Below are 115,343 nucleotides of genomic sequence, written 5' to 3'. Positions count from 1 at the left end.
ACATCCGCGCGGCGGCGCAGTACGACGACCGCGACGGCACCCCCGAGACCCCCGAGGACCGCACCGCCGCCGTACAGGAGCGGGCCGAAGAGACCGACGGCCCCGGACATACCCCGGCCGCCGAGCCGGCCGACGACCCTCCGGAGACGGTACGGACCCTGCTGGACACGGCTGCCACCTGCCGGCCCGTCGAGGAGGTCACCGCCATGGTCGGCCTCTTGAAGGAGACGGGTCTGCTGTCCCGCTCCGGACAGGAGGCGTTGCGCGCGGCCGCCGTGTCGCGTTCCGTCGACGACGTCCGGCACATGGTCACCCTGCTCGGCGAGCCCCCGGACGGGGACGTCGAGGCCGGCATCACGCTGCGTGCGGCCGCCCTCGGCCGGCCCATCGAGGACGTGGCGCTCCTGGCCAGGACCCTCGGTGGCGGCCCCGACCAGCCGGCGGAGCCCGCCGGCTCCCCGCACGAACCAGCCGCCCAAGCACCCCCCGCCGCCCCCGTCCGGAACGGCGAGAACGGCGAGAACGGCGAGAACGGCGGTGACGCGGGCGGCCCCGGCGCGGACACCCCCGAGGGCCCGGGTCCGGCACCCCGCACCGAGCCGGTCCCGCAGCCGCCCCCCGGCCGGGCGCCCGCCCGGCCCCGGCGCGGCGTCCTGCACCACGTACTGCGCTGGCCCGCGGCCGCCGCACTGCTGGTGTGCGGGGTCATGCACCTGCCCGGGAACCCGGCCGCCCTCCCGGCAGTTCACCCCGTGGGTCACCTCCCCACGGCCGTCTCCGTGCTCTGTCTGGGGCTCGGCGTACTGCTGGCGGTGCGCGACACCCCGGCGGTGTGGCGGGCGGCGGCCGTCGCCGCGCTCGGGGTCGTCGCCCTGCACCTGGCGGGCGGGATCGCGGTGTTCGACCCGTTGGCGGGCGCCCTGGGCGGTCCGCACGCCTGGGCGGGCGTCGCCACCGTGCTGTGCGCCGGCGCGGGTTCCGTGCTCGCCGGGCTGGCCCTGATGTACGGCCCCCGGCCGGCTCCCGTGGCTCCCGTGGCTCCCGTGGCTCCCGTGGCCCCGATGCCCCTGGTGGCCCCCGTGGCCGAGGAAGGCGAGGGCGCTTGATCCCTCGACCCCCTTGACGGTCCCACCGCAGGGCCCGGGCCGCATCGGACGCCGCCCGGGCCCCGCGGGCCGTCAGGCGAGCAGGTTCACCGCCCGGGTGAACACGCCCGGCAGCCGGGCGGCCAGCGGCACGATCCGCCCCGCCAGCCAGGGCTGCCCGCGTGCCCACAACAGGGCCCCGGTCAAGACCCGGTAGCTCCGCGACACCTCCCGCCAGGCCCGCTCGTACTCCTGCGGCCGCCCCGCGCGTACACACCGCACGAGTTCCCCCGCGGCCGCCAGTGCCAGCGTGAGGCCCTCCCCGGTCAGCGCGTCGACGTACCCCGCCGCGTCCCCGACGAACAGCACCCGCCCCGCCACCCTGGCACGGGAGCGCTGGCGCAGCGGCCCCGCCCCGCGCACCGCGTCACCCGGGCCGGGCGCAGGCAGCCGGGCCGACAGCAGCGGGAACCGGGCCAGTTGTACGTCGAAGGGGGCTTGCTCGCAGGTCAGCACCGCCACCCCGATCCGGTCGGGCCCCAGCGGAGTGACGTACGCCTCGCTCCGCGGGGCCCAGTGCACCTCCACCAGCCCGCTCCACGGCGCCACCGCGTAATGGCGGCGCAGGCCGTAGCGGGCCGGCCGCCCCGGCGCGGGCGCCGCCGACAGGCCCAGGGCGCGCCGCACCGGCGAGTGGAGGCCGTCAGCCGCCACCAGGTACCGGGCGGTCAGGCCCGCCGCCCCGACCCGGTGTTCGTCCTGACGGACCTCCTCCACTCGCCGCGCGACCATCCGTACGCCCAGTTCCGCCGCCCGGGCCGCGAGCGCCGCCTGGAGGTCCGTACGCCGTACACCACACCCCGGTCCGTCCCGGAACAGCCCCTGCGCGCTCAGCCCGCTCAGCCCGTCGACGTAGCGGATGCCGTGGAAGGCGCGGCCCGTCACCGCAACGCCCAGGCCCGCCAGCCGGTGCACGGCGCCCGGCATCAGCCCCTCCCCGCAGGCCTTGTCGATCGGGGTCGGGCGCGGCTCGGCCACCACCACCTCCAGCCCGGCCAGGGCGCCCTGGATGGCGGTGGCCAGTCCCGCCGGTCCGCCGCCCGCCACCAGCAGGTCGATCACGGCGCGGCGCCCACGAGGCTGCCGCCGGTGCGGGCGTACGTCAGCGCGGAATCCTCGCAGCGGATCCGCACCCGCAGTAGCAGTGCGTTCAGCACGCAGAAACCGGCCGCCGTCACCCAGGCGCAGTGGACCAGCGGCAGCGCGAGCCCTTCCGCCACCACCGCCAGGTAGTTGGGGTGGCGCAGCAGCCGGTAGGGGCCGGCCGCAACCGGCGTCAGGCCGGGCAGGACCAGCACCCGGGTGTTCCAGTACGGGCCGAGGGTGGCGACGCACCACCAGCGCAGTCCCTGCGCGGCCACGGCCACCGAGAGCGCGGACCAGCCGAGCAGGGGCAGGAACGGGCGGTCCGCGGCCCAGGGTTCGACGGCGCATCCGGCCAGCAGCGCCGTGTGCAGGGCGACCATGGCCGGGTAGTGGCCGCGGCCGTACTCCCGGGCGCCGCGCGCCAGGCTCCGGACGGCGTTGCGGCGGGCCACGGCGAGCTCGGCGAGGCGCTCGCCTGCCACGAGGGCGAGCACCAGCAGGTACAGGGTCATCGGCATGAGGGCCTCACCAGCGCAGGAGGACGAGTTCGGAGGCGAAGCCCGGACCGAAGCCGATCATCAGCCCGGCCGAGCCCGGCGGCGGCGGGCCGGCGCTCTGGACGTTGCCGAGGATGTGCAGCACGGAGGCCGAGGAGAGGTTCCCCGCGGTCGCCAGCGAGCTCCGGCTCGCCGCGAGGGCCGAGTCCGGGAGCCCCAGGGCCTCCCCGAGGACGTCGAGGATCTTCGGACCGCCGGGATGGCAGATCCAGGCGGCCACGTCGGCGGGCTTGAGGTCGTGCCCCGCGAGGAAGTCCTCCACCTCCCCGGCGACGTGCAGCCGCACCAGTGTGGGCAGTTCACGGCCCATCACCATGCGGAAACCCCAATGGCCGATGTCCCAGCCGAGCAGGGCCTCGGTCCCCGGGTAGAGGCGGCTGCGCGCGTCCACCACCGTGGGTCCGGCGCCGCGGTCGTACAGGGGATGGCCGGCGCCCACCGCCAGCAGTGCCCCCGCCCCGTCCCCGAACAGCGCCCCGGCCACCAGGTTCGCCGTCGAGGTGTCGGTGGGCTGGAGGGTGAGGGAGCACAGCTCCGTGGACAGCAGCAGGGCGGCGTGCCCCGGCCGGCCCGTGAGGTGGTCGTGCAGGTGGCCGAGGCCGGCGGCGCCCGCCGCGCAGCCCAGCCCGAACAGCGGCAGGCGCCGTACGTCGGGCCGTAGACCGGTGCGGGCGGCGAGCCGTGCCTCCAGGGAGGGCGTGGCGAGCCCGGTCACCGTCGTCGACATGACCAGGTCCACGTCGCGGGCCGGGAGTGCGCCCTCGGCGAGGGCGAGTTCGATGGCGCGGGCGCCGAGGTCGAGCGCGGCCTCGACGAACCGGGCGTTGGTGGTCCCGAAGTCGTTGCCGGGGCCGTACCGCTCCAGTGGGAGCGCCAGACGGCGGCTCTCGACCCCCACCGAGGCGTGCATCCGGCGCAGCATGCCGGTGTCGGAGCCCGGCGGCAGGCAGCGGGCGAGCGCTTCCGTGATCTGCGACTGCCGGTACGCGTGGGGCGGGAACACGCTGCTCACTGCCAGGACACGTGTCATCGCCCCAACATAGGGAAGACGGTGTCGCTTTCCACCGAACCGGACGAACCGGGCGTGCCGCCGCCCGCCGGTCCCGGGCGGCGGCACGCGCGGCCCTTAGCGTGGGGCGGTGACCGTCACCCGCGCCACCGCACCGCCCCCGGAGACCGCCGCGCGCCCCGGCCGCGGGACGGTGGTCGCCCTGCTGGCCGCCTGTCACCCGTTGCCGGCGGCCGCCGTCACCCTCTTCACGGCCGTGCTGGCCGTGGCCGTCGGACGGGGTGCCGCCGGCTGCGCGGTCTCGGCCGGAGCCGTCGCGCTCGGCCAGCTCTCGGTGGGCTGGTGCAACGACCGAGCCGACCTGCGGCGCGACCGGATCACGGGCCGACCGGACAAGCCGCTCGCGGCGGGCACCGTGGCGCCCGCGACCGTGAGCGTCGCCGCGATCGCGGCGCTCGCGCTCTGCGTGCCGCTCTCGCTCGCCTCGGGGTGGCTCGCAGGCACCGTGCACCTCTGCGCGGTCGCGGCCGCCTGGGCGTACAACCTGTGGCTCAAGAGCACCCCCGCGTCCTGGCTCCCGTACGCGCTGGCCTTCGGCCTGCTGCCCGCCTTCGTCACGCTCGGCCTGCCGGGACGGCCGTGGCCGCCGCTCTGGCTCGGCGTGGCGGCCGCACTGCTCGGTGCGGGCGCCCACTTCGCCAACGTGCTGCCCGACATCGCGGGCGACCTGGCCACGGGCGTGACGGGGCTCCCGCAGCGGCTCGGCGTCCGCCGCTCGGCCGCGCTGGCCGCCCTCCTCGTACTCGGCTCGGCCGCCGCGCTGGTCGTCGGTCCGGCCGGACCGACGACCGCTTCCGGGTGGGGGCTGCTCGCCCTGACGGCGACTGTGCTCCTCGCCACCGGTCGGGGCCGCGGCCGCGTCCCGTTCCTCGGCACGCTCGCGGTCGCGGCCGCCGACGTCACCCTCCTCCTGGCCCGCGGCGCGGGCACGGCGTAGCCCGGCTCAGCCCCGTTCAGCCCGGCTCAGCCCCGTTCAGCCCGGCTCAGCCCCGTTCAGCCCCGCTCAGCCCCGAGCGTGCAGCGCCGCCGTGTGCTCCCGGACCTGCTCCGGCGTCAGGTAGGCGTCGGTGTGCTCGAACTCCCGCAGCGTGGCGGGCCGCTGGTCGAGGAAGCCGGTACGGACGAAGTCGTCCCCGGCGACGGCGTTGAGCAGCCAGTTCGTCAGTACCCGGGTCTTGGCGACATTGGTCCGCAGCGCCGACCAGTGGTAGCCGCGCGCCACCGCCTGCGCCGGCAGGCCGCGCAGTTCGATGCCGAGCGGCTTGGAGACGGCGTCCTTCCCGCCGAGGTCCACCACCAGACCGAGGTCCTTGTGCACGTACGGGCGCGGCGTCTGGCCCCGCAGCGTCGCGATGACGCTCTCGGCGACGGCACGTCCCTGCCGCATGGCGTGCTGCGCGGTCGGCGGGCACAAAGCGTCGCCGCCCGTTGCCAGGTCCGGTACGGCCGCCGCGTCCCCGAGGGCGAACACCCCGTCGACGCCCGGCACCGTCAGGTCGGGGCGCACCACCAGGCGGCCCTTGCGGGTCTCCGTGTCCAGGGTGCCCACCAGCGGGCTCGCGGCCACACCCGCCGTCCAGATAAGGGTCCGGCTCGGCAGCACCCGCCCGTCGGTGAGCGTCACCTTCTCGGCGTCGACCTCGCCCACGGACACGCCGAGCGAGACCTCGATGCCGCGACTCTGCAGGATGTCCAGGGCGGCCTTGCCCAGCTTGTCGCCGAGTTCAGGCATCAGCTTCGGCGCCAGGTCCACCAGGTGCCACTTGATCCGGTCCGGGTCCAGCCGGGGGTAACGGGACGCCGCGTGGCGGGTCAGGCGCTGGAGGCAGGCGGCCGTCTCGGTACCGGCGTAACCGCCGCCGACCACCACGAACTGCAGCCGCGCCGTGCGCTCCGCCTCGTCCTGACTGGCGTCGGCGAGGTCGAGCTGGGCGATCACGTGGTCGCGCAGGTACGCGGCCTCGGCGAGGGTCTTCATCCCGCGGGCGTGCTCTTCCAGCCCGGGGATGTCGAACGAACGGGTGACGCTGCCGGGGGCGAGGACCAGCAGGTCGTAGGACTGGTCCACGGTCTCGCCGGTGATCTTGCGGATCACGCAGACCTTGGCCTTGGGGTCCACGCCGATCGCCCCGCCCGGGATGATCCGCGTCCGGTGCTTGCTGCTGCGGCGCAACGAGACGGCGACCGACTGCGGGGTCAGCACCCCTGACGCCACCTGGGGCAACAGCGGCAGGTAGAGCTGGTATGAGAACGGCGTGACCAGTGAGATCTCGGCCTCGGCGGGGGACAGCCGGCGCTCCAGGCGCCGTACGCACTCCACCCCGGCGAAGCCGGCGCCCACTACGAGAATCCTCGATCGAGACACGGTGCAGGTCCCTTCGCAAAAGGTCGGTTGCTGTGTCCGGTACGTCTGCCCCGTGCTCGCGGCCCATGAACCCCCGACGCCCGTTTCACGCCTGTAACGGCCCTAAGAGACGGCTTCGGACCGCCGTACGGGCGGCCGGCGGGTGCGGGTCCAGGCGAGCAGCTCCGGCGCCGGCCAGGTGTTGACCACCCGGTCCGCCGTCACCCCGCACTCCACGGCCCGCTCACAGCCCAGCAGCTGCCAGTCAAGTTGTCCGGGGGCGTGCGCGTCCGTGTCGACGGCGAACAGGGCCCCGGCCTCCACGGCCGTCCGCAACAGCCGCCGCGGCGGATCCAGCCGCTCCGGCCTGCTGTTGATCTCCACGGCCGTACCGGACTCCGCGCACGCCGCGAACACGGCCGCCGCGTCGAACTCCGATTCCGGACGGGTCCTCCCCGTCAGCAGGCGCCCGGTGCAGTGCCCCAGGACGTCCATCAGCGGGTTGCGCACCGCCGCGAGCATCCGCCGGGTCATGGCCGGCGCGTCCATGCGCAGCTTGGAGTGGACCGAACCCACCACCACGTCGAGCCGGTCCAGCAGCTCGGGCTCCTGGTCGAGCGACCCGTCGGCCAGGATGTCGCACTCGATGCCGGTGAGGAGCCGGAACGGCGCCCAGCCCGCGTTCAGCTCCGCCACCACGTCCAGCTGTTCGAGCAACCGCTCGGGCGAGAGCCCCCGGGCGACCTTCAAGCTCGGCGAGTGGTCCGTCAGCACCGCCCACTCGTGCCCCAGCTCGATGGCGGTACGCCCCATGGCCTCGATGGGGCTGCCGCCGTCGGACCACTCGGAGTGCAGATGGCAGTCCCCGCGCAGCGCCGCCCGCAGGGCCCGGGCGGCCTCGGTGGCGGGCGGCCCCTCGGGGTGCGCCGCGACCTCGTCCTCCAGCTTTTGCAGGTACCCCGGGATCTGCCCGGCCAGCGCCTCCCGCACCACCTGGGCGGTCTTGGGCCCCAGCCCTTTGACGGCCTCCAGCGAACCGGTCCGCGCCCGCTGGGCCACCTCGTCCGCGCCGAGCCGTTCGACGACGCCCGCCGCCGTGCGGAAGGCCTGCACCCGGTACGTGGGGGCCTGCCCGCGCTCCAGCAGGAAGGCGATGCGGTTCAGCGCCGCCACCGGGTCCATCGCGCACCTCCTGTGCCCAGTGTGGCAAGGGACGACGGACCGGGCACATCGGAGATCAGAGCGACAGCGGCGTCGTCAGGGAGGTGGTGAGGGTGAACAGGGCACCGTCCGGGTCGCGCAGCGCCACCCACCGCTCCCGGGCGTTGGAGGTGATGTCCGAGACGGTGCGGCCGCCCATCGAGACGGCCGCCTCGATGGCCGGTTCCAGGCGCGGCACCCGGAAGTGGACGTGCCAGCGGGGCCGGCTGTGGGGGCTGTAGGAGGCCGCCTCCACGGGACCGCTGTTCAGCCGGGCCACGGGCTCCCCGTTCTGCCGCAGCACGACCTGGTCCTCCTCGTAGGAGACCTCGCAGCAGCCCGGACGGCCGGTGGCCCACTCCAGCACTTCCCCGTAGAACAGGGCCGCGTCGAACGCGTTGCGGGTCCGCAGCTCCAGCCAGGCCGGGGCGGGGCCGCGGCCCACCCGCCAGTCGGAGGCGACCGGCCCCTCCCAGATGCCGAACACCGCGCCGTCCACATCGGCCGCCAGCGCGCCGCGGCCGCCGATGGGGAAGGAGACCGGTCCGACGGCGACCGTGCCGCTGCGCTCCCTGATCCGGCCCACCGCCACGTCCGCGTCGTCCACGGCGAAGTACGGGGTCCAGGCGACGGGCACCTCCAGGTCTCCGGCGAGGGCGCCGATGCCCGCCACCGGGGCGCCGTCGACCCGGGCGACGGAGAAGCCCTCGCCGAGGCGCGTCCGCCGGAAGCTCCAGCCCACCACGGCGGCGTAGAAACGTTGGGAGGCCTCCAGGTCGCGGGCCATCAGGCTCACCCAGCAGGGTGCTCCGAACACGTCCTTCGTCGAAATCTGCACCGCTTGTTCCGCCCTTCACCGCCACCGTGACCGCGCCGTCCGGTCACAAGAAGTAGCGCCCGAGCACCCTCGCAGGCGCGGAGGCGCGCCACTGCGGAGTCACCACCAATAAGCAGGGTACTTCGGGGCCTTCCGGCGGATGCGGGAGCCGGCGTAGCCGGTGAGGACGAGCAGGACCGTCGCCCCGAACAGCAGCGGCACGAACCTGGCGGGCGCCGGTGTCTGGAGCACGACGATGACGGAGGTGGCGCAGGCAGCCGAGTGCGGGGTCCGCGCGAGGATGAGCAGGGCCAAGGTGATGCCCGCGGCGACGGCGGCTGCCCAGGCGGTGCTGCCGGCCAGGGCGAGGACCCCGTAGCCGACGGCCGCACCCAGCAGGTGTCCGAGCACCACACCGCGCGGCTGCGCCAGCGGCAGCGCGGGCGCGCTGTGCACGAGGGCGGCGCTGGCCGCCAGCGGCGGTATCAGCACCGGCTCGTGGATCATCGCGCCGATCGCCACGAGGGCCAGGAGTACGGTGGTGACGGCGCTGACGCTGTGGAAGGCAGCGGCGGGGGTCGGCCGCGCCGGGGCCAGGCCGGCCGGGACCCGGGGCCGGCGGGACCGCTCGGGGGTGACGGGCCCGGCCGGGGCGAAGCCGTCGGTGGTGGGCGGGGGCGGATACAGGGCGGTGTCGGAACTCATGTGCGGCAGGCGTTTTTCCGGTGCGGGCGGTCGGGCCGGGGTAACGGCGCGAGGGCAGGGGAGCGGTGGCCTGATCTTATCGGTCAGACGTACGACACTGGTGGCCGGGGGTGGGCAATGCCCCCGTCAGCCACGAATGACCGGAACCGATCGTGTATGACTGCGGTGGTCACCGGGCACTCACGCTGAGGGACCGGGGACTCCCGTTGAGGGACCAGGAAGGACGAACATGACCACGCGCTCGCACCTCGGCGGTGCCCTCACCGACCTGGACGCGGTCATCGCGGAGGCCCCCGCCGGTGCCACCGGCGCGCTCTGGCGGCTGACCGAGGCGGGGCGCGTACTGGACGCGAACCTCATCCGGCTGCCGCCCGGCGCAACCATCGCCGAACACCGCGAACCGGTGCTCGACGTGCTGCTGGTCGTGGTCGAGGGCAGCGGCCGGCTCGACACCGACGACGGTCCCCACGGCCTGCGGCCGCACACCGCCGCCCTGCTGTCCAGGAACACCCGGCGCTCCCTCACCGCCGGCCCCGAGGGCATCGCGTACCTCACGGTCCACCCCCGCCGCCCCGGCCTCGGCATCGGTACGCCCCCCGCCGCCGAAGGCGGGGAGACGGCCTGCCTGCTGCACCGCGTGTGCGCGGAGTGTGGCCGGCTCGCCTCCGAACGGGACGCCCGTTACTGCTCGCGCTGCGGCTCCGGCCTCCCCGACTGAACCGACTCCGGGGCGGCCCGGCCTCCGGCCACCGACCGGAACGGCCTTAAGGTCCACGTCATGGCCCCCTTCACCGCCGACGACCTCACCCGCACCGTCACGGACGCAGTCGCCGCCCTGCGCGAGGTCGCGGACCGCGACTGGTCCCGGCCGGCGGCGGGGCTGCAGTGGAGCTGCGCGGAGACCGCCGTCCACCTCATTGCAGACCTGACTGCCTTCGCCGCGCAGCCGGCCGGCCGCGTGCCCGACTCCTGGCTGCCCATGAGGGCCGGCGCCGCCCCCGGCACCACGCCCGGCGACCTGACGGACCTCATCGCGGCGACCGGACGCCTCCTGGCGGCCGCCGTCCTCGCGGCCCGGGCGGAGGACCGCGCCTGGCATCCCGCCGGCGCGGCCGGCGCCGACGGGTTCGCCGCCATGGGCGCCACCGAGGTGCTGCTGCACACCCACGACATCCTGCACGGCCTCGGCGCCACCGGCTGGACCGGCTCCGGGCACACCAGCGCCCTGATCCTCGACCGGCTCTTCCCGCACGCCCCGCGCGCCGCCCCGGCTGACGCGTGGGGCTCGCTCCTGGGTGCCACCGGCCGGGCCGACCTGCCCGGCCTGCCCCGCCGACGGCACTGGCGCTGGTACGCCAACCCTGTCCGGGGGGAGGGCGTCGTTCTGTGCGAGATCAGCCCCTCGGCCGCCGCCGACCTGCACACCGGCGGCCCCGGCGGCTTCGTGTGGGCCGAAGACGGGCCGCCCGAGGGGACCAGGATCGCCGCCGGGATGCTGGGCCTGGCGCGCGAGGTCGGCGAGTACCACCCGGGCTGGGGCCCGTACGCCATCGTCCGCGACACCGACCGCAGGGCGATCGGCGGCATCGGCTTCCACGGCGCGCCCGACCCCGAAGGGCACGCGGAGGTCGGCTACGACCTCCTGCCTTCGGCCCGGGGCCACGGACACGCGACCGAAGCCCTGCGCGCCCTGGCCGGATGGGCCTTCGAGCAGCCCGGGCTGACCGCGCTGCGGGCCGTCGTCGATGTCGGCAACGCGCCCTCGCACGCCGTGGTCCGGCGGGCCGGGTTCGAGCGGGACGGCTCGGTGGACGGCGCGGTCCGCTACCTGCTGCGCCCCCGCTGAAAGCCCGCACGGGGGCCCGATTAACCCTGGTGGGGCCGCGTTCGGCAGGATGAGGGCATGACCGAGATCCGTACCCCCCGCCTCCTGCTCCGCCGCTGGACCGACGACGACCTCGTCCCGCTGTCGGAGATCAACGCCGACCCCGAGGTGATGCGCTGGATCGGTGACGGATCCACGCTCGACCTGGAGGAGACCGCCGACGCCATCGAGCGCTGGGAGGACGAGTGGGACGAGGAGGGTTTCGGCCTGTTCGCCGTCGAGCTGCTGGCTTCGGGGGAGCTGATCGGCGCCGTCGGCCTGTCCGTGCCGGAGTGGCTGCCCGAGGTCATGCCCGCCGTCGAGATCACCTGGCGTCTCGGCCGGCCGTTCTGGGGCCAGGGATACGCCTCGGAAGCCGCCCAGGCCACCTTGGAGTTCGCCCTCCAGGACCGGGGACTGGACCGGGTCATCGCGGTCAACCGGGCCGGCAACGAGGAGTCCGAGAACGTCATCCGCAAGCTGGGCATGGAGTCGGAGCGGCGGGTCGAGGCGCCGGAGTCGGGCGCCCTGCTCGACGTCCACTTCATCGACCTGACCGAGTACGAGGCCTGAGTACCCAGTACGGGGGCTTGAATACCGCGTACGAGGCCGGCCGTGGTCCCGGCGTCCCCAAAGCGGCCCTTTGGGATGTCATAAGAGCTGTTTATGAGGTCATAAGCAGGGGCCGGGTGCCCGGTTAGGGTGGCCTTAGCTTAGGGTTCACTTTGATCAGCCAGTTTGTCGGTGGAAGGGAACCCACACATGCCTCGCCCTCTGCGGGTAGCGATAGTCGGCGCCGGCCCCGCCGGCATCTACGCGGCCGACGCGCTGCTCAAGTCCGAGGCGGCCGCCGAACCAGGCGTCTCCATCGACCTCTTCGAACGGATGCCGGCCCCCTTCGGCCTGATCCGGTACGGCGTCGCCCCCGACCACCCGCGCATCAAGGGCATCATCACCGCCCTGCACCAGGTGCTCGACAAGCCGCAGGTCCGCCTCTTCGGCAACGTCGACTACCCGAACGACATCTCCCTCGACGAGCTGCGCGCGTTCTACGACGCGGTGATCTTCTCCACGGGCGCCACCGCCGACCGCGAGCTGCGGATCCCCGGTGTCGACCTGGAGGGCTCGTACGGCGCCGCCGACTTCGTCTCCTGGTACGACGGCCACCCGGACGTCCCGCGCACCTGGCCGCTGGAGGCCGAGAAGGTCGCCGTCCTCGGCGTCGGCAACGTCGCGCTCGACGTCGCACGCATCCTCGCGAAGACGGCGGACGAGCTGCTGACGACCGAGATCCCGCCGAACGTGCACGAGGGCCTCAAGGCCAACAAGGCGCTCGAAGTGCACGTCTTCGGCCGTCGCGGACCGGCGCAGGCGAAGTTCAGTCCGATGGAGCTGCGCGAACTGGACCACTCGCCGAACATCGAGGTCATCGTCGACCCCCAGGACATCGACTACGACGAGGGCTCGATCGCCGCCCGCCGCGCCAACAAGCAGGCCGACATGGTCGCCAAGACCCTGGAGAACTGGGCGATCCGCGACACCGGCGACCGCCCGCACAAGCTGTTCCTGCACTTCTTCGAATCGCCCGTCGAGGTGCTCGGCGAGGACGGCAAGGTCGTTGGCCTGCGCACCGAGCGGACCGAACTCGACGGCACGGGCAACGTCAAGGGCACGGGCCGGTTCACGGACTGGGACGTCCAGTCGGTGTACCGGGCCGTGGGCTACCTCTCCGACGAACTGCCCAAGCTCCCCTGGGACGTCGAGTCCGGCACGGTCCCCGACGAGGGCGGCCGGGTGATCGAGGCCGGTGCGCACCTGCCCTCGACGTACGTCACCGGCTGGATCCGGCGCGGTCCCATCGGCCTGATCGGCCACACCAAGGGCGACGCGAACGAGACGGTGGCGAGCCTGCTCGCCGACCACGCCGCAGGGCGGCTGCTCACCCCGGCCTCGCCGGCTCCGGAAGCCGTCGAGGCGTTCCTGGCGGAGCGCCGGGTCCGGTTCACCACCTGGGAGGGCTGGTACAAGCTGGACGCCGCGGAGAAGGCGCTGGGTGAACCGCAGGGCCGCGAGCGCGTGAAGCTGGTCGAGCGCGAGGACATGCTCGAAGCGAGCGGGGCTTAGGCCCTGTCCGGGCCTGAGCGCCGGGGATGACATGGAGGGGGCCCGCCGGTGGCGGGCCCCCTCTTGCGTCGGACGCTTCGGCTGCGTCGGCGCGCGGATCAGTCCTTGATCGAGGTGATCTTGCGCGTCTTGAGGTCGGCCTGGACGTGGATCTCCGTGGTGTCGCCGCCGCCCCAGGTCAGGGTGACCGTGGCGTTCGTCTTGCCCGTCCCGCTGCCGGTCGAGGCGACCTTCCACTGGAGGGGCACGTTCTGGGCGCGCAGTACGCCGTTCGCGTGGTTCGCCTCCTCCCACTGCCTGAGCTCCTGCTGGAGGGGCTTGGAGAGGTAGAAGGCGCGCAGCTGGTCGGCGGTCTTGCCGTCCCCGTCGTACACCGCGTCGATGTAGGAGCCGTAGAAGTCGGCGATACGGGTGAACGCGCCCTCGGGGCTGCCGGATACGGAGGGCAGCGCCGTCGCCGTCCGGGCGGTGCCCGGGGCGGGCGCGGAGGCGGACGCGTCGGTGACGAAGGTCAGGGAGAGCGCGGCCGCGGCGGCGGTCGCAGCGGCGGCGAGGGCAATGGCCGCGCGCTTGGCCGGAAGCTTGGACATATTTTCGTACCTTTCCCCGTGGTGCGAAACCTGCCGGTACGGTCCCCGGCACTGCCCCGAAAGACCCCTCTCGGGCCACTCCGGTTCTCGGGCTGCGGAAAATGGCTGAAAATCCACCCGGCTGCGCCGAAGGATCCGGAATGCCGTGGGGGCCCGTGGAGTTCGGACAGAGGCGATACCCGAAACCGCGCACTGCACTGGAGAGCTCATGAAGATCGGCATCATCGGCGCCGGCAACATCGGCGGCAACCTCACCCGCCGGCTCACCGCCCTCGGACACGAGGTTTCCGTGGCGAACTCCCGCGGACCCGAAACCCTCACGGCGCTGGCCGAGGAGACCGGCGCCACGCCCGTCACGGTCGCCCAGGCGGCCCGCGGCGCGGAGGTCGTCGTGGTCACCGTCCCCCTCAAGAACGTGCCCGACCTGCCCGCCGGGCTCTTCGACGGCGCGGCGGAGGGCTTCGCGGTCATCGACACCTGCAACTACTACCCCCGCGAGCGCGACGGCCGCATCCCCGGCATCGAGGACGACGGCCTGACCGAGAGCCGCTGGACCGAACGCCACCTGGGCCACCCGGTGATCAAGGCCTTCAACGGCACCTACGCCGTCGACATCCTGGAACGGCCCCGGCCGGCCGGGGCCCCCGACCGGATGGCGCTGCCGGTCGCCGGCGACGACGAGGCGGCGAAGAAGACCGTACGGGCGCTCATCGACGAGCTCGGCTTCGACACCGTCGACGCGGGTGGCATCGACGACTCCTGGCGTCAGCAGCCCGACACTCCGGTGTACGGCCTGCGCGCGGGCGTCGAAGCCGTCACCAAGGCGCTCGCGGAGGCCTCTCCGGAGCGGCCGGAGGCCTTCCGCGGCTGACGAATATCTGTTGCCACCGGTACAGAAATTCATCGAATGCCGGTGAAGATTCACGGTGTTGGGAATGAAGAAGCAGAAACCTTCCGTGCCGGACGGCCTGCGCTGTGCTACGGTCAGCGCAGTTGCAGTTGTGGTTCCCAAAACTTTATTCCGATGTTTTTTCGGACGGGGCAATCATTACTTCAACACCGGTTCCCGCACAGTGTGGGTCCGGGTACAGCCCCGAAGGAGAAACTCATATGGCATCTGGCACCGTGAAGTGGTTCAACGCGGAAAAGGGCTTCGGCTTCATCGAGCAGGACGGTGGCGGCGCTGACGTGTTCGCCCACTACTCGAACATCGCCACCCAGGGCTTCCGTGAGCTTCAGGAAGGCCAGAAGGTGAACTTCGACGTCACGCAGGGCCAGAAGGGCCCCCAGGCCGAGAACATCGTTCCCGCCTGACGCAACCTTGGCGTGTGACCAACGTAGAGGCCCGCACCGTGAGGTGCGGGCCTCTACGCGTTGCCGGGCTGCCCCCCTGCCCGGCGATGCGTTCCGCCCGCGCGGACGTTCCGCCGCGGCGGGCGCAGGGGCAGACTGTGCGCCGTGACGATATTGAGCAAGGGCGCCAACCTGCCCGTGGGGTCAGCCTCCGTCAGAGCCGTGCTCGGCTGGTCGGCCGGGCCGGGCGTACCGGACGTGGACGCCTCGGCACTCCTGCTGACCGACAGCGGTCGCGTGCGTTCCGACGGGGACTTCGTCTTCTACAACCAGCCGCGGCACGCCTCGGGCGCCGTACGCCACCTCGGCAAGCAGCCCGGCGCGGACACGCTCGACGTCGATCTGGCCACCCTGGAGCCCGAGATCCGACGGGTCGTCCTGTGCGCCTCCGCCGAGGGCGGCAGCTTCGGCCGGGTGCCCGGGCTGCACCTCAGGCTCCTGGACGCGGCCTCCGGGACCGAGCTCGCCCGCTTCGACATGACCGCCGACACCGAGACCGCGTACGTCAGCGGCGAGCTCTACCGGCGCGCGGGTGCCTGGAAGTTCCGGGCGGTCGGGCAGGGGTACGCGAGCGGCCTGGCCGGACTGGCGACCGACTTCGGCATCACGGTGGACGACCGGCTGCCGGCGCCGGCGCCCCCGCGGGCTCCCGTGGCCGCGCCCGCGGCCGCCGTCCGCATGGTCAAGGGCGAGGAACGGCTGCCCACCGAAATGCGCGAGCGCCTCTCCCTGCGCAAGCAACAGGTCGCCGTCAGCCTGACCAAGAGCGGCGCCGCCGGAGTCAGCGCCCGGGTCGTCCTCGTACTCGACGCGTCCGGCTCCATGTCCACCCTGTACGCACGCGGCACGGTGGCCGGTGTGGTGGAACGGATGGCCGCCGTCGCGGCGCAGCTCGACGACGACGGCGAGATGCAGGCCTGGACCTTCGCCACCCACCCCGCGAGGCTGCCCGACCTCACGGTCGCCGAACTGCCCGACTGGCTGCGCCTGCACGTCCGGGTCGGCCAGATGAGCCTCTTCGGCCGGAACAAGCCGGCCAAGGGACTGCTCCCCGGCCAGATCGACATGCGTGCGGTCGGCTTCCAGAACGAAGAACAGCGGGTCATCGCCGAGGTGCGTGCCTACGTGCGCGACCACCCGGTGCCCGCCCCGACCCTCGTCCTGTTCTTCTCCGACGGCGGCGTCTACCGCAACGACGAGATCGAGCGGGAGCTGCGCGCGGCCGTCGAGGAGCCCGTGTTCTGGCAGTTCGTCGGCCTCGGCCGGGCCGGGTTCGGAGTGCTGGAACGCTTCGACACCATGCCCGGCCGCCGTGTCGACAACGTCGGCTTCTTCGCCGTGGACGACATCGACCGGATCTCCGACCCCGAACTGTACGACCGCCTCCTGTCGGAGTTCCCCTCCTGGATCCGTGCCGCCCGCGAGGCGGGCATCCTGCACTGACCGTGCCACGCGCCTCCGACGGACCGTGCGCCTCGTGGTGCCGGCACCCCGGCCGCAGCGATTCGGATTGGTCTGGACCCTTGACCTCCTCCTGGTCCAGACCAATCATGAGGCGTCCGCCCGTTCGCTCGCGCCCCACCGGGAGCTTCGATGAGACGACGTCCACGCCCCGTCCACTCCTTACTCGCCGCCTTCGCCACCCTCGCCGCGTCGGCCGGCCTGGTCCTCGCAGCGGGCACCGGCGCCGCGCATGCCGCGACGCCGCTGCCCGCCCACGTGTTCGCCCCGTACTTCGAGGCGTACTCCTCCGACAGCCCCGCCGACCTCGCCCAGAAGTCCGGCGCCAAGTACCTGACCATGGCCTTCGTCCAGACCGAGGCCAAGGGCTCCTGCACCCCCTACTGGAACGGCAGTACCGCCCAGCCCGTCTCCGCCTCCGTCTTCGGCGCCGACTTCGCCACCATCCGCTCGCGCGGCGGGGACGTCATCCCCTCGTTCGGCGGCTACGCGGCCGACAACGGCGGAACGGAGATCGCCGACAGCTGCACCAACGTGGACTCCATCGCCGCCGCGTACGAGAAGGTCATCACCACCTACGACATCACCCGCCTGGACATGGACATCGAGGACAACTCGCTGACCGACAAGGCGGGCATCGACCGCCGCAACCAGGCGATCAAGAAGGTGCAGGACCGGGCCGTGGCGGCCGGCCGGCCCCTCCAGGTCTCCTACACCCTTCCCACCACCACGGGCGGCCTCGCGAGCAGCGGACTGGCAGTGCTCAAGAGCGCCAAGACGGCGGGCGCGCAGGTGGACGTCGTCAACCTCATGACCTTCGACTACTACGACGGCGCCACGCACCACATGGCCGATGACACCCGCACCGCCGCCGAAGGCCTCTACAACCAGCTCGCCGCCCTCTACCCGGCCAAGACCCCCGCCCAGCTCTGGGGGATGATCGGCGTCACCGAGATGCCCGGCATCGACGACTACGGTCCCGCCGAGACCTTCACCACCGCCGACGCGAAGGCCGTCTACGACTGGGCCACCGCCAAGGGCATCAACACCCTCTCCTTCTGGGCCCTCCAGCGCGACAACGGCGGTTGCCCCGGGACCGGCGGCTCCGACACCTGTTCGGGCATCGCCCAGGACCCGTGGTACTTCACCCACACGTTCGCGCCCTTCACGGGCGGCGGCGGGCCCGTCGCGGACGACTTCTCCGTCTCGGTCACCCCGAGGTCGGCCTCCGTCGCCCCCGGCGGCACGGCCACCGCGACGGTCGGCACGGCCGTCGTCTCCGGCGCCGCGCAGCCCCTCACCCTGACCGTCACCGGCGCCCCCGCCGCAGTGACGGCCACCCTCAGCCCCGCCACCGTCACGGCGGGCGGCTCCGCCCGGCTCACGATCGCCGTCGGCGCCACGGCCGCGCCGGGCAGTTACCCGCTCACCATCACCGCCGGCGGGGGCCGGGTCACCCACTCCGCCGGCTTCACCCTGACCGTCCCCGGACCGGGCGGAGACAGCGGGGCACTGGTCAACGGGGGCCTGGAGAGCGGCTCGCTCGCCCCGTGGACCTGCGAGAGCGGGGGCGCCGTCGTCACCGCTCCCGCGCACGGGGGCACGTACGCCCTCAATGGCTCGCCGACCTCCGCGCAGACCGGTGAGTGCGCACAGACCCTCACCCTCGCGCCCAACACCGCCTACACCCTGAGCGGCTGGGTACAGGGCGGCTACGCCTACCTCGGCGTGCGCGGCGGCGCAGGCGGCAGTACGTGGACCAGCTCGGCGGGCTGGACCAAGCTGACCGTGCCGTTCACCACCGGCGCCTCCGGCACGGTCACGGTCTACCTGCACGGCTGGTACGGCCAGGGCGCGGTCTACGCGGACGACCTCGCGGTGAGCCCGCAAAACGGCTAGCGGCTAGTCTCGGCCGGGCCCGGGGGCGCACCCCGGGCCCGGAAGGGCGGCGACATGACGAACGGCACCAGCAGCGGCACGGACGGCGGGGTGCGTGTCCTGCGCGCGGCCGGGCGGCAGGCTGCGCCCTGGAAGAACGGCGGGGGAGTCACCCGGGAGGTAGCCGTCCGGCCCGAAGGCGCCGGCATGGAGGACTTCCTCTGGCGGGCCAGCCTCGCCGACGTCACCGCCGACGGGCCGTTCTCCGCGTTTCCCGGAGTGGACCGCACGCTCACCCTCGCCGAAGGCGCGGGCATGGACCTGACGATCGGCGGCGTACACCGCCTCGTGGACGAACGTTTCGCCCCACAGCGCTTCCCCGGCGACCAGCCGACCCGGTGCCGGCTCCTCGGGGGTCCCGTCGTGAACTTCAACGTGATGTACCGCAGGGACGCCGTCGAAGCCGAAGTGGCCGTAGTGCGCGGAGACTTGACGCTCGCCGTGTCGCCCGGCGCGACAGTGCTGGTCGTGGTACTGGACGCGCGGGCGGTACTCGGAGACTCTCTCCGGCTCGGCCCCTACGACGCCGCCCTGGTCACCGCTCCGGGCAACCGCACGCTCCGCTGCGCCGGTCGGGCGGCCGTGGTCCGGCTGACACCGCGCCCCCGGTGACCGCATGCCGGAACGGGCCGGATTCCCCGGGGGCGGTGCCGGCCGGTTCCTGCTCTACGCTGACCCGCATGGTGAAGCAACAGCGTGGCCAGGCCACTGTCGACCTGGTCCTGAACTCCGCGCTGCGGGTGTACGCCGAAGCGGGACAGCAGGGTTTCACCGTCAACGCCGTCACCAAGGCCAGCGGCGTGAGCCTCGGCAGCCTCTACCACCACTTCGGCAGCTTCGACGGCCTCGCGGCCGCCCTCTACACCCGCTGCATGGGCGAGCTGTTCGAGCAGATGATCGCCGCCCTGCTCCGCACCCGGACGGCGCGCACCGGAGTCCGGGCGCTGGTCCGGTCGTACCTGCGCTTCACCGAAGAGCAGCGGGACGCCGCGCTCTTCCTGCACGCGTCGGCCTACTCCGGCTACCTCGCCGTCCATGCCGAGGAGATCTCCGCCGCGAAGTCCGTCATGCTCCAGCCGGTGGCGCAGTGGTTCGGCGCCCGCGTGGCGAAGGGCGAAATCGCCGCGATGCCCGGTCCGGTGATCGAGGTCCTGGTCATGGGGCCGGTCGCGGAGGCCGCCCGGCGCTGGCTGTCGAGCACGTACGAGATCGACCTGGCCGAGGCCGCCAAGCTGCTGCCCGACAGCATCTGGCGCTCGCTGCGTCCGCAGTGAGGTGACGCGCGCCGCGGGGCTCGGGGGCCCGCGGCGCGCATCGTGTCAGTAGCGGAACCGCACGGTTCAGTGGAACAGCATGGAGGCGTCCCCTGCGGCCGTGGTGACCGAGCCCGGACACAGGAAACTGCCCGAGACCTTGGTCGCGGTGAAGGCCTGGTTCACGTACCTGCGTGTGGAACCGTCACGGTTCCACACGATGTTGGTCGCCTTGAACCGGCAGGAGACGAAGCTCATCTTGCCGTTGATGTCGATGGCGTCCGTCCTCGCGACACCGCTCGCGTCGTCGAAGGTGAACGCCGGGTTGTTGTTGAGGGAGGCGGTGATGCCGCCCCCGCAGGCCAGATTGCCGCCGGGGGCGTTGATGCCGGTCCGGTCGACGGTCAGGGCGCCCGGCGGGACGGCGCTGGTGCGCGCGTTCGTCCAGCTGCACGTGTTGCCCGAGACGACGATGACGCCGTCCACCTTCTGGTCGGCGGTGGGCCCGAGGGCCACAGCCGTCGTGGATCCGCCGAGGACCACCGCGGCGACCAGCGCGGTGACGCCCGGCCAGGTCGGGAACTTCCTCATGTCGCTCCTCCTTGCCACGTACGTGTGGGGGTGTACGGGCGGGGCCCGGGGGGCCGCGCCGCAGTGCGCCCGGCCGTCGCGGGCGGGGGTTCCCGCGGGCCGGCCGGGGGGAGAGAGCCTTCGTGTCCGGACCGGAGACCGCCCGGGGGACCGGTGCGGTCGAATCGCGCACACGTTCACGCACACGTTCACGCACAGGTCACGCACTCCGTCACGTGCACGTTCACGGAAGGTCGCACAGGGGTCTTGAAATGTCAGGCCCATGCCAAAGATTTGGCCGGATGGCGCCTCTTGGCGCGAGTTCGCCGCCGAGTCGTACGGGGCTTGTCCGGCACACGAGTGAGTCCCGACCGGCCACTCGCACACTTGCCCCATCCGCTACCACCTACATGCCGACCCGCCGGCGCGTCAGTCGCCGGGGCAGCACCCTCGGGGGAACAGTGATCAGTCGTAGGACCGTCGTCCGGGCAGGCGTGGCCGCCACCAGCGTCATCGGTACGGGCGGCATGCTGCTGCCGGTCGTGAACGCCGCCGCGAACGAGCCCCGCGCCGCCGGAGCCGAGCTCGACCCGGCCGGCATAGCGAAGTTCACGCAGCGGATGCCGCTGGCGCCGGTGCTCCAGCCGTACCTCACCACGAGCACCACCAGCTACTACCGGATGACCTTGAAGGAAGCCTCCAAGGAGGTCGTGCCGGGACTGACCACCAAGCTGCGCACCTTCAACGGCTCCTTCCCCGGCCCCGTCATCAAGGCCGAATCGGGCCGCCGGGTCGTGGTCAAGCAGACCAACGCGCTGGACGTGCCCACCTCGATCCACCTCCACGGCGCCCACGTCCCGCAGGACAGCGACGGTTCCCCGATGGACCTCATCGCGGCCAAGGGCGGCAGCAAGACGTACACGTACCCCAACACCCAGCCGCACGCGAACCTCTGGTTCCACGACCACGCCCACCACATGGAGTCGGAGAACGTCTTCCGCGGCATGACGGGCACCTACATCCTCACCGACGACACCGAACGCCGGCTGGGCCTGCCCTCCGGCAGCTACGACATCCCCGTCTCGCTGCGCGACGCCCGCTTCACCGACACCGGTGAACTGGTCTACGAGATGGGCGACTTCCGCCACCGCAACGTCATCCTCGCCAACGGCAAGGCGTGGCCCTACTTCGAGGTCGCGGCACGCAAGTACCGGCTGCGCTTCACCAATACCGCCAACCAGCGGTTCTTCGGCCTGAGCCTCGCGGACGGCTCGGAGATCGTGCAGATCGGCACCGACGGCGGCCTGCTGAGCGCCCCCTACCGCACCGACACGGTGTCCATCTCCCCGGGCGAGCGGGCGGACGTCGTCATCGACTTCTCCCGCTACCCCGTCGGCACCACCATCGAGCTGCGCAACAAGCACGTCGACCGGGACGAGCCGGCCAATGAGATCGGAGCTGTCCTGCAGTTCCGCGTCACCCGTTCCGCGCGCGACGACAGCGTGGTCCCCACGCAGCTCAGGACGCTCCCGCCGCTGCCCACCGCGACCGTCGACCGCAGCATCGACATGCGGATGGACGAGACGGGTGCCCCGAGCAGCATGGCGTACATCAACGGCAAGACGTACGACATGAACCGGATCGACACCGAGATCGCCTACGGTGCCACCGAGATCTGGACCGTCCACAACGCCAACCAGTACGCGCCGCACAACTTCCACATGCACCTGGTGCAGTTCCGGGTGCTGGAACGCAACGGCCAGGCGGTCACCGAAGGCCCGGAGACCGGGCTCAAGGACACCGTGCCGCTCAAGCCGGGCGAGACGGTGAAGATCCAGGCGACCTTCACCGGGTACCGGGGCACGTACGTCTACCACTGTCACCTGTTCGACCACGGGGCGATGGGCATGATGGCGAACATGCGCATCTCCTGACGTCGCGCGGCCGCCCGGCGCGGCCGCTCGGCCCCGGGGCCCGGCCCATCGGCCCGGCGCGGCCGGTTTCAGACCGCGCCGGGGGACGGCTTGCGGCCGAGGACGGCCCAGGCGCGCACCCCCAGCGTGAGGGAGCCGTCCGGCCGGACCGGCAGGGAAGCGCGCAACGCTCCGCGCAGCCGCTCCCGCTCGGGCGGGGCGAGGGCCGCGACGTAGCCGGGGGCGGGACCCTGGCCGGCCAGGAACGGCTCCCACAGCTCGGCGAACGCGGCGAAGCCGGCCCGCACCTCGATCGGCGCGACGTGCACGCCGTCCAGCCCCGCCGCCGTCCACAGCGCGCGCAGTGCCTCCGGGCGGCAGAGCGGGAAGCGGTGCCGCTCGTCGAGCGCGGCCGCGGCCGGGTCCAGTAGCGTCGCCGCTTCCCAGAAGCGGCCCAGGAGTTCCATGCCCTCGCCGTAGTCCCACACGTAGCAGGCGACGAGCCCGCCCGGCCGTGTCGCGCGCGCCGCTTCGGTGAGCGCGGTGTCCGGCGTCGGGAGGAAGTTGAGGGCGAGCGCGCTGACCACCGCGTCGCACGCCCCGTCGCGCACGGGCAGCGAGCGTGCGTCGGCGCGCACGAACCGCGCCAGCGGACCCGTGGCGGCGCGCGCCGCGGTGAGGAAGCCGGCCGAACGGTCGGCCCCGACGACCAGGCGCGGGCGGGCCCGTCGGGCGACCGAGGAGGTCAGGGCGCCCGTGCCGCAGCCGACGTCGAGCCACACCGCGCCGTCCGCGACGCCCAGCCAGTCCACGAACCGGTCGGCCACGAGACGGCTCCAGCGCCCCATGTACCTCTCGTAGGCGTCCCCCGCTGCCCAGACGTCGAACCTCTGCTCCGTCATACGGTCACGATGACCCACCGGGTGCCCGCAGGGCGCGAAGAGGGACTGTGTCGGGGTGGGTCAGCCCGCGGCGGGCGCCCCGTCGAGTTCCCAGGCGTGACGCTTGAACTCCCGGGCGAAGTCGGGGTGGTCCTCCCACTGGCGGGCGATGCCGCGCAGGACGTCCCAGTGGTGTTCCACCGACTGGTCGATGACGCGGCGGAGGGCGGGCTCGGCCTCGGCCCGCTGCTGAATGAGGCCCTTGACCGCGGACGCCTCCAGCACCGCGTTGCGCAGGGCGCGCAGGGCCCGGGAGGTGTCGTCCATCGCGAAGCCGTTCTCGCTGCCGGTCTCGGCGGCGAAAAGCGGGGTGAGGCGCGCCTCGATGAACGCGGTGATCCGCGTGAAGTGCTGAACGTCCATGGGGGCTCCATCTCCTGCCACACGGCCACACCGCGGCCCGGCATTCTCTCGGTACTCCGGCCGCCCCACCCTAGTGGGGCGGCCGGGACGGACGGCAGCCGGGCAGCCACAACAAAAAACCCCGGACCTCAATGGCGGCCGGGGCGATTCTCTGCGTATATTGGTTATTTCACGTCGACCCGCAAGGGTTACATGAAGAAGCTTTACGTGGACCTTTACGTAAGCACTGTATCGCGTCAGGAGTGGAATTGTCAACCGAGGAATTCCGGAATGAGCAGCAATTCATCACTGGGCTCTACGCACGCCTCGACGACCTGCGCGACCAGGCCGAACGCGCCGTCCGGAGCGCGCTCGCCGAGCCGGGAAGCGGGTTGCAGGCACGCCTGGAGCGGGATGTGCTGGTCGCCGAGCAGTCCGGTCTGCTTTCCGCTCTGAACTCCGGCGAGAACGGTCTGTGTTTCGGCCGGCTGGAGTTCTCCGACGGCCGGGACCACCACATCGGCCGCATCGGAATCAGGCAGGACGACCCGGACCGCACCCCGCTCGTCCTCGACTGGCGGGCCGAAGTCGCCCGCCCCTTCTACCTCGCCACCGGCCACACCCCCATGGGGCTGCGCCGACGCCGGCACATCACCACCCGGGGCCGTGAGGTCACCGCACTGCACGACGAGATCCTCGACCTCACCGACACCGAACGCACCGGCCACGAAGGGGCCGACGCGGACGCCGTCCTGCTCGCCGCCCTCGACGCCGCCCGGACCGGGCGGATGCACGACATCGTGCAGACCATCCAGGCCGAGCAGGACCGGATCATCCGCTCCCCGCACGCCGGCGTCCTCGTGGTGGAAGGGGGCCCCGGAACGGGCAAGACCGCGGTGGCCCTGCACCGCGCCGCCTACCTCCTGTACGCGTACCGCGAACTCCTCGCCAAGCGCGGCGTGCTGATCGTCGGACCCAACCCGGCGTTCCTCGGCTACATCGGCGAGGTCCTGCCCGCCCTCGGCGAGACGGGCGTGCTCCTGGCCACGGTCGGCGAGCTGTTCCCCGGCGTCCACGCCACCCGCGCCGACCGCCCCGGCGCCGCGGCCGTGAAGGGCCGCGCGGCGATGGCCGACGTGCTCGCCCGGGTCGTGGGCGACCGCCAGGCGCTGCCGGAGAACGTTCCGGCGGGCAGCGGCGAGGACAGCTCCGTGGTCCCCGAGCCGGCCCTGGAGATCGACCACGACGACTACGGGACCCTGCTGCTGGACCGGACGATGGCCCACGAGGCCCGCGACCGGGCCCGCGCCACCGGACTCCCGCACAACCTCGCGCGGCCCTACTTCGCGTTCCGCGTCATCGACGCGCTCACCGAGCAGCTCGCCGACCGGCTCGGCGCGGACCCCTACGGCGGCCCCAACCTGCTGGGGCCCGACGACATCGCCCAGCTCGGCAAGGAGATCGCCACCAGCGCCGAGGTGCACGCGGCCATCGACACGCTCTGGCCGCCCCTCACCCCCGAGCAACTGGTCACGGACTTCCTGGCGGACCCCACGTACCTGGACGCCGCCGACGCCGAGCTGATCCGGCGCCCCGCGACGGAGACCGGCTGGACGGCCGCGGACATCCCGCTGCTGGACGAGGCCGCCGAACTGCTCGGCGAGGACGACAGTGCGCGGCGCGCCGCGGAGGAGCGGGAGCGCCTGGAGCGCATCGCGTACGCGCAGGGCGTCCTGGACCTCTCACAGGGCTCGGAGTCCTACGAGTTCGAAGACGCCGAGAACGAGTACCTCGCCGCGCACGACATCATCGACGCGGAGCGCATGGCCGAACGGCACGAGGAGGCCGACCACCGCAGCGCCGCCGAACGCGCGGCCGCCGACCGGACCTGGGCCTTCGGCCACGTCATCGTCGACGAGGCGCAGGAGCTGTCCGCGATGGCCTGGCGGCTGCTGATGCGGCGCTGTCCCACCCGCTCCATGACCCTGGTGGGGGACCCCGCCCAGACGGGCGACGAGGCGGGCTGCGGCTCCTGGAAGCGCATCCTCGCCCCGTACGTCGGCAACCGCTGGGAGCTGGTGCGGCTCGGCGTGAACTACCGTACGCCCGCCGAGATCATGGACGTCGCATCCGCCGTGCTCCGGGCCCGCCACCCCGGCTTCGAACCGCCCCGCTCCGTGCGCTCCACGGGCGTACGGCCGTGGAGCCGGGCGACGGACGACCTCCCCGCCGCGCTCGCCGAGGCGGTGCGCACCGGCACCCCGCAGGAGGGCCGGCTCGCGGTCATCGCCCCCCGTCCGCTGCACGAGGCCCTGACCGCGGCGCTGCCCGGTGTGCGGGCCGGCGCGGAACCGGACCTCACCCACGCGGTCGTGCTCCTCGATCCGCGCCAGGCCAAGGGGCTGGAGTTCGACACGGTGCTGGTCGTGGAGCCGGCGGACATCGCGCCGAGCGACCTGTACGTGGCGCTGACCCGCGCCACGCAGTCCCTCGGGGTCCTGCACACCGGGCCCCTGCCGGAGGAACTGGGGGAGGCGCTCGTGTCGAGGTGAACCGGGCCCACGGGCCGCCGCGCCCCTGGTCCCGACCGCCCCGCGCGGCGATCATAGGGGGGCGCCGGCCCACCGGGGCCCCGCGCGCACCACCGGTTACGGGAGGTCGTGTGTCCGCAGAGACCAGCTACGCGTACGGGGTCCACGAAGTGCCGCTGCTCGGCGACACGATCGGCGAGAACCTGGACCGCACCGTGCGCAGGTTCCCCGAGCGCGACGCGCTCGTCGACATGGCCACCGGCCGCCGCTGGACGTACGCGGAGCTGGCGGCGGACGTCGACGCGCTCGCGCTCGGCCTGCTGGACCTCGGCATCACCAAGGGCGACCGGGTCGGCATCTGGGCGCCCAACCGCCCCGAATGGACGCTGGTCCAGTACGCCACCGCCAAGATCGGGGCGATCCTCGTCACGGTGAACCCCGCCTACCGCCCGCACGAATTGGAGTACGTGCTGCGGCAGTCGGGGATCCGGCTGCTGGCCGCCGCCGAGCGGTTCAAGACCTCCGACTACGCGGCCATGATCGAGGAGGTGCGCCCGCGCTGCCCGGAGCTGGAGTTCACCCTCCTGTTCGAAGGCGCTCTCTGGACCTCCCTGCTGGAGAGCGGCAGGCAGGGCGATCCGGCCGAACTGGCCCGCGCGCAGGCGGCGCTGAGCCCCGACGACCCGGTCAACATCCAGTACACCTCCGGGACCACCGGCTTCCCCAAGGGTGCGACGCTGTCCCACCACAACATCCTCAACAACGGCTTCTTCGTCGGGGAGTTGTGCCACTACACCGAGCAGGACCGGGTCTGCGTCCCGGTGCCGTTCTACCACTGTTTCGGCATGGTGATGGGTGCGCTGGCGTGTACGAGCCACGGGGCGGCGCTCGTCATCCCGGCGCCGTCGTTCGACCCTGCGGCCACGCTGGCGGCCGTGGAGGCCGAGTCGTGCACGTCGCTGTACGGGGTGCCGACGATGTTCATCGCCGAGCTCGCCGACCCCGGCTTCGACGCGTACGACCTCTCCAGCCTCCGGACCGGCATCATGGCCGGCTCGACCTGCCCCGTCGAGGTGATGAAGGAGGTCATCGACAAGATGGGCATGGCGGAGGTCTCCATCTGCTACGGCATGACCGAGACCTCGCCGGTGTCGACGCAGACCCGCGCGGACGACTCCGTCGAACGCCGGGTGTCGACCGTGGGCCGTGTCGGCCCGCACCTGGAGGTCAAGGTGGTCGATCCGTCCTCCGGCCGGACCGTCCCGCGCGGGGAGCCGGGCGAACTGTGCACCCGGGGATACTCCGTGATGCTCGGCTACTGGGGCGAACCCGACCGGACCGCCGAAGCCGTCGACGCGGCACGCTGGATGCACACCGGGGACCTGGCCGTCATGGACGACGACGGCTACCTGAGCATCACCGGCCGGATCAAGGACATGGTGATCCGCGGCGGCGAGAACATCTACCCGCGCGAGATCGAGGAGTTCCTCCACGGACACCCGGACGTCCTGGACGTCCAGGTCATCGGAGTCCCCGACGCCAAGTACGGGGAGGAGCTGATGGCGTGGGTCAGGATGCGCGAAGGCGCCGAGCCGCTGACCGCGCAAGCCGTTCGCGCGTACTGCGAAGGCCGCCTCGCCCACTTCAAGATCCCGCGCTACGTCCACGTCGTGGACGAGTTCCCGATGACCGTCACCGGGAAGATCCGCAAGGTCGAGATGCGCGAGACGGCCACCCGCCTCCTGGGAACCGGCTGAGCGTCGGCGTCAGCGCGGGGCCTTCGGGCCCTTCTCCACGGCCGCGTCGCCCTTCTCCAGGACCGTGTTGCCCGTCACCGTGCCGTCGCTCCCGGAGAGGGTGACGTCGTGCCTGACCCCGTCCGGGCCGAGGACCACGGCGTCCCACGCGCTCGCCCCGCCCTGTTCCACGACCACGCGCAGGGACTCCACCTTGCCACCGGAGACGGCCCCGGCCGCCTTGTCCACCGCCTGCGGGGCGGGCAGCGCGGGCAGCGGCGCGGGAGCGGCCGCCTCCGCACCACCCGCCCGGCCCGGCCGTCCCCACCCGGGTGCGCCGTGCTCCGTCCCACGGCCGCCCGTGCGGCCGTCGGTCTCCCGCCGGCCGTCCGTCCGGCCGCCCTTCGGCCCTTCACCGTGGCCGTGCTCCCCGGCGAAGGACGCGTGGCCCTCGCGCTCCTCGTGCCGGTGTTCGGCGACCGCCACGGCCGCCGCTGCGGCGCCGCCGCCGACCAGCACCACCAGCCCGAGGGCCACCCAACGCGTACGCCCCTGCCGGGTCAGCCGGACGAGCCTGCCACGACGGCCGGCCGGCGCGGCGTCCACAGGGACCGCTTTCGTCTCAACGGCGTCCGCGGGCCGGTCATCCGAAGGCTGGGGAGTGGAATGGGTCATCTGGCTGCTCCTCGCGTACTCCGGGCGCTCCGCCCGGCAGGGCAGATCGTGCGCCGCGCATCCTGAAGCTGCGCTGAAGCGAGCTGAAGACCCCTTCAGCAACCGCCGGGGTCCACCTGCGAACCTTGACCCCATGCGCGTACTGGTGGTCGAGGACGAGCGGCGGCTGGCCGCCGCCCTGCAGCGGGGACTCGGAGCCGAGGGCTTCACGGTGGACGTCGCCCACGACGGCACCCAGGGCCTGTGGCTGGCTGCCGAGCACGACTACGACGCCATCGTGCTCGACATCATGCTTCCGGGCCTCAACGGCTACCGGGTCTGCGCCCGGCTGCGCGCGGCGGGCTGCGAGTCGGGGATCTTGATGCTCACCGCGAAGGACGGCGAGTACGACGAGGCCGAAGCCCTGGACACCGGCGCCGACGACTTCCTGGCCAAGCCGTTCTCCTACGTCGTCCTCGTGGCCCGGCTGCGCGCGCTGATCCGGCGCACCGGCCGCCGCCGCCCGCAGACGATGACCTTCGGTGACCTGGTGGTCGACCCGGCCGCGCAACGGTGCACCCGCGGCCAGGCGGAAGTGCGCCTGACCTCCCGCGAGTTCGCCGTCCTGGAGTACCTGGCCCGGCGGGCCGGGGAGGTGGTGCCCAAGCGCGAGATCCTGGAGAACGTGTGGGACGCCGCCTACGACGGCGACCTCAACGTCGTGGAGGTCCACGTCAGCGCCCTGCGCCGGAAGATCGACGCACCCTTCGGGCGGGCCGCGGTGGAGACGGTGCGCGGCGCCGGATATCGGCTGGCGGCCGACGGTGGCTGAGCGGACGTCCCGGCCCGGCGCCCGGCTGCGCGCACGGGCCCTTGTGGTACGACGGCTCCTGGCGGGCGCCCCGCGACCGCGCTCCGTACGCGCCCGGGCGACGCTCGGGGCGTCCGCCGTGGTCGCCGTCGCCCTCGGGGCGGTCTCCTTCGCCCTGCTCGGACTGCTCCACGGCAACCTGGAGCGCAGCGCCCAGGCGGACGCGGAGCGGCAGGCGGTGGCCACCGCGGGGATGGCGGCGGGAGGCCGGCTCGACCCGGTGCTGGCCGCCGGGCGCGGAACGGACTTCCTCCAGGTCGTGGACGCCGGGGGCCGGGTGCTGGCGGCCAGTCCCAACCTCGCCGGCCGTCCCGCTCTCTCCGGGGTCCGCCCCGCGCGTCCCGGAACGGTCCGGGACACGTGGAACGGCCGTCCGGTGCGCGAGGAACACCGCCAGCGCGTCGTGCAGGTCACGACCGCCACGGCGTCGGGGCTGGTCACCGTCTACGCGGGCACCTCGCTGCGGCAGGCCGACACCGCCGGGGACATGATCACCGCCGCGCTGGCGGTCATGGTGCCGCTGCTGGTCCTGACGGTCGCGCTCGTCACCTGGCGCGTGACGGGCTGGGCGCTGCGGCCGGTCGAGGCGATCCGCGCGGAGGTCGCGGAGATCAACGAGCGCGACCTGCACCGCCGGGTGCCCGTGCCGCCGAGCCAGGACGAGGTCGCCCGGCTGGCCGTGACGGTGAACGCGACCCTCGACCGGCTCGAAGCCGCCGGGATCCGGCAGCGGCAGTTCATCGCGGACGCCTCGCACGAACTGCGCAGCCCCATCACGGTGCTCCGTACGCAGTTGGAGGTGGCGCAGGCGCATCCCGACCCGGCGTTGTGGGGCGAGCTGGTCAGCGGCGCGCTGGAGGACACCGTCCGGCTCCAGGACCTGGCGGCGGACCTGCTCCTGCTGGCGCGTCTGGACACCGCCGAACCGGCGCCGGCCGCCCCGGTCGACCTCACCGCGGTCGCCCGTGAGGCGGCGCGCCCGCGCGGGGGCGACCGTGTGCCGGTGGGGGTGGAGCTCGCGCCCGGGGTGACCGTGCGCGGCAGCACGCTGTGGCTGTCCCGGCTCGTCAGGAACCTGCTGGACAACGCCCAACGGCACGCCGCCCGGCGGGTGTCGCTGTCCCTGCGGGTGGACGAGGAGCGGGACCTCGCCGTGCTGGAGGTGTCCGACGACGGGCCCGGCATCGCGGAGGCGGACCGGGAGCGGGTCTTCGAACGCTTCACCCGGCTCGATGACGCCCGTAGCCGGGACGAGGGAGGGTCGGGCCTGGGCCTGGCGATAGCCCGCGACATCGCCACCGGTCTGGGCGGCTCCCTCTCGGTCCACGCCGCCCCCGATGGCGGCGCCCGCCTGGTGGCGACGCTGCCGCGGACGGCCCGGGGCTCGTCCGGCGGATCATGGGCCGAGCCGGGGCCGGACCGAGGCGAGGGCCGGCCAGTGCCCTGAACGTGTTGACCGCCCCCGGCCGGCAGTGCTGGAGTCGGCACGTGGACAGCATCCCCGCCAACCGGCGGCTCTGGAACCGGATCAGCAGCGCCTACCAGCACGAGCACGACCCGCAAATCGGCGCCCGGCCCCGGCTGTGGGGCATGTACTCCATCCCCGACGCACACCTGCACGCCCTGGGCGACGTCACGGGCAAGCGCGTCCTCGAACTCGGCTGCGGCGCCGGCCAGTGGTCCAGGGCGCTCGCCGCCGAGGGCGCCACCGTGGTCGGGCTGGACCTGTCCGAAGCCCAACTCGCCGCAGCGGGCCGTGCGATGGGAGCGGCCCGCTACCCGCTGGTGCAAGGCGCCGCCGAACAACTCCCCTTCGCCGCCGGCATCTTCGACCTGGTGTTCTGCGACTTCGGCGGGCTCAGCTGGGCGCCCCCGCACCTGGCCGTCCCGCAGGCCGCACGCGTCCTGGCCCGAGGCGGGCGCCTGGTGTTCAACGTCGCCAGCCCATGGTTCGAAGCCTGCTACGACGAAGCCGCCGGCCGCGTGACCACGACGCTGCAGCAGGACTACTTCGGGCTGCACGCCATCGCCGAGGGCGACGGCGCGACCAGCTATCAGCTCACCTACGGGGACTGGGTCAAGGTCCTGCGCGCCGCCGGTCTCGTCATCGACGACCTCATCGAGCCGCGGCCCGGACCCGGCACACCCAACGGCTACAACGAAACCGACCCGCCCGACTGGGCACACCGCTGGCCGGCGGAACTGCTCTGGGTAACCCACAAGCCGTAAGTTCCGCCGCGCCGGGACGTGCAGGCATCCCCTCGCCGGACGGGCCCTAGCGCCGGCGGGGTGCGCCGTTGACGAGGAGGGCGTCGGTGATCAGGCGGACGCCCCGGGCCAGGCGGGCGAGTTGGTCGAGTTCGACGGCGTACATGCGGATGGTGTTCTCGATGACGGACTCGGCGACGCCCAGCGAGGGCAGTTCGGCCCGGCAGGTCTCCAGGGCGACCCGCACGGCGCGTATCTCGTGCTGGAGCTGGATACGGGCGTGCCGGGTCAGGAGTACGGGGTGGCGGTTGAACGACGAGTAGGCCGCGTACCGGGCCGGCAGCAAGTCGCGCAGCCAGCGGATGGCGGTGCGTTCCCAGTCGTGACTTCCGGGGGCCTTGACCTGACAGGGCCAGTCCGGGCTGAGGGTGGCAGAGGCCGTCTGGGGCATTCTCGTCGCTTCCGAGTGGTGTCGAACTCTGATCGAGAGGGGTGGGCGGCCTCGATCCAGGGGTTGATCGAGGCCGCCACGGCGGTCTACGGGATCCGAAAGCCCGGATCGGGTACCCGGAAGCGGGCGTGAGGAGGAGTCGCTCGCTGCTGGGTGCTCGCTCGGGAGGGCGTGGGGTCGCTCTCCCCGGCATCTGGTGGATTCCGGCCGCGCCTCAGTAAACATATATACCGTCGAGTAAGCAAGCGTATGAAAAAATTCATGCGCCTCTCACGTGAACGTTCCTATCCGGAAAAGGAGCGCCCGCTTCCGCCCTAGAGGAAGAAACCGTGCAGGTCAGCGGCCTGTTCATACCCTTCGAGACGCGCCTGCGTCCGCTCCGGGTCCGCGTCCGCCATGGCCTGCAACAGGGCCGCCGACAGCATCCCGGGCGCCGCGTACGAGTCGAACACCAGCCGCGACCCGGTGCCGGCGGTGAGCACCACGTCCGACTCCTCCACCAGGGGGCCCAGCGTCGGATCGGTGATCAGCGCGACGCGCAGGCCGGCGCTGCGGGCCGTCCGCACCGCGGCGAGGGTCTCCTTGGCGTGCCGCGGCATGGCGAAGGCCAGCACCCAGGTGCCGCCCGCCGCACGGGCCTGGAGCAGCGCGTCGTAGGCGACGCTGCCGCCGCCCGTCACCAGGCGCACGTCGGGGTGGATGCGCCGGGCCGCGTAGGCGAAGTACTCCGCGAGGGAGACGGAGATGCGCAGGCCGAGCACGGTGAGGGGGACCGACCGGGCCAGGTCGCGGCCGATGTCCAGGATCTGATCCGTGTCGGCCAGCAGCCTGCGCACGTTCTCCAGGTTCTCGATCTCCGCGTCCACCGCCGCCTGGAGCTCGTTGTGGCGGATCTGTTCCCGGCTCTCCTGCTGGCCCGCGACGGCGTTCAGCGCGATCGGCTGCAACACCTCGCGCAAGGCCGGATAGCCGCTGAAACCCAGCGCCGCCGCGAAACGGGTCACCGACGGCTGGCTCACCCCGACCCGCTCGGCGAGATCGGTGATCGAGAGGAACGCGGCCTCGGTGAGGTGGTCGATCAGATACTGGGCGATCCGCCGCTGACCGGGGGACAGGGGGTGCCCGTCGAACAGCGCCCGGACCCGGTCGGCGGGGGCGCGCTCGTGCTCCGCGGCTTGCCCACCCGGCGTGATGGCGGCCGCCTGAGCGCGTTCCTGCTGCCCCGATGACACCGACGGGCCTCCTTCTCATGCCACTCGTGATCAAACATAGCTCACCGGTGAGTCACGAGGTCAGACGGTACAGACGCAGGGCCAGCTGGAGCTCCAGCGCGGCAGCCGGCGCGTTCCAGTCGTCGCCGAGGAGCCGGCGGATCCGGTCCAGTCGCTGCACCACCGTATTGACGTGGACGTGCAGGGCCTCCTTCGCCTTGGACAGGCTCGCGCCGTGGGCGAAGTAGGCGTCCAGCGTACGGACGAGATCGGTCCCGCGCTGGGCGTCGTACGCGATGACGGGGCCCAGCACCCGTTCGACGTAGCCGCCCACATCGGCGCGGTCGCCGAGCAGGACACCCAGGAACCCCAGATCGGCGAGGCCGGCGCCCTGGCCCGGCTGCCCGAGGGTGTGCAGGGCCTCGACGCACCGCAGGGCCTCCGCGTACACGGCGGGCAGCGCGCCCGGCCGCTCCGCGGGACCGGCGCCCCCCACCGTGACCGGGGCGCCGAGCGCGGAGCCCAGCTCGGCGGCCAGCGAGCGGGCCAGGTCCCCGGGGCGCCGCGCCGGGACCACCATCACCACGAGCCCCTGGTGCACGCCCGACAGCCCCTGGGCGGCGCGCGCCCTGCGGGCCGTTTCCGATGCCAGGCGCGCCCGCATCCCCGGATCGCACTGGAGCACGAGCACCGCGTGCGGCCGGGACAGGTCCAGGCCCAGCCGGCGGGCCCGGATCCGCCGGCTCGCCCCGTCGTGGACCCGGCCCGCCCCTTCCGGTGCCAGCAGGTCGCCGAGGAGTTCGCCGCGCACCCGGTCCTCGGCCTGCGCTATGGAACGCCGCAGCAGCAGCAGGAGGGCCGTGACCAGGCCGGCCCGCTCGAACAGGCGCCGGTCGGAGTCGGTGAGGCCGGGCCGCCCCGTCAGGGCGACGCTGCCGAGGAGCTCGGGGCCCGCCATGACGGCCCAGACCCAGACGCCGTCCACGGCGACGGCGCGCCCGCCGGTACGGGAGTCCGCGATCCCGCGCAGCGGCGCGGCGAGGGGCTCGGCGCGGACCCGGGCCAGTTCGGTGCCGTCGGCGTCATGGACCACGATCCCGCCGCCGAGCAGGGCCGCGACGTCCCGCGCGAGATCGCCCACGTCACCGCCGCGCAGCACGAGATCGGTGAGCCGGTCATGGGTCTCGGTGGCCAGGCGCATCGCTTCGCTGTGGGCCCGGACCGTCTCGTTGGCCCCGCCCAGCTCGACGAGCGCGGCCCGGGTCTCCTCCAGCAGCCGCGCGCCGTCGATGGCCACGGCGGCGTGGTCGGCGAGCGAGGACAGCAGCGCGACCGCGTCGGGGGCGAAGGCCCGGACGGCCCGGTCGGCGGCGTACAGCACGCCGATCACCCGCGTCCCCACGCGGAGCGGGACGCCCAGGATGCCGCGCAGCCCCTCCTCGCCGACGCCGCGGTCGATGGCCGCGGTGTGCTTGAACCGGCCGTCCGACCCGTAGTCGCTGGAGGCGTAGGGCCGGGCCGTCTGCGCCACGAGGCCGCCCAGCCCCTCGCCCATGCCGAGGCGCAGCTGCTGGAACGCGGCCGAGACCGAGCCGTCCGTGACGCGCATGAACGTGTCGCCCGCCACGGGGTCGTTGAGGGTGAGGTAGGCGACGTCGGTCCCCAGCAGGGTCCTGGCCCGCCGGACGATCGCCCGCAGTACCGCGTCCAGGTCGCGCAGGGCTGCGAGGTCCCCGGCCGTGTCGAACAAGGCGGTCAACTCCGCCTCCCGGCGCCGGTGCTGGCCGAGGGTCCGCCTGATGTCGAGCGCGACCCGCGTGGCGTCCTCCACGAAGGCGACGTCCGCCGGGTCGGCGCCGCCGGTACGGACCTCCCCGGCGGCCGCCGCGAACCGCTCGGCCGGCGCCCCCTCGGCCAGCAGGCCGAGCAGCGTGCGCAGTGCGGACGCCACCGGGTTGTCGAGGGGCGGGCGGGGGCTGGGGGCATCGTTCACGCGGCCCATGCTGACAGCCCTTCCGTCAGGCCTCCGAGGGGGTGGCCGGAATCCCCGGCCTCATGGCCGGGCCGCGTCGGACGCCCGGGCCGCCCCGGCGGCGGCCCGCTGCCCGGGGACGGCGACCGCCGGACCGTGGCCGATCGCCGCCAGGTTCCGGCCGCGGGTCTCCTTCGCGAACGCCACCGTCAGGGTGGTGACCAAGGCCGCGCCGCAGAGGTACACGGAGACGGGGAGGGAGGAGTCGTAGTCCTTGAGCAGCTCGACGGCGATGACCGGGGCCAGCGCCCCCGCGACGATCGAGGCGAGCTGGGAGCCCATCGAGGCACCGGAGTAGCGGACCTCGGTGTCGAACATCTCCGAGATGAAGGCGGCCTGCGGCCCGTACATCGCCCCGTGCAGCAGCAGACCGGCGGTGACCGCCACCGTGATGACGGCGAACGACCGCGAGTCGATGAGGGCGAAGAAGGCGAACGCCCAGACGGCCATGCCCACCGAGCCGATCAGCGTCACCGGCCGGCGGCCGATCCGGTCCGACAGCGCGCCCCAGGCGGGGATGGCGACGAAGTGGACGGCCGAACCGATCAGGACGGCGTTGAGCGCGCTGCTCTTGGGCAGCCCGAGGTGGGTGGTGACGTAGACGAGGAGGAAGGAGGTCAGGACGTAGTAGGAGATGTTCTCCCCGAACCGGGTACCGATGGCCGTCAGCACCTCGCGCCAGCTCCTGCGGAACACCTCGACCACGGGCGCCTTCTCCTTGCCCGCGCCCTCCTCCTGCCGGGCCCGGGCCTGCGCGGCGAGGAAGACCGGGGACTCCGAGACGGAGATCCGGATCCACAGCCCCGCCGCCACCAGCACGCCCGACAGCAGGAACGGGATGCGCCATCCCCACGCGAGGAAGGCCTCCTCCGACTGCACCGACGCCAGCAGCGCCAGCACCCCGGTCGCGAGCAGGTTGCCTCCGGGCGCGCCGGACTGCGGCCACGAGGCCCAGAACCCCCGGTGCTCCTCACCGCCGTGCTCGGAGACGATCAGCACGGCGCCGCCCCACTCGCCGCCCAGCGCGAAGCCCTGCACCAGCCGGAGCAACGTCAGCAGCACCGGCGCCCCGACGCCGATCCCCGCGTAGGTCGGCAGCAGCCCCATCGCGAAGGTGGCGCCACCCATCAGCAACAGGCTGAGCACGAGCAGCTTCTTGCGCCCGACCTTGTCGCCGAAGTGTCCGAAGACGACCCCGCCGAGCGGGCGGGCCAGGAAGCCGATGGCGTAGGTGACGAAGGCGATCAGCGTCCCGGTGAGCGGGTCGGCGGTCGGGAAGAACAGCTTGTTGAACACCAGCGCGGCGGCGCTGCCGTACAGGAAGAAGTCGTACCACTCGATGGTGGTCCCGACGAGACTGGCGGCGACGACTCTCTTGATGTTCCCGGGGCGGGCTGACGGTGTGGCAGAGGCGGCCATGAGTACCACTTCCGGACGGGGGCGGGGACGTTTCCGTGTCGCCACACCATAGGAACGCCCAGGTCAGTGGCACATGGTGGCCACAACCACACTTCCCGCCTCGCGGGTGTGCACTCCACCCATACCGCCTGGGCAGCGCAGCTGGAGGTCCTTCGCAGGCCGCGATCCCACTCCTGCCGACCATGCCGACCCTGCTGCGGTTCGGCACCCCGGTGCCGACATGCGGCCACACGCGCGCCGGCACACGGGCAACCCACGGCGGGGGCGCACGGACCTCGCCGGCGCCGAGGTCGGCCGTCACGGGCCGGGGACGGCTCCGCGGCGCATGATCTCGGCGAGACGGCCACGCAGCCGGGCGAACTCGGGTGAGGACCGCAGCGCGGACACGTCCGTGCCGGGCCCCCTGGCCAGGTCCACCGGCAGCTCCGCCACCACCCGGCCGGGCCCCGCGGCCATGACCAGCACCCGGGAGCCCAGCAGCACCGCCTCCTCCGCCGAGTGCGTCACGAACAGCACCGTCGTGCCGAGCCGCCCGGCCAAGGCCCGCACCTCCCCCTGGAGCCGCTCCCGGGTCAGGGCGTCCAGCGCGGCGAACGGCTCGTCCATGAGGAGGAGTTCGGGCTCCGCGGCCAGTGCCCTGGCCAGCGCCACCCGCTGCTGCTGACCGCCCGACAGCTCCCACGTCCGCCGGCCCGCCATCCCGGGCAGACCCACCCGTTCCAGAAGCTCGGCGATCCGGCCGGGCCGGTCGGATCGCGGCACGCCCAGCCGGGCCAGCGCGAAGGCGAGGTTCCCGCCCACCGTGCGCCAAGGGAACAGGCGGGGCTGCTGGAACACCACCCCCGCCCCCGCGCCCGGCCGGGGGAGCGAGCCCCGGACCCGGGCACGGCCCGTGGCGGGCCGCTCGAAGCCCGCCACCACGCGCAGCAGGCTCGTCTTGCCGCAGCCGGACGGCCCGACCAGGACGACGAACTCGCCGGCGTGGATCCGTACGTCCACCCCGTCGAGCGCCGTCACCGGCGCCTTCGCCGACCCGTACCGGACCGACACGCCCGCCAGCTCTACGACCGCGGCCCGCGTGTCAGGCTCTTCAGTTCGCGGCACGGCCGAGCTCCTCCACCGCGAGCGCCCGCCCGAAGACCGCCTCGTCCGGAACGGAGTCGACCGCCTTCTGCCCCTTCAGGAACACGGCCGCGTCGTGCAGGTTCGCCGCGAGCCTGCCGGGGGCGCCCGGAGTCCCCAGGTACTCGGGTCCGGTCTGCTCCTTCGCGCTGAGCAGCACCAGTTCCGACAGCTGCCGCTTCGCCTCCTCCGCCGGCAGCCCGAGCTCCGCCCCGATGGACTTCGCGGCCTGGTCCGGTGCGGTACGCGCCTGTGCGACGGCCGTGTCCTGCGCCTTGATCCAGGCCGTGACCACGTCCGGGTGCTTGGCCGCGAACGCGTTCGTCACCACGCCCAGGTCGGCCGTCGGCTTGCCCTGCTTGGCCAGTTCACGGCTGGTGACGAGCACCTTGCCGTCCTTGGTCAGTTCGCTCAGCGTCGGCGTCCACACGTAGGCGGCGTCGATGTCCCCGCGCTTCCACGCGGCGAGCGCGTCCTGCGGCTGGAGGTCGATGGTCTGCACGGACGACGGCTCGACACCCGCCGTCGTCAGCGCGGCCAGCAGTGAGTAGTGGGCCGTCGACCCGAAGGGAGTGGCCACCTTCTTGCCCACCAGGTCCTTCACGGAACCGATCCCGGGCTTGGTGACGAGCGCCTCGTTGTCCCCGATCAGGTCGTGGATCCACACCACCTTGTACGGGATGTCCAGCGGTGCGGAGAGCCCCTTGGTGACGGGGCTCGACCCAGCCAGCCCCAGGTCGACCGACCCGGCGATGACGGCCGTGTTGACGTCGCCACCGGAGTCGAACTTCACCCACTTCACGTCCACTTCGGGAAGGGCCTGCTCCAGCAGCCGCTGGTTCTTCACCACCAGGTCGGCGTTGGGTATCGCCTGGTAGGCGATCCGTACGGTGGTCCGCCCCGAGGATCCGCCGGCCGCGTCCCCGTCGCCTCCGCAGGCGGTGGTGACGGAGGCCGTCAGGGCGACGGCCGCGGTGAGCAGGAGGGTGCGGCGGGACAGACGTGCGGGCATGGACGATCTCCGGTCTGAGGTCGGACGACGAAGGAAAGAGGGAAGAAGGGGAACGGGAGGAAGGGGGCGGGAATCAGACGCGGCCGCGCCACGGCACGGCGATCCGCTCGACGAGCCGCAGCAGCGCGTCCAGCACGATCCCGGACAGGCCGATGGCGAGGATGCCCGCAATCACCAGCGCGGTCTGGTTGTAGCGCTGCGCATCGCGGATCATGCCGCCGATGCCGGGGACACCGTTGATGGTCTCCGCCGCGACGACCGAGGTGTAGGCGACACCGACGGCGATGCGGACACCGGTGAGGATCTCGGGCAGCGCGCAGGGCAGCCGTACGGACAGCAGCAGCGCCGTGGGCCCCGATCCCAGCGCCCGTGCGGCCTCGACGAGTTGGCCGGGCACCGTGCGTACGGCCGCAGCGGTGGCCGCGGCGATCGGTGGCAGCGCCGCGATGACCAGCAGCCAGATCTTCGGGGCCTCGTCGATGCCGAACCAGATGACGAGCAGCGAGAGGTACGCCAGGGGCGGCAGCGTCCGCAGGAACGTCACCGCGGGCTCCAGTACGACGGCCAGCGGCCGGACCGTACCGATCAGCAGCCCCAGCGGCACCCCGGCCAGTACGGCGTACGCGGAGCCGGTGCCGATCCTGCCCAGGCTGACGCCCAGATGCTCGATCAGCAGATGGCCACCGTAGCCGCGCACCCCGTCGTGCACCGTGGAGGCGAGGACGAACTGCCGCCACACATCGCCGGGCGAGGGAACCAGGACCCGCGGCCACACCTCGGCGGAGACCACCGCCTGCCAGGCGGCGAGGAGTACGGCGAGCGCGACGAGCCGCAGCCCGCCCCACCGGAAGGCTTCGCGCAGGCGGTCCCGTCGGGGGGAATCGGCCACGGCCCCGGTACCGGCCGGTTCGGGGACGGGTTGCGGGGGCCGGTCAGGACCGGATGCCGCCGTCGTCGTCGTGGGAGCGGTCACCGGGATTCCGCCCCGGTCAGGGCGCGCAGCCGCGGGGCCACTTCCTCGCCGACCCGGTAGGCCTCTTCGAGGTGCGGGTAGCCGGAGAGGACGAACTCGTCGATGCCCAGGGCGCGGTACTCGGCGAGCCGTGCGGCCACCTCGTCGTGCGAGCCGACCAATGCGGTCCCGGCGCCCTCGCGGACCAGGCCGATGCCCGCCCACAGGTTCGGCGCCACCGTGAGGCGGCCGGCGTCCGCGACCCCGCCGTGCAGCGCGGTCATCCGGGCCTGCCCGGTGGAGTCCATGCCGGCGAACCGCTCCTGGCTCGCCCGTACGGCCTCCGGGTCGAACCCAGTGAGGATCCGGTCCGCCTCGGACCAGGCCTCGGCAGCGGTGTCCCGGCTGATGACGTGCAGCCGCAGGCCGAACCGGACGGTGCGGCCCGCCGTCCGGGCCCGCTCCCGCAGCCGGGTGATGCGTGCGGCGACGGCGGCGGGCGGCTCGCCCCACAGCAGTTGTACGTCGGCCTGCCGCGCGGCGACCTCCTCGGCGGCGGGGGAGGCCCCGCCGAAGTACAGGGGCACGGGGTGGCGCAGTTCCGGCTCGGTGAGCCGGGCGCCTGCGATCCGCAGGTGGGTTCCGTGGTGGTCGGCCGTTTTGCCGTCCAGCAGGGTGCGCAGGACCGTCATCACCTCCTCGGTCCGGGCGTACCGCGCGTCGTGCTCCAACCAGTCACCGTACGCCCGCTGTTCGGCCGGATCGCCGCCGGTCACCACGTTGAGCGCGAGCCTGCCTCCCGCGAACCGGCGGAAGGCGTCGGCCTGCTGGGCGAGCAGGGTCGGACTGGCGAATCCGGCGCGGAACGCCACCAGGAACCCGATCCGGGTGGTGTGCTGCGCGAGCGCGGCGGTGAGGATCCAGGGATCCACGCAGCCGAGCCCCACGGGAGTGAGCAGCGAGTGGAACCCGGCCTGCTCGGCGGCGCGGGCCACCTGGGTCAGGTACGGGACGTCCGCGGGCCGCCGGGTGGCGGTTCCGGTACGGCCCTGGACGGCGGTGACACCGCCGGGATCGCGGCCGTCCCCGCCGGTGGGCAGGAACCAGTGGAGCAGCAGGGGGTTTTCCGGCATGAGGGGACCTCGTCGAAACAGCAGCACGGCACGCGCCACCATCGAGGGGAGAGGACACGTGTACGCGAGCAGAGGGGAAGACGGAAGGACGCGCGAAGGGGCGCGGTTGTTCCGTGCGGGATCAGGAGCGGCGGACCGCCTGGTCCTCAGCGGACCTGTGGATCAACAGCCGTGCGCACGAGGAAAGCCGGCCCGACACAGCATGGTCGAAACACGCAGCAGATCTACGTGACGACGCGATACGAGTACGGGGGCCATGGCCGCATCCTGTCGGGGCGGCTCCGGAGCGCGCAAGCGGCGTCCGAGGGGTGGACCATTGCGTTCCGCATCCCGAGACCCGTCGCTACGGCGGCCCCGCCCGCCGCGGCGGCCGGGGCCGCGGGGTTGTTGCCGCAGCATGGCGAACGCGTGGCGGTCGCGCGAGGTCCCGGACGGGGGCGTTCGCAGTGCCTAGTATCCGCGGCAGGGCCCGCACCCGGCGCATCACGCGCCCGTTTCCCCTTCCCCTTCCCCTCCTCCCCCCTCCGCAAGGACGCGTTCCGCCATGACCGTTCCCCATGCCATCGCAGTCGCCGAGGCGCAGCCGCGCCTGGGTGAGCTGACCGTCGTAGACGTCCGCACTCCGGGCGAGTTCGCCACCGGCCATCTCCCGGATGCCCTCAACGTGCCCCTCGACCGGCTCGCGGGGAGCGTCCCGGAACTGCGGGCGGCCGCCGAGCGGACACCCCTGCTCGTGGTGTGCGCCTCCGGAGCCCGCTCGGACAAGGCCGTCACGGAGCTCGCCGTCCACGGCATCGCCGCCTCCGGCCTGAGCGGCGGCACCCGGGCCTGGGCGGCCGCCGGGCATCCGCTCCAGCGGCCCGCCGGCCGTGTACGGGCCGTCTGGGCGATGGAGCGGCAGGTCCGCTTCACCGCCGGCGGCATCGTGCTGCTCGGCCTGATCCTCGGGCTGCTCGTCCACCCGGCCTTCGAGCTGCTGTCCGGGGCGATCGCGGCGGGCCTGGTCTTCTCCGCGGTCACCGACACCTGCGCAATGGCCGTACTGCTCGCGCGCCTGCCGCTCAACCGGCGCGGAAATCGCGCTCGCGACCCGCAGGGGCGGTGAGCGGCCGGCAACCGCTTCACGCCGGGGCCGGCAGGTCGGCAAGCGCGAGCTTGGCCGGATCGGTGAGGATCGTGACGTGGGTGATCCGGCCGTCGGTGATGGTGAACGCGAGGACCGACAGCGGGGAGCCGTCCTCGTTCCAGCAGACGAGGCCCGGACGCCCGTTGACGAACGCCGCATGTCCCAGCTTGACCCCACTGGCGCCCAGCTGCGCGCCGGCGGCGACCTTGGTGGCGCCCAGGACGACGATCTCCCCGGCGGGGGTGTCGACGCTCAGCCTCACCTCCGGGTCGAGCACCCTCAGCAGTGCCTCGAAGTCGCCGTCGCGGGACGCCGTCAGGAAGGCCTGGACGATCTGCCGCTGTTCTGGCCCGAGTCCCGCCGGCCGCTCGGTCGCGCGTACTTTCCTGCGGGCACGGCTGGCCAGCATCTTCGCGGCAGCGGTGGACTTGCCGAGGATCGTGCCGATCTCCTCGAACGGCACGGCGAACAGGTCGTGCAGTACGAACGCCAGCCGCTCGCTCGGCCGGAGCGAGTCGAGGACGACGAGGAGCGCGAGCCCGACCGAGTCGGCGAGCACCGCGTCCTCTTCCGGCGCGGGGCCGTCGTCGAGCGTCACCACGAGCTCGGGCAGACGGTCCTGGTAGGACGCCGCGGGATGGGCCCGGCGCGACCGCAGGACGTCGAGGCTGATCCGGCCGACCACCGTGGTCAGTCAGCCGGCGAGGTTGTCGATGGCCCCCGTGTCCTGACGGGACAGCCGCAGCCATGCTTCCTGAACGGCGTCCTCGGCGTCGGCGTGCGAGCCGAGCATGCGGTAGGCGACCGCGCGCAGCCGGTCCCGCTGGGACTCGAAGGCCTCGGCTATCGGGGTCAAGGTGCCGCTGTCGGTCATGTCGTTGCCTTCCTCGTATCCGTTCGGTCATGGGTGATGACGGATCCGGACGGGCCGAGGTAACAGATTCCTCTGCAGTAACCCGGACGGACCGGCCGACCCGGCGGAGGACGACACGAAGGGGGCCGGGATCTCCGCAGACCCCGACCCCCTTGCGGGCTGTCAGCCCGGCAGGCTGCTGTCCCAGTTCTGCTGGGGCGCGTCGAAGTGCGTACCCCGGCTGGTGAACGTCCACAGCCCCGTCCGGTTCACACCGTTGGGCGCGTTGGCGTAGTCGTACATGACGCCGACATCGGTTCGCCCGTCGCCGTTGAAGTCGCCGGCCGTCGGAGTGCTCGCCGCCCAGTTCCAGCTGTCACCGGCGTCGGCGCTGTCCCAGACCTTGCGCGGGCCGCCGAAGCCGCTCGCGGTACCCGAGAAGGTCCACAGTCCGGTGCGGCCCCGGTCCGCGGTCCGGCCGTAGTCGTAGAGGACCCCGAGGTCGGCCTTTCCGTCGCCGTCGAAGTCTCCCGTGACGGGCTTGCTCGCGGCCCAGTTCCAGCTGTCGGTGCCGCTGTCCCACACCTGGCGGGGGCGGCCGAAGCCGCTCGCGGTGGCTGTGAACGTCCACAGTCCGGTGCGGTTGCGGTCCGCGGTCCGGCCGTAGTTGTACAGGACGCCGAGGTCGGCCTTTCCGTCGCCGTCGAAGTCCCCGGCGACCGGCTTGCTAGCGGCCCAGTTCCAGCTCCTGACGGGATCCTGCAGGCTGTCCCACACCAGCCGGGGGTTCTTGAAGCCGATGCCGGTGCCGGTGCGGGCGCTGGTGAAGACCCGCAGTCCCGTCCGGTTGCTGCCGCCGGAGGAGCCGTAGTCGTAGAGGACGCCCACGTCGGTGCGCCCGTCGCCGTCGAAGTCCGCCGCCACCGGTTTGGAGGCGCTCCAGTCCCAGTCGGGGTTCGTGGTGTCGTTCTGGCTGTCCCAGACCTCGCGGGGCGCCTCCACTCCCTGCGCCGTTCCCTTGAAGGTCCACAGTCCGGTGCGGCCCCGGTCCGCGGTCCGGCCGTAGTCGTACAGGACGCCGAGGTCGGCCTTTCCGTCGCCGTCGAAATCGCCGGCGGTCAGCGCGCTCGCCGTCCAGTTCCAGCTGTCCGTGCCGCTGTCCCAGACCCGGCGCGGAGCGGTGAAGCCCGAGCCGGTGCCGTAGAGCAGCCACAGGCTGCTCTGGTTGCGCCCGTCGGGCGACCTGCCCTGACCGCTGAGCACCGCGAGGTCGGCCTTGCCGTCGCCGTTGAAGTCACCTGCCGCCTCGGCGTGGGGGGCGGCCTTGAGGTAGCCGATGATCGGGGCGTGGTCGGAGTAGCCGTCGGGCGGCCCGCTGTCGGGGCGGTTCTCGGTGGTGTCCATGCGGGACCGGTCGACGTCACACGCCGTGAACGGGGTGCCCGACTCGGTCCAGGAGGCGAAGATGTGGTCGCGCTTGCGCAGTACGTGGCCGGCCTGCGCCGTCCAGTTGTGGTGGGTGGGCTCGTTGACCTCGTCCCCGTCGCCGTACGCCCTGCTGTCGCACTCGTCGAAGGCCTCGGCGATCGGCTGGAGCCCCGGGCTGCCGGGGAACATGTTGAAGTCGCCGCCGAGGACCACCCGGTTGCGGTCCGCCCAGATCGCGTTCTTCACGTTCTGGATCTGTCCCGCCCGCCGCGGATCGGACGGGTCGGCGAGGATGTGGGTCGTGCAGACCCTGGACGACCAGCCCTCGACGCGTACGCACAGGACGGGCAGTGTCTGCCCGTCACCCCCTGCCGGGACGGTGTTGACCGCGCTCACCTCGGTCACCCGCCCCTTGACCGCGATGCCCACGCCTAGTTCTCCGCTGAGCCCGCCCCGGCAGTACGTCGTCCCGTCCGGCCGGGCTCCCTTGGCGTGCTCGATGGACCAGCCGGCGCCCAGGGCCGCGCGCAGCCGCTCCATGTGACTTCCCGGAGCCTGCCCGCAGACCTCCTGGAGCATGATCACGTCGGCGTCGTGCTCCGCCGCGACCCGGGCGATCTGGTCGACCTTCTGCTGGGGCTCGTTGCGGTAGGCGCAGAACCCCGCCTCACCGCGGACACCCCCGGCCTCACCACAGATGTTCCAGGACACCACGCGCAGCTGAGGCTCCGTCAGCAGCCCCGTCGTGGAGGCCGGCGAGGTCCGGGGCTGCGCGGCCGCCGCGGCCCGTGTGACCGGCGGGGCCGGTAATCCCTCCGGGGCGGCTGCCGCGGGCCCCGCGAGCACACCGGCGTACAGAGCGCACAGCAGTGAGGCCCCCAGGGCCGTGCGCCTCCCCTTGGCCGTTCTCTTCATTCCTCGTCCCTTCGTCTTGCGGGAACCACGTCGGCCTTCCTGCTCAGCCGGCCTTGGAGGCTCCCCACCGCCAGCTCTTGACGGCGTCGTCCTTGCTGTCCCAGACCTTCTTCGGCCCGGACACCCCGCGCCCGGCGCTCGGGAACGTCCACAGCCCCGTGCGGTTGACGCCGTCGGTGAGGCCGTAGTCGTACAGCACGCCCACCGCCGGCAGCCCGGCGCCGGTGAAGTCACCGACCACGGCCTTGCTCGCGGACCAGTTCCAGCTCTTGACCGGGTCGTCCTGGCTGTCCCAGGCCTTGAACGGGGCCTCGTAGCCGCGGCCGTCGCCGAGGAAGAGGAACAGCTTGGTGCGGTTGCGCCCGTCGTCGGAGCGGCCCATGTCGTACAGCACGGCGACGTCGGTCGTGCCGTCGTTGTCGAAGTCCCCGGAGAGGGGCTTGCTGGCGCTCCAGCTCCAGCTCTCCCGGCCGCTCGTCCACAGCTGCGTCGGGCTGTCGAACCCTGTGCCGTTGCCGGTGAACGCCCACAGCGTCGTGTGGTTCACGCCGTCCGTCCTGCCGTTGTCGTACAGGACGGTGATGTCGGGGTGGCCGTCGAGGTTGAAGTCGCCGACCGTCGGCTTGCTGCGGGACCAGTCCCAGCTCTTGACGGCATCGCGCGCGCTGTCCCACACGAGGCGGGGGCCGGCGAAGCCGTTGCCGGTGCTGGTGAAGGTCCACAGTCCGGTGCGGTTGACGTCGCCCGTGCGGCCGTAGTCGTAGAGGACGGCGAGGTCGGTCTTGCCGTCGCCGTCGAAGTCGGAGGCGACCGGCTTGCTCGCGGCCCAGTTCCAGCTCCTGACGGGGTCGTCCTGGCTGTCCCACACCTTGACGGGTGCGTTGAAGCCGCGGCCGTTGCTCGTGAAGGTGAGGAGTTTGGTGCGGTGGCGGCCGTCCTCGGTTTCGCCCATGTCGTACAGGACGCCGATGTCGGCCTTGCCGTCGCCGTTGAAGTCGCCGACGGTCATCTTGCTCGCCGCCCAGTTCCAGCTGCCGGTGGCGCTGTCCGAGGCGCTGTCCCACACCTTCCGCGGACCGGTGAGGCCCGTCGCGGACCCGCTGAAGATCCACAGCCCCGTACGGCTCACCCCGCCGTCACGCCCGTAGTCGTACAGCACGGCGATGTCGTCACGGCCGTCGCCGTCGAAGTCCCCGCGAGCCCGGTCCGCGGAATCCTCCTGACTCGTGGAAACCTCGGGGAAAGGCGGTGCGTGGTCCTCATCCAGCCCTGCCTGCCGCCAGCAGTTCGGCCACGCGCTCAGGCCCTGGCCGGCCAGCACCTTCTCCCCGATCCTGATCTGCTGTTCCTTGGTGGCCTGGTAGGCGTACGGGGCGTATTCAGTACCCCCGTACGCCACCCAGGTATCGGGTTCGAATTGCAGGCCGCCGTGGTAACGGCCCTTGTACGCCCAGTCCCCGCTGCTCTCGCACTGGGCGAGCTTCTCCCAGGTGGCGACCGAGGCCGCCTGCGCCTGGGTGGGGGAGCAGAGGGCCAGGGCCAGGCCCGAGACGGCCGCGACCGCTGCCGAGGCCAGGGCGCGCCGTCCGTTGTCGTGCTGATGCCTTTTCACGTTCTGTCTCTCCGGTGGGTGGGGTGGTTCAGGCGGCCTTGCTGGCGGCCCAGCTCCAGCTCTTCACCGCGTCGGTCTGGCTGTCCCAACCCAGGCGGGGACCGCTGAATCCGTTGCCGGTGCTGGTGAACGTCCACAGGCCGCTGCGGTTGACGTCATGCGTCCTGCCGTAGTCGTAGAGCACGCCGACGTCGGTCTTGCCGTCGCCGTTGAAGTCGCCGGCCACGGTCTTGCTCGCGTTCCAGTTCCAGCTCTTGACCGGGTCGCCCTCGCTGTCCCACACCTTCTTGGGGCTGCTGAATCCGCTGCCCGTGCTGGTGAACGTCCAAAGCCCGGTGTGGTTGCCGCCCTCATCGGGACCGTAGTCGTACAGGACACCGAGGTCGGCCTTGCCGTCGCCGTTGAAGTCACCGGCGACCGGCTTGCTGACGTCCCAGTTCCAGCTCTTGACCGCGTCGCCTTCGCTGTCCCACACCTTCTTGGGGCTGCTGAATCCGCTGCCCGTGCTGGTGAACGTCCACAGCCCGGAACGGTTGCCCCTGTCGGTCTGGTCGTAGTCGTAGAGGACGCCGACATCGGCCCTTCCATCCCCGTCGAAATCACCCACACTCAGCTTGCTCGCCGACCAGTTCCAGCTCTTGACCGCGTCGCCCTCGCTGTCCCACGTCTTCTTGGGGCTGGTGAAGCCGTTGCCGGTGCTGGTGAAGGTCCACAGTCCGGTGCGGTTGCCGGAGTCGGTGGCGCCGTAGTCGTAGAGGATGCCGACGTCGGTCTTGCCGTCGCCGTTGAAATCACCGGCGCTCAGCTTCCCGGCCGACCAGTTCCAGCTCTTGACCGCCGCATCCTCCAGGCTGTCCCAGACCTTGACGGGTGCGTTGAATCCGTCGCCGTTGTTGGTGAAGGTGAACAGCTTGGTGCGGTTGCGGCCGTCGTCCGTGCGGCCCATGTCGTACAGGGCGGCGATGTCGGCCTTGCCGTCGCCGTTGAAGTCGCCGACGGTCAGTTTGCTGGACGCCCAGTTCCAGCTGTCGGATCCGCTGTCCCAGACCTTCCGCGGGCTGTTGAAGCCGGTGCCGTTGCTGGTGAAGGTCCACAGACCCGAGTGGCTCCGCTCGCCCTGGCGGCCGTAGTCGTAGAGGACCGCCACGTCATCGCGGCCGTCACCGTCGAAATCGCCCTTCACCCGCGAACCGTCTTCGACAGCCGACGTCTGTTCGTCGTCCACGATGTTGTCGAGCCGGATCGGCTGGTACTCCGAAGAACGGGAGAAGTAGGCATAGGGAATGACGTGGTGATGCACCCCGGACGAGTTGAACTCGTAACCCCAATATGAGGTCTTCGAGGCGTCGGCCCACTTCTCGAAGAGCACGATGTGCCCGTACCTGCCGGGGTTCTTGTTGTTGAGCGCATCACCCGGCTTCAGCTCGTCCTTGGTGATCGCGTGCGCGACACCCGAGGGGACGAATTCCGGGGTCGCCAGGCCGGGGGCTGCCAGCCCCCACGCCATCGAGACGTAACCGGAGCAGTCGGTCCGACGTCCCTGGTAGGAGCCGTCCATGTTGTACGGGAGCCCCAGCCCGACCCAGGTGGCGGCACGCTGCAGAACCTCGCTGCGCGTGATGGGTTGGGCTGCCGCCTGGGCTGCCGCCACGACACCGGGCGAGGTGGGGCCCTGACCCGAACTGGGGTAGTCCTCCGCGGTGGAGGTGGTGCCGGCAGCGGGGGCGGGGGTTGACGCGGCGTGGGCGAGGGGAGAGGTCAGCCCGACCACCCCCAACGCGAAGGCGGTGGTCAGCGCCGCCGCGACGTTCGACGAACGAGATATTCCGGATGTGTTCATGTCAGCCTTATGGTTGGCGGCAGCCTTCGGCGCAGCTCGGTGCCTCGGATTTCTGCCGTTGCTTCACGCATCGGTGACGGCAACCGCCGTCATCTCACTGACGAGTGCGAGGCAAGACGGGTAACAGGATCACGAAGAAACGTTCGCGGACTCATGTGGCAGGCCGGACCGGTCCCGCTGGTTCCTCGGGCGGTGAGCCACCACGGTGAGGCCGCCGCCGACCGGACGACCCTCCGACTTCTGTCCGGCCGGAAGGACGCGGCGGCCGGCCCCGGACCGGGCATTCGACGGTCATGACCCTCCAGCGGTGCTTCGGCTCACTGGACCAGGTCGGTGTGCGGGTGCTCCGGGGACGTGGGGCAGACGTAGATCTGGAGGTTGTCGGTGCTGCCGATTTTCGACTCCGGTGGGCTGCGCCGGGTTCTGGCCGGCGATGTGTGAGGTTGCGGCGGCGGCTCGGTCCGCGTACGGCACCCAGCTGCCCGGGCCGCCGTCCCATTCGAAGGAGGCGATGGTCAGCAGCGGGACCATCTGGGCGCCACAGGCGCCGCAGTCCTGGGGACAGGGGTCGGTACGGCCCCACGGGGCCCAGCCGCCCGCCTTCCAGCCGGGTGCGACGGCCAGTTCGGTGTCGTAGAACTCCCACGGGTAGGCCGCGTACGAGCTGTCCACCGCCGCGCCGGCTGCCTGCCACCTGCTCCAGTCCCCCAAGGCCTGCCGCGTCTGCGGGCTCAGTTCGAGGCTGTTGGGGTAGTCGATGGTCGGTTCCGGCGTCAGTCGGCACGGCTGCGGCGCATAGCCCGGATAGTCCGCCTCGTACGGCTCCGGGGGCATGGCGAGGACGTCCACGACGTCAGCGGCGGACCGCCAGAACAGTGCCGTCGACGGCTTCCCATGGGGAGCGTGATCGTGTGGGCACCAGAGCACTTGGAGAAGGTCCGCCCCGCCGGGCGGGCGCAGCAGGGGTACGTCGCGCACGTACAACTGCGCCACGGGCAGCATGGGAACCCGGCATTCGGCAGGCGGAAGGTCGGCCTGGAGGCGCTCGGTGAACACCGCGTCGTGGTGCGCCTTGAGTGCCTGCTCCTGTGGGGTGTACTGCGGGCCGCGCGGATCCGCGTGCAACCGGGCCCGTCTGCGCCGCTCCAGCCGTACCTGCGCGGGGTGGGCGGACACACCGGTGCCGGGGTGCGGGCCGTCGCAGTGCGGCCACGGCTCGTCGGAGGGCCACAGCAGGGGACCCGCCCACGGAACTCTCGGACACCTGGGAGGAACCGGGCCGCGGATGCAGCCGGATGGCCGGCCGCGCCAACGGTGCCAGCTCGGGAAAGAGCGCGGCGACGTCGACCGGCCGCGGCGGAGTGATACGTGCAGAGTGCATGTCCGCGATCTTGCCAGCACCCCCTGACAGCGCCGCTGCATCCTCCTCAGCCGTCAGCCGAGGGCTGCCATCGACGGTCCTGGACCGCAGCGGGGCGCGGTCGGACACGGCGTGAGACTCCCGCCCGGCCCTCGCCCGGCTGCGCGGCTGGGGCGCGTCCCCCTCCCGGCGTCCCGGCGCCCGTGACCGACCGGCTCGAGTGTCGCTCGCGTCGGGCCCTGACATCCCCGTGAGTCTGGAAGGGTTGGCCCGGCGCAAAACCTGCGCCCGAACGCGTACCACCTCCGTCGACCGGGAGTGAAGCATGACCATCAAGGACATCGGGCCCGAACCTCAGAGTTTCGACCTCGAGCAGGCGACGCTGGAGAACACCGACTACCGCTCGGTGGCCTGGTCCGGGAAGTACCTCCAGCTGACCCTCATGTCGATCCCGGTGGGCGAGGACATCGGCCTGGAGGCACACCCGGAGACCGACCAGTTCCTCCGGCTCGACGCGGGCCGCGGCCGCGTTCAGATGGGCAGTGCGAAGGACCGCCTCGACTTCGACCAGGAGGTCGAGGACGGCTGGGCGGTCTTCGTACCCGCCGGCACGTGGCACAACGTCACCAACATCGGCGACGAGCCCATGCAGCTCTACGCCGTCTACGCCCCGGTCCACCACGCCCCGGGCAAGATCCACGCAACCTTCGCCGACGCGGAACGCGACGAGGAGTCCGGCAACGACGAACCCCCGGCCTGGTCGGTCCAGCCCACCCGCCACCCCGCGGACAAGCACGCCTGAGCCCCAGCGGGGAGCACGCGAAAACGCGCAAGCCCCAGGTCGCTGACCTGGGGCTTTGCTGTGGAGTGGACGCCGGCACCGTACCGACTTCCGGCATGCGGGCCACGGCGGATACGACGGCCTTGTGCCAAGCCGCGGATCCCGTCCGGGAAGGCCCCTTTTCGTCCTCTTGACGATATACGAGTCGGCCGTTTATCGTCATGGTGACGAAATCAAGGGGGGTTCTCACCATGGCCGACATCACCCGTCGCTTCGGCTGGCGTCACCTGCGCTCCGCGCCCACGACCCACATCCGCCACCACAAGCGCGGCCGCCTCGTCCACGACGGCCGTGGGCTCAGCTTCTGGTACCGGTCGCTGTCGGCGGCGCTGTCCGAAGTGCCCGTCGACGACCGGGAACTGGCCATGGCGTTCCACGCCCGTACGGCCGACTTCCAGGACGTCACCGTGCAGGCCACCGTCACCTACCGGATCAGCGACCCGGCCGCGGCGGCGGACCGGCTCGATTTCTCCGTGGACCCGGACAGCGGCAGCTGGCGCGGCGCGCCCCTGGAGCAGATCTCCACCCTCCTCACCGAGACCGCGCAGCAGCACGCGCTGGACGTGCTGGCCCGGACCCCGCTGGCCGTGGCCCTGGTGGACGGCGTCGCCTCCGTACGGCAGAGCGTCGCCGCCGGTCTCGCCGCCGAGCCCCGGCTCCCGGACACCGGCATCGACGTGGTGGCCGTACGTGTCGTCGCGATCCGGCCCGAGGCCGAGGTGGAGCGCGCCCTGCGCACACCGGCCCGTGAGCAGATCCAGCAGGAGGCGGACCGGGCCACCTACGAACGGCGGGCCGTCGCCGTCGAGCGGGAGCGTGCGATCGCCGAGAACGAGCTGGCCAGTCAGATCGAACTGGCCCGGCGCGAGGAGCAGCTGATCGAGCAGCGGGGCGTCAACTCCCGTCGCGAGGCGCAGGAGAAGGCGGCGGCCGACAGCGTAAGGACCGAGGCCGAGGCGGAGCGCAAGGTCCGTCTGGCCCGGGCGGACGCCGCAGCGGCACGCGAGGCCGGGTCGGCACGGGCCGAGGCTCAGGCTTCCTGGCTGCAGGTGCACGACGAGGCCGGCGCGGGCACGCTGTACGCCCTGGCGGCGACCCGGCTGGCGGAGAACCTGCCGCGCGTCGAGAGCATCACGCTCACTCCGGACGTCCTCACCGGCCTCCTCGGCAGGCTCGGGCGCCCGGACGCCGGGGCGGACGCGTGAGCCTGGCACCCCGGGCGGTGCTCGTGCACCGCAGGACCGAGTACGAGGAGCTGGTCGACCGGCACGGGACGCACGGGCAGGCGGCGTTCTTCCTCTCCAGCCGGGGCCGCTCGATCGACGACGTGGTCGGCCGCCACGACCGGACCCGGCAGGCGCTGCGCGAGGTGGCGGCGGCGGTGCCGCTCACCTGGCGCAGCTCCCAGGTGGAACGGGCGGACCTGGACCGCTTCCTGTTCGCGCCGGAGGACGTGGTCGTCGTGGTCGGGCAGGACGGCCTGGTCGCCAACACCGCGAAGTACCTCGCCGGACAGCCCGTGGTCGGCATCGACACCGACCCGGGACGCAACCCCGGAGTCCTGGTCCGTCACCGCTGCACTGACACTGCTGCCCTCCTGCGCGCCGCGGCCGGCGGGGGGCCGACGGAAGACCTGACCATGGTCGAGGCCGTTGCCGACGACACCCAGCGCCTCCTCGCGCTGAACGAGATCTACCTGGGCTCGCCCGGCCACCAGACGGCCCGCTACCGCCTGGGCCGCGACGGCGAAGAAGGTCCGGGCGAGGCCCAGGCGTCCTCCGGCGTACTCGTCGGCACCGGCACCGGCGCCACCGGCTGGCTGCGCTCCCTGTGGCTCGAACGCGGCAGCACGGCGCAGCTGCCCGCACCGTCGGACCGCCGACTCCTGTGGTTCGTCCGCGAAGCCTGGCCGTCGCCCGCGACCGGAACCTCGAGGGTCTGCGGCCATCTGGATCAGCGCGAGGGGCTGTGGCTGACGGTGGAGTCGGACCGGATGGTGGTCTTCGGTGACGGCATGGAGGCGGATGCCCTGCAGCTGACCTGGGGTCAGAGCGTACGGCTGGGCATCGCGGCGACAGCGCTGCGCCTGCTGACGTGAGCACCCCGCCCGGCCGGCCTCGCGGCAGGGAGGTCCGCGCAGCGGCAAGTCCCGTCAACAACTCCAGCGAAACGATGGGAACTTGCCTCACTGGTCAGTAACATCCGACCGGCACGTGATGGATCGTCAGAAACGCTACCCTCGAAGGGGTCTCCCGCATGCGCCGGACCTCCCGCTTCGCCCCCGTCGCCCTCGGCGTGGCAGCCCTCCTGCTCGGCGTCCTCCCCGCGCAGGCACAGGCCCACCCCGACCGGGCCCCCGACCGCGTCACCATCGGTGACCGCACCTTCACCACCGACGGCCAGGGCCGCGCGCTGCAGTGGCGCGGCTTCAACCTCGCCGACAAGAGCAGCCGGGGCGCCGAGGCGTTCGCCGACATCCACGAGAGCGACCTCAAGGACATGGCCGCCCGGGGGTTCAACCTCGCGCGCCTGGCGTTCTTCTGGGACGACCTCGAACCGACGCCCGGGCACTACGACCGCGGATACCTCGCCAAGATGCGCCGCATCCTCGACTGGGCCGGCCGCTACCGCGTCAAGGTCGTGCTCGACGCCCACCAGGACGTGTACGGACCGCACTTCGGCTCCCGGGGGGTGCCCGCCTGGGCCACGCGCGACGAGGGCCTGCCGTTCCGGCCGATACCCGAGGACTGGTTCTCCGAGTACTTCGAGCCGTCCGTACAGGCCGCCTTCGACCACCTGTACAAGGACACCGACCTCCGCACCGCGCACGCCCGCATGTGGACGACGGTCGCCTCCGCCCTGGGCGGGCACCCCGCGCTGCTCGGCTACGACCTGATGAACGAGCCGTTCGCGCGGATCCTCGAGGGCGAAGACCTCCCTGCCGCCGCGGCCCGCTTCGAGGCCGGCGAGCTCACGGAGATGTGGAACCGCCTCGCGCGGGCGGTCCGTCTCGTCGACCGGAAGTCGTGGGTGTTCGTCGAACCGACCGTCATCGTCGGTCTCGGCGCCCGCACCCGGATGGGGCACATCGACGACCCGCACGCCGGGTACGCGCCGCACTTCTACGAGACCGCGATGGAGACCGGCGGTGACTACGACCCCGATGGCACCTTCATCCAGGCCTACGAGGCGGCGATCAGCGACTACCCGACCCGTCACCGCATGCCGGTGATCGTCGGCGAGTGGGGCGGCAACCCGTACGTTCCGCACGCGAGCCGGTTCGTCACCGACATGACGGCCTCCCTGGACCGCTTCTCCAGCGGCTGGACGTGGTGGCAGTGGTGCCGGGGCGGCGGCTACTGCTTCCTCGACCAGACGGGCGCGGTGAAGCCCAACGCCCGGCTGCTCGTCCAGCCCTACGCGCGGGCCGTCGCGGGTGACCCGCTCAACTTCGCGTACGACCCCGCCACGCGCACCTACACCCTCACCTTCCGCACCCGTGACAACGCCGCCGGACCCACCGAGATCACCGTGCCGAGGGACACCTACCCGAACGGCTACCGCGTCACGCTCCAGGGCCGCGACGCCACGTGGGACGGCCATGGCCAAACCGTCACTGTGAGCACCCACGGCAGGAGCGGAACCACGTACCAGGTCACGATCAGCCCGAGGTAGCCCACCGGCGCGGTCACGGCGGCCCCGGCTGCGTCGCGAGCGCGTCCAGCACCGCCGCCGCGACGTGCTGTTGACCGGCCTGCGTGAGGTGGACGCCGTCCTCCTCCCAGTGGCCGTGCGCGGCGGCCCGGGTGTCGATCGTGACCTCGGGCTCGGCGAGCAGGAGTTCCGCGACGGCGTCGAGGTCCGCCCCGGCCCAGCCGAGACCGGCCCGCCGGAAGTGGACGTACTCCGCGACCCGCCCGGGATCGACGCCGGTCGGGGTGAGCCAGACCCACCGGGCCCCGGTCCGCCGGACCGTCAGGTCGCGCAGGGCCCGCAGGGTGCGGCGGGTCTCGGCGGCGGAGATCAGCGGGACCCCGTCCAGCCGCTGGACGTCGTTCGCCCCCAGCATGCACAGCACCCAGTCGGGCCGCTGGAACGCGAGCGTCGGGAGGTTCGCCAGGGCCTGGGTCGTCGTACTGCCCGTCACGGCCAGGTTCGTGCAGCGCACGCCGTCCGGAAGCAGGTGCCGCAGGATCTCGAACCAGGACAGCCGGTCGGCCGTGGTGCTCTCTCCCACGGCCACGACGTGCTCGCCCGGCCGGAACGGCAGGCCGGAACGGCGTGCCGTCGCTCCCGGTTCGGCGGCGAGTGCGGCGGCGGCCGCCCGGTTCCGCGCCTCGAAGAGGTCCAGGCGCGTCCGGTAGCCGGCCGGGTCGAGCCCGAACAGGGCTCCGAGCGCGGCCTCGTCGGGCGCGGGGCCGAGATGGCGCAGGACCTTCTCGGGCTGGTGGAAGCGGAGCATGCGTTCCGCCGGGTCGTGGGCGGCGGCAGTGGCGGCACTCGTCATGGCGGTCAGCCCTCCGTACGGACGCGGCGGCGCGGCAGCAGGAACCCGGCCGCGATCAGCCACAGCAGGCCGGCGAACCGGGCGACCGGCAGCAGCAGGGCGCCCCCGTCGGCCAGCAGGACCAGCGTGGACAGTTCGGCGACCGCAGCGACGGCCAGTCCCGCCACGGCGAGGGCGCGCGGAAGCAGGCCGGCGAGCAGCCCCGGTACGGCGATCCCGGCGACCAGCAGCCCCAGCAGGACGACGTGGCCGGGGCCACCGAGCCCGAAGGCCAGGTACTGCAGGGCCCGGACGACGTCGCCGCGCCCCGCGACCTCGGGCCGGGACAGCACCCAGGTGACCAGTCCGGAGCAGGCGAGGAAGGCCGAGGCGAGGACGCCTCCGGCGAGCGCGATGGTGGCGCCGGGAGCGCGTACGCCGAGCTTGTGCAGCCGCGCCGAGACGGTCGCGGCGTAGATCGCGAGCGGCACCGATGCCGCGAACTGCAGGGCTCCGGACAGGCGTACCGCGTCGGTGTGGTCGCGGAAATAGGAGGTCACCGTGTCGGTGGAGCCGAAGGGCGAGGGGAAGGTGTCCCCGTCGGCGAGGAGGGTGCTGAGCACGAGCCCGGCGAGGAAGAGGGCGGTGAAGACCACGGCGAGGATGCCGGGCGGCGGCCCGGCCTGCGGGTCCCGTCGGCTGTGCGTCTCTCGGGCAGCGGTCGCTGGGGTGGCGGTCACGGCAGAATCCGTTCTCTGAGGTTAATCGTTCACTGATGAGAATCATTTCGTTGGCTTACGATAGGCCCGTGAACAGTTCCCGGCAACCGCATACGACGGGCTCCGCCCCGGCCACCGGGCCGCGCGGGGCCGCGTTCCTTCTCGCCCAGATCGGCGCGCACGCCGCCGGACGCTTCGCGGAACGTGTCGGCCACCTGGGACTGACCCCGGCGGACGTCGGACTGCTGCGCATGGTCGCCGGGCAGCCGGGGCGCAGCCAGCGGGCCCTCGCCGAGGACCTGGGCGTCGTGCCGAGCCGTGTCGTCGCACTGATCGACGGCCTGGAGGGCAAGGACCTCGTCGAACGGCGGCGCAGCGCCGAGGACCGCCGCAACCACGAGCTCCATCTCACGGCGGAGGGCAGACGCACCCTCGGCGCGGTCTCCCGCGCGGCCGCGGCCCACGAGGACGCCCTGCTCGCCGCCCTCGACCCGGAGCAGCGCACGCACCTGCTCGGTCTGCTCGAACGCGTCGCGGCCGAACAGGAACTGACCCCCGGAGTCCATCCCGGCTACCGCACCCGCGGCTGAGGTCCGGCCGGCACCGACCGGGGCGGGGGTGAACTGCGCTGAACGTGTCGCGCGCGGCGGCGGTGCGGACAGCCTCGACCCGCGAGCGGGCCCGGTGCCGTAGAAACGGACGGCGTGCCGCCGCAGGCCCACGGTCTTGAGGCGTCGGCAGACAGTGACCGCCTCTGCCCGTGCCGTGCGGCGTCGTCGGTACGGCTCCGGTACGGCCTCAGCTCAGGGAATCGCCCGTGAAAGCCCTCGTCGCCACCGACTACCAACCGCTCGACCGCCTGACCCTCGCCGAGCTGCCGAAGCCGGCCGCGGGACCGGACGAGGTCGTGGTCAAGGTCGAAGCGGCCGCACTGAACCCGCTCGACCTCATGCTGGTCACAGGGGCTGCGAAGGGCCTCTTTCCGACCGAGCACCCGCTGATCGTCGGGATGGACGTCGCCGGAACCGTGGTGGAGGCCGGGGCCGGCGTCAGCGGGTACGCGCCCGGCGACCGGGTGCTCGGGTTCGTCGGACAGGCGGGTTCCGTGGCGGAGTTCACCGTGGCCACGCCGGGTCCGCGACTGGCCCATCGGCCGCAGAACCTGGACGCCGTCCACGCGGCCGCCATTCCCGAGTCCGGCATGACCGCGGTGTGCCTGCTGAGGGCCGTCGGGCTGACCGGGGGTGAGAGCGTGCTGGTGATCGGGGCCACCGGCGGAGTCGGTCTGTACGCCGTGCAGCTCGCGCACGCGCTCAGAGCCCGCGTGATCGCCACGGCCACCGCGCAGGACGCGGACTACATCTGCGGGCTCGGTGCAGCGGACACCGTCGACTACCGGCAGTCCGACGTGGTCGAAGAGACGCTGAAGCTGGTGCCGGACGGAGTCGACGTGGTCGTCGACCTGGTCAACCGCGGTGAGGGGCTGGCCGCCGTCGCACGGGCGGCCAGGCCCGGTGGCAGGCTGGTGTCCCCGCTGTCCGGCCCGGACGACCTGGGCCGCGGCGTGACCCCGGTCTACATCGGCTCGTTCGTCCCGGAACCGGGCGATCTGGAGGACCTCGCGAGCCGGGCCGCGGACGGCGGTCTGCGCGTCGAGATCGGTGCCCGCTACGCGTTCGGCGACGCGGTGCAGGCGGTGGCCGACTTCGCCGGCAAGCACATCCGGGGCAAGGTCGTCATCACCGTCCCCTGAGGTGGAGAGCTGCCGTACGGTCACCCTGGGGACCTCGGCCGGCCGCGCCCGCGGCCGGCCGGCCGATCGGCCCAGGGGTGATACTTGCCCCGCACCTGCATCGCACCCGCACCGTCGCCGGCAGCGCCGGGAGGCTGGTTCGGCCGACCACGAGGGAGCCCTTCATGACCACGGCGCAAGACCTGTTCATCGTCGCCCTGGAGGCTCCGCCCGAGCGTCCTGTGGGACAGGGTGACCTGTCCCTGGCCCTGGCCGGGGCCGAACTGATCGATCTCATCGCGGCGGAGGCCGTCACCCTGGACGACGACCTCATCCTGCCCGGCCCGCAGCAGGCGCTGGACGACCGACTGCTCGGGGCGGCGGCGTCGGCGCTCGGGCGACAGGAGCCGTACGAGCGCGTCGACGACTGGCTGTGGCGCAGGGGCCGCGACCTGTCCGCGGCCTACCAGAGGGTGTTCGAGGAGGACGGCCTGCTGTCCCCGGCGCGGCGCGGATACCTGCCGTTCGGGGCCGAGCACCTGGAACTCGTCGACTCACCGGCCCGGCAGCGGGCGCGCCGGCGCTGGGAGGAGGACGAACCCGTCCTCCGGGCCCTCGCCGTGGCCGTCGGCATCCGCCGCGGACCCTCCCAGGACGCTCCCGGCCCGGACGGCGAGGCGGTGACCGCCGTGCTGGCCGCCGTCAACGATGCCGTGATGGAACTGGAGGCGGTGCGCCAGCGGCGGTCCATCGAGAACGCGGCCTTCGCCAACGTCTGGCGGGCCCCCTGAGTTCTGCCCCGGCGGGGGTGGCGCCGGGGCGACCCCGGTACCCCTGCTTGGGGCCCGGCGAGGGGTTGTTCAGGACGACATGATGAACCGCAGGGCGAGGCCGGAGGCCGTGATCCAGTAGGTGACGCGGGCACCGTCGTCGAACGAGACCTGGCCGGGCAGGCTGACGTTCACCGGCTCGCCCGGTTCGCTGCCGGGGTTGGGGCCCTGGATGCGGAGAGGAACGGTGTTGGTGTCGTACGTGTCCATGTGGCCGCCGCCGGCGAGGAGAGCTGCGTACGCCTTCTCACCCGGAGCGAGGGTGGCGGGCGCGTCCTTGCTGTCCTTGATCACCGCGATCGGGGCCCTGGCGTAGGGGAACTTCACGTACGGGTACTCGTACAGATTGCACTTCTTCTTCCCGGTGTTGGTGACGGTGAGGAGGAGGTGCCTGACGGGCTTGCCCTTCTCGTCCTCGTTCGTGGCCGAGAACGCGAGGTCGGTCACCACACACGCCGCAACCGCGGCAGGCGCAGTGGAGGTTTCCGCACCGGCGGTGGGGCTGGTGGGGGTTGGTCCGGCGAGGGTTGGCGCACTGGGGGAGGGCTCGGTGGACGAGGGCGCACTGGCGCTGGGCGCAGCGGGGGACGCCGCATCGGCCGTCGGCGCAGTGAGGGAGGCGGCGGGTTGTGGTGCGGGGCGTCGGTGGGACTCCGGGCCGCCGAGGGCCGTGGTCAGGCCGAACGCGAGGGCTGCGACCACTGCAACGGTGCCTCCCGCGAGGGCGGAGTGCCGTCGGCGGCGCCGGGACACGGCCCGGCGTCGGACCTCCGCGCCCGTAGTGGGCGCGGGACTGGCGGCGCTGTCGGCCAGCTCGCGCAGGGCGGAGGAGAGGTCATCGGCCACGGTCTTCCTCCTTCTCCTCGCCGCTTCCGCCCACCACACCGACTTCACTCGCCGGCAGCAGCTCGGCGAGGGCTGCCCGGCCGCGTGACAGGCGGGCCTTGACCGTACCGGTCGGTGCGCCGGTTTCGGAGGCTACCTGCTCCACACTGAGGTCACACAGGTGGTGCAGCACTATCGCCAGCCGCTGGGGCTCCGGGAGCTGTCGCAGCGCCGCGACGAGGGCGACGTGCTCGGGGCCGGGTCCAGGGGCGTGCTCGGGTAGCGGCGTGCGGCGCACCAGCTCCAGCCACCGCCGCGCCCGCCGCCAGTGGCTGACCGCGAGACGCATCGCGACGGTCCGGATCCAGGCTTCGGGGGCCTCGGTGGTAAGGAAGTCACGCCGTCGGTCCCAGGCCCGTACGAAGGCTTCCTGAACGACGTCCTGGGCCTGGCCGTGATCACCTGTGAAGGAGTACACCTGGCCGACGACCCGTGGGAACGCCGACGCGTAGAACGCGTCGAACTCGTCCTCCGTCATACCACCCCCTCGGTGCCGAAACTTTTCCGATCCGCGTGCAACCCGCGGACTCCTGGCGTGCGTACAGGTCGTGTACAGCGAAGAACACCACACAGGGGGCTCTGTTGACCAGGGGAAACAAGGCAATCAGGAAGGCGGCGGGCGCGGCCGTCCTCGGCGCGCTGCTGCTCGCGTCCACGGCATGTGAGCCGAGTGGGGCCGACGTATCGGGTGACTCCAAGACCTCGGAGCAGCCGAGCGCGGCGAACTCGCCGAAGACGGGGGAGACGGCATCGGCGAAGCCGGGCGATGCTTCGGCGAAGCCCGGCGGTGGTTCGGCGAAGCCCGGCGGCGGTTCGGGCAACGCCGGCGGCGAGGCCGGTAAGGGCGACGGCGCCGCGGTTGCGGCGTGTGTGGTGACCGACCTCGCGTTCTCGGCCACGAACGAGGACGAGAAGGGCAAGCCCGTCAGGCACCTCCTCCTCACCGTCACCAACACCGGGAAGAAGAAGTGCAATCTGTACGAGTACCCGTACGTGAAGTTCCCCTACGCCAGGGCCCCGATCGCGGTGATCAAGGACAGCAAGGACGCGCCCGCCACCCTCGCTCCGGGTGAGAAGGCCTACGCGGCTCTCCTCGCCGGCGGCGGCCACATGGACACGTACGACACCAACACCGTTCCTCTCCGCATCCAGGGCCCCAACCCCGGCAGCGAACCGGGCGAGCCGGTGAACGTCAGCCTGCCCGGCCAGGTCTCGTTCGACGACGGTGCCCGCGTCACCTACTGGATCACGGCCTCCGGCCTCGCCCTGCGGTTCATCATGTCGTCCTGAACAACCCCGGACAGAACGCCCGCCGGCAGGTTCCGCCGACGGGCGGGCGTTCTGTCCGACCGGACCGCCGAGGAGCCCGCCGCCGACGCCGCCGACGAGTTGACCCGTCCGGAGCGTGCGGACCGACGAGGAACCACTGACCCCGTCCGGCTGGTTCCCACGCACGGCCCAACGGCCCGGCAGGCATACCGGCGTGCTCAGAAGCCGTGCATCGGAGTGGCTCGCGGCGCCGTTGATGGCGTGGCTCTCGTGACGCCCGTAGCCGCTGCCTAGGGTCGGCGGGAGCAGGCCGGGTGCCGGCCGGTCACGGAACAGGTGGGTGAATCGTGGAACGCATCACGGTCGGGCCGTACGAAGACGAACCCCCGCTTCCCTCGAGCCGTACCCGCGGGTGGCCGGTCCGGCGACGCGCCGCCCTCGCCGGACTGCTGCTCCTGTGCGTGTGGCCCGCGCAAGCCGTGGGCGCCGCCGAACCGCACGACGGGCACCACCCGCACACCGGCCAGAGTCTGTACGTGTCCGACTACGGCAACAATCGCGTGGTCACCCTGCCCACCCGTGGCGGGGGCGAGAGCGTACTCGTCCTCGACGGCCTGGTACGCCCCACGGGTCTCGCCTGGGACCGGGCGGGCAGCCTCTACATCGCCGACACCGGCAACAACCGCGTCCTGCGGCTGCTGCCGGACGGGGGCGGGCAGACCACCGTTCCCACCGACGGGCTCTCGCGCCCGCTGGGCCTCGCCGTCGACGCGTCCGGCAGCCTCTACGTCGCCGACAGCTTCAACGACCGGGTCGTGAAGGTGCCCGCCGACGGCAGCGGCCAGACCACGGTCCCGACCGCCGGTCTCCTGCACCCCTGGGGGCTGGCCCTGGCACCCGGCGGGGACCTCTACGTCTCCGACTTCGTCAACGACCGCGTCGTCAGGGTGTCCGCAGCCGGCGGCCAGACCACCGTCCCCGCTGAGGGACTCTCCCAGCCCACCGGGCTCGCCCTCAGCGCCACCGGAGACCTGTACGTCTCCGACAGCGGCAACAACCGCGTGGTGAAGATCGCAGCCGCGACCGGCGCGCAGACCACCGTACCCTTCACCAGTCTGAGCAACCCGCTCGGTCTCGCCCTTGACCACCGCGGCACGCTCTACGTGGCCGACGCCTTCAACAACCGCGTGCTCCGTCTCCGCCCGAACGGCACCCAGACCGTGCTGAACCCCACCGGCCTCAACACCCCCACCGGCCTCGCGTTCCCGCCGCGCACCGGCGCAGACGGGTAGCTCCCCGCGCCTCCCACTTCGGCGGACCGTGCGGCTACGGGCGCCGGGGCGGCCCCTCGGGCGTCTCGGAGAGCTGCTGGAGGCGACAGCCCAGTGCGGGGCCCGGCTGCTCGGCGACAGCCGGGTGCAAGGGCGCCGTGCCGCACCAGACTTGCACGAGGCGCAGTGTGCTCACGTCGGCCCGGGTCGTGGGCAGTGCGTCCAGCCAGTGCCGGGCGGTGGCGGGCGCCACCGACGTGAAGGTGACGCCCTCCTGTTCGATGAGGGCGAGGCATGCGCCGGGTCCGGGGTTCTCGGCCATGACGACGGTGCCGCCGACGGAGAGGGTGCCGACGATGCCGGGGGAGCCGAAGACGACGTCGGATCCGGCGGGCAGCGCGGCGAGGTACACGTCGTTCTCGGTGAGCGACACCAGTTCCGCGGCCGCCCGCACCTGACGGGCGTAGTCGCCGTGCGTGCGCGGAACGGGCCCGGGCGTCATGGCGGCGCCACCGGAGGGCAGCAGGAAGGCGACCTGGTCGGCGCTCTGCGCGAGCGCCGGCCCGGACGGGGAGTCCAGGGAGCCCAGCGGGAAGTAGTGGCATCCCGCCGGGTCGGTCGAAAAGCCGCCGTACGGGGACGCGTCGCCCGGTGGCTCGAAGGTGAACACCCGGCGCAGGAAGGGGGTTTGGGCCGCGATGTCAGCGACCATCGCCGTATGGTCGAAGCCCTGGTACGTCGAGGGGCCGACGTAGCCGACCGCCTCGGTGACCCGGACGAGGTGGGACACCTCGGGCGCGGGGTGCGGGAGCGGGCAGAACACGGGGACCGCGCCGGCGCGCATCAGCGCGAACACGGTGACGACGAACTCGGGAACGTTCGGCAGCTGGACGACGACCCGTTGTCCGGGCCGCAGGCCGCGCAGCTGGAATCCGGCGGCCACGCGGTCGACCCGCCGGTTCAGGCTCGCGTAGGTCATGCGGGTGTCGCCGTGCACGAGCGCGGTCCGCGGTCCGTACTGTAGGGACCAGGCGCGCAGCAGGTCGTCCGGCGTGTCCCCGCGCCGGTGCCCGGCTGACGAGTGGCGGCCGGCGAACTGCTCGGGCCGGGGCGTGCGGCCGGCGGGCACGGATGCCATTCGTTTCCTTCCGGAGCCGGGTTCCACCGGCAATGGGGGCCGCGGGCGTTCATTCGGAGCGAGATCCCGAGGTCGCAAGGCAATCCAATGATCCAACCCGCCGTCACGCAATGTGCTTTCCTGACCATGGATGCGCGACGCCCTCGGCAGAAGGTCCAAGCAGAGCCGCTGACCCTGCCGGAACGCGGCCGGTGCAGGCTCCACGGCCGGCGGACCGGCCTCGGCGCCCTGAGGCTTCCGCGGAACCGGGCGGCCCCATCGGCTGGGTAGTGTTTGCCGCCGTCGACGGTGATCGGGACCGGCTGTGGCGTGGTCGCCGTCGGGAGTCGGACCGTTGGATGAGGGCAGCGGTCTGGTTGCACACCGCACCACCCGAGCGATGAGGAGGAACCGATGAGCGCGGCCGACGAGGGACGGCAGTGGCTGGACGAGGTCAGCGTCGACAACGCGAGGACGACGCTGCTGCAGCTCCTCGCCCGGACCGGGGTCCCTTCGGACGACGCGGGCGAACTGATCGGGCTGGTCGAGGCGGGTGCGCTGGCTCTCGCACACGAGGAGCTCAGAGGCCGAGGGCGGAGCGCTCCCGGGGACAAGGGCGAGGAGTACGGGTCGGGCTGGCTCGACGGTGCCGGGGACCTTCTGGAGCAGCTCGGGACCATTGCCGAGCGGACCCTGCTCCAGGTGGTGGGGCCGGACGAGGAACCGGGCACGGCCGGGGAGCATCGGAGGGCCGGCCGGATGGAGGTGGAGCGGGCGCGGGTGGCGCTGGCGCCTTTGTACCTGTCGTTCACCACCGCCTCGGAGCTGGATCCGGAGGTGACCGAAGAGGTGCTCGCCGCCGTCCTGACCACGATGAGCCCCCGGCAGCGGGCCGGATACCCCGGACGGCTGGCGGAGTTCGCCGCCATCCACCGCGATCGGCTGGAGCGGCTGTTCGCGGCGTTCGGCCCGGGCAGTGCCATCGCGGTGCACGGCCGCTACTCGCTGCTGCACTCCGCCACGAGCATCGCCGTGCTGGAGCGGCTGCTCGCCGCACCGCAGGCGCTGCGCGGGGAATGGGACGCCGCGGAGCTGCCGCCCGCCTGGCTGGACGGACTGACGACCGCCTGGAACACCGCGGCCTGACACGCGGGCGAGCCGGCGGGCTGCCGCCGCCCCCCCGCGGCGGGCCGCCGCCCCCACGGCGGCCGCCCGGTTCAGGGTGCGGTGGCGGCGCTGAGGGTGCGGATGGCGGTGTGCTGCGAGTAGGCGAGCAGGCCGATCGTGGTCGCCGCCATGACGAAGGCGAACAGTATGTGGCCCAGGGCCGAGGTGACGGTCATGCCCAGGGCGTTCAGGGCGAAGTGGCTGCCGATCCGCAGGACGACCAGCGCGATGGCGACCCGGCGGGTCTCCTTGCCGCGCCACAGGGCCTTGGCCAGCTTGAGCCGCCCCCGCATCATCGTCAGCGACACGGTGATGTTCACGGCCAGCAGCACCACCAGCACCGGCCACGCCGACGGGAAGGCCCCCAGGATGTCGAAGGCGGCCGCGAGGACGCCCTCGAAGCCGAAGAACCACACCGGCAGCCTGTAGTCGGCCGCAGTCAGGGCGCTGGTGTCGATCGCTGCGGCCGGTGCCGGCCTCTTCTGCAGGACGTTCATGTTCTCCCCCGTGGTCAACGTGTTGCTCACATTCTGTCCGGGACCGGCCTCCACGGGCAGAGGCCCCTCGTCACGGGCGTGGAGTGACAACTGTCATGTCGTGCGCGGGGACGCGAGTGCGGGGGGCGTGTCCCGTGGAGGAGGGACCGGGGAAACGGGACTTATCGCTGCGCCGGGGCGTCCATACGGTGGAGGGACAAGCAAGCGGAGTCAGCGCCGCGCGTCCCTGGCGGCGCAGCGGCCGAGGGAGTTGTCTTGGCCACTCAGGATCCGACCGACCGGCCCACCGAGCCGTCGGTCAGCGTGTTCCGTGCATCGCGCGCCCAGCAGCGGATGTATTTCCTCCACGAGATGGAGGAGGGCAGGCCGACCTACCACATGCCGGTGTTCTACGCCCTCGACGCAGAGGTGGACACCGAGGTCCTGCGCCAGTGCGCCCAGCAGTTGCTGGACCGGCACGAAGCCCTGCGCACCCGCTTCGAGCTGCGCGACGGACAGCTGCTCCAGTGCATCGACGCCTCGGCGCGGCTGGACTGGTCGACGGACACGGCCCGCACGCCCGAGGAGGTCGAGCGGTGGATCTCCGCCGAGCACCACCGGCCCTTCGACCTGCGCACCGGCCCGCTCTTCCGGGCCGCCGCGCTGCGCACCCGGGAGGACGCCGGGCGCGACGGCACGCGAGTCGTACTCGCCCTCGCCATGCACCACATCGTCGGCGACGGCTGGTCGTCCGCCGTCCTGATCCGGGAACTCCTCACCGACTACGCGGCCCTCACCACGCCCGGCGGCGGGGACCCGCAGCCCGAACCCGCCTTCCAGTACGCCGACTTCTCCGAATGGCAGGAGGAGTGGCTGCACACCTCGGCCGCGCGGGAACAGCTCGAACACTGGGCCCGGCGGCTGGACGGCGAACTCCCCGTGGCACCGCTGCCCCGCGACGGGCGGCCCGCGGCGGGCGACGACCCGGCGCGCGGGGCCGCCGCGACGTACGAGTTCGAGGTCCCCGCGCCCGTCCTCGCCCGCATGGGAACGCTCTGCCGCGACACCGGCAGCACCCCGTACATGGCCATGCTCGCCGCCTTCCAGCTGGTCCTGAGTCGCTACACCGGTACCGAGGACGTCCTGGTCGCGACCCCGGTCGCCAACCGCAACCGCACGGAGTTCCAGGACACGGTCGGCCTGTTCGTCAACACCCTCGTCCTGCGCTCGGACCTGTCCGACGACCCCGGCTTCCGTGAGCACCTGGAGCGCGTACGGGACGTGGTCCTGGACGCGCAGGACCACCAGGACCTCCCCTTCGAGCGGATCGTCGAACACCTCAACCCCGAGCGCACCACCGACGGCCCGCCCCTGTTCGACGTCATGTTCGGCTTCCACGACGAAGGCGGGATGACCGACGGGCTGCCCGGACCGCGCGCCCGGCTGCTCGAAGGCCCCGCCGGCACGGCCAAGTTCGACCTCACCTTCGACGTCGTACGGACCGGCGCCGCCCTGCGCTGCCGGCTGGAGTACCGCGCCGACCTGTTCGAGGCCGCCAGCATCGAGCAGTTCGCCCGCCACTACACCCGGGTGCTGGACGCGGCCACGGACCGCCCCGGCGAGCCCGTCAGCCGGCTCCCCATGCTCTCCGCGAGCGAGCAGGCAGGCCTCACGTCCCCGCAGCCCGCCCGCGACGGCGCGGACCACCGCCCCGTCAGCGCGCACGAGCGCTTCGCCGAGCACGCCGCCCGTACCCCGGACGCCGTGGCCCTCGTCCACGGCACCACCCGGCTCACGTACGGCGAACTCGACCGGCGGGCCAACCAGGTCGCGCACCGGCTGCGTCGGCAGGGCGTCGGCCCCGACACCCTGGTCGGACTCTGCGTCCGCCGCTCCGCCGACCTCGTGACGGGCCTGCTCGGCATCCTCAAGGCGGGTGGCGCATACCTGCCGCTCGACCCCGACAACCCGCCGGAGCGGCTGCGCTACATCATCGGCGACGCCCGGCTCCGCCACGTCGTCGGCGCGGGCGACACCCGCCCGCTGTGGGACGCGCCCTCCCTGCACACCGTCGACCTGGTGGCCGACGCCGCCGCACTCGCCGCCGAACCGGACACCGCCCCCGCGGTCACGGTCACGCCCGACCACCTCGCGTACGCCATCTACACCTCCGGCTCGACCGGCCGGCCCAAGGGAACCCTCGTACCCCACCGCAACATCACCCGGCTGTTCTCCGCGACCGACCACTGGTTCGGCTTCGGCCCCCACGACGTCTGGACCCTGTTCCACTCCATCGCCTTCGACTTCTCCGTCTGGGAGCTGTGGGGCGCCCTCCTGTACGGCGGCCGCCTCGTCGTGGTGCCCTACGAGACCAGCCGCTCGCCCGAGGAGTTCCACCGGCTGCTTCGCGAGGAGCGGGTCACCGTCCTCAACCAGACCCCCTCCGCCTTCTACCAGCTGGCCCGCGCCGACGAGGAGTTCGAGGACCGGCGGAGCGCCGGCGACCGGGGGCTCGCGCTGCGCCAAGTGGTGTTCGGGGGCGAGGCGCTGGACGTCGGCGCGCTCGCCGGCTGGTTCCGGCGCCACGGGGACACCGCACCGCGCCTGGTCAACATGTACGGCATCACCGAGACCACGGTGCACGTCACCTACCGTCCGCTCACCGCCCGCGACGCGGCCGAGGGCCGGGGCAGCGTCATCGGCGTACCCATACCCGACCTGCGGCTGCACCTCCTGGACCGCCGGGGGCGAGTGGTTCCGCGGGGCGCGGTGGGAGAGCTGTTCGTCGCGGGCGCGGGTCTGGCCCGTGGCTACCTGCACCGCCCGGCGCTCACCGCCGAACGCTTCCCGGCCCACGCAGCCGCGACCGGCGCCGGCGCGGGCACTGCGGGCGGCGCCGGCGAGCGGCTGTACCGCACCGGCGACCTCGCCCGGGTGCTGCCCGACGGCGACCTCGAATACCTCGGCCGGATCGACGACCAGGTCAAACTGCGCGGCTTCCGCATAGAACTCGGCGAGGTCGAGGCCGCCCTCACCGCCCACCCGCTCGTCGACGCCGCGGTCGCGCTCGTGACCCGGGACGCCTCCGGCGCCGACACCCTCGTCGGTTACCTGGCCGTACCGGGCGCGGACGACGATCCGGCCGGAGCGGGCGGCCCGACCGTGGAGGCGCTGCGGGCCCACCTCGCCGAACGCCTGCCCGCGTACATGATCCCCGGCGCCTTCGTCACCATGGCCGCCTTCCCCCTCACCGCCAACGGCAAGGTCGACCGCCGCAAGCTGCCCGCCCCCGGCACCGCGGGCACGGCGCCGGCCCGGGCGTCGTACGAGCCGCCGCGCGGCCCCGTCGAGATGGCGCTCGCCGAGATCCTCGGGCAGGTGCTGGGCCACGAGCGGGTCGGCGCCGAGGACAACTACTTCTCGCTCGGCGGCGACTCCATCCGCTCCCTCCAGGTGCTGGCCCGCGCACGCGAGCGGGGCCTGCGCTTCGCGGTGGTCGACCTGATGCGCCACCAGACGGTACGGGCCCTCGCGCCCACGGTCGCCCTGGAGGACCCGGACGCGGTGGTGCACCCGGCGGGGCAGGCCCCGTACGAGCCGTTCTCGCTGCTCTGCGAACGCGACCGCGCCGCGCTCCCCGACGGCCTGGAGGACGCCTACCCCATGACCCGGCTCCAGGCCGGAATGCTGTTCCACAGCGACCTGCCGGCCGCCGCGGGGCGGATGTACCACAACGTCGCGGCCTACCACGTCAAGGCTCCCTACTCGGAGCGCGCCTGGCGACGCGCGGTGGCCACGGTCGCCGCCCGCCACGAGATGCTCCGTACCGCGTTCGACCTGAACGGCTTCGGCGAGCCCCTGCAACTCGTCCACCGAGGGGCACGGCCGGAGATCACCTTCGAGGACCTCGGCGGACTGGACCCGCAGGCCCGGGAGACGGCCATCGCGGCCCGCTACGCGGCGGAACGCGCCCGCCCCTTCGACTGGGACAGCGCCCCGTTGATGCGCTTCCACGTCCAGCGGCGCTCGGACGACGACTTCCAGCTCTTCATCGCGGAGCACCACGCCGTCATGGACGGCTGGAGCGAGCGGTCGCTGTTCACCGAACTCAGCTCCTGCTACGTGGAACTGTGCGCGGCGGAGGAGGGCCAGGAGACCGACGGGACTGACGGGACTGACGGGACCGACGTCGCCGACGGCCCCGCCGGGCTCCGGTCGCGCTTCGCCTCCTTCGTCGCGCTGGAGCGCGCGGCCCTGGCCGACCCGGCGCAGCGTGCCTTCTGGACCGCGCAGACGGCCGGCGCCACCGTCGCCCGCCTGCCCCGCCACGGGGCCTGCGGCGGTCCTGCCCGGATGGACTGGTACCTGCGGCCGTTGCCGGCCGGGCTCCAGGAGCGGCTGAGCGCCGTGGCCGCCGAACTGGGCGTACCGCTGCGCACCGTCCTGCTCGCCGCGCACGTGCGCGTCATGGCGCTGCTGGGCGGCAGCGACGACGTCACCACCGGAGTGGTGCACAACGGCCGCCCGGAGGAGGCCGACGCCGACAAGGTGGTCGGGGCCTTCCTGAACACCCTGCCGCTGCGGATCGACCTCGACGCGGCCGGGGGGACCTGGCGGGGACTCGTCCGGCACCTCGCCGAGCTGGAGGTGGCCGTCCACGAGAACCGGCGGTTCCCGCTCGCCGAGATCCTGCGCACGACCGGCGGCACCCCCCTCTTCGAGACCTTCTTCAACTTCACGCACTTCCACATCGAGCGCGACGGGCCCGGCGCGGCGGCGTTCGCCGTCCTGGAAGAGACCGGTGAGGCCAGTACGGACTTCGCCTTCGGAGCCGAGTTCTCCCGGACCCCCGACGGCGAACTCCTGGAGCTCGGCCTGCGTTTCGACGCCGCGCAGTTCCCGGTGGAGCAGATCGCCACCGTCCACGGCTACTACACGGCCGCCCTCCAGGGCCTGGCGGACACTCCGGACGGCGAGGCCCGTGCGGGCGGCCTGCTGTCCGCGGCCGAACGGGACCGCTACGCGCGGTGGAACGACACCGGCCGCACCTACGACCGCCCGCACGTGCTGACCCGGCTGATCGAGGCGCAGACCCGCGCGACCCCCGAGGCGCCGGCCGTCCGCTTCGAGGGCGCGGAGCTGAGCTACCGGGCCCTGGACGAGGCCGCCGAGCGGCTCGCCGCCCGGCTGCGGGCGGCAGGGGCGGGGCCCGGGTCCTTCGTCGGGCTGCTGCTGGACCGTTCCCTGAGCCTGCCGGTCGCCCTGCTGGCGGTGCTGAAGACCGGTGCGGCGTACGTCCCGCTCGACCCGGAGCACCCGCGGGCACGGGTCCTGTCGCTGGTCACCGGGGCGGGGATCGGCCCGCTGGTCGCGGACGACCGCTGGGAGGCGCCGTTGCGCGCGGCGGGAGCCACCGTGGTCCGGCCGGACGGCACCGACGGCACGGACGACACCGACGGCACGGACAGCACCGGTGCGGCCGGCGCCGTACGGCACGCCGAGCCCGGGGACCCGGCGTACATGATCTTCACCTCCGGATCCACCGGCAAGCCCAAGGGCGTCGTGGTCTCCCACCGCGCCATCGCCAACCGGCTGCTGTGGATGCAGGAGGAGTACGGCCTCGAGCCGGAGGAGCGGGTGGTGCAGAAAACGCCGTACACCTTCGACGTGTCGGTGTGGGAGCTGTTCTGGCCGTTGCTGACCGGCGCGACGATCGTCCTCGCCCGCCCCGGGGGCCACCGCGAACCGGCCTACCTCGCCGAGCTCGTGCGCTCAGAGTCCGTGACCACCGCGCACTTCGTGCCCTCGATGCTGAGCGTGTTCCTCGACGATCCGCAGGCCGTGGCGGCAGCCGCCGGGCTGACCCGGGTGGTGTGCAGCGGGGAAGCCCTGCCGCTCGATGTGCAGAACCGATTCTTCCGGCTGCTCCCCACAGTGGAGCTGCACAACCTGTACGGTCCGACCGAGGCGGCCGTGGACGTCACCCACTGGCACTGCCGTCCCGACGGCGCGGACACGGTCCCCATCGGCCGGCCGATCGCGAACATGCGCACCCACGTCCTGGACTCCCGCCTCGCCGAAGTGCCCCTCGGTGTGACGGGCGAACTCTTCCTGGAGGGGGTCGGCCTGGCCGAGGGATACCACGGCCGCCCCGACCTCACGGCGGAACGCTTCATCGAGCACACCGCTCCCGACGGGACGGTCCGCCGCCTGTACCGCACCGGCGACCTGGCCCGCCACCGGACGGACGGCGCGATCGAGTACGCGGGCCGCACCGACCACCAGGTGAAGATCCGCGGCCTGAGGGTGGAGCCGGGCGAGATCGAGACCGTCCTGGCCGAACACCCGGCGGTGCACGCCTGCGCCGTCCTGGCGCGAGGCGAGCGGCTCGTGGCCTACGTCGTCGTCCCGGACGGCGCCGCCGACACGGAGCAACTGGCCCGGCACGCCGCCGAGCGGCTGCCCCAGTACATGGTCCCCGGCGCCTGGGTCCGGCTGGACGTCCTGCCGCTGACCGCCAACGGCAAGCTCGACCGCGCCGCCCTGCCCGACCCGGACCCCGCCGACGCGCGCGGAGGGAGGCTGCCGGCGCCGCCCCGGGACGAGATCGAGTCACGCCTCGTCGGCATCTGGGAGGAGCTCCTGGCCGCCGGCCCGGCCGGCATCCACGACGACTTCTTCTCGTCCGGCGGGCACTCCATCCTCGCCCTGCGGCTGATCGGGCGGATCAACCGGGAGTTCGGCGAACGCCTCGGCGTGCAGGCCGTCATGGAGCACCCGACGGTGGCCCGCCAGGCCGAGCTGCTGCGGAGCCGGCACCGGGGCGCGGCCACGGACCCGGTGGTGCGCATCCAGCCGGACGGGGACCGCGACCCGCTCTTCCTCGTGCACCCGATCGGCGGGCACGTCTTCTGCTACCGGGCGCTCGCCGGCGCCCTGGGCCGGGACCGGCCAGTCTACGGGCTGACGGCTCCGGGGCTCACCCCCGCGGCCCCCGCCACCGGGGAAGCCGCCGGGGAAGCCGCCGAGGGAGCCACCGGGGAAGCCGCCGAGGGAGCCGCCTCCGTCGAGGAGCTTGCCGCAGCCCACGTGGCGGCCCTGCGCCGGACCCGTCCCGCCGGGCCCTACCACCTGGCGGGCTGGTCCTTCGGTGGACTGCTCGCCTACGAAATGGCCGCCCAACTGCGTGCAGCGGGCGAGGAGGTGGCCACGCTCACCCTCCTGGACACCGCCTACCCGGAGCCCGAACGGGCGCCCTACGACGAACACGCCCTCCTGGAGTGGTTCCACCAGGACCTCGCCCGCTCCGCCGGAACCGACCCGGAGGAAGGGGCCCGGGCGGCCCTGCGCGCCGTACTGAGCGCGCAGGAGACCGCCGCCGGCCGGATCGCGGCGCTCGCCGAACAGGTGGCGCGGGCGGGCATCGCGCCCGGCGTGGACGCGGCCGAACTGGCCCGCTACTACGCGGTCTTCCGTACCGGCCTGCTCGCCGCCGCCCGCTACCGGCCCCCCGTCAGCCACTTCCCCGTCCACTTCCACCAGAGCGCCACCGGCGCCGCCGAACGCGCCGCCGACCGGTGGGCCGCCCGGGTTCCCGACGGCTTCACCCTGTACGAGGCCCCCACCGACCACTACGGGATGGTGCGGCTCCCGTACGTCGCCGACCTCGCGGCAGCCGTCCGCGCCGCGCTCGACGCGGCCGACGCCGGCTGACCCACCACCGCCGAACGCCCCGGCGGGTGCACCCGCCGTGCACCCGCGGGCGGCTCTCCCTCCGTGCCACCACCGCACCGCACCAGACCAGAACGGAACACCACCACGTGACGAGCGAAGCCCCGGGACCCACCGCCGCGCTCAGCGGCCGCATCCGCAGCGGCCCGAGCGAACTGCTGCACGACGAGGTGCTCGCACCGCAGTTCAGGTTCGAATCCCGCCACCTGCTGCACCACTACGCCGCCATCGAAAAGACCCTCACCGCCGAATACGCCCGGATGGGCCTCGTCACCGCCGACGAGGCCCGGGACATCGCGACCCTGCTGGACGGCGTGGGGGCAGACACCCTCACCGCCGAGCCCGGCGCCAACATGTCGGACATCGCCTTCGCCCTCGAACGCCACGTCGAGGCCGGGCTGCCCCGTCCCGTCGTCCGCTGGCACGTGGACCGCAGCCGCAACGACCTCCAGGCCTGCGCGCAGGTGATGTACGGACGCGACCAGCTCACCCGGTTCGCCGACGCGCTGCTGGAACTCGCCGACGTGACGGTCGAGCTGGCCGGGGCGACCTGTGACATGCCGATGCCCGGCTACACGCACTTCCAGGCCGCCCAGGTCATCACCCCCGGCTTCCACCTGGCCGCGGTCGCCGAGCACCTCCTGCACACCCAGCGCCGGCTGGTGCAGACGTACGACGGCATCGACGCCTGCCCGCTGGGCGCGGGCGCCATGGCCGGCCAGGAACTGCCGTGGGACCGCGACCGGATGGCCCGGCTGCTCGGCTTCTCCCGGCCGCAGCCGCACGCCCTGACGGCGGTGGCCTCGCGCCGCTGGAGCGCCGAACTGACCGCGGAACTGAGCCTCCTCGGCACCGCCCTCAGCCGCTTCACCACCGACCTGCTCACCTGGGGAAGCAGCGAATACGGCTTCATCGAACTGCCCGACGAGCTGTCCGGCATCTCCTCCGCGATGCCGCAGAAGAAGAACTACCCCGTCCTGGAGCGCATCCGGGGACGCACCGCGCACCTGACCGCCTTCCACCTCGACGTGCTGCTGGGCCAGCGCAACACCCCGTTCTGCAACCTGGTCGAGGTCTCCAAGGAGGCCGGCACCCACCTGCTGAACGCCTTCGATTCGGCGCACGGCACCGTCCGCCTGCTCACCGAGGTGCTGCGCCGGCTCGGCTTCCGGCCCGCCACGATGCGCGCCGCCTGCGAGCGCGAGTTCCTCGGCGGTTTCAACCTGGCCAACGCCCTCACCCTCACCGGGCAGGTGCCCTGGCGCACCGCACAGGTGATCGCCGGCCGGTACGTCGTGCTCGCCGCCGCGGCCGGCGCCGCCCCCGCACCGGGCAGGCCGGACCTGCTGGCCGGGGCCGCCGCCGAACACGGGGTCGCCCTCACCGCCCCCGAGGCCCTGCTCGCCGCCGCCTTCGACGTGGACCTCGGGCTGCGGCGCATGGTCTCCGCCGGGTCGGCCCGCCCCGCGTCGGTACGCGAACTGCTGCGCGCCCAGCGGGAGGAGCTGGCACTGCTGCGCACGGACTGGGCACGCCGGGCCCGGGCCGTACGCGCCGCAGCCGAGGAGACCGACCGGGCGCTGTACGCAGAGGCCCGGGCGCAGGACCGCGCCACGGGAAGGGAGGAGGCCAGCGATGCTCTCGGCAACGACGTACGGCCCGGGCACTGAACCCGGTCCGCCCGCACCCGCCGTCGGCCACGCCTTCGGCACCTTCGGCGAACTGCTCCAGGGCGCCCTGCCGGAGCCCGACGGGGACTTCCTGGTCACCTTCCCGCTCGCCCGCTGGTCCACGGCCACCTTCCACCACCGGCCCGGACAGCGCGGCGTACACGTCCACCCCGCGCACAAGGGCAAGTCCCGGCGCGTCGCCGAGGCGGTCCTCGCCTCGCTCGGCGTCGAGGGCGGAGGCCTGCTGGAGATCGGTGGCGGCCTGCCCGAGGGCAAGGGGCTGGCCAGCTCCTCCGCCGACCTGGTGGCCACCGTACGGGCCGTCGGTGCCGCCTTCGGCCGGTCCTTCGCCCCGGACCGCACCGAGGCCTTCCTGCGCGGCATCGAACCGGCCGACGGGGTGATGTACGACGAGATCGTCGCCTTCCACCACCGCGAGGTGCGCCTGCGCCGCCGGCTGGGGGTCCTGCCCCCGCTCGCCGTCGTCGCCCACGACGAGGGCGGACAGGTCGACACGGTCGCCCACAACCTGCGGGCCCGGGCCATCGGCCCGGACGAACGGCAGGAGTACGCCCGGCTGCTGGACCGGCTGGCCGCCGCGATCGCCGGCACGGACCTGCCGGAGGTCGGCGCCGTCGCCACCCGCAGCGCCGAGATGAACGCGGTGCGCAGGCCCCGCCCGGGGTTCCGCGACCTGCGCGCCGCATGCCAAGAGGTCGACGGCCTGGGGCTGGTGCTCGCCCACAGCGGCACCATGCTCGGCGTCCTCCTGGACGCGGCCGACCCCGAGCTGGCCGCCAAGACCGACCGGATCCGGGCCGCCTGCGCCCCCCTCGGCGGGGAGGTGTCCGTACACCGCTCGCTCGGAGCCGGCGACCGCTGGACCCCGACCCACGACGGACCCGTACCGGACTCGGGCGCCGCCACCGCGGCCGGCGCCCGGGCCGCAGACCGCCTTCACGAGCTGGAGACCTGACCATGCTGTTCGACACCGTCACCGACGCGATCGGCCGGACCCCCCTGATCCGGCTCCGCCTGGGCGAGGCACGCGGGGTGGAGGTCTACGCCAAGCTGGAACTGCAGAACCTGTTCGCCATGAAGGACCGCGTCGCCCGCAACATCCTCTTCGAGGCCCGCAGGCTCGGCGTCCTCGCCCCCGGAGCCCCCGTCATCGAGAGCTCGTCCGGCACCATGGCCCTGGGCGTGGCCCTGGTCGGCCGGGCGCTCGGCCACGAGGTCCACATCGTCACCGACCCCCGCATCGACCCCGTCACCCTCGCCAAACTGCGCGCCCTGGGCTGTCAGGTCCACGTGGTCGAGGCGATGACCAGCCACGGCTGGCAAAGCGCCCGCCTGGAGCGGCTCGCGGAGCTGATGCGCGAACTGCCCGGCGCGTTCTGGCCGCAGCAGTACACCAACCCCGACAACCCCGGCGCCTACCGCGGCCTGGCCGCCGAACTCATACAAGACCTCGGCGAGTTCCACACCCTGGTCGGGGCCGTCGGCAGCGGCGGCTCGCTGTGCGGCACCGCCCGAGCCGTCAAGGAGACCCTGCCGGGGCTGCGCGTGGTCGGCGTCGACTGCGTCGGCAGCGCCCTCTTCGGCCAGCCCGACGTACCGCAGCGCTTGCAGAGCGGGCTGGGCAACAGCCTGCTTCCCGCGAACCTCGACCGCCCGCTCGTGGACGAGGTGCACTGGCTCAACGACCACGAGGCCTTCGCGTCCGCCTGGGACCTCGCCCGCGAGCAGCAGATCTTCGGCGGCAACACCTCCGGTTCCGTCTACCGGGTGCTCGGCGACCTCGCGGAGCGCGCCGAACCGGGCACCCGCATCGTCGGCATCCTGCCCGACCGGGGCGACCGCTACGCCGACACCGTCTACGACGAAGCCCACTGGGCCGCCCACTCCCTCACGGAGGTGCCGCGCGCGACCCGGCCCGCCGCCGTCCCCGCCGGCCGGGTCGCCCGCACCTGGTCGCGCAGCGACTACGAAGCTCCCGCGGACATCCTGCGCCACCTGCTGTTCGTGGAGTCCAACACCACCGGCACCGGGATGCTGGCCCTGGACCTGGCCCGGGACCTGAACTGCGTACCCGTCCTGCTGACCGGCGACCCGGACCGCTACCGCGGGCTGGAGGCAACCGGCGCCGAGGTGGTGCGCTGCGACACCAACTCCGTGCCCGCGCTGCGCACCGCGATCCAGGAGCGCTTCCGGCGCGAGGAGATCGCCGGCATCACCACCACCAGCGACTTCTACGTACCGGCCGTGGCGGGCCTGTCCCGCTGGCTCGGCCTGCCCGGCAACCCGCAGGAGGCGATGGCCGTCTGCCGCGACAAGTCCGCCCTGCGCGGGACACTGCGCGCGGCCGGTGTGCGCCAGCCGCGGTACGCGGTCGTCCGGGACCCCTCCCAGGTCGCCGGCGCCGTGGCCCGCACCGGACTGCCCTGCGTGGTCAAGCCCGCCGACGACTCCGGCTCGACCGGCGTGCTGCTCTGCACCGACGAGGCCACCGCGGCCGCCCACGCCACCCGCATCCTCGCCGTCACCACCAACGCCCGGGGCATGCCGACCGCGCGCACCGTACTCGTGGAGGAGTTCCTCGACGGGCCGGAGTACAGCGTGGAGATGTTCACGTGGGACGGGCGCACCGAGTGCGTGGGCATCACGGCCAAGTCCGTCACGGGCAGCCCGTACTTCGTGGAGCACCGGCACCTGTTCCCCGCCCCGCTCCCGGCCGGGACGGCACAGCGGATCACCGAGACGGTGGCCGCGGCCCTCGAAGCGGCCGGCGTCCGCCTCGGCGCCACCCACACCGAGGTGAAACTGACCCCCGAAGGGCCTGCCGTCGTCGAGATCAACCCGCGGCTGGCGGGCGGGATGATCCCCGAACTGGTACGGCTCGCCACCGGAGTACGGCTCCTCGAACAGCAGCTGCGGGTGGCCGTCGGACTTCCGCCCGAGCTGAAAGCCGTCCACGAGGGCCACGCGGGCATCCAGTTCCTGCTCGCCGACACCGACGGGGTCCTGGAGTCCGTCGAGGGCACCGGGGCGGCGGCCCGGACCGAGGGCATCGAGGCCGTCACGGTCACCGCCGCCCCCGGAACCCCCGTACGGCGTCCCCGGAGCGCCGCCGACCGGCTCGGGCACCTCATCGCGAGCCACCCCGAGCCGCAGCGGGTCACCGAGGCCCTCGACGCCGCCCACAGCCTGGTGCGCCTGTCCGTGGGCCCCGCGCCCCGGAGCTGACGGCCTTCTTCCCTTCCCTTCCTTTCCCGTTCCCTTCCACCCACCCCGAGGTGACTTCCATGAGCAACCCCTTCGAGAACGACCAGGCCTCCTACACCGTCCTGCGCAACGAGCAGCTCCAGCACTCCCTGTGGCCGGCCGCCCAGCCCGTCCCCGCCGGCTGGACCCCGGTGCACGGACCCGACGGGCGCCAGAACTGCCTGGACTACGTCGAGCGGAACTGGACCGACATGCGACCGGCCTCGCTGGTCGCCGCCCTGTCCGGGAACGCTCCCCGGTGACCGCCCACGAAACCACTCTGTGCACCCTGTTCGCGGAAGTCCTCGGCCTGCCCCGGGTACACCCCGGGCAGAGCTTCACCGGCCTCGGCGGCGACAGCATCCAGGCCATCCAGGTCGTCAGCCGGGCGCGCCTGGCGGGGCTGGTCGTCACGACCCGCGAGGTGCTGCGCAGCGAGAGCGTCAGCGCCCTCGCCGCCGCGGCCCGCACGGACGACCGGACCCGCGACCGGTCCGGGCCGGTGACGCCGCCGCGCCGCTTCGGCCCGCTCGCCGCCACACCGATCATGGAGTGGCTCGGGGAACTGGACGGCCCCGTCGACACCTACAACCAGTCGCTCGTGGTCCGTACGCCGGCGGGCTTCGACGCCCCGGCGGCCGAACGCCTCGTACAGGCCCTGCTCGACACCCACGACGTCCTGCGGCTGAGGCTCCCCGAGGGCCTCGCGGCGCCCGTGCCCGCGGCACGGATCCCCGAGCCGGGGACGGTGTCCGCCGCGGCGCTCGTCGCGTGCGTGGACGCCCGCTTCGCCACCGACGAGGAGCTGCCCGCCCTCATGCGCGGCCACATGAGGGCCGCCCGGGCGCTGCTCTCGCCCCGGGAGGGGACCATGCTGCGGGCCGTACTGCTCGACCGCGGCGCCGACCGGCAGGGACGCCTCGCCCTGGTCGTCCACCACCTGGCCGTCGACGGCGTGTCCTGGCGCATCCTCCAGGACGACCTGCGCACCTGCTGGGCCGCCCTGGCCTCGGGCGCCGCCCCGGCACCCGACCCGGTGCACACCCCGTTCGCGCACTGGGCGGACCTGTTGCGCGCCGAAGCGACCTCGGGCCGCCGGATGGCCGAGGCCGCCCGCTGGGACGACGTACTGCGCCCGGCCCCCGCCCCACTGGCCGGCGTGCGCGCACCCGGCCCGCTCGACCCGGAGACGGCGCGGAACACCCATGTGCTCACCCTGCCGCCGGAGTTCACCGGGCCCCTGCTGACGGCCGCCCCCGGCCTGGTCAACGGCACCGTCAACGACGTGCTGCTCACCGGCCTGGCCCTGGCGGTGCTGAACTGGCGCCGCGACGGCGACGGCGACGGCCCGCCCGGCACGGACCCGGCCGGCGGCCGGGTCCTGGTCGACGTCGAGGGGCACGGCCGGGAGGACGTGGTCGACGGCCTGGACCTGTCCCGTACCGTCGGCTGGTTCACCACCGTCTACCCGGTCCGCCTCGACCTGGGACCGACCGACCCCGCCGATGCCCGGGCCGCCGGGCCGGCCCTCGGCGCCGCCCTGCGCCGGGTCAAGGAAGACCTGCGCGCCGTCCCCGACAAGGGGATCGGCTTCGGGCTGCTGCGCCACCTCAACTCGCACACCGGCCCGGGCCTCGCCCGGCGCGGGATCCCCGAGATCGGCTTCAACTACCTCGGCCGCTTCCCGATGGGAGACGACCGCGCATGGTCCGCCGCCCCCGGGCACGCCTTCGCCCTCGACGACGCGGACGAGGGCCTGCCGATGGCCCACGCCGTGGAAGTCAACGCGGCCGCCCACGAGGGACCCGACGGGCTGACCCTCAACGCCACCTGGACCTGGGCCGGCAACGCCTACCCGGGCACACGGGTCCGCGCCCTCGCCGAGGAGTGGTTCGCCATGCTGCGGGCCCTCGCCCGGTACACCGCCAAGCCCGGCGCGGCCGCACTGACCCCGTCCGACGTGTCGCTGGCCGACATCAGCCAAGCGGACCTCGACTCCTTCGAATCCCAGCTCGGAGAACTGCTGTGATCCCTCTGTCCCACGCCCAGCAACGGCTGTGGTTCCTCGGCCGTGACGGCGCGGACGGCGCGCAGTACAGCATCCCCGTCGGGCTGAGCCTGCGGGGCACGCTCGACCATGATGCGCTGCGCGGCGCCCTGGCGGACGTCACGGACCGGCACGAAGCGCTCCGCACCCTCTTCCCGGACGACGGGGGCCGCCCCCGGCAGGAGGTCCTCCCCGCCGGTACCGCCGCACCGGACCTGCCCGTCGTCCCCTGCACCCGTGAGGAGCGCGAGCGGCTGATCGCCGCCGCCGTACGGCGCCCGTTCGACCTCGCGAACGAAATCCCCCTGCGCGCCCAACTGTTCACCCAGGGCGACGAGGACCACTACCTGCTGATCGTCCTGCACCACATCGCGGGGGACGGCCGGTCCCTGGACATCCTGGTCCGGGACCTCGCCGCCGCCTATACCGCCAGGATCCGCCACCAGGATCCGCTGTGGCCGGAACTGACGCTCCAGTACCCGGACTTCGCGATCTGGCAGCGCGAACTGCTCGGCGACGCCGCCGATCCGCAGTCCCTCCACGCCCGGCAGCTCGCCCACTGGACCCGCACCCTGGAGGGGCTGCCCGGGGAACTGGAACTGCCGGCCGACCGGCCGCGCCCACCCGTCGCCTCCCACCGCGGCGCGGTGGTGACCGCGCTCCTCGACCCGACCCTGCACACCGCGCTCGCGAACCTCGCCCGGGCCCGGCGGGCGACGCCGTTCATGGCGGTGCAGGCCGCCTTCGCCGCGCTGCTCACCCGGCTCGGCGCGGGCACCGACCTGCCGCTGGGCTGCCCCGTCGACGGGCGTGACGACGAAGCCCTGAACGACGTCGTCGGCCTCTTCGTGCACACCCTCGTCGTCCGTGCCGACACCTCCGGCGACCCGACGTTCGAAGAGCTGCTCGACCGGGTGCGCGACGCGGTCCTGGACGCCCACGTGCACCAGGACGTCCCCTTCGAGTCCCTGGTCGAACGGCTCAACCCGGCCCGCTCCCCGTCCCGGCACCCGCTGTTCCAGGTCGCCGTCGCCGGTCAGCGCGGCGAGGGGCCGGGCCCCGAACTGCCGGGCCTGCGCACGGAGGTGGAGGCGATCCGTACCGGGACCGCCAAGTTCGACCTGACCCTGGAGGTCGACGAGCGCCGCGACCCCGTCACCGGCGACCCGGCCGGGATCCGGCTGGCCCTGGAGTACGCGGGCGACCTGTTCGACGAGGCCACGGCGCAGGCACTGCTCGACCGGCTGGTACGGCTGACCGCCGAGGCCCTGCGCGAACCCGCCACACCCCTCGCCGCACTGGACGTCCTCGCCCCCGAAGAGCGCGCCGAGCTGCTGGAGGGCCGTGCGGGCGGCCGGCCGCAGCCACAGGACTCCCGCGCCACCGTGCACGCGCTGTTCTCGGAGCGGGCCGCGGAGCACCCCCGCCGCACCGCCGTGGTCTGCACCGACCGGCAGGCCACGTACGGGGAGCTCGACCTGCTCTCCGACGCCGTCGCCGACCGCCTGGAGGACCTCGGGGTGCGCCCCGGCGACGCCGTCGCCGTGCTGATGGAGCGCTCCGTCGAGCTGATCGCCGCCTGCCTGGGCGTGCTCAAGGCCGGAGCCGCCTACCTGCCGCTGGACGCGCGGGCCCCGCGGGCGCGTTCCGCGGCCGTGGTGGCCGGAGCCGGTGCGACCGTACTGATCACGGACTCGCCGCAGTCCGACGGCGCACTCGTCGAAGCCCTCGGTGCCGGCCGCGTACTGCGGCCCGGACCCGGTACGGAGGCCGTCCGCTCCGCGCGTACCGCCGCCCGCGGCCCCGGCCACGCCGACGCCCTCGCCTACGTGATGTACACCTCCGGTTCCACCGGCACCCCCAAGGGGGTCGCCGTCGCGCACCGCGAGGTCGTCGCCCTCGCGCGGGACGGCCGCTGGCGCGGCGGCGCCCACGAGCGGGTCCTGTTCCGCTCCCCGCACGCCTTCGACGCCTCCACCTACGAGCTGTGGGTGCCGCTGCTGAACGGCGGACTCGTCGTGGTGGCCCCGCCAGGGGACCTGGACGTCGCGGAACTCGCCCGCCTGATCGCCGACCGGAAGGTCACCGGCACCTTCCTCACGGCCACCCTCTTCAACGTACTGGCCGATGCGCACCTGCCCGAACTCGCCTCCCTGCGCGAGGTGATGACCGGGGGCGAGGCCGCCTCGCCGCCCATGGTCCGCCGCGTCCGCGAGGCCTGCCCGGACACCACCGTCACCAACGCGTACGGGCCGACGGAGACCACCACCTTCTCGGCCACCTTCCCCCTCCCGCCCGGCAGCCGTGTCCCGGCCGGCCGGATCCCCATCGGCCGGCCCCTGGACGGCACCCGGCTGTACGTCCTCGACGACCGGCTCGCACCCGTGCCGCCGGGGGTTCCCGGCGAGCTGTACATCGCCGGCAGCGGCCTGGCGCAGGGCTACCTGGGCCGTCCCGGCCTGACCGCGGAACGCTTCGTGGCCTGCCCTTACGGGCCCGCGGGGGAGCGGATGTACCGTACCGGCGACCGCGCCCGCTGGAACGCGGCCGGCCAGGTGGAGTACCTCGGCCGGGCCGACCGCCAGGTCAAGATCCGCGGCCTGCGCATCGAACCCGGCGAGATCGAGAACGTGCTCGCCGCGCACCCCGCCGTGGGACAGGCCGCCGTCACCGTGGTGAGCGGCCCCGCCGGACCCGCGCTCGCCGGATACGCCGTGCCGGCCGAGGGCGCCGGGGCCCCGAGCGCGGCCGCACTGCGCGAACACCTCGCCGCGGCCTTGCCGGACTACATGGTCCCGCACACGCTCACGCTGCTGGACCGGTTCCCCGTGACACCCAACGGCAAGATCGACACGGCGGCCCTGCCCGCTCCCGCCCCGGCGGCCCCCGACCGGGCCCACGTGGCCCCGCGGACCGAGACCGAGCGCGCCCTGTGCGCCGTCTGGGAGGCCGTCCTCGGCCACGAGCCGGTCGGGATCCGCGACAACTTCTTCGACCTGGGCGGCCATTCGCTGCTGGCCACCCGGCTCCTGGCCGAGATCCGCTCGGCGCTCGGCGCGACCGTGGGCATCCGTACCTTCTTCGCGAAGCCGACGGTGGAGGAACTGGCGGGGGCGCTGGCCGCGAGCGCGGCGGGCACCCCGGCCGACGAGCCGGCGGTGATCCGCCGCCCGCGCCGCTCCCACCCGGCCTGACCCGCCGGCCCGGCCCGACTCCCGGGCCGCGCCCGAGCCACCCGGCTCCCGTACGGGCCGTCTCGGCCGCGCCGCTCCCACCCGGCCTGACCCGCCTGGCTCCATAGCCGCGCCTGAGCCAAACCGGCCCCGTACGGGCCCCGTCGTGGCCGCGGCGTCCGTCCTGTACGGCCTGACCCGCCGGGCCCGCCCGGCTCCCGGCTCGTCCCTGAGCCATCCGGCTCCGAACGGGCCGGACCGTTCGCCCGGCTCCCGACGGCCGGAGCGGCCGGACCGGCCCGGCAAGCCGGGTCCCGGGGGGCAAACCGCCCCGACCCACACCGCACCACCGGAGGTAACCGCAATGAACCGCACCCCGACCGAGCCGCCCGCCGAGTCCGTCCGGTCCCGCGTCGAGGACGTGCTGCCGCTGTCACCGCTCCAGGAGGGCATCCTCTTCCACTCCCTCTTCGACGAGAGCGAACGCGACGTGTACGTTGCCCAGTTGCTCCTGGACCTCACCGGCCCCCTCGACGCCCGCCGGCTACGCGACGCCGCCGACGGCGTCCTCGCCCGGCACGCCAACCTCCGCGCCGGTTTCCTGCGCCGGGCCTCCGGCGAACCCGCACAGGTGGTCCAGCGCGACGTACGCGCCCCCTGGCGGGAGGAGGACCTCTCCGCCCTGGCCGGCCCCGCCCTGTGCCGCGCCCTCGACGCGCTGCTCGCCGAGGACCGGGCCCGCCGCTTCGACCTCGCCCGGCCCCCGCTGCTGCGCTTCACCCTCATCCGCACCGGTCCGCACAGCCACCGGCTGCTGCTGACCTACCACCACATCCTGATGGACGGCTGGTCCTGGCCCGTCCTGGTGCGCGAACTCCTCGCCGCCCACGACGCCGGCCCCGACAGCCCCGAGCCCGCGCCCGTCACCCCGTACTCCTCCTTCCTGCGCTGGCTCGACACCCGCGACACCGGCGCCGCCCGGGACGCCTGGAGCCGCTCGCTGGCCGGCCTCGCCGGCGGCAGCCGCACGGCGCCGGCGTCCGTACCGCCCGGCGCGGTCCTCCCGGACCGGGTCGAGACCCAGCTGGCCCGGACCACCACCGACCGGCTCACCGAACTGGCCCGCGCCCACCGGCTGACTCCGGGCACCGTGCTCCAAGGCGCCTGGGCCCTGCTGCTCGGCCAGCAGCTCCGCTCCGAGGACGTGGTGTTCGGCGCGATCGTCAGCGGCCGCTCCCCGGAACTTCCCGGCGTCGCCGACATCGTGGGGCTGTGCATCAACACCGTCCCGGTGCGGGTGCGGATCGACCGCGCCGAGCCCCTCGTAGAACTCTTCGGCCGGCTCCAGGAGGAGCAGGCCGCGCTGATCGAGCACCACCACCTGAGCCTCGTGGAGGTCCAGCGCCTCGCCGGGGCGGGGGAACTGTTCGACTCCTGCGTCGCCTTCCAGAACTACCCCGTCGACGCCGACGGGCTCGCCGCCCTCTCCACCGGCGACCTCCGCGTCACCGCCGTCGATCCCCACGACGCCGCCCACTACCCGCTCACCCTGACCGCCGTCCCCGGCACCCGGCTGCGCCTCCAGATCGACTACCGCCCGGACGTCTTCGGCGCGGACCAGGCCCGGGCCATGCTCGACCGGCTGGTCCGCCTCCTGGAGGCCGTGGCCCGGGACCCGCGACTGCCCGTCGGTGCGCTGGACCTGCTGTCCGCCGCCGAACGGCACCGGGTGCTGGTCGAGTGGAACGACACCGCCTGCGACGAGGACTACGCCGAAGTGGTCGAGCGGGTACGGGAGCAGGCGGCGCTGAACCCGGCCACGACGGCCGTCACCGACGACCGCGGCCAGGAGATCGGCTACGCCGGTCTCGTGGCCCGCACCGACACGCTCAGCCTGCGGCTGCTCGAAGCGGGCGTCGGCGCCGGAGACCTCGTCGCGGTCCTCAGCGAACCCACCGCCGCCGTCCCCGTCGCCCTGCTCGGCATCCTGGGCGCGGGCGCCGCCTACGTACCGCTCGACCCCGAGGGTCCCGTCACCCGCACCGCCGACCTGCTCGGCGCGGGCGGGATCGGCTGGCTGCTGGCCGCGCCCGCCCAGCAGGAACGGGCCCGGGAGATCGCCGACGCCTGCGGGGGAGCCGTCCGCGTCCTGGTCCTGGCGGACACGGGCGACACGGCCCCGCCGACGCGCGCCCCCCTCGCCGGCGGACCCGACGCGCTGGCGTACGTCTGCTTCACCTCCGGCTCCACCGGCAAGCCCAAGGGCGCCATGGTGCACCGGCGCGGCATGAACAACCACCTGCTCAGCAAGCTGGACGACCTCGAACTGACGCCCGGCGACCGGGTGGTGATGAACGCCCCGCTCACCTTCGACATCTCCGTCTGGCAGATGCTCGCCCCTCTGATCACCGGCGGCCGGGTCCACCTCGTCAGCCGGGACACGGCCCGCGACCCGGCCGTACTCTTCGCCGACGCGGCGCACCGCGGCATCACCGTGCTGGAGACGGTGCCCTCCTTCGTCCGCGCCGCCGTCGACCTCTGGGACACCGGTGCCGTCCCGCCCGCGCTCCCCGACCTGCGCTGGTTCATCGTCAACGGCGAGGTCCTGCCCCCGGAACTGTGCGAACGCTGGTACGCCCGCTACCCGGACGCGGCCGTCATCAACGCCTACGGCCTCACCGAGTGCTCCGACGACAACACCCACGCCTTCATCGGCCATGACGTGGGCGCCCTGCTCGAACACGGGCGGCTGCCCGTCGGCCGGCCGCTGCGCAACAACCGCCTGTACATCCTCGACCCGGGACTCGCCCCGGTGCCGCCGGGGGTTCCCGGCGAACTGTTCATCGCGGGAACGGGTGTGGGCCCCGGCTACCTGCGCGACCCCCGCCGCACCAGCGAGCGCTACGTACCCGACCCGTTCGCCGCCGAGCCGGGCAGCCGGATGTACCGCACCGGCGACCTGGCCCGGCTCCGCGCGGACGGCCAGCTCGACTTCCTCGGCCGCCAGGACCACCAGGTCAAGATCCGCGGCAACCGCATCGAGCTGGGCGAGGTGGAGACGGCCCTGCGCGCTGTGCCGGGCGTCACCGAGGCCGTGGTCGCCGTCGACCGCGACCACGCCGGACAGCAGCGCTTGATCGCCTACTACACCGGCTCGCCCACGCCCGAGGAGGTACGCTCCGCCCTCGGGCTGGCCCTGCCGAACTACATGGTCCCCGCCATGTTCCTGGCCCTGCCCGCCTTCCCGCTCACCACCAACGGCAAGCTCGACCGCAAGGCCCTGCCGGACCCCGCCACCGTGGCGCGTCCCGCCGGCCGCGCCCCCGAGACCCCGGCCGAGCAGGCGGTCTGCGCGATTTTCGCCGAGGTGCTGGGCCTGCCCGGCGCCGGCCCGGACGACGACTTCTTCGCACACGGCGGGCATTCCCTGCTCGCCACCCGGCTCATGGGCCGCATCCGCAGCGAATGCGGCGCCCAGCTGACCATCCGGGACCTCTTCGAGACGCCCACCCCCGCCGGACTGGCCGTCCGCATCGCCGCCGCCGGGGCGGCCGGCGCCGACGCACCCGCCAGGCCCCGTCCCGTGCTGCGCCCGCGCGCCCGGGACCGTGCCTGACCGGCCCTCCTCACCGCGCCCACCCCACCTGCCCGATCGCCGACGGCCGGGGCCTCCCGGCCCCGGCCGCCCGCCACCCGTACCGACCTGGAGACACCATGACCCGCACCGAGCCCCCCGTACCGCTGCGCATCGCGCGGCAGGCGGCCCTCACCCCCGACGCGATCGCGGCGCGCGGGCCGGAGGGCGAGCTGACGTACCGCCGGCTCGACCTGCGCGCCCGCGCCCTGGCCCGGGAGCTCCGGGCCGCCGGCGCGGGCCCGGAGGACACCGTGCTGCTCGGCGTGCGCCGGGGCCTGCACTGGGCGGTCGGCGTCCTCGGGATCTGGTACGCGGGCGCGGCGCTGCTGCCGGTGGACCTCGACACCCCCGACGAGAGGCTCCGTACGCTGGCGGACGCCGCCGGTACCCGGTACGCGGTCGCCCCCGGCCACCTCGCGGCGGCCGCCCTGCAACGGCGCTGCGGGCGCGAGCTGTTCTGGGCCGACACGAGCGCATGGACCGTGGAGGAAGCCGGGCAGGCGGCGCTGCCCGAGCCGGTGCGGTGCGATCCCGACTCGCTCGCCTACGTGCTGTTCACTTCGGGGTCGACCGGGCAGCCCAAGCCCGTGGCGGTGGCCCACCGGGGACTCGCCGCGCAGAGCGCGGTCCTGGCGGAGCGCTACGGACTGACGGCGGCGGACCGCGTGCTGCAGTTCGCGGCACCCGCCTTCGACGTGGCGCTGGAGGAGGCCCTGCCCACCTGGTGCACGGGCGGCGCGGCCGTCTTCGTGGAGGACAACGTCCTGTCGCCCGCCGAGCTGGAACCCTTCCTGGCCGAGCGCGGGGTGAGCGTGGTGAACCTGCCCACCCCCTACTGGGCCCAATGGGCGAAGGACGTGGAGCGCCGGCCCCGGCAACTGCCCGTAGCGCTGCGCCGGGTGGTCATCGGCAGCGACGCCGGACGCACCGCCGACCTGAGCCGCTGGGCCGCCGCGGGCGGCCCGCCCGTGGTCAGCTGCTACGGCCTGACCGAGTCGACGATCACCGCCACCTCCTACGAGGCCGGACCGACGGAGCTGGCGGCCTTCACCGGTGACGAGGTCATCCCGCTGGGCATCCCGCTCCCGGGTGTGCGGGCCTACGTCCTGGACGGGGCACTGGCCGAGGCGCCGGCCGGCGCGGCGGGCGAGCTGTACCTCGCCGGCGACTGCCTGGCCCGCGGCTACCACGACAGGCCGGCGCCGACTTCGGAACGCTTCGTGGCCGACCCCTTCGGCGCGCGGCCGGGCGAGCGGATGTACCGCACCGGTGACCGGGTCCGGCGAACGGCGGACGGCACGCTGGAGTTCCTGGGTCGCGCGGACGACCAGGTCAAGATCCGCGGCTTCCGGGTGGAGCTCAAGGAGGTCGAGGCCGCCGTCGCCGCCCACCCCGACGTCGTGGACGTGGTCGCCCGCGCGGTGCGCGACCGAGGCGAGCCCCAGGTCGCGGCCTACGTGGTGGCGGTGGCGGGCAGCACGCTGGACGCGCGGGAGCTGCGCGCCCACCTCGCCCGCCGGGTGCCGGGGCATCTGGTTCCGGCCCATCTGGTGATGCTGGCGCAACTGCCCCGCACGCCCGGTGGCAAGCTCGATCCGCGGGCCCTGCCCGCGCTACCCTCCCCGGCGACCGCGTCCCGCTGACGCGAGTCCCCCGAACCTCCTACCCGAAGGAACCTCCAGGTGTCCGTCCCCGCCGCGGAACCGGCGTCCGCGCCCCCGTCCGTGCCCCCGTCCGCGCCCGTGTCCCCGCCGGGTCGCGAAGCCGGGCCGTCCCCCCTCGAACGCAGGCGGCGGCGCGACTTCCGTCTGTTCATGTCCTCGCACATATGCAACGAGCTGGGCAACAGCATCACTTACGTCGCCCTGCCCCTGATGGCGGTCCTCACCCTGCACGCCTCGGCGATGGAGGTCGGTCTGCTGGCAGCGGCCGAACAGGCGGCCTTCCTGCTGCTCGGGCTGCCCGCGGGCGCGTGGGTCGACCGGATGCGCCGACGCAGGGTGATGATCGGCGCCGACCTGGCCCGCGCCGCCCTGCTGACCGGCCTGCCGGTCGCGTACGCATTTCACCTGCACTCCATGCCGCTGCTGTACGCGGTGGCCCTGCTGCTGGGCTGCGCCCGCCTGTTCGGCGACGTGGCCGACCAGAGCTACCTGCCGACCCTGGTGGGGGAATCCACCCTGGTCGGCGGCAACTCCAAGCTGGAGACGGTGCGTTCGGCCGCCGAGTTCAGCGGGCCCGGCGTCGCGGGTTTCCTCGTCCAGCTGTTCGGCCCGGTCGGCACCCTCGCCGGGCAGGCGGTCACCTCGCTGGCCTCCGTCGTGCTCCTGGGACGGATCGGGGCGAGGGAGGAGCGGCGTGCCCCGGCCGGGCGGGGCCACCTGCTCCGCGACATCCGCGAGGGCCTCGGCTACGTGCTGGGGCACCGCGTCCTGCGGCTCATCGCCCTGAACACGGCCTCGGTGAACCTGTTCCTGAGCGGGGTCATGGCGGTCGAGGTCCTCTTCCTGACCCGGACCGTGGGGCTGGCGCCCGCGGCGGTCGGCTGGGTGCTGACGACGGCCACGATCGGCTCCCTCCTCGCGGCGGTCGCCACCGAGCGTCTGACGCGCGCCGTGGGAGCGGCGCGGCTGACCTGGCTGTCGCTGCTGGTCACGATGCCGTTCGGGCTCCTGCTGCCGCTGGCCGGGAACGGCTGGCGCATCGCGCTGTTCGTGCTGGGATCGCTGGTCCAGTCGGCCGGGGTGACCGTGTACAACATCTGCCAGGTGGCCTACCGGCAGACCGTGTGCCCGCCGCACCTGCTCGGGCGCATGACGGCCACCATGCGCTTCCTGGTGTGGGGGGTCCTGCCGGTCAGCGGCGTGCTCGCCGGTGTTCTCGGCGAGCTGTTCGGCGTACGGACCGCGCTGTGGCTCTTCACCGCGGCCCTGTCCGCGGCCCCCCTGGTCCTGGTGTGCTCACCGCTGCGCCGGATGCGCGGGTTCGACGAGCGGGCCGCCGCCCCGGCCGCCGCTCAGTAGCCGTAGCCGAGCTGGAACGCGAGGTGGGTGAGCTGGGTGCGGTTGACGGCCCCGGTCTTGCTGCGCAGCCGGCGGAGGTAGGTGTCGACGGTGTGCGGGCTGAGCCCCATCCGGCGGGCGATGATCCGGTACGTGTCGCCCTGCGCGAGGTGGGCGAGGACCTCCCGCTCGCGCGGGGTGAGGGCGGCGGTGTTCACAGCGGTGTCGTGCACGGGGTTCTCCTCGGGTTGTCCGGATGCGTGGTGACGGGGCGTCGGCGCCGCCGTGTTCCGTAGGAACAGACTTTCGTCTTGTCTATCCTGGGGCCAGGGGACGGGCACCTCACCAACATGCCTGGCAGCAAAGCGACCCGGGGTAAAAAGTGCAAAATGGGGCAAGAGTGGATTCCGACCTGGTGCCTGATCTGGAGGACGCCGACCTGGACGTCTACGGATGGGTGCTCGAACACCGGAGCCTCGAAGTGGACGCCGTCGCCTCCGCGACCGGCCGCGATCCGGAGGAGGTGCGGCGCAGTACGCAACGGCTGCGCCGGGCGCACCTGCTGCACGTGGGCCCCGACGACACCTCGGTGGCCTTCGCCGTGGCGCCCGACACCGCCGCCTCCCAGCTCGTCGCCCCGCTGGAGGTGCAGATCCGCGAGCGCGAGCGGATGATCAGCGGGATCCGGGCGGAACTCGGCCGCTTCGAACCGCACTACCTCCAACGCCGCTCCGCGGGCGAGTCCCTGGAGGTCCTGGAGAACCTCCAGGACGTGCGCGGCGCCCTCAACCGGGCCTCGGACGCCTGTGTCCGGGAGATGCTGACCTCGCAGCCGGGCGGCGGCAGCCGGGTGCCGGAGGCCATGCAGGAGGCGCTGCGCCGTGATGAGGCCATGCTCAAACGCGGCATATCGATCCGCAGCCTCTACCACCACACCGCGCGGTTCAACGGACCCAGCCAGGCCTACGTCGCCGCGGCCTCGGCCCTCGGTGCGGAGTACCGCACCGCGCACGAGCTGTTCGGCCGCCTGATCGTCTTCGACCGCGAACTGGCCTTCATCCCGGCACAGGACGGCAGTTGGGGGGCGGTGGTCATTCGCGAGCCCTCCACCGTGGCCTACCTCTGCTCCATCTTCGAGCAGACCTGGGACCTGGCGACACCCTTCTCCAACGCCGCCGGACAGGGGCTGGAGGAGGTGGCGCGCGAGATCCACGAGACGATCATCAAACTCCTCGGCGCGGGGCTCAAGGACGAGGCCATCGCCCGTCGGCTGGGCATGTCCCTGCGTACGGCGCGCCGTCACATCGCGGACATCATGGAGGAGCTGGGCGCCGGCAGCCGGTTCCAGGCGGGTGTCGCGGCGGCCATGCGCGGACTGCTCGGCGCCGATCCGGGTCTCGCCGCCGCCGAAGCCGGCCCCGGCCTCACCGACACCGGCGTGCCCGAGGAGTGAACCCCCGGCGGCAGGCCCCTTGTCGCGTGAATCCGGTACCGGGCTCACGTGTCTGGTGTCCGCGCCGACCCGTGGCGGATGCTTCCCCGATGAGAGCCGTGAGCTGACGGTCCGTCGCCCGCGCGCCCGTGCCGGGAGGCGGCCGTCGCCGAACAGCGGCCGATCGGCGCGAGTCAAAAGGGGCGGGGCACATGGACATGCCGGACGACGGATCCACGGGGTGCTGGCGGGGGCGCCGCCCCGAGGAGGAACCGGCGGCGCTGCACTTGCGCGAACTGGGCTACTTCCTGTCGGTCCACCTCGGACGCGCCCCCGGCATCCTGTGGCCCGAGTACGACCATCCCGCCCTCGTCGAAGGGCCCGGGGCCTGCGATCCGGAGCTGATCAACGCCCAACTGGGCCTGCTGACGGTACAGCTGGGCTGCCTGACCGGGCTCGCGGCCCGCACCGTCGCCGTGGACACCGCCGACGACGGCGAGGGCCCCGCCCGGGCGGCCCGGCCCGGCGCCGGCAGCGGCGACCACCTGCTGGTCCACCAGATCGCCGGCGCCGGAACCTGGCGGCTGTCCCGAACGCGCACCGCGGCGGCCGCCGAGCCGGGCCCCTCGTCGTTCGCGTGCCGCCTGCGACCCGGCGAGGTGTTGTACGTCCCGGCGCACTGGTCGCGCAGGGCCGAGTTCACCGCGGGCGCCCGCTACGCCGTGACCCGTCTACGCGCCCCGACGGGCTGAGGAACGTACAGGGAGGGGCCGCCTCGACGAGGCGGCCCCTCCCTGTACGTCCTGCACCCGCTGGTCGGACGGGTGCGTGCGGGTGTCAGCCGCCCCAGGAGCTGTCGGTGGGGTTCTTGCCCCGTTCCGTACCCGAGTTGGTGGTGCTCCGTACGATCACGGGGTGCGGGGCGGGGTTGTGGACCTCCGCCGTGGCGGCCGGGGCGTCCGGGCCGGTGTCGGCCGAGGCGGCGCCGGCCGGCACCAGCAGGGCGGCGACCGTGACGGACACGGCGAGAAGGTAGCGCTTCAGCATGGGTTCCCCCCAGGAAGGTGGTCTGGTGGTGACGCGGTCCGCCTCGTGGGGGAACCGCGCCGGTCGTTGTCCTGCGAAAGCAACTCTGCCGTCCGCGAGTACCCGTGGAGTGCCACCCGAGCGTTCATCAAGCTGCCTGGCGTTAAGGTGAGGGGCGGCAAACCACCCCGAAATCGTATGAACCACTCAGTGGCTCGATACCGGGACCGGTGCCGCAACCACACCCCCGACGGGAGCACCGGCGCGATCCCGTTCGGGCGTGGCCGGAACCGGTATGTCCAGTTGGCGCCACACCCGTAGCACCAGCGGCGCCAGCGTGACGCCCAGGTAAACGGCCCCGGTGGCCACCAGCGACCAGGTCAGCCCCCAGCGGTCCAGCAGCACTCCCGCACCGAGCATCCCGAGCGGAGTGGCCGCCAGGGCGCAGGCCACGAGCAGCCCGAAGACGCGCCCGCGCACGTCCTGCGGCACCCGCTGGTACGCCACCGACATCATCAGCGGCCCGACCACCCCCGACCCGGTCCCGGAGAGGGCCAGCAGCGCCAGCAGCACCGCCGGCGCCGGCTCGGCGGCCAAGGCGGCGCACCGCACCGCCCCCACGAGCACGAAAGCCGCCACGAACAGGGCCCGGCGCGGGACCCGGTGGCCGATCCAGCCGAACAGGGCGGCGCCGAGCAGCGCCCCGGCCCCGATCGCCGTGACCATCGCTCCGAACAGGGAACTGCTGTGCAGCACGTGCGTGCCGTACGCCGGGTAGAGCACCCCGTTCAGTGCTCCGTCGAGCGCGTTGGTCACCAGCAGGACGGTGGTCATGGCCCGCAGCAGCCGGTCGCCGCGCAACTGCCTCCAGCCCGTGCGCAGGTCCCGTACGTACGAGGCCACGGCCGGGCCCCCGCTGCCGGTGGCGCCCGCGGCCGGGACCAGCAGGGCCACCAGCAGGCCGCACAGCAGCATGGCCGCCACGTCCGCGCACAGGGTCCGTACCGGGCCGGCGGTGGCGATGAGCAGCCCCGCCAGCGGGGCGCCGGTCATCATGCCGATCCGGCGGGCCCCCTCGACCGCGCTGGTCGCCCGCTCCGCCGTGACCCGGGCGCCTTCCATCGCCCCGGTCAGCAGGAGTTGCTTCGCGGTGTCGGCGGGGCCGCGCGCCGCGCCCACGAGGAACACCAGGCAGACCAGGACGGGAAGCGGCAGCGCGCCCCGGGAGTGCAGCAGGGGAACCAGGGCCAGGGCCGCGGCGCTCAGCACGTCGGCGCCGGTACTGACGGCCCGCGCGGGCAGCCGGTCGACGACCGGGCCGGCGAGCACGGCCGAGCCCAGCAGCCCCAGCATCTCCGCCGCGGCCACCAGGCCGGTGCGTGCGCCGCTGCCGGTGTCGTGGAGGACGAACCAGGGCACGGCGATCAGGGTCATCGCGATGCCGAGGGAGGAGATGCCGGAGACGGCCACCAGGGTGAACAGGGGCAGCAGCCGCCGCGGCTGCTCGGGTGGCGTGTGTGGATCCATGACGGTTCTTCGGTCCTTCCTTGGCGCACCGCGGCGCCCGGGCCCCCTGGGGGAGGCCGCCGGGCGCCGCGGTGATCAGTGGGACGGCGGATGGGGGCGGTCAGCCGGCCGCGGCCAGGCGGACGCTGCGCGGGCGCATGTCGGTCCACACGCGGTCGATGTGCGCCAGGCACTCGTCCTTGGTGCCCTGGAAGCCCTGGCCGTGCCAGCCGAGCGGAACGGGCCGGTCCGCGTCCCAGAGGGAGTACTGCTCCTCGTCGTTGGCCACCACGAGGAACTGCTGGGTCGTCGAGTCGTTCATGGCTGTCTCTCCTTGGTTGTCGTGTCGGGGGTACTGATTCGTGTCAGGCGGGCAGGGACCCGCCGAGGGCCCGAGCCACCTCCGCGGCGTGCGGGGGGTCCATCACGGTGTGGTGGTTGCCCGGTACCACGGCGTGGTGCAGGGCTGCCCCGGTGCGCAGCCGCCAGGGCTGCGGATCCACCAGCGGGGTGGTGAGTTCGCCGTGCACCTCGGCCACAGTCCACAGGTGGACGGCCGCGTCCAGGACGGCTTCGGTGCGGTACGCCGCCGATGCGGCGCCGTTGGCCTCCGCGACCCGCAGCAGCCGCCGCAGTGCCTCAGGGGCCGATCCGCGGGGAAGGCTGCCGTCCTCGCGTCCGCGCCGGAACAGCGCGTCGATGAGGCCGTCCTCGTCGAGCCCGCGCGCCTCGCCGGCATCGAGCCCGGCGGCGATCCCGTAGGCGAACAGGTCCGGATCACCGGCCGTGGCGTCGGCCCGCGGCACGGGGCCGGGAGCGGCCGTGTCGACGAGACCGAGGAAGGCCACCGTCTCCCCGGCGGCTTCCAGACGCACCGCCATCTCGAACGCGACGGTACCGCCGAAGGACCAGCCCGCGATCAGGTAGGGGCCGTTCGGCACCTCCTCCCGGACGGCGGCGAGGTAGCGCTCGGCCATCTCCTCCACCCGTTCCAGCGGTGCGTCGGCGGTGTTGTAGCCGACGGACTCCAGACCCAGGACCCGCCGGTCGCCAGCGGGGACCCCGGCCAGGCCGCGCACCAGGTCCCGGTAGCAGACGACGTCACCGCCGCGCGGGTGTACCAGGATCAGCGGCGGCCGGGCCGGGTCCCCCTCGGCGAGCGGGACCAGCAGCCGGGCGGCAGCCGCGCCCGCCTCCGGTAGCGCCTCGCAGAGCAGCTCCACCGTGCGGCGGCGGAACACCAGGTTCAGCGGCAGCTCCACCCCGAACTCCCGTTGTACGGCGCCCATCAGCCGGAACGCCTTGAGGGAGTGGCCGCCCAGGTCGAAGAAGTCGTCGCGGACGCCGATCGGCGCTACCCCGAGGACCTCCTCCCACAGCCGTGCCATCCGCAGCTCCGCCGCGTCGCGCGGCGCCACCTGCGGGGGCCGGCCCTCCAGGGCCGCCGCGGCCGACGGAGCGGGCAGCGCCCGCCGGTCGAGCTTGCCGTTGGGCGTGAGCGGCAGCCGCTCCAGCGCGCTCAGCACCCGCGGGACCATGTACTCGGGCAGGTCCTCGCGCAGGAAGTCACCCAGCGCCCGCAGGTCGCCCTCGGCGTCCCGCCACGTCACGTACCCGGCGAGCACCGCGTCGACGCCCTCGCCGTGCACGGCCACGGCGGCCGCCAGCACCTGCGGGTGGCGGGCGAGCGCGGCTTCGATCTCGCCGAGCTCGATGCGGTGGCCGCGCACCTTGACCTGGCCGTCGGCCCGGCCCCGGTACTCCAGGTCCCCGTTCGGGAGCCGGCGCACCAGGTCCCCCGTGCGGTACAGGCGGCCTCCCGGCGTGTACGGGTCCGGGACGAAGCGGTCGGCGGTCAGTCCGGGCCGGCCGTGGTAGCCGCGGGCCACCCCGTCGCCCGCGATGAACAGTTCGCCGAACACGCCGACCGGGACCGGCCGCATCCGCTCGTCCAGCACGTACAGCCGGGTGTTGGCGAGCGCCGAACCGATCGGCACCGCGCCCTCGCCCGCGGGCCCGGACAGCTCGTGGGCCGTGGACCAGACGGTCGTCTCCGTGGGCCCGTACACGTTCCACACGGTGCCCAGGGCCGCACGCATCCGCTCGGCGAGGGCCGCGGGCAGCGCTTCGCCACCGCACAGCGCCCGTACCGCGGGGGCTCGCCAGCCCGACTCCATCAGCTGGTGCCAGGTGGCCGGGGTGGCCTGCACCACGGTGACGGCGGCCGCGTCCAGTTCCCGGGCCAGCAGGACTCCGTCTCGTGCCGTCTCACGGTCCACGACCCGCACGGTGGCGCCCGCGGTGAGCGGCACCAGCAGCTCCAGCACGGCGATGTCGAACGAGGCGGTGGTCACCGCGGCCACCGTGTCCCCGGCAGCGAGGGCGAGTCGGCGCGTCATGTCCCGGGCGAAGTTCGCCAGCGCACGGTGCGCCACCATGACCCCCTTGGGGCGGCCGGTCGAGCCCGAGGTGTAGATGGCGTAGGCGAGGTGCTCCGCACGGAGCGCGACGGGCGCGGGAGCCCCGGTGGCGCCGGTGTCGTCGGTGTCGCCTTCGGGGGCTGCGAGGAGCGCCTCCAGGTCGACGACCCGCACCCCGGCGGGCGTCCGCAGCCGGGCGGTGTCGCCGGCGACCACGAGCACCCGGGCCCCGCTGTCGGTCAGCATGTACTCGACCCGGTCGGCCGGGTACTGCGGGTCCACCGGCACGTACAGCCCGCCCGAGCGCAGTACGCCCAGCAGCGCCACCGGCAGCAGCGCCGACCGCTCGACGCACACCGCGACGGCGGTGTCCGGGCCGACCCCGTGCAGGGCCAGTTCCCGGGCGAGGCGCCCGCCGGCCGCCCACAGCCCGGCGTAGTCCATGCTCCGCCGGCCGTCGTCGACCGCGATCGCGCCGGGGGTGCGCGCGGCCTGCTCCCCGACGAGTTCGTGCAGCGGCCGGTCCGCGCCCGCCTCGGCGGTCCCGTTCCAGCGGTGCAGGACCCGCTGCTCCTCGGCCGGGCCGAGCAGGGGCAGCGAGCCCACCGGAGCGTCCGGTGCGTCCGCCGCGGCCGCGAGCAGTTCCAGCAGGGAGCCCGTCATCCGGGCGATGGTCTCCCGGTCGTACAGGTCGGTGGCGAACACCGCCTCCCCGTGCAGCTGTCCGTTCTCCTCGGAGAAGTACAGGGACAGGTCGAACTTCGAGGCGCCGCTCGCCAGGGCGACGGGCTCGGCCGCCAGACCCGGCAGCGCCGGCGGGGCGGCGGCCTCCTCGTTCAACACCAGCATCACCTGGAAGAGGGGGTTGCGGCTGAGGTCGCGCTGCGGGTGGAGCTCCTCCACCAGCCGCTCGAAGGGAACGTCCTGATGGGCGTACGCCTCCAGGCAGGTCTCCCGGGCCCGGCCGATCAGCGCCGCGAACGCGGGATCCCCGGACAGGTCGCCGCGCAGGACCAGACTGTTCACGAAGAAGCCGATCAGCGGCTCCAGTTCACTGCGGTCGCGGCCGGCGATGGGGGAGCCCACCGCCACGTCCCGGGCGCCCGACCAGCGGGCGAGCAGTGCCTGGAAGCCAGCCAGCAGCACCATGAAGAGGGTGGCGTCGTGCTCACGGCCCAGGGTGCGCAGCCGCTCCAGGAGCGGGGCGGGCACGGTGAAGGACAGCTGGTCGCCGCGCCCGGAGGGAACGGACGGCCGCGGCCGGTCGGTGGGCAGGTCGAGCGGGGCCAGTCCCGCCAGCCGCCCGCGCCAGTACCCGAGCTGCTGCGCCAGCAGGTCGCCGGTCAGCCGCTCCCGCTGCCAGGCTGCGAACGCGCCGTAGGAGACTCCGAGTTCCGCGAGCGGCTCGACGCCGGCCTCGGTCCGCGCACGGTAGGCGGCGAAGAACTCCTGCCAGAACACCGCGACCGACCAGCCGTCGAAGGCGATGTGGTGCGCGACGATCACCAGGAGGTGCTCCCGCTCGGCGACCCGGACGAGGCGGGCCCGCAGCAGCGGTGCGGCGGCCAGGTCGAAGGGCAGCGCGGCGTCGGCGGCGGCCAGTTCGAGTGCCCGCTCCTCGGCCGCGGCCCGGTCGGCGGCCGCACCGGCGACCGTCAGATCCGTGAAGGCGGGCGAGAACACCTCCACCGGCTCCACGACGAGGCGCGCTTCCTCCACCCCGCCCCCGCCGGCGTCGATCCGCGAGCGCAGCACCTCCTGACGGGCGACGACGTCCCGCAGCGCGCCCAGGGCCGCGGCGGTGTCCAGTGTCCCGCTCAGCCGCATCGCGCCCGGCATGTTGTAGTCGGGCCGGCCGGGCTGCAGCCGGTCCAGGAGCCACAGCCGCTGCTGCCCGAACGAGAGCGGTCCCGGCCCGGCCGCCGGCGCCGGGATCGCGCGCTCGCCGCTGTCCCCCAGCCCGGCCAGGGCCCGCGCGAGGTCCCCGGCGACGGGGTGGCGGAACAGCAGCTGCACGGGGATCTCCAAGCCCAGCAGGGTCCGCAGCCGAGAGATGACCCGCGTCGCCCGCAGGGAGTGGCCGCCGCGTTCGAAGAAGTGGTCGCGCAGGCCCACCGGGCCGTCGCCGAGCACCTCCTCCCACACCTCGGTGACCGTGCGATCCAGCGCGGTGCGCGGAGCCAGGTACGCGCGGGCCGCACCGCCCGCGCCGGGCTCCGGCGCGGGCAGGGCCCGCCGGTCGACCTTGCCGTTGGGCGTCAACGGAAGGGAGTCGAGCGGGACGAGCACCGAGGGCACCAGCGCGGCCGGGAGCACCTCGCGCACCGCGTCGAGCACGGCCGCCGCGTCACCTGCAGCGCCCGGCTCGAACACCACGTACGCCACGAGCGCCTGGTCGGCGCCCTCGCCGTGGGCGGCCACGACGGCGCGCGCCACGTCCGGATGGCGCAGCACGGCCGCCTCCACCTCGCCCAGCTCGATCCGGTGCCCCCGGACCTTGACCTGGTTGTCGCGGCGGCCGTGGAACTCCAGGACCCCGTCGGCGCGCAGCCGCGCCAGGTCACCGGTCCGGTACATCCGGGCGCCGGGCGGACCGTAGGGGTCCGGCGGGTAGGCCTCGGCGGTGCGGCCGGGGGCGCCCAGGTAGCCGCGGGCGACTCCGCGGCCGGCGATGAACAGTTCGCCGATCGCGCCGCGCGGGAGCGGTTCGAGGTGCTCGCCCAGAACGAGGACGCGGGCGCCGGGCAGCGGGCGCCCGATGGGGATGCGGCCGCTGTCGATGTCCGCGTCCGTCACGACGTGGTAGGTGGTGGTGTTGGTGCACTCGGTCGGTCCGTACTGGTTGACCAGCCGCAGCCGCCCGGCCGGACCCAGAGCGCGGGCCGCGCGGGCCAGCCCGGCGGTGAGCGCCTCGCCCGTGGTCATCACCAGCCGCAGGTCCGGGCAGGGCGCGGGGACGGCCTCGATCAGCGGCGCCAGCATGGAGGGCACGATCGACAGCAGCGCCGAGACCCGCTCGGTGCGCAGCAGCCGTGCCAGGGCGTCCGGGTCCGCGGCCTCGTCCTGGGAGGCCAGTACGACGCGCCCGCCGGTGGTCAGCGGGGCGAACAGGTCACGGATCGAGGGGTCGAAGGTGAGCGCGGTGCGGGCGAGGACCGTGTCCTCGGCGCCGATCCCGAAGGTGGCGGTCAGCGCCGCCAGGTAGCCGGTGATCGCGGCGTGCGGGACCGCGACGCCCTTGGGCCTGCCCGTGGACCCGGAGGTGTACAGCAGGTAGGCGAGATGGTCCGGTCCGGCCAGCGCGGGCAGGTCTTCCGCGTCCGGGTCGTCGGTGGCGCCCGCCGCCGGGGACACGTCCTGCACCTCCAGAACGGGTACGGAGTCCGGCAGGCGGGGCGAAACCCCCTCGGGCAGTCCGCCGGTCAGGACCAGGCGGGCCCCGCTGTCCGCGAGGACCGTGCGGATCCGCTCGGCCGGGTGCCCCGGATCGAGGGGGACGTAGGCGCCGCCCGCCTTGAGGACGGCCAGCACGGCGACGACCGTCCGGGTGTCGCGGCCGGTCATGACCGCCACCGTGGTCTCCGGGCCGATGCCGCGCTCCCGCAGCCGGCGGGCCAGCCGGTTGGCGGCCGCGTTGAGCGCCCCGTAACCGGTGGAACGCCCCTCACAGGTCACCGCGACCGCGGTGGGCCGCAGCCGGGCCTGTTCCTCCACCAGGGAGTGCAGGGTCGCGGCCGGGGCGGCGGTGTGCGCGTCGGCGGGGGAGTCCTCACCGAGCAGGGCCGCCCGCTCGCCGACCGAGAGGACCTCCAGCCCCGACAGGGGCGCGTCCGGCCGTTCGGCGGCCGAGCGCAGCAGGCGCAGGTAATGGGCGCCGAACCGCTCCGCCGTGCTGCGGTCGAAGAGGTCGGTGGCGTAGCTCAGGGTGCCCGTCAGGCCGCCCGGGTGCTCGGTCATGGCCAGGCTGAGGTCGAACTTCGACGTCCCGTTGCCGGTCTCGACGCCCTCCACCCGCACCCCCTCCAGCGGCAGCGCGTCCGGCTGCTCCGGGTGGAGCTGGAAGAGCACGTCGAACAGCGGGTTGCGGCTGAGGTCGCGCTCCGGCCGCAGTTCCTCCACCAGCCGGTCGAAGGGAACGTCCTGGTGCTCGTACGCCTGGAGCGCGGTCTCCCGGACCCGGCCCAGCAGCGCGGTGAAGGCGGGATCGCCCGACAGGTCGGTGCGCAGGACCAGGGTGTTGACGAAGAAGCCGATCAGCGGCTCCAGTTCGGTGCGGTCGCGGCCCGCGATGGGGGAGCCCACCGCGATGTCGTGCTGCCCCGTGTAGCGGGCCAGGAGCGACTGGAAGCCGGCCAGCAGCACCATGAACAGGGTGGCGCCGTTTTCCCGGGCCACGACGCCCAGACGGGCCGCGAGTTCGGCCGGCACCTCGAAGGAGACGGTGTCGCCGGCACCGGAGCGGGCGGCGGGACGCGGCCGGTCGGTGGGCAGTTCCAGCGGCGCGAGCCCGGCCAGCCGGGCGCGCCAGTGGGCGATCCCCCGGTCGGCCGCGCCGCCCGCGAGGCGCTGCTGCTGCCAGTGCGCGAAGTCCCCGTACTGGACGCGCAGGGCGGGCAGGGCGGCCCGCTCGCCGCGGCGCAGCGCGGCGTAGGACTGCGAGAGCTCCTGCCACAGCACCGGCATCGACCAGCCGTCGCCGACGGTGTGGTGCAGGACCAGCACGAGCAGGTGCTCCTCGGCTGCCGTCCGCACCAGCCGGGCCCGCAGCAGAGGCGCTGCCGTCAGGTCGAAGGGGGCCGCGGCGTCCGCGTGCGCCAGACCCAGCGCCCGCGAACGAGCCTGCGCCAGCGGCAGCCGGGAGAGGTCGGTGAGCAGCGGGACGAACACCTCGGGTGGCTCGACGGCCTGTACGGGACCGTGCGGGCCCTCGCCGATCCGCGAGCGCAGCACCTCGTGGCGGGTGACCACGGTGCGCAGCGCGTCGAGGAGGGCCGCGGAGTCGAGACCGCCGTGCAGGCGGGCGACGACGGGGATGTTGTAGTCGGGGCGCCCGGGCTGCAACTGGTCGAGGAACCACAGGCGCTGCTGGGCGAAGGACAGCGGCGCCGGCGAGCCGGCGGGGCGCGCTCCGATGACGTCGGCGCCCGGCACGGCCGGGCCCGTCCGAGCGGTGTCCCCGCGCAGCAGGTCCAGGGCCGCGGCGAACCCTTCGAGCACCGGATTCTCGAACAGCAGCCGCAGCGGGACGGTACCGCCGAGCCGGGTGCCGAGCCGGGACACCACCCGGGTGGCGCGCAGCGAGTGCCCGCCGAGCTGGAAGAAGTCGTCCTGCCGCCCGATGCGGTCCTGGCCGAGCACCTCGCCCCACACCTCGGCGACGAGTTCCTCGGTGGCGGAGGCCGGAGCGGTGAAACCGGCCCGCCGCGCGCCCTGTTCGGGCGGGGCGGGCAGGGCGCGGCGGTCCAGCTTCCCGTTGGGGGTCACCGGCAGCGCGGCCAGCGCGAGGATCGCGGCGGGGAGCATGTAGGCGGGCAGGCGTGCGGCGAGCGCGCGGTGCAGCTCGTCCGGGTCGGCGTCCTCGCCCGCCACGGGCACCACGTACGCGACGAGCTGCTGCTCGCCGGAGGCGTCCGGCAGCACGACGACCGCCGCGCGGCCGATCTGCGGCAGGCGCAGCAACTCGGCCTCGATCTCACCGGGTTCGATGCGGAAGCCGCGGATCTTCACCTGCTGGTCGGCGCGTCCCAGATAGTCGACGGCGCCGTCCGGGCGGCGCCTGGCGAGGTCGCCGGTGCGATACATGCGGGCGCCGGGCGGCCCGTAGGGGTCGACGGTGAACTGGCGGGCGGTCAGTCCGGGCCGGCCCAGGTAGCCGCGGGCGAGTCCCGAGCCGCCGATGCACAGCTCGCCGACCGCGCCCTCGGGCACCGGGCGGCCGCGCTCGTCGAGGACGTACAGCCGGGTGTCGTCCAGCGGCGTGCCGATCGGGACGCGCCCGTCGACGCCGTGGCCCGCACGGGCGTCCAGGGTGTGCCGGGTGGCGAAGGTGGTGGTCTCGGTGGGGCCGTACGCGTTGGTCAGCAGGGTGTCCGGGGCCGCGGACAGGGCCCGGCGGAACGCCTCGGGCGAGGCGGCCTCCCCGCCGGTCCACACCTCCCGGACCTCGGTGAGGAGCTCCACGCACTCGTCGACCACCAGGTTGAACAGCGCGGCGGTCAGCCACAGGGTGGTGATCCCGTGCTCCCGGACCAGGCCCGCGAGCGCCGCCGTGTCGATCCGGCCGGGCGGGGCCATCACGACGGTGCCTCCGGCCAGCAGCGGCACCCACAGCTCGTACGTCGAGGCGTCGAAGGACAGCGGGGAGTGGGCGAGCACCCGGCGGTGCGCCGGGCCGAAGGAGGCGTCCCGGGCGAGCGCGGCCACGTTGTCGTGGGTGACGGCGATGCCCTTGGGCTCACCGGTCGACCCGGAGGTGTACATGACGTAGGCCAGCTGGTCCGGGACGCAGGGCGCGAGGTCCGCGGTGGCCGCCGGCGGCCGCGCCGACGACACGTCCAGCACCCGTACCCCGGCAGGTGCGGTGGCGACGGCCTCGTGGCCGGCCGTCACCGGGTCGGCGAGCAGTAGCCGGGCGCCCGTCCGCTCCAGCATCCAGTGCAGCCGCTCGACCGGGAAGCCGGCGTTGAGGGGGACGTACGCGCCGCCCGCCTTCAACACGGCCAGCATGGCCACCGGCACCTGGAGGGAACGCTCCAGCAGCAGCGCCACCGCCGATTCGCGGACCACTCCCGCCTCCGCGAGGTGGGCGGCCAGCGCGTCCGAGCGGGCGTCGAGTTCGGCGTACGTGAGCTGCTGCGCCCCGCAGACGACGGCCACGGCGCCGGGGGAGGTGCGTACCCGTTCGGCGAACAGCCCGGTCAGCGAGGCGGGGGCCAGGTCGCTGCGCACGGCGCCGTGCCCCGCGCCGACGAGGCGCTCGGCCGTGGCGGCGGCGGGCAGCAGCTCCGCCAGGGGGCGGCCGGGTTCGGCGGCGGCCGAGGCCAGCAGCTCCAGGTAGTGGCCGAGGAGCAGTTCGGCGGTGGCCCGGTCGAACAGGTCGGTGTCGAAGACGAAGGAACCCGTGCAGCTGTCGGCGCCCTCGGCCACGAACACGCTGATGTCGAACAGGGAGCCGCCGAAGTCGGCGGTCACCGCCTCGGTGGAGACGCCCGCGAGACGCAGCCCGGCCGTCTCGTCCGAAGCCGACGCGAACATCACCTGGACCAGCGGGTTGCGGTCGCCGATCCGCTCGGGACTCAGCCGCTCCACCACCCGGTCGAAGGGCACCTCCTGGTGGTCGTACGCGTCGAGCGTGACGCGGCGGACGCGGTCCAGCAGCCCGTCGAAGCCGATCTCCCCCGACAGGTCGGTGCGCAGGACCAGCGTGTTGACGAAGAAACCGACCAGCGGCTCCAGTTCGACCCGGTCGCGCCCCGCGACAGGCGTGCCCACCGCGATGTCCGTAGTGCCGCCGTACCGGGCGAGGACCGCCTGGAAGCCGGCGAGCAGCGTCATGAACAGGGTGACTCCGCGGGCCTCTGCGAGCCGGCGCAGCCGTCGCGTGAGCGAGGGGTCCAGCGTGAACGCGAGGCTCTGCCCGTCGCCGCTGCGACGCGTCGGCCGGGGCCGGTCGGTGGGCAGCTCCAAGGGTTCCAGGCCGGCGAGCGAGCGCTCCCAGTACCGCAACTGGCCGTCCATCAGGCCGTGTTCGAAACGCTCGCGCTGGAAGCGGGCGTACGCCTGGTAGTCGAGCGGCAGGGCCGGCACGGGCAGCGGCCGGCCCTCGGCCAGGGCGGTGTACCCGTCCGCCAGTTCCTGCCACAGCAGTCCCATGGACCAGCCGTCGGTGGCGATGTGGTGGACGACCAGCACCAGCAGGTGGTCCTCGGCGCCCAGCCGGATCAGCAGGGCGCGCAGCAACGGGCCGCGGGCCAGGTCGAAGGGCTTGCGGACCTCCTCGCGGGCCAGCCCTTCGGCGCGCAGCTCCAGCTCCTCCGAGGAGCCCGCACCGAGGTCCAGGACCGGCAGCGGTACGGCCCCGGGGGCCGGCAGCACGACGGGGTGCGGCAGTCCGTCGCGCTCCTCGAAGACGGTGCGCAGCGTGGCGTGGTGTTCCACCACGGCGGTCAGGGCCTGCCGCAGCAGCTCCGGGCGCAGCGAGCCGCGCATCCGGACGACCTGCGGGATCGCGTATCCGGAGCGGCCGTCGGCCATCCGGTCCGCGAGCCACATCCGCTCCTGGGCGAAGGACGCGACGGGCTCACGGGCGGGCGCGCCCCCTCCGGCACCGGCCGTGGTGCCCTCGGCGCCGCCGGCGGCGGGACCCTGCGCGGCCGACGGATCGGCCAGCGCGGCCTGGACCCGGCGGCGCAGCAGCTCACGGGCCGCTGCGAGCCGGCTGTCGACGGCCGCCGGCACGGCGGCCGGCGAGCTCTCCTGGGTGGTCACGAGGTCTCTCCCTGGGGTACGAGTGAAAGCGCTGCGCCGTCCGCCGTGGCGGCGATGTCGGCGAAGAGGGCCGTTTCGACCGCCGCGGCGAGGCCCGCGACGGTCCGGTGTTCGAAGAGGGTGTGCAGGGGCAGTTCCAGACCGAGCGCCTGGCGCAGCCGGGCCGCCACCCGGGTGGCGCTCAGCGAATGGCCGCCGAGCGCGAAGAAGTCGTCGTGGCGTCCGACGCCCGTACGGTCCAGGACCGCTTCCCAGACGAGCGCGACGAACTCCTCGGTCTCCCCGGCGGGCGGTTCGTGCCCGGTGGGCGCGGACCCGGACGCGGGAGCCGGCAGCGCCTTGCGGTCGAGCTTGCCGTTGGGGGTGACCGGAAGCCCGTCGACGACGAGCAGCAGGGGCACCATGTACTCGGGCAGCGCCCGCGCCAGTTCGGCCCGCATCGCAGCCGGATCGAGCACCGCCCCGGGGGCGGGGACCACGTACCCGGCGAGCCTGCGCTCGCCCGGCACGTCCTCGCGGACCACCACGGCGGCGCGGCCGACGCCGGGGAGGCGGGCGAGGGAGGTCTCGATCTCGCCGAGCTCGATCCGGAAGCCGTGGATCTTCACCTGGTCGTCGGTACGGCCCAGGTACTCCACCGCCCCGTCGGCGCGCCGGCGGACGATGTCACCGGTGCGGTACATCCGCGAGCCCGGGGGCCCGAAGGGGTCCAGCGGGAAGCGTTCCGCGGTCAGTTCCGGCCGTCGCAGGTAGCCACGGGCCAGCCCGGCGCCCGCCAGGTACAGCTCGCCGGGAAGGCCCACGGGTACGGGGCGCCCCGCCGGGTCGAGGACGTACAGCGCGGTGTTCCAGATCGGCCTGCCGATCGGTACCGGGCCGCGGTCCTCGCGGCGGCAGTCCCAGTGGGTCACGTCGACCGCCGCCTCCGTGGGCCCGTACAAATTGTGCAGCGGCACGTCCAGCACATCGAGGAACCGGTCCTTCAACTCCTCCGGCAGGGCTTCGCCGCTGCAGACCACCCGGCGCAGGGACCGGCACAGGCCGGCCGCCGGCTCCTGCGCGAACACCGCCAGCATCGACGGCACGAAGTGCACGGTGGTGACCGACTCGCGCCGGATCAGCTCGGCCAGGTAGGCCGGGTCCTTGTGGCCGCCCGGCTCGGCGACCACGAGCACGGCGCCCGTCAGCAGCGGCCAAAAGAACTCCCACACCGACACGTCGAAGCCGAACGGGGTCTTCTGGAGCACCCGGTCGTCGGCGCCCAGCCCGTAGCGGTCCTGCATCCACAACAGCCGGTTGACGATGGCCGCGTGCTCCACGACGACCGCCTTGGGCCGGCCCGTCGAACCGGAGGTGTAGATCACGTACGCCGGATGCGAGGGCAGCGCCGCACGCGCCCCGGGGCCACCGGCCCCGGCCGTGGCATCGGGGCGCACCCGCACCGGCCCGGGGGCCCCGGGCAGCAGCGGTTCCACGTCCTCGGTCGTGATCAGCAACACCGGCTCCGCGTCCGACAACAGGTACGCCACCCGCTCCGCCGGGAGCGTGGGGTCCACCGGCAGGTACGCCGCCCCGGACTTCAACACGGCCAGCAGCGCGACCACCATCTCGGTCGAGCGGTGCAGCGCGACCGCCACGATCCGCTCCGGCCCCGCTCCGCGCTCGCGCAGCGCCCCCGCGAGCCGCTCGGCCCGCGCGTCCAGTTCCGCGTACGACAGCAGTTCCTCCCGGAACACCGTGGCCGGGGCGTCCGGGGTGGCGGCCACCTGCCGCTCGAACAGCTCCACCAGCGTGGTGTCGGGCACGGGGACGGCCGTGCTGTTCCACTCCTCGATCAGCCGGTGCTGCTCGGCGGAGAGCAGGTCGATCCCACCGACCGGGGTCCGCGGCTCGTCGGCCGCCGTGACCAGCAGCCGCTCCAGCGCGTCCGCCACGCTGCGCGCCGCCCGTGCGTCCAGGACATCGGGGCGGTGGTCCAGATGCAGGCGCAGCCGTTCGCCCGGCAGGACGATGAGGTTGACGGTGTAGTGGGTGGCGTCCGAGCCGTCGACACCCGTCAGCCGCAGCCCGCCGGCCGGCTCCCGCACCGACTCCAGGTCGAGCGGGTAGTTCTCGACGACCACGGTGGTGTCGAACAGCGTGCCCAGCCCGGTGGCCCGCTGGATGTCGGCCAGCCCCAGGTGCTGGTGGTCCATCAGCCGGGCCTGCTCGTCCTGGAACCGGCCCAGAGCGGTCAGCAAGGGCTCGTCCCCGTCCACCCGCATGCGGACGGGCAGGGTGTTGATCAGCAGTCCGACCATCTCCTCGATGCCTTCGAGGTCGGCCGTGCGGCCCGAGACGGTACCGCCGAAGACCACGTCGTCGCGGCCGGTGAGCCGGGACAGAAGGATCGCCCAGGCGCCCTGCACCACGCTGTTGAGGGTGATGCCGGCGGACCGGGCGCGCTCGGTGAGGCGCTCCGTCAGCCCGCGCGACAGCTCCAGCGTTATCCGGTCGGGCAGCGCGTCGAGCCGGTGCGGGTCGGCGGCGCCCAGCAGGGTGGGCTCGTCGAGACCGGCCAGGGCGGCGCCCCAGGCGGCTGCCGCCGCGTCCCGGTCCTGGCGGGCCAGCCAGTCGAGGTAGTCCTGGTAGGGGACGCCCGTCACGGCGGCGGCCGGCTGCGAGCCGGTGGCCGCTCCATAGCCGGCGAGCAGTTCGCGCAGCAGGACCGCCGAGGACCAGCCGTCCCACAGGATGTGGTGGTTCGTCATCACCAGCCGGTGACGGCCGGAGCCCACCCGCACCAGGGTGAAGCGCACCAGCGGCGGCCGCTCCAGGTCGAAGCGGCGCCCCCGGTCCGCAGCCAGCAGCTCCTCCCACGCCCGCTCCCGCGCCTCCTCGTCCAGGCCGGACAGGTCGGCGCTCTCCCACGGGGCGTCCACCGCACCGAGGACCACCTGCACGGGCCGGTCCAGGCCGCGGTCGGTGAAGGCGGCGCGCAGCGCGCTGTGGCGGGCCAGGAGTCCGCGGCAGGCCGTGGCGAGGGCCCCGGGGTCGAGGTCGCCGTCCAGGGTCAGCACGAGCTGCCCGGTGTACGCGTCCACGCCCGCGGTGTCGTAAGAGGCGTGGAAGAACAGCCCCTCCTGGAGCGGGGACAGCGTGGTGACGTCGGCCATGGCGGGGTAGCGCTCCGCGAGCGCGTCCACCTCCGGCTGTGTCAGGCGCACCAGCGGGAAGTCGCGGGGCGCGGGCCGCGCGGCCCCGCCGGACGGCGGAGCCCAGCGGGCCAGCAGCCGCAGGGACTCCTCCCACCCGGTGACCAGGGCCTCGGCCTCGGACTCGTCGACCAGGTGCTGCGGCCAGGTGAGGACGGCACGCAGGGAGGGGCCCGCCGGGCCGTCCAGTGCGAGGGCGTCGATCTGGAGGCAGTGGTCGACGGGCATCCCCGGGTCGCAGGCCGCGCGCAGGCCGCCCGCCTCGGCGGCCGGCCCCCACGGGGCGTCGCCCGAGGCGTCGAACCGGCCCAGGTAGTTGAACAGCACCCGCGGCTGCGGCGCCGCGGCCAGCTCCCGCGCGGTCCCCGGGTTCAGCCGGGCCAGCAGGCCGAAGCCGGTGCCGTGGTCGGGTACGGCCGCCAGCGTGTCGTGGACCCGTCCCACCAGCTCGGCGAGCGCGTCGCCACCGGTGTGCGCCGCGGCCGCGTCGAGGCCGCCCAGGTCGAGCCGGACCGGGTACTGGGTGGTGAACCAGCCGACGGTACGGGACAGGTCGTGCCGGCCCGTGCGGTCGGCCCGGCCGTGGCCCTCCAGGTCGAGCAGCAGCGCCTGGGCGCCGCCCGCGAGGAGGGGATCGCGCGCCGCCAGGGCGAGGGCCGCGAGCAGGATCTCGGCGGGTCCGGTACGAAGGGCCGCGGGGACCGCCGACAGCAGCGGGGCGGCGACCTCCGCGGGGAGGTCCAGCGTGAGCGTTCGGGTGGTGCCGGCGGTGTCACGCGTGGGCACGGGCACCCGCTCCCACAGCGCCGGCGCAGCCGACGGCGTTGCGCAGGGCGCCAAGACCGCCTGCCAGTAAGGGAGTTCCGCCATCACCTCGGGAGAGTGGGCCTGCCGCTGGAGGTGCGCCGCCCAGTCACGGAAGGAGGCGCCGCCCGGGGTGAGCCGTACCGGCCGGTCCTCGGACACCGCGGCCCAGGCCTCGGCGAGGTCGTCCATCAGGACGCGCCAGGACACTCCGTCCACCGCGAGGTGGTGCACGCACAGCAGCAGCCGTCCCGGGGCGCCGTCGCCACCGAAGCGGACGGCCCGCAGCACCACTCCCGCGGCGGGGTCCAGTTCACCGGCCGCGTCGGCCGCCGCCCGCTCCGTCATGGCGGAGCGCGCCGCGTCGTCCAGCCCGGTGGTGTCCACGCTGCGGTAGAGCCCGGCCGCGTCCACCGTCCCGGGCGCCCCGACCGAGCAGAGCGTGCCTTCGGGGCCGTGGGCGGTGCGCAGCCGCAGGGCCGCGTGGTGGTCGATGACCGCCTGCAGGACCCGGACCAGGCGGGTGTCGTCCACGCCCTCGGGCAGGGCGAGCACGAGCGACTGGCTGAACCGGCCGTGGGGGCCGGCGTCGTCCAGCAGCCACCGCATGACCGGGGTCGCGGGCAGCTCCCCGTACTCCTCCTCACCGGCGGTCCCCGCCACCTCACCCGTGGGGTCGGCGGCGGCCGCGGCGAGCGCGGAGGCGGTCTTGTGCTCGAAGACCTCACGCAGGGTGAAGGAGAACCCCCGCGACCGGGCCCGGCTGACCAGGCTCAGGGCGGCGATGCTGTCGCCGCCGAGCTCGAAGAAGTTGTCACCGGGGGCCGCGCGGCAACCGAGGACCTCACCGACCAGAGCGCTCAGCGTCCGCTCCGCCTCGGTGTACGGGCCCTCGGGCCCGGCGGCCGCTGCGGGCGGCACCTCCACGCCTGCCGGAACGACCAGCGCCTTGCGGTCCACCTTTCCGCCGGCGGTCAGCGGCAGCCGGTCCAGCACCACGAAGGTGTGCGGAACCATGTAGCGGGGCACCGCCTCGGCCAAGTGGGCGGCCAGCTCGGCCGGTCCGGCCACGGCCGCGCCGGGGCCCGGCGCCACGAAGGCGACCAGGCGCCGGCCGCCGCCCGCCGCCTCGTGCACGGTGACCGAGGCCTGGCCCACCGAGGGGTGGCGGCCCAGCACGCTCTCGATCTCGCCCAGCTCGATGCGGTGGCCGTTGACCTTGACCTGCTGGTCGATGCGGCCCAGGAACTCGAGCTCACCTCGCGCGGACCAGCGTACGAGGTCACCGGTCCGGTACATCCGGGCGCCGGGCACCTGGGCGAACGGGTCCGGCACGAACCGCTCGGCGGTCATCCCGGGGCGCCCCGCGTAGCCGTGGGCCAGTCCCGCGCCCGCGACGCACAACTCGCCGGCCGCGCCGGGCGGCAGCAGGCGCAGCCGCGGATCCAGCACGTAGGCGCGGTGATTGACCATGGGCCGGCCGATCGGCGGGACCTGCCCGCCGGAGGGGGACACGCACCGGTGCATGGTCACGGACACCGCGGCCTCGGTCGGGCCGTAGGCGTTCCACACCTCGCGCCCGTCGCGCGCCCATCGGTCGACGGCGTCCCCGGAGGGCGCCTCGCCGCCGGTGGACAGGAAGCGCAGGGCGGGCAGCGCGGCCGGGTCGAGCAGGGGGAGCAGGGCGGGCGGCAGGTCGGCGACGGTGACCCGCTCCCGGACCAGCAGCGCCTGGAGGCGGTCGACGTCCGTGCGCTCCTCGTCGGTGGCGAGGACCAGGGCCGAGCCGCTCAGCAGCGCACCGAAGACATCGAGGACGCAGACGTCGAAGGACAGGGAGGCGAAGCCGAGGAACCGCTCGCCGGAGCCGGAGCCGGAGCCGGAGCCCTCGGCCGTCGCCGGGGCGGCGGCGCCGCACAGGACGAGGTGTCCGAGGACGAAATCCGCCGCCGCCGCGTGCGGTACGAGGACCCCCTTCGGCTCACCCGTACTGCCCGAGGTGTACAGCAGGTACGCGGGGCCGTCCGGGGACAGCCGCGGGCGCGGGCGGTCCGCGGTGACCGGTCCGGCGGGCCGGTCACCCGTCGCCACCACGCCCTCCAGGTCCGCCGGCAGGCAGTCGGCGGCGCCGGGCCCGGCGACAGCCGTGCGGATCGCCGCGTCCCGGACGATGTACGCGATCCGGCGCCGCGGCAGGGCGGGGTCGAGCGGCACGTAACAGCCGCCCGCCTTCAAGATGCCGAGCAGCGCGGCGACCATGGCGGGGGAGCGCTCGACACTGACCCCGACGGGCATGCCGGGGGTCGTCAGCGGACGCAGCCGGCCGGCGATGTCCTCGGCCCACGCGTCCAGTTCGGCGTAGCTGAGCCGCTCGCCGGCGCAGACCACGGCCACGGCGTCGGGGGTGCGCGCCGCCTGCTCCTCGAACAGCTCGTGCAGGCAGCGGTCCTGGGTGGCCGCGGCGCTGCCGCCGTCACCGAGGACGGCCAGCCGCTCCTCGTCGGCGCCGGTCAGCAGCCCGAGCGAGTCGACCGGGGCCGAGGGATCGGCGGTGGCCAGCGCCACCAGGAACCGGATGAACCGCCGCTGGTGCGCCGCGAGTTCCTCCGTGCCGCCTTCCGCCGCGTCGCCCTCCACCTGGACGGTGAGCGCACTGTCCCCGCCGCGGTCGTAGACGTTGACCGAGACGTGGTCCACCGGGCCGACGGCCAGGTTGTGGGCGGTGGCGCCCGCCCCGTCGAAGGAGAGCCCGTAGTCGAAGGACATCAGGTTGACCACGGCGTCCCAGGGCCGGGTCCCCGACCCGTCCGCGCCGCTGTACAGCTCCTCCACGCGGTAACGCTGGTGGCGCAGGGCCTCCTTGATCCCCGCAGACGTGCTGCGGACCAGCTCCTCGACGGACATCGCCCCGGTGACCCTCAGGCGCAGCGGCAGCACCTTGGAGAACATCCCCGGCGTACGGCGCGCGGCGGGTGTGGTGCGCCCGGTCACGGGGAGCCCCAGGACCACGTCCTCGGTCGCGCCGACGCGGTGCAGGTAGCCGGCGGCCGCCGCCATGACCAGCGCCGACCAGCGGGTCCCGAGCCGCCGGGCGGCGTCCCGCAGGGCGCCCGCGTCCACGGCGTCGAGTTCGCCGCTGACCCGCACGGCGACGCCCGTCGGCCGGGCCGGGGTGTGGCCGGTGAAGCTCACGGGCTCGGGGGCGTCGGCGAGCTTCGCCCGCCAGAACTCCCCGTCGCGCAGGTGCTCTTCGGACTGCCGGTAGGCGTGCTCCTCCGCGACGATCCGCTCCCAGGGCGCCGCGTCGCAGGCCGCCACGGGGGCGCCGGCCGCGAGGGCGGAGTAGACCTCCGCCACGCGGCGGGCGAGGAGGGACCCGCTCACCCCGTCGGCCACGATGTGGTGGTACGCCTGGAGCCAGCGGTGGGTGTCCGGACCCGTCCGCACGAGCAGGTGACGCGTCACGTCACCCGTGGCGAGGTCCATCGGCCGGGCCAGTTCCGCGCGCATCAGCGCGTCGGCCTCGGCGGCCGGATCGGAGCAGGCACCGGCATCGGCCGTGGCCAGCCGGAAGGGCGGCCGGTCGGCGGGCATCTGCCGTACCTCGCCGTCCACTTCGGCGAACCGCATGCCGAGCGCCTCGGTTTCCGCCAGCGTCCGGCTCAGGGCCTGCTCGAAGAGTTCGGCGTCCAGCGCCCCGTGGATCTCCAGGTACTCGCCGATGGTGTAGTCGCAGCGGGCGGGATCGAGCTGTTGCGCGAACCAGACGCCGGTCTGCGGCGAGGTCAGGGGCAGGAACCCGTGGTCGTGAGTGGCCATGCGGTGGTCAGTCTCCTCAGTCGGATCGGTCGATCAACGACGACTGAGGCCACTGTCAGTGACCGGCGCACAGGCCGGAAAGTCCCACGAATACGCCCCTTGACAGGGCCTCGGGCCCGTCGGCGCATCCCGGTCCCGGATGTCCGTGACATGTCTAGGCTGATGCTTGGACCGACCGGGCAGTGGTGTCGGCGCCGGACGGGGCCTGGCCGTCGGCGCGCCGGAGGGGGAGGGGACATGCGAGTGGCGGCAGGGACGGTCACGGCCGGCCGGGGGGTCGAGATGACCCGGGTGGGTGAGCGGTGGCGGGTGACCCGGCCGTGGCCGCCCCGGCTGCGCCCGTTCGTGCACAGCTACGCCGGCTACTGGGAGGCGGCGGCCGCGCCCTACCGGGTGCGGCTGGTCCCCACGGGCCGGGCGGTCGTGCTGATCAGCCTGGGGGAGCCGTTCGCCCACGTCCGCCGGCTGGGGGACACGGGTCGCGGCAGCCCGGTGACCGGCTCGCTGGTCGCGGGGCTGGAGGACGGGCCCCGCGTATGTGACCACCCCGGTGGCCAGGAGGCGATCCGGCTCGAACTGACCCCGCTGGGCGCCTACCGGCTGTTCGCCGTGCCGATGAGCGAGCTGACCAACCAGGTGGCCGGGCTCTGCGACGTCCTCGGCCCCGAAGGTGATGTGCTGGTGGAGCGGCTGGCGGCCGCCGGCAGCTGGGAGGCCCGGTTCGACCTGCTGGACGCCGTGCTGGCGGCCCGGATCGAACGCGGCCCGGATCCCGCTCCCGAGGTGGGTCACGCCTGGCGACTGCTCTCCCGCGCGGGCGGTGCGATACCGGTCGGCCGGATCGCGGCGGAAGTCGGCTGGAGCCAGGGCCACCTGGTACGCCGCTTCACCGAACAGGTCGGGCTGACGCCCAAGACGTCGGCCCGTGTACTGCGCTTCCACCGGGCCGCTGGGCTGCTGGCCCGTCAGGACGTCAACCTCGCCGATGTCACCGCCACCTGCGGCTTCTACGACCAGGCCCACCTCAACCGCGAGTTCCGGGAGCTGGCCGGGACCACTCCCGGCCGGATGGCCGCCGCCCGGATGGCCGAGGGAGCCATCGCGCTGTGAGGGGCCAAGTGGACGAGGCGGGCGGGATGGGCGAGGTGGGCGAGGTCAAATTTGTCCAAGCCAGGCCGCCCGCACGCCGATAGTGTCCTGGTCCGGAGCCGGTCAGGCACCCACACGTGGCTCTGAGGGGGGAAGTACTCGATGGACAACCTGCTGCGCATCCTCGTGTCCGGCGCGCTCACAGGAGGCTTGATCGCTTTGGCGGGGGCCCTCGGCCAGCGTCGCCGCAGGCGCCGGGAGGGCGGTGGGCCGGACGGCCGCTGACGCGGACGGAGACCTGAGTGGGGCGGGGCCCGGCGCGGGGGAGGGGGCCGCGCCGGGCCCGGGTCAGCGCGGTGGCCCGGGGAAGCGGCCCGGCCGGGCCGCCGCCGCCTCCGCCGCCGCTCGGCGGGCGGCAGCCGCGTGGTGGGCGGAGCCCCAGGCGAGGGCGACGTGTTCGGCCAGCGCGTACGACTCGGCGGCCAGCTGCTCCTCGCCGACGAGCCGGTACAGGCCGCCCAGGGCGTGGGCGAGGGGGCGCGTCGCGTAGGCCCCGCCGGCCGCGCCGCCGAACTGGTCCCGGACGGGCAGCAGATGCCCGATCAGCGCGACCGCCCCGACGGTGTCGCCGAGCAGGACCGCGAGTTCGCTGCGGTAGTCGAGCTCGATCCCGTAGAGGTGGTCCGTCATGGGGCGTGCGGGGAAAACCACCTCCCGCGCCTCGTCCAGCCTGCCCCGGCGGGCCAGCACGAGGGCGTGGGCCACTGCGACGGGGGCACCGACGGCCGCGTGCACCTCGCGTACGCCCCGTTCGATGTCGGCGGCCCGCCCCTGAGTGAGCCGGATCGTCCAAAGGCCCAGCGTGCGCGGGCCGGTCGCGTGGTGTGCCCCGACCCGCTGGAAGAGGCCGTCCGCCTCGGCGTACCTCGCCTCCGCCTCGGCGAAGCGCCCGGTGACGGTGGCCAGCATGGCCGAGGTGGTGGCGTTGATGCCCTGCGCCCACCGCATGGCGTACCGGTTCGCGAGCGCCAGGCCCTCGGCTGTGTGCCGGCGCAACGCGACCGGATCGTTGCGCGCGGCCGCGCTCATGCCGTCGAGGTGCTCGCACACCCAGCGGTAGGCGGGGAGGTCGTGTGCCCGGGCGAGCCGGCGCAGTTCGGCGACGAGCGGTCCCCGGGCGGCGCCGTGCGCCTCGTGCGGCAGCAGTTTCGCGGACGTCATCAGCGCGGAGGCCAGCAGGCGCGGGTCCCCGGCGGTACGGGCCAGTGCCAACTGGGCGTGTGCGGCCGCGAGGGCCCGCGGCGCGTCTTCGGCCGCCACCGCGTCCACCAGTACCTGGAGCACGCGGGCCCGCGTCGGATCGTCCAGCGTGCGCTCCTCGGCCAGCCGTTCCAGGCGGCCCAGCGCGGTCCGGTCGAAGAAGCCGTCCAGTCTGCTGCGCCAGGGTGACGGTTCGGTCCATGCACCGTAGACGGCCGCCACCAGGTCGGCCCGGTCGGCCCGGTCGGCCAGTTCGACCGCCTGCTGCCGGGTGTGCCGGGCGGCGTCCGTGGCGCCGGCCCGGACCTGCGCGCCCAGCAGCCGCACGAGGAGGGCGATCGCGGCGTCCGGGTCCGCCTGGGGATCGGGCGCGGCCGCGGCATGCACCTCCAGGGCTTGGCGGATCAGTCCTACGGCCACGTCGTGGGCGTACCTGCGCTCGGCCATCTCCGCCGCGCGCAGCGCGTAGTCGACGGCCAGCGGGGCGTTCGCCGTGCTGCCCGAGCGCGCGAAATGGTGCGCCAGCGCGGCGAGGTCGTCGGGGCGGTGCCGGCGCAGCTCCCGGGCGATGCGGCCGTGCATGCGGGAACGGCGCACGCCGGTCAGGTCGGTGTACACGGTGTCGCGGACCAGCGCGTGGACGAAGCCGACACGGCCCGGCCGCGGCGCCGTCAGCAGATCCGCGGCCACGGCGGCGTCGAGCCCTTCGAGCAGGGTGTCCTCATCGGAGTCGGCCGCGTCCACGAGCAGGGCGACCTCGGCCTCCGTCCCTGCGACCGCGGCCAGCTGCACGGCTGAACGCGCGGCGGCGGGCAGCAGGCTCAGGCGCCGGCGCAGTACGTCCCGTACCCCTTGGGGCACTTCGCATACGGCGACCAGGGCGCCCTCACTGGCCAGTAGGCGCGCGCTCTCCCACACGTAGAACGGGTTGCCGCCGGTGCGCTCCGAGAGCACCGCAACGGTGTTCTCGGCCACTGGCTCGCGGCACACGGCTTCGACGACGGTGGCGACGTCCCCCGGCGACAGGCCACCGAGCGCGATCCGGTGCGGGGCGCGGGAAGCCAGCTGGGCAAGGGTCTTGACCAGCCGGTCTTCCACTTCGGCGGGACGGTAGCCGGCCACCGTGAGGAGGGGGACGCCGGTGACCGACGCCGCCGCCTCCAGCAGGGCGAGCGTCTCCCCGTCGGCGCGGTGCAGGTCTTCGATCAGGACGGCCAGGGGCCCGCGGGCGGCTGCGGCGCGCAGCCACGC

The 115,343-nt window shown here is 73.6% G+C and carries 79 protein-coding genes and 1 pseudogene (2 of these 80 only partly in view); 42 read left to right on the top strand and 38 right to left on the bottom strand.

What is annotated here, in order from left to right:
• Positions 1-1,106, top strand: partial view of a hypothetical protein gene (locus IE207_RS14370; RefSeq protein WP_190184539.1) — the 3' portion only. The gene continues 13 nt to the left of window position 1, outside the view; only the last 1,106 of its 1,119 coding nucleotides appear in the window; the start codon falls outside the window, past its left edge; it ends in the stop codon at positions 1,104-1,106.
• Positions 1,107-1,178: 72 nt separating this feature from the next.
• Here the strand turns inward: IE207_RS14370 and IE207_RS14365 are convergent, their stop codons facing one another.
• The 3 genes from IE207_RS14365 to IE207_RS14355 are packed head-to-tail and all read right to left on the bottom strand — an operon-like array spanning position 1,179 to position 3,818.
• Positions 1,179-2,207, bottom strand: a complete 1,029-nt coding sequence (locus IE207_RS14365; RefSeq protein WP_190184538.1) for an NAD(P)/FAD-dependent oxidoreductase — start codon at positions 2,205-2,207, stop codon at positions 1,179-1,181.
• Positions 2,204-2,743 (bottom strand): isoprenylcysteine carboxyl methyltransferase family protein, encoded by a 540-nt coding sequence (locus tag IE207_RS14360; protein ID WP_190184733.1) that lies wholly within the window; start codon positions 2,741-2,743, stop codon positions 2,204-2,206. Before IE207_RS14360 ends, IE207_RS14365 begins: the two co-directional genes overlap by 4 nt.
• 13 nt (positions 2,744-2,756) lie before the next feature.
• Positions 2,757-3,818 carry a type III polyketide synthase gene (locus tag IE207_RS14355; protein WP_190184537.1) on the bottom strand — a complete coding sequence of 354 codons (1,062 nt, stop codon included), beginning with the start codon at positions 3,816-3,818 and terminating at the stop codon, positions 2,757-2,759.
• A gap of 109 nt (positions 3,819-3,927) precedes the next feature.
• Between IE207_RS14355 and IE207_RS14350 the strand changes: the two genes are divergently transcribed.
• Entirely contained in the window at positions 3,928-4,794 is an 867-nt protein-coding gene (locus tag IE207_RS14350) for a UbiA family prenyltransferase (protein ID WP_190184536.1), read from the top strand.
• A 66-nt stretch (positions 4,795-4,860) separates the two neighbouring features.
• Here the strand turns inward: IE207_RS14350 and IE207_RS14345 are convergent, their stop codons facing one another.
• From IE207_RS14345 to IE207_RS14330, 4 genes are all read right to left on the bottom strand, one after another.
• Positions 4,861-6,222 (bottom strand): NAD(P)/FAD-dependent oxidoreductase, encoded by a 1,362-nt coding sequence (locus IE207_RS14345; RefSeq protein WP_190184535.1) that lies wholly within the window; start codon positions 6,220-6,222, stop codon positions 4,861-4,863.
• Between the two features lie 102 nt (positions 6,223-6,324).
• Positions 6,325-7,383: a PHP domain-containing protein gene (locus IE207_RS14340; protein WP_190184534.1), complete on the bottom strand. Its 1,059-nt coding sequence runs from the start codon at positions 7,381-7,383 to the stop codon at positions 6,325-6,327.
• Positions 7,384-7,438: 55 nt separating this feature from the next.
• Positions 7,439-8,188, bottom strand: coding sequence for a VOC family protein (locus tag IE207_RS14335; protein WP_190184732.1), 750 nt, complete (start codon positions 8,186-8,188; stop codon positions 7,439-7,441).
• Positions 8,189-8,338: 150 nt separating this feature from the next.
• Positions 8,339-8,923: an HPP family protein gene (locus IE207_RS14330; protein ID WP_190184533.1), complete on the bottom strand. Its 585-nt coding sequence runs from the start codon at positions 8,921-8,923 to the stop codon at positions 8,339-8,341.
• Positions 8,924-9,152: 229 nt separating this feature from the next.
• On the opposite strand from IE207_RS14330, the gene IE207_RS14325 reads away from it, so the two are divergent.
• From IE207_RS14325 to IE207_RS14310, 4 genes are all read left to right on the top strand, one after another.
• Entirely contained in the window at positions 9,153-9,641 is a 489-nt protein-coding gene (locus tag IE207_RS14325) for a hypothetical protein (protein WP_190184532.1), read from the top strand.
• Positions 9,642-9,701: 60 nt separating this feature from the next.
• The gene (locus IE207_RS14320) at positions 9,702-10,769 is read left to right on the top strand and encodes a GNAT family N-acetyltransferase (protein WP_190184531.1); all 1,068 of its coding nucleotides are present in this window, start codon (positions 9,702-9,704) and stop codon (positions 10,767-10,769) included.
• A 57-nt stretch (positions 10,770-10,826) separates the two neighbouring features.
• Positions 10,827-11,360 carry a GNAT family N-acetyltransferase gene (locus IE207_RS14315; protein ID WP_190184530.1) on the top strand — a complete coding sequence of 178 codons (534 nt, stop codon included), beginning with the start codon at positions 10,827-10,829 and terminating at the stop codon, positions 11,358-11,360.
• Between the two features lie 189 nt (positions 11,361-11,549).
• Positions 11,550-12,911, top strand: a complete 1,362-nt coding sequence (locus IE207_RS14310; protein WP_190184529.1) for an FAD-dependent oxidoreductase — start codon at positions 11,550-11,552, stop codon at positions 12,909-12,911.
• Positions 12,912-13,009: 98 nt separating this feature from the next.
• Here IE207_RS14310 and IE207_RS14305 read toward each other — a convergent pair whose 3' ends face one another.
• A complete protein-coding gene (locus tag IE207_RS14305) occupies positions 13,010-13,501 on the bottom strand; it encodes a hypothetical protein (RefSeq protein ID WP_190184528.1) in 492 nt (163 codons plus the stop codon).
• A 208-nt stretch (positions 13,502-13,709) separates the two neighbouring features.
• Here IE207_RS14305 and IE207_RS14300 point away from each other — a divergent pair, with 208 nt between their 5' ends.
• From IE207_RS14300 to IE207_RS14275, 6 genes are all read left to right on the top strand, one after another.
• Positions 13,710-14,372: an NADPH-dependent F420 reductase gene (locus IE207_RS14300; protein ID WP_190184527.1), complete on the top strand. Its 663-nt coding sequence runs from the start codon at positions 13,710-13,712 to the stop codon at positions 14,370-14,372.
• Between the two features lie 239 nt (positions 14,373-14,611).
• The gene (locus IE207_RS14295) at positions 14,612-14,815 is read left to right on the top strand and encodes a cold-shock protein (protein WP_030228921.1); all 204 of its coding nucleotides are present in this window, start codon (positions 14,612-14,614) and stop codon (positions 14,813-14,815) included.
• 144 nt (positions 14,816-14,959) lie between these two features.
• On the top strand, positions 14,960-16,297 hold the full coding sequence (locus IE207_RS14290) for a VWA domain-containing protein (RefSeq protein ID WP_229873715.1): 1,338 nt from the start codon (positions 14,960-14,962) through the stop codon (positions 16,295-16,297).
• A gap of 150 nt (positions 16,298-16,447) precedes the next feature.
• The gene (locus tag IE207_RS14285) at positions 16,448-18,214 is read left to right on the top strand and encodes a glycosyl hydrolase family 18 protein (protein WP_190184526.1); all 1,767 of its coding nucleotides are present in this window, start codon (positions 16,448-16,450) and stop codon (positions 18,212-18,214) included.
• Between the two features lie 54 nt (positions 18,215-18,268).
• Entirely contained in the window at positions 18,269-18,865 is a 597-nt protein-coding gene (locus IE207_RS14280; RefSeq protein WP_190184525.1) for a HutD/Ves family protein, read from the top strand.
• A 68-nt stretch (positions 18,866-18,933) separates the two neighbouring features.
• Entirely contained in the window at positions 18,934-19,527 is a 594-nt protein-coding gene (locus IE207_RS14275) for a TetR/AcrR family transcriptional regulator (RefSeq protein ID WP_190184524.1), read from the top strand.
• A gap of 66 nt (positions 19,528-19,593) precedes the next feature.
• Here IE207_RS14275 and IE207_RS14270 read toward each other — a convergent pair whose 3' ends face one another.
• Complete coding sequence (locus IE207_RS14270) at positions 19,594-20,097, bottom strand: hypothetical protein (RefSeq protein WP_190184523.1); 504 nt, start codon at positions 20,095-20,097, stop codon at positions 19,594-19,596.
• Between the two features lie 440 nt (positions 20,098-20,537).
• Between IE207_RS14270 and IE207_RS14265 the strand changes: the two genes are divergently transcribed.
• Positions 20,538-22,010, top strand: a complete 1,473-nt coding sequence (locus IE207_RS14265) for a multicopper oxidase family protein (protein ID WP_190184522.1) — start codon at positions 20,538-20,540, stop codon at positions 22,008-22,010.
• Between the two features lie 68 nt (positions 22,011-22,078).
• Here the strand turns inward: IE207_RS14265 and IE207_RS14260 are convergent, their stop codons facing one another.
• Positions 22,079-22,891 (bottom strand): class I SAM-dependent methyltransferase, encoded by an 813-nt coding sequence (locus tag IE207_RS14260; RefSeq protein ID WP_190184521.1) that lies wholly within the window; start codon positions 22,889-22,891, stop codon positions 22,079-22,081.
• A gap of 60 nt (positions 22,892-22,951) precedes the next feature.
• Entirely contained in the window at positions 22,952-23,293 is a 342-nt protein-coding gene (locus IE207_RS14255) for a hypothetical protein (RefSeq protein WP_190184520.1), read from the bottom strand.
• 248 nt (positions 23,294-23,541) lie between these two features.
• On the opposite strand from IE207_RS14255, the gene IE207_RS14250 reads away from it, so the two are divergent.
• Together IE207_RS14250 and IE207_RS14245 are read left to right on the top strand one after the other, a co-directional pair.
• Positions 23,542-25,824 (top strand): HelD family protein, encoded by a 2,283-nt coding sequence (locus IE207_RS14250; RefSeq protein ID WP_229873714.1) that lies wholly within the window; start codon positions 23,542-23,544, stop codon positions 25,822-25,824.
• Between the two features lie 110 nt (positions 25,825-25,934).
• Entirely contained in the window at positions 25,935-27,560 is a 1,626-nt protein-coding gene (locus IE207_RS14245; RefSeq protein WP_190184518.1) for an AMP-binding protein, read from the top strand.
• A gap of 9 nt (positions 27,561-27,569) precedes the next feature.
• Here the strand turns inward: IE207_RS14245 and IE207_RS14240 are convergent, their stop codons facing one another.
• Positions 27,570-28,145 carry a hypothetical protein gene (locus IE207_RS14240; RefSeq protein WP_190184517.1) on the bottom strand — a complete coding sequence of 192 codons (576 nt, stop codon included), beginning with the start codon at positions 28,143-28,145 and terminating at the stop codon, positions 27,570-27,572.
• A gap of 202 nt (positions 28,146-28,347) precedes the next feature.
• On the opposite strand from IE207_RS14240, the gene IE207_RS14235 reads away from it, so the two are divergent.
• Genes IE207_RS14235 through IE207_RS14225 form a run of 3 tightly spaced genes read left to right on the top strand, consistent with a single transcriptional unit; the run spans position 28,348 to position 31,293 of the window.
• A complete protein-coding gene (locus IE207_RS14235; RefSeq protein ID WP_190184516.1) occupies positions 28,348-29,025 on the top strand; it encodes a response regulator transcription factor in 678 nt (225 codons plus the stop codon).
• A gap of 58 nt (positions 29,026-29,083) precedes the next feature.
• A complete protein-coding gene (locus IE207_RS14230; protein ID WP_190184730.1) occupies positions 29,084-30,511 on the top strand; it encodes a sensor histidine kinase in 1,428 nt (475 codons plus the stop codon).
• Positions 30,512-30,552: 41 nt separating this feature from the next.
• On the top strand, positions 30,553-31,293 hold the full coding sequence (locus IE207_RS14225; RefSeq protein ID WP_190184515.1) for a class I SAM-dependent methyltransferase: 741 nt from the start codon (positions 30,553-30,555) through the stop codon (positions 31,291-31,293).
• Between the two features lie 46 nt (positions 31,294-31,339).
• Here the strand turns inward: IE207_RS14225 and IE207_RS14220 are convergent, their stop codons facing one another.
• The 8 genes from IE207_RS14220 to IE207_RS14185 all read right to left on the bottom strand — a co-directional run bounded on the left by IE207_RS14220 (position 31,340) and on the right by IE207_RS14185 (position 40,604).
• Positions 31,340-31,723, bottom strand: a complete 384-nt coding sequence (locus tag IE207_RS14220; protein ID WP_190184514.1) for a hypothetical protein — start codon at positions 31,721-31,723, stop codon at positions 31,340-31,342.
• A 314-nt stretch (positions 31,724-32,037) separates the two neighbouring features.
• Positions 32,038-32,955: a MurR/RpiR family transcriptional regulator gene (locus IE207_RS14215; protein WP_190184513.1), complete on the bottom strand. Its 918-nt coding sequence runs from the start codon at positions 32,953-32,955 to the stop codon at positions 32,038-32,040.
• A gap of 52 nt (positions 32,956-33,007) precedes the next feature.
• Positions 33,008-34,936, bottom strand: a complete 1,929-nt coding sequence (locus tag IE207_RS14210) for a helix-turn-helix domain-containing protein (RefSeq protein WP_190184512.1) — start codon at positions 34,934-34,936, stop codon at positions 33,008-33,010.
• A gap of 51 nt (positions 34,937-34,987) precedes the next feature.
• Positions 34,988-36,385: an MFS transporter gene (locus IE207_RS14205; RefSeq protein WP_190184511.1), complete on the bottom strand. Its 1,398-nt coding sequence runs from the start codon at positions 36,383-36,385 to the stop codon at positions 34,988-34,990.
• Positions 36,386-36,682: 297 nt separating this feature from the next.
• Positions 36,683-37,489, bottom strand: coding sequence for an ABC transporter ATP-binding protein (locus IE207_RS14200; protein ID WP_190184510.1), 807 nt, complete (start codon positions 37,487-37,489; stop codon positions 36,683-36,685).
• Positions 37,476-38,519, bottom strand: coding sequence for a taurine ABC transporter substrate-binding protein (locus IE207_RS14195; protein WP_190184509.1), 1,044 nt, complete (start codon positions 38,517-38,519; stop codon positions 37,476-37,478). The genes IE207_RS14200 and IE207_RS14195 overlap by 14 nt, the downstream gene beginning before the upstream one ends.
• Before the next feature lie 73 nt (positions 38,520-38,592).
• Positions 38,593-39,492: an ABC transporter permease gene (locus IE207_RS14190; RefSeq protein ID WP_373304709.1), complete on the bottom strand. Its 900-nt coding sequence runs from the start codon at positions 39,490-39,492 to the stop codon at positions 38,593-38,595.
• Positions 39,489-40,604, bottom strand: a complete 1,116-nt coding sequence (locus tag IE207_RS14185) for an LLM class flavin-dependent oxidoreductase (RefSeq protein ID WP_190184507.1) — start codon at positions 40,602-40,604, stop codon at positions 39,489-39,491. The genes IE207_RS14190 and IE207_RS14185 overlap by 4 nt, the downstream gene beginning before the upstream one ends.
• A gap of 544 nt (positions 40,605-41,148) precedes the next feature.
• On the opposite strand from IE207_RS14185, the gene IE207_RS14180 reads away from it, so the two are divergent.
• Entirely contained in the window at positions 41,149-41,709 is a 561-nt protein-coding gene (locus IE207_RS14180) for a rhodanese-like domain-containing protein (protein ID WP_190184506.1), read from the top strand.
• Between the two features lie 16 nt (positions 41,710-41,725).
• Here IE207_RS14180 and IE207_RS14175 read toward each other — a convergent pair.
• The 5 genes and pseudogenes from IE207_RS14175 to IE207_RS14155 all read right to left on the bottom strand — a co-directional run bounded on the left by IE207_RS14175 (position 41,726) and on the right by IE207_RS14155 (position 49,554).
• A pseudogene (locus IE207_RS14175) lies at positions 41,726-42,604 on the bottom strand (sigma-70 family RNA polymerase sigma factor).
• A 162-nt stretch (positions 42,605-42,766) separates the two neighbouring features.
• Positions 42,767-44,926 (bottom strand): FG-GAP-like repeat-containing protein, encoded by a 2,160-nt coding sequence (locus IE207_RS14170; protein WP_190184505.1) that lies wholly within the window; start codon positions 44,924-44,926, stop codon positions 42,767-42,769.
• 43 nt (positions 44,927-44,969) lie between these two features.
• The gene (locus IE207_RS14165) at positions 44,970-46,538 is read right to left on the bottom strand and encodes a transglycosylase family protein (protein ID WP_190184504.1); all 1,569 of its coding nucleotides are present in this window, start codon (positions 46,536-46,538) and stop codon (positions 44,970-44,972) included.
• Positions 46,539-46,566: 28 nt separating this feature from the next.
• Positions 46,567-48,378: a C40 family peptidase gene (locus IE207_RS14160; RefSeq protein WP_190184503.1), complete on the bottom strand. Its 1,812-nt coding sequence runs from the start codon at positions 48,376-48,378 to the stop codon at positions 46,567-46,569.
• 291 nt (positions 48,379-48,669) lie between these two features.
• Entirely contained in the window at positions 48,670-49,554 is an 885-nt protein-coding gene (locus IE207_RS14155; protein ID WP_308433596.1) for a hypothetical protein, read from the bottom strand.
• A gap of 509 nt (positions 49,555-50,063) precedes the next feature.
• On the opposite strand from IE207_RS14155, the gene IE207_RS14150 reads away from it, so the two are divergent.
• The 4 genes from IE207_RS14150 (at position 50,064) to IE207_RS14135 (ending at position 54,254) form a co-directional block, all read left to right on the top strand.
• Positions 50,064-50,540: a cupin domain-containing protein gene (locus tag IE207_RS14150; RefSeq protein ID WP_190184502.1), complete on the top strand. Its 477-nt coding sequence runs from the start codon at positions 50,064-50,066 to the stop codon at positions 50,538-50,540.
• Between the two features lie 230 nt (positions 50,541-50,770).
• Entirely contained in the window at positions 50,771-51,784 is a 1,014-nt protein-coding gene (locus IE207_RS14145; RefSeq protein ID WP_190184501.1) for an SPFH domain-containing protein, read from the top strand.
• On the top strand, positions 51,781-52,677 hold the full coding sequence (locus tag IE207_RS14140; protein WP_190184500.1) for a hypothetical protein: 897 nt from the start codon (positions 51,781-51,783) through the stop codon (positions 52,675-52,677). Before IE207_RS14145 ends, IE207_RS14140 begins: the two co-directional genes overlap by 4 nt.
• Before the next feature lie 158 nt (positions 52,678-52,835).
• Complete coding sequence (locus IE207_RS14135) at positions 52,836-54,254, top strand: cellulase family glycosylhydrolase (RefSeq protein WP_190184499.1); 1,419 nt, start codon at positions 52,836-52,838, stop codon at positions 54,252-54,254.
• Positions 54,255-54,267: 13 nt separating this feature from the next.
• On the opposite strand, the gene IE207_RS14130 is transcribed toward IE207_RS14135, so the two are convergent.
• The gene (locus IE207_RS14130) at positions 54,268-55,086 is read right to left on the bottom strand and encodes an SGNH/GDSL hydrolase family protein (RefSeq protein WP_190184498.1); all 819 of its coding nucleotides are present in this window, start codon (positions 55,084-55,086) and stop codon (positions 54,268-54,270) included.
• 5 nt (positions 55,087-55,091) lie between these two features.
• Positions 55,092-55,805 (bottom strand): hypothetical protein, encoded by a 714-nt coding sequence (locus tag IE207_RS14125; RefSeq protein ID WP_229873713.1) that lies wholly within the window; start codon positions 55,803-55,805, stop codon positions 55,092-55,094.
• Between the two features lie 68 nt (positions 55,806-55,873).
• On the opposite strand from IE207_RS14125, the gene IE207_RS14120 reads away from it, so the two are divergent.
• The 3 genes from IE207_RS14120 (at position 55,874) to IE207_RS14110 (ending at position 58,307) form a co-directional block, all read left to right on the top strand.
• On the top strand, positions 55,874-56,374 hold the full coding sequence (locus IE207_RS14120) for a MarR family winged helix-turn-helix transcriptional regulator (protein ID WP_229873712.1): 501 nt from the start codon (positions 55,874-55,876) through the stop codon (positions 56,372-56,374).
• A gap of 227 nt (positions 56,375-56,601) precedes the next feature.
• Positions 56,602-57,537: an NADP-dependent oxidoreductase gene (locus IE207_RS14115; RefSeq protein WP_190184496.1), complete on the top strand. Its 936-nt coding sequence runs from the start codon at positions 56,602-56,604 to the stop codon at positions 57,535-57,537.
• 164 nt (positions 57,538-57,701) lie between these two features.
• Positions 57,702-58,307 (top strand): GOLPH3/VPS74 family protein, encoded by a 606-nt coding sequence (locus IE207_RS14110; RefSeq protein WP_190184495.1) that lies wholly within the window; start codon positions 57,702-57,704, stop codon positions 58,305-58,307.
• Between the two features lie 69 nt (positions 58,308-58,376).
• On the opposite strand, the gene IE207_RS14105 is transcribed toward IE207_RS14110, so the two are convergent.
• Both IE207_RS14105 and IE207_RS14100 read right to left on the bottom strand, forming a co-directional pair.
• Positions 58,377-59,192: a DUF4232 domain-containing protein gene (locus tag IE207_RS14105; RefSeq protein WP_190184494.1), complete on the bottom strand. Its 816-nt coding sequence runs from the start codon at positions 59,190-59,192 to the stop codon at positions 58,377-58,379.
• Positions 59,182-59,709 carry a SigE family RNA polymerase sigma factor gene (locus tag IE207_RS14100; RefSeq protein WP_190184493.1) on the bottom strand — a complete coding sequence of 176 codons (528 nt, stop codon included), beginning with the start codon at positions 59,707-59,709 and terminating at the stop codon, positions 59,182-59,184. Before IE207_RS14100 ends, IE207_RS14105 begins: the two co-directional genes overlap by 11 nt.
• A gap of 104 nt (positions 59,710-59,813) precedes the next feature.
• On the opposite strand from IE207_RS14100, the gene IE207_RS14095 reads away from it, so the two are divergent.
• Together IE207_RS14095 and IE207_RS14090 are read left to right on the top strand one after the other, a co-directional pair.
• Entirely contained in the window at positions 59,814-60,521 is a 708-nt protein-coding gene (locus tag IE207_RS14095; protein ID WP_190184492.1) for a DUF4232 domain-containing protein, read from the top strand.
• A 326-nt stretch (positions 60,522-60,847) separates the two neighbouring features.
• A complete protein-coding gene (locus IE207_RS14090) occupies positions 60,848-61,792 on the top strand; it encodes a virginiamycin B lyase family protein (protein WP_229873711.1) in 945 nt (314 codons plus the stop codon).
• Between the two features lie 34 nt (positions 61,793-61,826).
• On the opposite strand, the gene IE207_RS14085 is transcribed toward IE207_RS14090, so the two are convergent.
• Entirely contained in the window at positions 61,827-62,909 is a 1,083-nt protein-coding gene (locus IE207_RS14085; protein WP_190184491.1) for an AMP-binding protein, read from the bottom strand.
• Between the two features lie 393 nt (positions 62,910-63,302).
• Between IE207_RS14085 and IE207_RS14080 the strand changes: the two genes are divergently transcribed.
• Positions 63,303-64,034 (top strand): hypothetical protein, encoded by a 732-nt coding sequence (locus IE207_RS14080; RefSeq protein WP_190184490.1) that lies wholly within the window; start codon positions 63,303-63,305, stop codon positions 64,032-64,034.
• 71 nt (positions 64,035-64,105) lie between these two features.
• Here IE207_RS14080 and IE207_RS14075 read toward each other — a convergent pair whose 3' ends face one another.
• Positions 64,106-64,582 (bottom strand): hypothetical protein, encoded by a 477-nt coding sequence (locus IE207_RS14075; RefSeq protein ID WP_190184489.1) that lies wholly within the window; start codon positions 64,580-64,582, stop codon positions 64,106-64,108.
• 225 nt (positions 64,583-64,807) lie between these two features.
• Here IE207_RS14075 and IE207_RS14070 point away from each other — a divergent pair, with 225 nt between their 5' ends.
• From IE207_RS14070 to IE207_RS14025, 10 genes are all read left to right on the top strand, one after another.
• Positions 64,808-72,244: a non-ribosomal peptide synthetase gene (locus IE207_RS14070; protein ID WP_190184488.1), complete on the top strand. Its 7,437-nt coding sequence runs from the start codon at positions 64,808-64,810 to the stop codon at positions 72,242-72,244.
• Between the two features lie 107 nt (positions 72,245-72,351).
• Positions 72,352-73,932, top strand: a complete 1,581-nt coding sequence (locus tag IE207_RS14065) for an argininosuccinate lyase (protein WP_308433595.1) — start codon at positions 72,352-72,354, stop codon at positions 73,930-73,932.
• A complete protein-coding gene (locus IE207_RS14060) occupies positions 73,898-74,908 on the top strand; it encodes a GHMP family kinase ATP-binding protein (RefSeq protein ID WP_190184487.1) in 1,011 nt (336 codons plus the stop codon). The genes IE207_RS14065 and IE207_RS14060 overlap by 35 nt, the downstream gene beginning before the upstream one ends.
• Before the next feature lie 2 nt (positions 74,909-74,910).
• A complete protein-coding gene (locus IE207_RS14055; RefSeq protein ID WP_190184486.1) occupies positions 74,911-77,178 on the top strand; it encodes a pyridoxal-phosphate dependent enzyme in 2,268 nt (755 codons plus the stop codon).
• 59 nt (positions 77,179-77,237) lie between these two features.
• Positions 77,238-77,459: an MbtH family protein gene (locus IE207_RS14050; RefSeq protein WP_190184485.1), complete on the top strand. Its 222-nt coding sequence runs from the start codon at positions 77,238-77,240 to the stop codon at positions 77,457-77,459.
• Entirely contained in the window at positions 77,456-79,225 is a 1,770-nt protein-coding gene (locus IE207_RS14045) for a condensation domain-containing protein (protein ID WP_190184484.1), read from the top strand. Before IE207_RS14050 ends, IE207_RS14045 begins: the two co-directional genes overlap by 4 nt.
• Positions 79,222-82,437 (top strand): non-ribosomal peptide synthetase, encoded by a 3,216-nt coding sequence (locus tag IE207_RS14040; protein WP_190184483.1) that lies wholly within the window; start codon positions 79,222-79,224, stop codon positions 82,435-82,437. The genes IE207_RS14045 and IE207_RS14040 overlap by 4 nt, the downstream gene beginning before the upstream one ends.
• A 343-nt stretch (positions 82,438-82,780) precedes the next feature.
• The gene (locus tag IE207_RS14035; protein ID WP_190184482.1) at positions 82,781-86,032 is read left to right on the top strand and encodes a non-ribosomal peptide synthetase; all 3,252 of its coding nucleotides are present in this window, start codon (positions 82,781-82,783) and stop codon (positions 86,030-86,032) included.
• A gap of 98 nt (positions 86,033-86,130) precedes the next feature.
• A complete protein-coding gene (locus IE207_RS14030; RefSeq protein ID WP_190184481.1) occupies positions 86,131-87,696 on the top strand; it encodes an amino acid adenylation domain-containing protein in 1,566 nt (521 codons plus the stop codon).
• 39 nt (positions 87,697-87,735) lie between these two features.
• Positions 87,736-89,076 carry an MFS transporter gene (locus IE207_RS14025; protein ID WP_308433593.1) on the top strand — a complete coding sequence of 447 codons (1,341 nt, stop codon included), beginning with the start codon at positions 87,736-87,738 and terminating at the stop codon, positions 89,074-89,076.
• Here the strand turns inward: IE207_RS14025 and IE207_RS14020 are convergent.
• Entirely contained in the window at positions 89,070-89,288 is a 219-nt protein-coding gene (locus IE207_RS14020; protein WP_190184479.1) for a response regulator transcription factor, read from the bottom strand. The two genes, IE207_RS14025 and IE207_RS14020, sit on opposite strands and share 7 nt — an antisense overlap.
• A gap of 182 nt (positions 89,289-89,470) precedes the next feature.
• Here IE207_RS14020 and IE207_RS14015 point away from each other — a divergent pair, with 182 nt between their 5' ends.
• Positions 89,471-90,508, top strand: a complete 1,038-nt coding sequence (locus IE207_RS14015) for a helix-turn-helix domain-containing protein (RefSeq protein WP_190184478.1) — start codon at positions 89,471-89,473, stop codon at positions 90,506-90,508.
• A gap of 191 nt (positions 90,509-90,699) precedes the next feature.
• The gene (locus IE207_RS14010; RefSeq protein WP_190184477.1) at positions 90,700-91,239 is read left to right on the top strand and encodes a hypothetical protein; all 540 of its coding nucleotides are present in this window, start codon (positions 90,700-90,702) and stop codon (positions 91,237-91,239) included.
• An 85-nt stretch (positions 91,240-91,324) separates the two neighbouring features.
• Here IE207_RS14010 and IE207_RS14005 read toward each other — a convergent pair whose 3' ends face one another.
• The 5 genes from IE207_RS14005 to IE207_RS13985 all read right to left on the bottom strand — a co-directional run bounded on the left by IE207_RS14005 (position 91,325) and on the right by IE207_RS13985 (position 111,743).
• Positions 91,325-91,534: a hypothetical protein gene (locus tag IE207_RS14005; RefSeq protein ID WP_190184476.1), complete on the bottom strand. Its 210-nt coding sequence runs from the start codon at positions 91,532-91,534 to the stop codon at positions 91,325-91,327.
• A gap of 186 nt (positions 91,535-91,720) precedes the next feature.
• The gene (locus IE207_RS14000) at positions 91,721-93,040 is read right to left on the bottom strand and encodes an MFS transporter (protein WP_190184475.1); all 1,320 of its coding nucleotides are present in this window, start codon (positions 93,038-93,040) and stop codon (positions 91,721-91,723) included.
• A gap of 100 nt (positions 93,041-93,140) precedes the next feature.
• Positions 93,141-93,341: an MbtH family protein gene (locus tag IE207_RS13995; RefSeq protein WP_190184474.1), complete on the bottom strand. Its 201-nt coding sequence runs from the start codon at positions 93,339-93,341 to the stop codon at positions 93,141-93,143.
• A 43-nt stretch (positions 93,342-93,384) separates the two neighbouring features.
• Positions 93,385-103,926: a non-ribosomal peptide synthetase gene (locus tag IE207_RS13990; RefSeq protein WP_190184473.1), complete on the bottom strand. Its 10,542-nt coding sequence runs from the start codon at positions 103,924-103,926 to the stop codon at positions 93,385-93,387.
• Positions 103,923-111,743 carry a non-ribosomal peptide synthetase gene (locus tag IE207_RS13985; protein WP_190184472.1) on the bottom strand — a complete coding sequence of 2,607 codons (7,821 nt, stop codon included), beginning with the start codon at positions 111,741-111,743 and terminating at the stop codon, positions 103,923-103,925. The genes IE207_RS13990 and IE207_RS13985 overlap by 4 nt, the downstream gene beginning before the upstream one ends.
• 237 nt (positions 111,744-111,980) lie before the next feature.
• Here IE207_RS13985 and IE207_RS13980 point away from each other — a divergent pair, with 237 nt between their 5' ends.
• Positions 111,981-112,853 (top strand): helix-turn-helix transcriptional regulator, encoded by an 873-nt coding sequence (locus IE207_RS13980; protein ID WP_190184471.1) that lies wholly within the window; start codon positions 111,981-111,983, stop codon positions 112,851-112,853.
• Between the two features lie 327 nt (positions 112,854-113,180).
• Here the strand turns inward: IE207_RS13980 and IE207_RS13975 are convergent, their stop codons facing one another.
• Positions 113,181-115,343 carry the 3' portion of an ATP-binding protein gene (locus tag IE207_RS13975; RefSeq protein ID WP_229873710.1) on the bottom strand. The gene runs 1,224 nt beyond the window's last position, so the window shows 2,163 of its 3,387 coding nt (coding positions 1,225-3,387); its start codon lies beyond the right edge, outside the window; it ends in the stop codon at positions 113,181-113,183.

The sequence above is a fragment of the Streptomyces cirratus genome (assembly GCF_014650775.1).
Classification (GTDB): domain Bacteria; phylum Actinomycetota; class Actinomycetes; order Streptomycetales; family Streptomycetaceae; genus Streptomyces; species Streptomyces cirratus.
The sequence above is the reverse complement of the archived record's forward strand: the minus strand, read 5'-3'. Positions and strand labels throughout refer to the sequence as shown.

What these genes read in the sequence shown, in the direction of transcription:
- IE207_RS14360 (WP_190184733.1), bottom strand. Translation starts at nt 2,743, where the DNA reads ATGACCCTGTACCTGCTGGTGCTCGCCCTCGTGGCAGGCGAGCGCCTC.
- IE207_RS14355 (WP_190184537.1), bottom strand. Translation starts at nt 3,818, where the DNA reads ATGACACGTGTCCTGGCAGTGAGCAGCGTGTTCCCGCCCCACGCGTAC.
- IE207_RS14340 (WP_190184534.1), bottom strand. Translation starts at nt 7,383, where the DNA reads ATGGACCCGGTGGCGGCGCTGAACCGCATCGCCTTCCTGCTGGAGCGC.
- IE207_RS14335 (WP_190184732.1), bottom strand. Translation starts at nt 8,188, where the DNA reads ATGGCCCGCGACCTGGAGGCCTCCCAACGTTTCTACGCCGCCGTGGTG.
- IE207_RS14330 (WP_190184533.1), bottom strand. Translation starts at nt 8,923, where the DNA reads ATGAGTTCCGACACCGCCCTGTATCCGCCCCCGCCCACCACCGACGGC.
- IE207_RS14325 (WP_190184532.1), top strand. Translation starts at nt 9,153, where the DNA reads ATGACCACGCGCTCGCACCTCGGCGGTGCCCTCACCGACCTGGACGCG.
- IE207_RS14320 (WP_190184531.1), top strand. Translation starts at nt 9,702, where the DNA reads ATGGCCCCCTTCACCGCCGACGACCTCACCCGCACCGTCACGGACGCA.
- IE207_RS14315 (WP_190184530.1), top strand. Translation starts at nt 10,827, where the DNA reads ATGACCGAGATCCGTACCCCCCGCCTCCTGCTCCGCCGCTGGACCGAC.
- IE207_RS14310 (WP_190184529.1), top strand. Translation starts at nt 11,550, where the DNA reads ATGCCTCGCCCTCTGCGGGTAGCGATAGTCGGCGCCGGCCCCGCCGGC.
- IE207_RS14305 (WP_190184528.1), bottom strand. Translation starts at nt 13,501, where the DNA reads ATGTCCAAGCTTCCGGCCAAGCGCGCGGCCATTGCCCTCGCCGCCGCT.
- IE207_RS14300 (WP_190184527.1), top strand. Translation starts at nt 13,710, where the DNA reads ATGAAGATCGGCATCATCGGCGCCGGCAACATCGGCGGCAACCTCACC.
- IE207_RS14295 (WP_030228921.1), top strand. Translation starts at nt 14,612, where the DNA reads ATGGCATCTGGCACCGTGAAGTGGTTCAACGCGGAAAAGGGCTTCGGC.
- IE207_RS14285 (WP_190184526.1), top strand. Translation starts at nt 16,448, where the DNA reads ATGAGACGACGTCCACGCCCCGTCCACTCCTTACTCGCCGCCTTCGCC.
- IE207_RS14280 (WP_190184525.1), top strand. Translation starts at nt 18,269, where the DNA reads ATGACGAACGGCACCAGCAGCGGCACGGACGGCGGGGTGCGTGTCCTG.
- IE207_RS14275 (WP_190184524.1), top strand. Translation starts at nt 18,934, where the DNA reads ATGGTGAAGCAACAGCGTGGCCAGGCCACTGTCGACCTGGTCCTGAAC.
- IE207_RS14270 (WP_190184523.1), bottom strand. Translation starts at nt 20,097, where the DNA reads ATGAGGAAGTTCCCGACCTGGCCGGGCGTCACCGCGCTGGTCGCCGCG.
- IE207_RS14260 (WP_190184521.1), bottom strand. Translation starts at nt 22,891, where the DNA reads ATGACGGAGCAGAGGTTCGACGTCTGGGCAGCGGGGGACGCCTACGAG.
- IE207_RS14255 (WP_190184520.1), bottom strand. Translation starts at nt 23,293, where the DNA reads ATGGACGTTCAGCACTTCACGCGGATCACCGCGTTCATCGAGGCGCGC.
- IE207_RS14235 (WP_190184516.1), top strand. Translation starts at nt 28,348, where the DNA reads ATGCGCGTACTGGTGGTCGAGGACGAGCGGCGGCTGGCCGCCGCCCTG.
- IE207_RS14220 (WP_190184514.1), bottom strand. Translation starts at nt 31,723, where the DNA reads ATGCCCCAGACGGCCTCTGCCACCCTCAGCCCGGACTGGCCCTGTCAG.
- IE207_RS14210 (WP_190184512.1), bottom strand. Translation starts at nt 34,936, where the DNA reads ATGGGCCGCGTGAACGATGCCCCCAGCCCCCGCCCGCCCCTCGACAAC.
- IE207_RS14205 (WP_190184511.1), bottom strand. Translation starts at nt 36,385, where the DNA reads ATGGCCGCCTCTGCCACACCGTCAGCCCGCCCCGGGAACATCAAGAGA.
- IE207_RS14195 (WP_190184509.1), bottom strand. Translation starts at nt 38,519, where the DNA reads ATGCCCGCACGTCTGTCCCGCCGCACCCTCCTGCTCACCGCGGCCGTC.
- IE207_RS14185 (WP_190184507.1), bottom strand. Translation starts at nt 40,604, where the DNA reads ATGCCGGAAAACCCCCTGCTGCTCCACTGGTTCCTGCCCACCGGCGGG.
- IE207_RS14180 (WP_190184506.1), top strand. Translation starts at nt 41,149, where the DNA reads ATGACCGTTCCCCATGCCATCGCAGTCGCCGAGGCGCAGCCGCGCCTG.
- IE207_RS14170 (WP_190184505.1), bottom strand. Translation starts at nt 44,926, where the DNA reads ATGAAGAGAACGGCCAAGGGGAGGCGCACGGCCCTGGGGGCCTCACTG.
- IE207_RS14160 (WP_190184503.1), bottom strand. Translation starts at nt 48,378, where the DNA reads ATGAACACATCCGGAATATCTCGTTCGTCGAACGTCGCGGCGGCGCTG.
- IE207_RS14150 (WP_190184502.1), top strand. Translation starts at nt 50,064, where the DNA reads ATGACCATCAAGGACATCGGGCCCGAACCTCAGAGTTTCGACCTCGAG.
- IE207_RS14145 (WP_190184501.1), top strand. Translation starts at nt 50,771, where the DNA reads ATGGCCGACATCACCCGTCGCTTCGGCTGGCGTCACCTGCGCTCCGCG.
- IE207_RS14135 (WP_190184499.1), top strand. Translation starts at nt 52,836, where the DNA reads ATGCGCCGGACCTCCCGCTTCGCCCCCGTCGCCCTCGGCGTGGCAGCC.
- IE207_RS14130 (WP_190184498.1), bottom strand. Translation starts at nt 55,086, where the DNA reads ATGACGAGTGCCGCCACTGCCGCCGCCCACGACCCGGCGGAACGCATG.
- IE207_RS14110 (WP_190184495.1), top strand. Translation starts at nt 57,702, where the DNA reads ATGACCACGGCGCAAGACCTGTTCATCGTCGCCCTGGAGGCTCCGCCC.
- IE207_RS14100 (WP_190184493.1), bottom strand. Translation starts at nt 59,709, where the DNA reads ATGACGGAGGACGAGTTCGACGCGTTCTACGCGTCGGCGTTCCCACGG.
- IE207_RS14085 (WP_190184491.1), bottom strand. Translation starts at nt 62,909, where the DNA reads ATGGCATCCGTGCCCGCCGGCCGCACGCCCCGGCCCGAGCAGTTCGCC.
- IE207_RS14080 (WP_190184490.1), top strand. Translation starts at nt 63,303, where the DNA reads ATGAGCGCGGCCGACGAGGGACGGCAGTGGCTGGACGAGGTCAGCGTC.
- IE207_RS14060 (WP_190184487.1), top strand. Translation starts at nt 73,898, where the DNA reads ATGCTCTCGGCAACGACGTACGGCCCGGGCACTGAACCCGGTCCGCCC.
- IE207_RS14055 (WP_190184486.1), top strand. Translation starts at nt 74,911, where the DNA reads ATGCTGTTCGACACCGTCACCGACGCGATCGGCCGGACCCCCCTGATC.
- IE207_RS14050 (WP_190184485.1), top strand. Translation starts at nt 77,238, where the DNA reads ATGAGCAACCCCTTCGAGAACGACCAGGCCTCCTACACCGTCCTGCGC.
- IE207_RS14035 (WP_190184482.1), top strand. Translation starts at nt 82,781, where the DNA reads ATGAACCGCACCCCGACCGAGCCGCCCGCCGAGTCCGTCCGGTCCCGC.
- IE207_RS14030 (WP_190184481.1), top strand. Translation starts at nt 86,131, where the DNA reads ATGACCCGCACCGAGCCCCCCGTACCGCTGCGCATCGCGCGGCAGGCG.
- IE207_RS14010 (WP_190184477.1), top strand. Translation starts at nt 90,700, where the DNA reads ATGGACATGCCGGACGACGGATCCACGGGGTGCTGGCGGGGGCGCCGC.
- IE207_RS14005 (WP_190184476.1), bottom strand. Translation starts at nt 91,534, where the DNA reads ATGCTGAAGCGCTACCTTCTCGCCGTGTCCGTCACGGTCGCCGCCCTG.
- IE207_RS14000 (WP_190184475.1), bottom strand. Translation starts at nt 93,040, where the DNA reads ATGGATCCACACACGCCACCCGAGCAGCCGCGGCGGCTGCTGCCCCTG.
- IE207_RS13995 (WP_190184474.1), bottom strand. Translation starts at nt 93,341, where the DNA reads ATGAACGACTCGACGACCCAGCAGTTCCTCGTGGTGGCCAACGACGAG.
- IE207_RS13985 (WP_190184472.1), bottom strand. Translation starts at nt 111,743, where the DNA reads ATGGCCACTCACGACCACGGGTTCCTGCCCCTGACCTCGCCGCAGACC.
- IE207_RS13980 (WP_190184471.1), top strand. Translation starts at nt 111,981, where the DNA reads ATGCGAGTGGCGGCAGGGACGGTCACGGCCGGCCGGGGGGTCGAGATG.